The sequence below is a fragment of the Leptospira jelokensis genome, assembly GCF_004769635.1.
In the GTDB taxonomy this organism is placed as follows: Bacteria; Spirochaetota; Leptospiria; order Leptospirales; family Leptospiraceae; genus Leptospira_A; species Leptospira_A jelokensis.
In genome coordinates, this window is the sequence record NZ_RQGH01000007.1 from 173,014 (window position 1) to 278,869 (window position 105,856).

Here is a 105,856-nt window from a genome sequence, read left to right on the forward strand (position 1 = left end):
TCACCTGATCAGTTAAAATGGAATCAGGAATGCTCACCTGTAATGCCCAAAACTGGGGGTCTTTTCCAATATGAAATGGTGTAAAATAATCGGTGTAGCCGTCGTGATGGATGGTGAACATTTCACCCAATTTTAGTTTTTCTAAATAAATCTTTAAGTGTTCTGGATTTTCTATTTTTTTTCCCAATTTGTCTTGGTCTTGACCATACATCACATAGGTTCCGTCATCAGAAATGAATGCGATGTATCCTTGCCCTCGGAAAGGTTTGCTATCACCGATTTTTTCCTGTAAGGTGCCAATATCCAAATCAATTCCTGCTGCTCCTAAAAATTTACCTTTCGGGTAAATGGGAACGACAAGTGAAATCATTTGAATTTTTTTTCCACCAGCAATGTATTCATAGGGACCAAACACTTTTGCTTTATTTGTTTTTTTTACCTGAAGGTAATAATCTCCAGCGCCATTGGGATTATCATAATCAACAAGAGGTTCAAAATTGATTTTGCCATCAGGTGTGTGGTGAAGGTATGGAATGAAACGACCAGTTTTGTCATGACCAGGTTTTCCTACAAACGCTGCGTCTCTCCCTTCATAGGCATTTGGCTCATAACACAGCCAGATCCCAAAAATATTGTCATTTCGTTCTAATATTTCCCGTAGGCTACTGATCATCGAATCCCTTGGCGGAGAGGCATAAAACAAAGCAAAACGATAACCGCGGATCACACCCATCATCGCATTCAAATGTTCTTGGATTTGAAAGGACCATTTTTCCGAAGTAATCTTTGCATTTTCTTCGATTTCCGATCTCAGATCGGTCACAGTTCGGTAGATTTGGAAGGATGTTAAAATCGTAAATCCAACGAACAAAATTCCAGCGATAAATAACGAAACCCTCTGGCGAATACTCATAGGGATCGATCTTACTGATTTGGAAAATTTTGTAAATTGTTTCGTGTTTGTTCTAATTAAAAATCCAAACAAAAAACAAGATTTGGTCTGGGTTTTTTAGGAGAATCACGAACCGAACCCTGATTGGGTTCGGCCCTGGGATACATTTTGTCCCTTATTTTTTATTTCGTGTTTGGATTTTGAAATTTCGATATTCCACATATTCAATTTCGTCCATTTGGAGTTGGAACACCCCTTTCGTGGAATGTACGATAAAAATATCACCTAACTGGGCAACAACTGCACCTGAAAGGATCTCTCCGTTGGATTTATGAATCGTTTCCAATACGCTATAATGTTTTTGGATTTCTTCTTCCTCATCAAACCCCATTTTTTCTGCTTCCGAGGCAATTTGGTTGAGTGCGTTTTTACGTTTGTTTTCATGATCGGTTTCGATTTGCCCGATCGTTTCTTTAGTTCCTTCTGCCGGAACATCCTTTGATTCAATTTGTTTTTGGATCAAGTCTGAATCTACGGAGACTAAGGTTTCCGCTTCTGCTTTTTCCTTGGGAGAAATGGGACTCGCTACTTTTCCAATCCCTCCATTGGGAAGGTTAGTAAATCCATCTAACTGATCTTTGGTGAGAGAGGATGCCGCCATTTTGGCATTGATCAAGTATACAAGTTCGTTTAAATCGGGATTCACTTCTAAGGATTCGCCTGGCTCTAAAACCACATCGTTTTCTTCTATGGTTTTCACAAATCGTTCGTAATTTTCTTTCGAAAGTCCATCATTCAATTCAATGAGTTTGGGGCCAGTTTTGAATGCTACTGACACTGCCCCCTCGTACACTTTTACTTTCGGGACAGAACCTTTTTCCAATTCAAAGGAAAAGATTGTTCCGCGAACACCAGCCACCATCGTAGGGGAACTGATCGACAAACCTTGGTTTGCCTTTAATTTTACCGATTTAACAATTAAATTTCCTGTCCAAATGTATAAGTCAGTGTTGGGTCTAGAATCACCAGACAAATCACGAAACAACACATCGGAGTTTTCCTTGATCCGTATCACTTCACCACGATAGGTTTGGAGATCGACCTTCCCTAGTTTGGAAAGGATACGATCACCGGGTCTGATCACATCCCCCAAACTTGCGATCCGTTCTTTGCCATTGCTAAGAAGGATGACCTGACCTTGGAGAAAGGTTACAACAGCTCCTGCTGTTTCGTCCTTTCCATCCGACTTTGAGAAAGAAAGAAAATTGCATTGGATGATACTGAGAAGGAGGAGAGAGGATAAAATATATTTTTTCATATTGGTTTCCAATTCGGTCAGTATTTTAAGTAACAAACCAATCTGATCATTTTTTCAAAAAATGGAAAGGTTTTTTTTGTGATTTCAAATTAATTTGGATTTTCCTAAGTTCCATAACAAAAAATACAAAACGATGACAAAACTCAAACTTGATAAAAAAACAACCAAATTGTAAATTCGGTTTTTTTGCAAATCAGTTGGCAACAAATCAGCTGTTACAGGACGAACGAATTGCATCAAAATTAAGATATAACCAATAAATGCCATTGTTGGACCAATAAACAAGAGTTTACCGCCGAAACTATAGCTACTCAATACAATGGGATCTCCCTTAGGATGAGAAGCCAAAACATCTAATTCCCTATAATCCAAATTCCCAAATTGGTACCCGATGGGGGTTCCAAATACGAGAATGCTCGTTCCATTTTGAAAATGGATTTCTAAATCAGTTCCAGAAACTCCAACAGAACTTGCCCCAGTCCTCACAAGGGAAGCACCTTCGGAATTGTAACCGATCCTAAGGATATCGGAGGTCAAAAAGGAATCCTTTGAACTTTGGAAAAACCCTTTCCTTTCCAATTCACAACTTTCGTTTTGGCACTTCAGTGTGGCACCAACTCCCACATAGGCAAACAGGATCACAGGCAGGATCAGGAAAAGGATTCCAACAAAGAATTGTTTTCCATTCCAAGATTGCGTATTGATTGGTTCTGGAATTGGATTCATGATACCCTCACTGCGTAGTGAGTATCAACGATGGATGAATAAAAGCAATCATTTAAGATCGGAAATTTTTTTACCAACATGGGAATGGGGACGAAACCATTTCTTTTTTCCAATGACTTGCGAAGAATAGATACTCACGTGACCGGACATGATGTAAGAGATTTGAGTTGCCAACAAATAATAGAGACCAGAGGAAACACCAAATAACTCCATCCCCATAACAGCACAAGCAAGTGGTGTATTCGTAGCTCCCGAGAAAACGGCGATAAATCCAACACTCACAAAGAGTAAGATATGCTCTGGACTGATTCCAGAAAACAAATTCCCTAAAGCTGCTCCTATAAAAAAAAGAGGGGTAACTTCCCCACCTTTAAATCCAAATCCAATGGTAATTGCAGTAAGTAGTAGTTTCCAAAGAAATGCGGTATCTGGCAAATTCAGAGTAAACGCTGATTGGATGATAGGCACACCTAATCCAAAATAATCCAAACTCACACCACACACAAAGAATACCAAAAGGATCATTCCACCTAACACTGGCCTTAGTGGTGGGTATGAGATCATTTTTTGTGAAAGATTGGAGATTGTATGAATGGCATAAATAAATGCCTTTGCAACAAAACCAGAAGCAATCGAAAGTATAAAAATTCCCAATACCAAATTCAGTTCCCATTGGAAGGGAACGGAAGGAAAGATACTATGTTTTACATTCCAAAGTAAACATACCCAATGAGAACACCAAGCAACGAGTAGAGATGGTAAAAAAAGTTTCCAACGGTACACACCAATTTGAATCACTTCAATGGAAAAAATGGCAGCTGCAAAAGGAGTTCCAAACACAGCAGAAAATCCAGCGCTCATTCCTAGAATAATCAATGTTTGGTGTTCTTTTCCATAAATAGGAAAAAATCTGGCCAGTTGGTGGGCAAGAGAACCACCCATTTGAACTGCGGTTCCTTCTCGGCCAGCGGATCCACCCACCAAATGGGTACCAAGTGTTCCGATGAAAACAAAGGGTGTCATCCGAAAGGGGATGATGGATCTAGGCGAATGGATTTCTTCAAGTAGTAAATTATTCCCTTGGTTTGCCCGACACCCAAATCTGTGGTACATCCAACCGATACACCCACCTGCCAAGGGGAGTAAATAGAACAAAAAAAGATTTTTTTCTCGGACCTCTGTCACAAAATCAAGAGCGAGCAGGAAGAAGGCAGACACTGTTCCTACCAAAACAGAAACCCATAGGGAATAGAATGCCCAACGGATGGTGAACTGAATTTTCGTTTCGGTGTTTGGGTTTTGATTCCTTTCCGTCTGAATCATTTGTCAAAAAAAGATCCTTTCCCCCTACCACCAAGGATAGGAAAGGATCGTTTCCTAAAAACAGAAAAATTCACTGGAGGGGATTTTTTCACTGAGAGTAAATTAGCACGGAGAGTAAATTTATCGTGAAGGAACCTTCAGTTCCAAATACAAAAGATAGCCGATGGAATTTTACATTGTGAGAAAATTCTTCCTTCCTTTAAAATTCTATGGGAAGGAACGATATTTTCTTTCAAGTACGTAAAATAACGAAACCAAAGATTCAAAACTTTTGTAACTAGGAAACCATCCTTTCGAGTTTTTCTAATTCTTTTTTCTTGTCTTTCATTAACGTTTCCGCTTTTAAAAGGTACGCATCAAAGTTAGAATGATCCTTCGCCATAATGGAACCACAATAATGAAAATATATCTTTTTTGATTTTGAAAGATGTTTGTATTCGCTTAAACTAGAATAACCCATAAATCCACTAACGACAAATACATCCAAGTTGATGTTAAATTTATACGCAATTTTCATCACACCTGTTTGAAACGGTTTGATTTCTTCCGTAAAAGTCCGCTCCCCTTCTGGATATAAAAAGATTGATCTTGTCTTTAAAACACGTAATACATCAGTTTTAAAATTGCGAAAATTAGGTTTTTTTTCAGAATATATGACTGCTTCAACGATGGTCTTATGCATCATAAGCGGGATGATTTTATACCTTTGGATGATATCACCACCTAAGTAAGATAAACGAATATCCTTTTCTTTACTTAGATATGGTAAAGATACAATTAAGGGCACTTCCAAGGCATTTGTATGATTACAAATGAGGAATCGGTTGTTCCCTTTCGGATCCCAAGAACCAAGAGAAACTTCTAACGTACGACCTGTCACAAAGAAAAACGAACGATACCAAAAATAACCCAAAAAATTGTTAATACGATTTGACCATCTGTCAAGTCCGGTAACCTTGAAAACATAGGAAAAAACCAATCCTATCGGAAAGATTACTACGACTACAGGTATAAAATAACATAAGACGACAAAAAACTGAAGTTTGCCCATGGGAGAATAGAAGTAGAGATGTATAGAAGGTAAACAAATATTCTATCCAACAGGATAAAAAAACTTAAATGGGTAGCTCTAATATAAACTTAGGATAGGTTACCCGATCAATCGAAATATTTCCACCAATCTGATCCGTTAACATCCCAATCAATTGCAAACCAAAACCTGGTGTGTTCTGAAATGAAACTGATTCAGGAATTCCTTTTCCATTATCTGAGTATTCTAAAAATACCACCTGCCCTCGTTTGGTGATTTTTAGCGTGATTGAAGCATTCGTATGTTCGATAAATGCATGTTTCATTGAATTTGTGATGAGCTCGTTGAGTATGATTCCCAAAGAAGAGAGAATTTTAGCATTCACCTCTACACGTTCATCAATAATATCCAACTGGATGGAGACATCCTTAGGGAAAATAGAAACAATTTCCTGGCAAATCGTTGGAAAATAATCTTGAATCGAAACACTATTATCAGTTTCGGAATGGTAAAGCTTATCATATAGTACGATCATACTTTTTATTCGACCAGCAGCTTCAAAAAGTACAGTTTGTACGGCATTATCTTGCTGTGCATTTGCTTGTAAATTTAACAATGTGAATATGGAACTCATATTGTTTTTTACTCGATGATGGATTTCTTTTAGGATATTTTCTTTTTCTATGAGGAGCTTTTGGATTTTGGATTCGGATAAATTCCGAACACTCACATCTCTTAAAATGACTGTGAATAAAGATTCTCCATTGACCATGATTTGGGAAATTGATGCTTCAATTGGAAATTCTTCCCCATTTGATCGAAGTCCACTAATTTCACCCAAAGCCCCCATCGCTCTTCGGCTGACGCCCGTTTTTTGAAATTGGTCGATATGGCTATCGTGTTGTTTTCGAAAATTTTCTGGAATTAACTTGTCTAAAGGTTGGCCAATGATCTCGCGAGCATCATAACCAAACATTTTTTCTGCCGCACCATTGAATAGGATTATCTTTTTTGAACTATCGATGCTGATGATGGCATCCATCGCGGACTCAATGATTTGCGTTAATTTTGCTTCGGATTCTTTGATTTGTTTTAAAGCAATCAATCGTTCCGAAATATCACGAGCAACAAAGATATAACCCGTTGGCAAATCAGATTCATCGTTTAACAAAACGACGTTGACTTCAATATTTCTGATTTCTCCATTTTTAGCATATTGGATAGCTTCACCTATAAAACTTCCTTCTAAATTTACTTTTTCAATCACTTCACTGTTTGAGAAGCGTTGGTATTCCGTATTTAAGACTTCTAATAAATTTTTTCCAAGTACTTCCTCCTCTTTCCAAAAAAATATCTTTTCAGCAGCTTTGTTCCAATAATTGATCCGTTGATTAAAATCTGTACCAATCACAGCATCCAAAACATTGTTGAGCATATTTGCTTGTTTGGCGATTCGACTTTGGACATTGTATTCTTCTGTAATGTCGCGAAAGACAAGAACTACACCGTTGGTTTCACCATTTAGATCTTTAATCGGAGAACCTGAATCGGCGATTTGATATTCTTTTCCATCTTTGGCGATGAGGACGGTATGGTTTGCTAAAGCGACAATCGAATTGGTTTTTAAAACTACTTCGACTGGGTTTTCCACTTTTTGTCTCGTTTTGACATTGATGATATTGAAAACTCGATTGATTTCCAAACCAATGCCTTCTTCATGTTTCCATCCTGTTAATTTTTCAGCTACTGGATTGATCCGAGTGACATTCCCTTCTTTATCGGTGGCGATCACTCCGTCACCAATGGAGTGTAATACAGTTTCTAAATGTTCTTTTTTGCTTTTGGTTAATTCATTGGCTTGGAACAACTTAAATGCCATTTTGATCGAAGCATCAAGCACAGTGAATCCGGAGTTTTTCACAACATAACCATAGGATGTGATGGACTCTGTTTTTCTTACGATTTCCCTTTCGGTGTGAGACGAAAGGAAGACAATTGGAATTTCTTTGTGGTTTAAGATTTGGGTAGCAGTTTGTGTTCCATCCATACCCTTTCCCAAATCGATATCCATTAGAATCAAATCAAATGGATTTTCACCTTTTAGTATGAGATCAATCGCATTTTCTCCATTGGTAACATGTGTTACCCTGTAACCACCTTGCTCCAATTGTCCTTTTTCATAAAGGGCTAAGATGGCTTCATCCTCAACAAGTAAAATCGATTTATCTGTAACGATTGTCATCCGTAGGTCCTTTGGTTTTCAGAGGTGAAATCCTATGAAATACCGAACTCCAAAAGATGCCAGATTGAATTTGGATTTCAATCAAATAATTTAGAAATTTTAAAGGATCGAAATCCAATTTACTGCGATCAAAGTTTCGTGATTATCCTAGATTTTATGATGGAAAATAGAAATCGGCTGAAACTGAGAGTAAAATAAAGAAATGCGACACCAACGAACCAATTTCCATATTGCGTATAAAGTGTATCAAACTTTGTGAAGGGAACAGAAGAAACTAACACACCATCATTGGACTCAAAAGAATCCAGTGTTCCTTTTGCTCTTCCATACGCATCAAAAATCCCGGAAAGTCCATCTCTCGTGGAACGAACGATAGAGGAACCATTTTCAATTCCGCGTAGAACTGCCATCTCTGTATGAAACGGATTGATCCCTAACCAATCGGAAGCTGGAATGAACGTAATCCCTGAACCCTCTTTGGAATGGATTTCAGTCACGCGTAGGCTATCATAGTCATAACAAATCGCAACGGACATTTTGCCATACTGAGTTTGTATGGCCTTTATTTCCGATTGGTATTTTGATACTGGTTCACCAGGAACTAAAAATTGTTTAAAATATGTTTGGCGAATGGTTCCGTCTAACGCGATCCAAACCAGTTTATTATCGAAGAAAAATTCAGATTCTTTTAATTGGACAATATAGGCGGCAATGATTTCAATATTGTTTTCTTTTGCAATTTTTGAAATTAAATCCAAAAAAGCAGGTTCTTCCTCTTTTTTTACCAGAATTGCACCTTCATTCCAAACAACTACCTTCGCTCCTTCTTTTGCAGCCTGTGTAGTTTGATATAGGGTGACTTGGGTGTTTTTTGTATTGGTATTTGCATCACTAAATATAGATCCAATTGCGTATTTAGTTGTGATGGTAGCTACTTTGATTTGTTCTCCAGGAATGGGCCTACTCAATCGAAACGTTCCGTAAAAATAAAGTAACAAAACGAAAAGGAACGAAACCATTACGTAAAAAATAGACTGCCTTTGGACTTTTGCCTCGTCAAATGTTTCACTCAAAACCTGCTCTAAACTAACATTGATTAGATAAATAAAAAAACTGAGTCCTGTTGCACCAATTAAGGATACAGATTGCAATAAAATTAAATTTCCAAGTTGGCTATTGGCCAACATTCCCCAAACACCCAAATCTGAAAAGTAACCACCAAACCATTCAAAAATACAACAAAGGAATGAAAAAAATAAAATAGGTGAAACAAATTTTTGATAACGAATCCTAACAAAATTCCAGAGCCAAAGGATAAAAGTAAAAAGGATGCCTGCTTGGATTCCTGAAAAAATAGCAATCCAAAGATGGAAAGGTTCACTTACAATTCGTAATGTCGAGATGATTTGAAAAAGAATTAAACTTGGCAATAAAATCTTAAACGGATGGCCTAAACGAACATATCGCAAAAAAGGTATAAAAAGAATCCAAGCAAAAATTGGAACATTCCATTTCATTCCAGTGAAACAAACAAATAATCCGCCTAAACTTAATAGAATCCATTGGTTTGAAAGATAACTCATTTTTTCCTTCTCCCTTGTGTTTTTTCTTTGATTCTGCCCCCGGCACCTAACCAAATATAATGAAACGTTTCCAACCAAACTGTTTCTAAATTTTCACCCAACTGAAACGAAAGGATTGGAATCCCAAAAAAACAACTAGCAATTGACAAAGATAATGATTTCCAATTTGTATCTTTCGGAAGTTCTTTCTTCAACTGCGCCAAATTCATTGCTTTTTCGAGTAACATTTCGATTCCACCGATTTTCAAACTAAGAATCTCTGGATGATTTGGGAAAAGTAATGTCTTTTCAGCGTCTGTCAAAGTTTGGTGCTGCAACTTTTTTTTCTTCCTCGCCTGAAACGATATGATTTCCAGTAATATCCTTGGATTTTTTTTGGATTCTCGGGCTGTGTATTGGAACAATGATACCAACAATCCATACCCTGATCCTTCAGAATTTTGTTTTTCATTAAAAACAGTTACAAAAAGACTCCAAATTTGAATGTAGTGAAGGATCAAATCATCTTTTTCAGGAAAATAATTGTAAAACGTAGGTTCCGAAATTTCTGCGATTTTGCAAAGTTCGATGATTTTGATCTCATCATAAGGCCGAGATTCCATTAATGTCAGCAAACCAAATGTGAGATTTGTCCGTGTCCTCGCAAATTTCCGTTCCTTTAAAGGAAATTTATGAAGAGGATCAACCTTTGTATTTTCAAGTCGGAACACGATTTTATTTATAGTCGGCTTAATTTTTATAGTCAACTATATTTTTAGCACTCCAAAGCCGTAAGGTGAACTTATTTGGATTTTTTTCTACGTGTTCAGGAAATCGTTTGCGAGAAAGAGAGAATCGTGATAGGGAGAAAGCATTGGGTGGCGGGTCTAGTTCCCCACCCTAAGTCGGGCGGGGATTGAATTCCTCACTTCTTTGCGTGCGGATGCGCATTCCGATAAACTTCTTTTAATCTATCCCTGGAAACACTCAAATACACCTGAGTAGAGGACAATGATGAATGACCGAGTAACTCTTGTACGGCGCGAATGTCTGCCCCGGCATTGAGAAGGTCGGTTGCAAAGGTATGCCTAAATTTGTGAGGTGTGATGGCTTTTTCCATTCCCATCATCACCCTTCGTTCAGATAAAATATAGCGAATCCCACGAGTTGTTAATTTTCCACCCCGTTGGTTTAAAAAGATTTCATCTGGCCCACCGTTCCCTCTCTCTTCCAAATATTCTTTGAGAGCTTCTTTTGCTTCAGGACCAATGAAGACAAATCGTTCTTTCCTTCTTTTTCCCATAACCTTAAGTGATGTTAACTCTTCATTCAAATCACTTAACTTAGCATTGACCAACTCAAACACGCGGAGTCCCGTGCTATACAAAACTTCAACGATGGCCTTGTCTCGTTTCCCAAGTACTTCCTTTTTTTCAGGATCTTCATAATCGAGTATGTCTTCCGTTTCAATCGGAGTAAAATTTTTAGGTAATTTCTTTTTTGTTTTTGGGAAACTCACTTGCAGGATTGGGTTCGCCCCAATCTTTTCTTCACGGAATAAAAATTTATAAAAGGTACGTAAGGAAGAAAGTTTACGACTCTGTGTTCGTTTGTCCTGTTTTTTAGTCGATTTTAAATCTGAAAAGTATGCCCGAACATCCAAAACATCAACACTCAGGATATCAATTTCTTCTTTGATGCAAAACTCAAAGAAAAACTTTAAATCGCGCAAATAGGCAAATAAAGTATGTTCTGAATAGTTTTTCTCAATTTTTAAGTAAGTGCGGTAACTGCGAAATAAATCCGCCATGGCTTGGGGAAAATGTTCTGGGATCTGGACTTCGAGGACAGGCAGGGTCATACATCAAAACTATCGGCTAAGTTTTCTTTCTACCCTTCCAAAAAAATACTATACAAGTACTTACATTTTGTTTAGTGTTGAAAACGGAAAAAAAAGACATAATCCAGAAAAATTCCTCTCCCAACCCTAGTTTGTCCCAGGCCTAAGGCATAATGGAGGCACTTCGGAAGAGAAAAAGAGTGGAATTCGGAAGGGATGGGTTCATCCTTGAGTGAGTCAGACGGATTTTTTAAAACCAACTGACCAAGTCCCCTACCTAGTCTTTCGGAACACCGACTTAGGAGAACGATTGATTCATGAAAAAAGAGAAAGCTGACAAGGCACTAGAAAAAGAAACCGACCAAAGAAAACAGGCGATTGATGCCGCCCTCGGCCAAATTGAGAAACAATTCGGCAAAGGATCCATCATGCGTCTCGGTGCCGACACTCGTATGGCCGAGATGAATGTGGTATCCACTGGCTCTTTGGACCTTGACATTGCTTTAGGAATTGGTGGTTTCCCTTCCGGTCGTATCATCGAAATCTATGGACCTGAGTCCTCCGGAAAAACAACGCTTACGTTATCTGCCATTGCAGAAACGCAAAAGAAAGGTGGCATTGCTGCTTTTATCGATGCGGAACATGCCCTCGACCCGTCATATGCCAAAAAACTTGGTGTGAATGTAGACGACCTTCTCGTGGCCCAACCAGACAACGGGGAAGAAGCTTTGGAAATCTGCGAATCTCTCGTTCGTTCCAACGCCATTGACCTCATTGTGATCGACTCCGTTGCCGCCCTAGTCCCGAAAGCGGAAATCGAAGGGGATATGGGAGACTCCCACATGGGACTCCAAGCGCGCCTCATGTCACAAGCCCTTCGTAAGCTCACTGGTACCATTTCAAAATCCAGTACAACTGTCATTTTCATCAACCAAATCCGAATGAAAATCGGAGTGATGTTCGGAAGTCCTGAAACCACTACTGGTGGGAATGCATTAAAATTCTATGCTTCGATCCGCCTTGATATCCGTAGGATTGAAACCCTCAAAGAAAAAGAGGAACCCGTCGGAAACCGCGTGCGTGTGAAAGTGGTGAAAAACAAATGTGCGCCACCATTCCGCCAGGCAGAATTCGATATCATGTACGCCAATGGAATCAACCGTGAAAGTTCCCTCATTGATCTGGCAGTCCGCCATGATTTAGTGGCAAAGGCTGGTTCTTGGTATTCCTATAACGGTGAAAAAATTGGCCAAGGCAAAGAACAAGTGAGGAACTTCTTCTTAGAAAACCCAGACATCGCTTTTAAGATTGAAAACCAAGTGCGTGATTTGAATGGCCTCCCAGTCCTTGACCAGGCAAAGATCCAAACACGAGAAGTGAAATCCATTGAAAGAGACCCCAAAGAAACTAAGGAAACAAAATCAAAACAACCTGTTAGTTTCTCAACGGAAGGGGAAGGAGATATCGCTGTAGGCGAATAAACGAGAAAGGCTTTCTTTTTAGGAACCATTGACCGGTTCGGGTTTTCCCCGGGCCGGTTTTTTTTTGCCTAAGACGAAGATAGAACTTTTGAGAAAAAAGATATAAGAAAAAGGATGGAATCAAAACCTATCCACTAAACACAGCAAGGTGAGTATAAGTTCATTCTTAGTTATTTTTTATGATCCCAAAATTATCGTTTCTCCTTTTTTGTTTCTTGGCCCATTGCCAAATAGTTGAAAACAAACAAACAGTAAGCCCTTTCGAACAAAATCTCTATCAGGAATGGGCAGGATTCACCGATGCAGATCCTATCCACCAAAGGGAAATGGATCTAAGTTGGAACAAATTAATCCAAACGAGAGATACCATCACTGCGTATTTAAAAACAAAAGATTACCATCCCAAAGTCAAAACAGTGGTTTACCCATTTAGCGGAATTGATGTCTTAAATTTGTTTTCCTTTTTTCCAAACTGCGACCGTTACATTTTATTTGGATTAGAGGATCCTGGATTTCCAAATAAATATGGAGAATTATCAGAGAAAGAAAAATCCATAGTCAAAGCAGGTATCCGTTCTTTGTCAGACCACTTAGCAGGTAGGAACTACTTTACTTACCGAAAGATGAAAGAAGAAACAAAGAAAAAAGAGTTAAATGGTGCCTATCCAGTATTTGTTGCTTTTTTAAAGCGAATGGGTAAGGAAATCGTAGATTCTAATGAGGAAACAATTCAAGGCAAAGGAATTGTTTATAAAGGTTTTACGATCCATTTATATGATTCTACCTTAAAAAAGAAAGAATCACTAACGTATTTTAAAATATTCTTAATCGGAAATGAAGGAATCGAAGGTGATGGATTGTATGAATATTTTTCCAAGTTAGGTGAAATAGGTATCTTCACAAAGTCAGCAGAATACCTTTTCCATGGAGAAAAACGTAAGTCTTTCAGAGACCTTCTTCTAAAAAATGTTAGTTTTATTGTCCAAGATGACTCTGGATTTCCCATTCGACTTTTTCCCGAAGAGTCTTGGAAACGCTCAATGTATGGAAGGTATGAAAGATCTTGGAATTTGTCTGGGGCTGTTGTTCCAGAAGACCAACCAGAACTGAAAACATTAAGCCAAAAGACAAATGATTCCATTTTGCCATTCCCGTTTGGATATGGGTATTTGGGAACAAAGGACAACAGACAATCGGCTGTCCTTGTGTTTGAAAAAAAATAGATCTTTGGGAATAGATTTAAACGACTGTCGTTGGATCCCAACAAGTTCGAAAATTCTCATTCCAATTGGATATTTCTTTCATATCTTCAGGTGACAAATTGAAATCAAAGACAGCAGCATTCTCTTTGATCCGGTTTGGATTTTTAGATTTGGGGATCACAACATTACCTGATTGTAATGACCAACGAATGAGTATCTGAGCATTCGTTTTTCCATACCGATTGGCTAATTTTGTCACCCTTTCATCTTCTAGTTTTTGTCCATGGGCTAACGGACTATAGGCTTCTAATAAAATTCCCTTTTCATTACAATAGGATTTAAGATCTGTGTCTTGCAAAAATGGATGGTATTCCACCTGGTTCATCGCAGGTACAATGTCAGTTTCCTTGAGTAATTCTTCCAAGTGTGGAACCATAAAATTACTCACACCAATCGCTCTTGTTTTTCCATCCTTTTTGATTTGTTCTAATGCTCTCCATGATTCCTTACGTTTGCCTGAGACAGGAAAATGGATCAAATACATATCCACGTAATCTGTTCCTAACTTTTTTAAAGACACATCAATTGCTCTTTGTGCCTCATCAAAGCCTTGGTCCGCATTCCAAAGTTTGGTGACAAGAAATACATCCTTCCTATCAATCCCACTCTCTTTGATCGCAGCTCCAACGTCAGCTTCATTGCCATAAATGGCGGCCGTATCAATGTGGCGGTATCCTGATTCAAGAGCAAATTTCACTGCCTCAAAACATTCTTTGGGGCGGGATTTCCAAACCCCTAGTCCTAAAATGGGGACTTGTATTTCTTGGTTGGAAGTAAGGGTAGAGTTGATTGTGTATTCAGCCATAACTGAATGTTTAGACGAAAATCCCAACCATAGTGGAATCTATGATTGGGATAAAATTCCCATCAATTTACACTTTGGCAGCCACAACATCGTGGATCGGAGCAAATTGTAAATCGTCTCCGTTCCAATCAGCGCGGTATCTTCCTTCTCCAATACTTCCGGAAAGAATGGCTTTTGCCAAAGGACGATTCACGATCCGATTGAACACACTTCCGAGTGGCCTTGCTCCAAATTTTGGATCAAATCCTTGTTCCGTCAAAATACGTTCTGTACTTTCGGATAACTCGATCACAATTCCTTTCACCTTCAATCTTTCATTTAACAAACGTAGTTGTTTTTCAATCAGTTTCTCCATAATCGAAGAATCTAATGAATGATAGGTTAACACTGCGTCTAGTCTACCGAGCACTTCCGGTTTGAAATCCAACTCGATATTTTTCGAATTCGTGGTGAGGATCACAATGGTATTTTTAAAATTAATGGTTCTCCCTTTGTTATCCGTAAGCCTACCATCATCTAAAATCTGAAGTAAGATATCAGAAAAATCAGGATGGGCTTTTTCCACTTCATCAAACAACACAACTGAATATGGTTTTCTTCTGATTGCTTCCGTTAAAATCCCACCTTCATCGTAACCAACATAACCTGCAGGTGCACCGATGAGTTTTGCCACGGAATGTTTTTCAGAATACTCACTTAAGTCCAATCGAACCAAATTTGTTTCTTGGTCGAACAAAAACTTTGCAATCGCTTTTGCCGTTTCTGTTTTTCCTACACCCGTTGGACCCTTTAGTAAAAAAGATCCAAGTGGCCTTGTTTCCGATGAAATTCCTGCGTAGGATGTTAATAAAGTATCAGCAATCTCACGAATGGATTCTTTTTGTCCATATACTACTGAATTCAAATCATCTTCCAAATGGAGAAGGTTCTCTTGTTTCGTTTTGAGAATTTTCTCAACAGGAATTCCAGTTTGTCTTGCGATCACTGCCGCGATATGATTTCTTTCTAAAATCCAACTGTTTTGGAAAGTACTAAGCTCCTTTTCTAATTCAGGTAATACTGCATATTTCAAACGAGAAGCTTCCGTATAATCCGCACGTTGTTGTGCTGCATCCAAGTCAAACTTCACTCGATCAATTTTATTTTTGATCGATGCTATTTGTTTCAAAGAATTAACTTCTTTTTCCCAAACTTCTTTTCCAGTTTGGAATTTCTTTTCTAATGATTCGATTTCTTTTAAAATCTCTTCATTTTTCTTCTCTACTTGGGCATATATTTTTTTGGTACGAATTTCACTTTCAAGTTCGACTAGTTCTGTAGGCATTGCCTCCGCCGAAAGTTTCAATGCAGATGCAGCTTCGTCTACCAAATCAATAGCTTTATCAGGTAAAAATTTATCTGTTATGTATTGGTCAGACAAAAGGACAGACGCATAAATTGCTTCATCTGAAATTTTAATTCCATGATGGATTTCATGTTTATCACGAATCCCCATTAATATTTCAATTGCATCTTCTTTACTTGGTTCATTTACAGGGACAGCACGAAACCTTCTTTCCAATGCTTGGTCACCTAAAATGTATTTTTGGAACTCATCACCTGTAGTTGCACCGATACAATGCAATTCTCCCCTTGCCAATGCAGGTTTTAATAGATTGGCCGCATCCATTGCACCTTCTGTTTTCCCGGCACCCACTAATTGATGGATTTCATCAATGAACAATATCGCTTCGCCAGCTTGTCCTTTGATGTAACGCAAAAGTGCTGTTAGTTTTTCCTCAAATTCACCTCGATACTTTGTCCCTGCCATGAGTTGCCCCATATCTAGGGAATATATGGTTTTCCCTTTTAAAACATCTGGCACTCTTCCTTTAACGATTTGTTCGGCAAGCCCTTCCACAATTGCTGTTTTTCCAACACCAGCACTACCGACTAACACAGGATTGTTTTTTGACCTTCTACCTAAAATTTCCATTACAGAACGAATTTCTTTACTTCGCCCAATCACAGGATCCAATTTACCTTCTCTTGCCAAATCGTTTAGATTCACCAAAAAGTTAGGAACTTCTTCATCCGTTTCTTTTACGTTCAGCTCTTCGTAGTTGATTTTCAACTCTGGTAAAATCTGTGGTAAAAATTTTAAAAAATCCGCTTCTTTGAGTTCTTCTCTACCGTTTTCGGCCGCACGCGAAGAGGCCATTGTAAACCATTGGGCCAATTTTGGTGAAGTCCGGAGGGATTCAAAAGGAATCTCACCTGTGACCTTCGCTTGTTTTTTCAAAAATTCATCCACAGTCGATTTATATTTCAGTAACGTTTTTCCAGAAACAGAAGTGGGAAGGGTCATAAATCCCCAAACCAAATGGTAAGGAGTGATTTCTGTATTTTGTCTCCTCATTGCTTCCGTTTGCGCTATGTCCAAGGCTCCTTGGACGTTAGAGTCATATTGTTTCATAGTGTTTCCTCACTTTTAGCACTCTGGACGTTAGACTGCTAATATTTTGTTCTTATTACAAGTTTTTTTTGGAAAAGGACTTTCTTTGCTCCTTTTCCCAAGGAATCTAGAGAAGGATTCCGGCCAAATCCCCCTTTGGCTTCCCTTTGCCATGGAAAAAAAATTAGATGGTCCTTAGGGGCACCTACGTTGGAGATCAGGAGAATTGTAGTTTTCGTGAAATTTTACCAGAAGGGTATTTTTGCATTCAATGTGTTTTTAGCCTGCCTTACGGGATTCCCTTCTTCCCTCCTAGCCTTGCCCATATCCATTGAAGAATCACAGAATTACAGAGATATCGGTAAATACTTTGAATACAATATTCCTATAGAGAAAGAAGCAGGACTTAGCCAAATCTTACAGGAAGATACTCTCTGGAGGCCCAATTCAAAAAATGTAATCCTTTTTCCGAGGAACAAAAATCCAGTATGGCTTAGGATCACTCTCATCCATTATGGGAATCTTCCTCACACTTACTTTTTACATTTATCGAATCCCGTTGTAGATGTATTTGAATTACATTCGGAAGTAAACGGGAAATGGAAAACCGTTTGGTCTGGAGAACAAATATTACAAAAGAATAAACCAATTTATTCCCATATTTCGGCATTTCCCATCACTCTCTCTCCGAACGAATCAAAAACAATTTATCTTAAAATTAGATCTAATAATCCTATTTTTAGTTTTGTTTCTATTTATAATGCAAGTACCTTTATCGCATATTCCAAAAAACAAGATATCTTTTTTGCCGCATATTTTGGTGCGGGATTTATGATGTTTATGTTTAGTATGTTTTTGGCACATACTCTTCGTTATAGGAAGTTTTTTTATTTTTTCTTTTACTTAGCTACGATTTTATTATTGAATACATATTCAACTGGATTCATACAATACATTGAGTTTGGGAATTCAAATTCATGGAAAAATTATTTATTCCCAATCACGATCCTTGTCACATCCATATTCGGTTTGTTATTTACCCTAGAATTTTTAGAAATAAAAGATTCATTCCCGAAATGGCATACATTTACAAAAAGTTATATCTTACTTTTAATTGTATCCAATTTCTTTGTGTTTTTATTGGAACTTCGAAACTTCATCCAAATGGCGATTATGCTTGTGACCATTCCCATACTGATTGCCATTGTCATGTCAACATTGACCTTATTCAAAAGTAAAAAGAAACTAGAAGTAGTATTATTTCTTTTAGCATTTGGTTCGATTCTCATTGGCGCAAGTATCAATACGTTTACTGTACAGGGAATCATGAAACCCTATCATTTTGCATCGTATTCCCTTCCCTTAGGTTCAGCTTTAGAAGTATTTTTTCTTTCACTTGCGCTTGTTCTCAGAGTTTCAGACTATCGAAAATCCATTGAAGAAAAACAAGAATTAGACCTACAATTAAAAATTGCACAAAAATTACAAAACGGCCTATTGCCGAAAAAGCGTACTCATGTATTAAAATACCCATTAGGCTTTCGATATTCTCCAGCTACTGACATAGGAGGGGACTTTGTAGAAATAATAGTTAAGGAAAATGAAGTTGGGTTATTTTTATGTGATGTATCAGGCCACGGAATCCCTGCCGCAATGATTGCATCAATGACAAAAGTTTCATTAGAAATTTGGAATGATACTTTAGATAAACCAGCATTAGCTGCAGAAAAAATCAGAAAATCTCTTCTTAGTTCGCTGTCTGGACATTTTTTAAGTGCATTTTTTGTGTATTTAAAACCTGATGAAAAAATATTGCGAATCGCCAATGCGGGACATTTACCCCTACTCCACTTGGATCGAAGTGGAAAAATCACGACATACACGAGTTATGGTCGAGCGATCAATGAACACATACAATCTGACATCATTGAAAAAACATTTCCCATGCCTAACGAAGGCACTCTAATCTTATTTACCGATGGTGTGATAGAAGCACGAAACATTCATAATGGAGAATTATTTGGAGAAGAAAGATTTTATTCTCTCATTCAATCCCTCGCAAAAGAAGACCCTCAATTGATTTGTGATACGGTTGTATCGGAATTAGAAAATTTCCAACACTCCAAAAGATCAGATGACGATATCACAATCCTTGCTCTCTCGATTGATCAGGAATAAAAAGAATTAGAATCAAATAATGAAAAATACCATTACTTTGCGATCCAAGTATGCAGTTTGTTTAGTAAGTCGTTTGGATTAAAAGGTTTTGAGATAAAATCATTCATGCCGACAGCTTTGATTTGTTGCCTGGTTTCAATTTGGGCCGAAGCAGTTAAAGCAATGATTGGGATATCTTTCCAAAGTTTATTTTTTCTAATGGCAACCGATGCATCATAACCGTCCATTTCTGGCATGTGTAAGTCCATTAGGATCAAATCAACAGATTGGCGATTGAGTACATCCAATACTTCTAAACCATTTGATGCTTCTAAAGTCACAATCTCCCATCGGTTTAAAAATCGAATCACAATACTTCGATTGATGGAAATATCATCGGCTACGAGAACTGTTTTCCCTTTCAGACTTTCTTTGTTATTGATTGATGCAATTGTTATGTATTCATTCGTTTTTCCTAACTCACAAGGGAGGGTAAAAACAAATTTACTCCCCTCACCGATTGACGATTCCACAAACATCTTTCCATTCATTAGTTCAACCAATGCTTTGGAAATAGCAAGTCCCAAACCTGATCCTCCATATTTTCTAGTTGTATCTTGGTTTGCTTGAGTGAACTTTTCAAATATTGATTTGAGATTACTCTTATCAATGCCAATCCCAGAATCCGAAATTTCAAAGTGCAAAACCAAGGATTTTGAATCAACTTGATCCACCTTAAGTTTTAACTTAATAAACCCCTTATGTGTAAACTTCAAAGCATTGGATAATAAATTATTTAAAATTTGCAAAAGCCTTGTGGGATCAGAATGAATGAATTCGGGTAAATTAGGATCTAATTCAATTTGAAACTCTAATAGTTTTTCATTTGCTCGTAGCTGAAAAGAGGTAATAATTGATTTCAAAAATTCTTTCAAATTAAAATCAATGGCCTCAATGATTACAAGCCTTTCTTCGATTTTATTAAAATCTAATATATCATTGATAAGAGATAACAAGGATTCACTGGAAAACTTTAAATTTTTCAGATGTTCCAATTGTTCTGCTTTTGGATTTTCTTCTAATAACCATAAAGAGAGTCCAATCACTGCATTTAATGGAGTACGAAGTTCGTGACTCATATTGGATAAAAATTCGGATTTAGCTTTACTTGCATCCTCCGCTTTCTTTTTTGCTTCTAAAAGTTCTTTCTCATAAACAATGGATTTGGTAACATCTACTAACACAGATCTAGTTCGCATCATTTCCCCATTCTGTGAATAAATAGCCGTAGCAGACAGATTTACAAACATTGATGTGCCATTTTTTTTGATGACTTCAAAAATTAAATTATCGATATAACCTTGTTTTTTAAACAAAGGAAAGTTCGAAAAAAAAACTTGTTTACTGCTTTCTTGCAGAATATCGACCCATTTTTTCTTCCCAACTAACTCTGCTTCGGCATACCCAAACCATTCACATTCTGTACGATTGACTTTTAAAAATACACCATTTGTATCGATACTATGAAAACCAACCGGAGAATTTTGGTATAAATCATCTATTTCTATGAAACGATCCGAAAGTAATTCCTTTTCCGAAATGGAACGAATACTTTTCTTTAAGACGAAGATCATCCAGAAAATGAGTAAGGATAATACGAGGAAAAGACTGCCAGAGACAACGATCAACCGATCATTCAAACGTTTATGTGATTGGAATGCAAAATCGTCGCGAGTTTGCTTTTGTCTCAAAAACTGATCAAAATAACTTCTAAACTCTGCCATTTTTTGATTCCCTTCGGCGAGAGTCTGTTTACTTGGAATCTTAACCGGACGAAATTCTAGGTAAGCCTCGAGGTGAGATAATTTTCGATGGCTCAAACGAATGAGTTCCTCTAAATTTTTTGTATCAGCAAATTCTACATGGTCTTCGAGATATGTTTCGAGAGAGTTGAGTTCCGTTTTTGCAGTTTGGTAAGGTGATAAAAACTTTGAATCCTTCGATAAAAGGTATCCTCTGACTCCCGTTTCAGCATCTTTTAAGTAAGATGCATACTCTTGGAGTTTCGAATTCCATTCTTTTTTTCCTTCGAACTCTGCGACTCGATGGCGGTTATGAAAAACTTGGTAAAAGAAAAAAAATGATGAAAAAATTAAAAATGAAAGTGTGAGCCAAAGAAACCCGAGGGAATAGGGCAAAATTTTCTTTTGATCCAATAAATTCATCTGAACTTATTTTCTTACTCTAAGCGAAAGAACTTGTCAATTGTTTAAAGCATTGCTTTCCATGCGGGAAAATACAAATCAAACTTGGTCCCTTTACCAGGACTTGATTCCGCAAGGATTGTCCCACCCATCTTCACAATGATACCATAGATGATGGAAAGCCCAAGACCTGTTCCCTTCCCACCTTTGGTCGTAAAAAATGGATCAAATATTTTATCCAATATCTCTTTTGGGATACCAGTACCATTGTCTTCAAAACTCAATTTCCAATATTCTGTATTTTTCATAAATCCAATCTGAAACAAATCAGATTTCTCATACGAAACCTTTTCCAATCGGATTGTGATTTTTGGATTTGTTATTTCCTGGAGGGCAAAAATAGAATTTTCATATAAATTCGATAGGATTTGAAAAATCTGAATTGGGTCTGCTTCTATAAATGCAGGTTCTTCCCCTAAATCAGTGAATAAAGAAATTTGATTTTTAGATGCAAATCTGAATTCATTCATTACTTGCAACAACTGATCTTTTAAGTCTAATTGATTCGAAGTCGAATGATCGATTTTTGAATAAGTTAAAATTTGTTGGATCAAATTTTTTGCGCGTTCCAATGATTTGGAAATCCCTTCAATTGCCGGCATCGATTTTTGAATGATATCATTGGATTCGTTCTTTGACCATTCTTGATTGAGAAAAGAGATATATGCCATCATAGGTGTCAAAAGATTATTAAAATCATGGGCAATGCCACCGGCAAAAGTACCGAGTGCCTCTAATTTCTGGGCTTGTGCATATGCTCTTTCTAAAACAATTTTTTCTGTGATGTCTTTCGCTTCTAATACGATATATAAAATTTTACCATTCGGATCATTCAAAGAATAAAAATCACAATCAAAGTATTTCTCTCTTCCATCATTTAGTTTATAGGAAACGAGGACCTCGAAGGTTTGGTTTTTTAAAGCCAACTTCATTCCATAAGTTAATTTTTTAATCGAATCTTCATTCGAATCCGAAAAAATAGAACTAATGAGTTCCAATCCTTGTACATCGGCTTCATTCCGTTCGAAAGATAAGATTGCATTCCGATTCATCCGAATGATATGGCCTTGCAAATCTAATAAAAAAATCGCTTGGGATGAATTGTTAAAAATCCCTTTAAATAACTGTTCATTCAATTGGATTGAATTTTCTAAACTCGATAGGTCAGTGATATCGTGGATTGTGCCAAAGATACGAAATCGATTTTCTTCAAATCGCTCAGCCTCTAACCATAAATTTACTTTTTTTCGTCCAACCTTTGTATTTAAATGTAAAACTAATTCCTTCGAAATGTTTTCATTCATTACCTGTTTCCAAATGGATTGGATGATGGATTTTTCATCAGCATCAAGTAAAGACCATACTTTTTCCATGAGTGGAACTTCACTAAATTCATATCCTAAAATCCGATACAATTCAAGAGACCATAAAGTATTATTCTCTGGGAAGATCACTTCAAAATGACCTAAATGAGAAATCTTTTGTGAGCGTGTTAAAATCTCTTCTCCATGGACTAACATTTCCCAGGCTTTTTTTTGGGATTGTTTGAGTCTGGCGGCTTCCAGTTCACGATTCACAACAAACGGGAGTTTGATGATCGAGGATTTAGGTAAAAACTCGGAAGCACCTAAATTAAGATATTCGGAAGCAGACTCTTCTGGTATAAATTCGGTAATGAGAATGATGGGTAAATCAGGATCATATTCCTTAACTCTACTGATGACATACTTACCGTCAAAATCTGGTAAATAGAAGTCGGAAATAATCATATCCCAATTGTTTTCTGAAATTTTTTTATCAAATTCAGCTTTCCACTCAACTCTTTCAGAATTGATAACAAAACCAAAATTCTGCAAAACGGAAACAATTGCTTTATAAGAGGCAACTGAATCTTCCACGACCAGAATATTTAATTTTTTTTGCGAATCCATAATGAAATGATCAATTAAACATACCGAAAATCGGTAACTCCATATCACCTAAAATTTCCGCTTTATTTTTGTAAGCTGTCCCTCTTCCTTCTGCCAATGCAAATTTCCCATTGGCAAAATCATTTGGAGATAAATAAGGTGTATTGGTTTCAAGACGAATTAATTTTTTACCTTTTTCTTTTGCTAAAAGTGTTTTTAAATCTTCAGTTTCCGATTCAATGATCTGAACCGAGGCATCTAATGCTCGTTTCAAAATATTTTTACTCACTGGACGATGGTTATTGATTTGGTGAATGACAATACGATCGATGCTAGGATCCATAATGAGTTCCTTAATTGGTTCTCCATCTCCAATGCCACCATCCAAAAATTCCTGGCCTTCGAACTCTTGTACTTCATACAAAAATGGGAAAGCAATCGAAGCCATAACAGCATCTAACACATTTCCTTCCGTAATCAATTCACGTTTATTCTTAGATAAATTGGAAACAGCAATTCCCAATTTGATCGGTAATTCAGAAAACTTTTTGTTCCCTAAGTATGGGTATAAAATCTTACGAGTCGCTTTCCCAGTGAGAACACCACTGGATCGATTCCATCCTTTTTTTAAAAAACGACCCAGTAAGGTTAGGGAATTACCTTCCCAAAAATCCTTTTTTTTAAGCCTTAACACAACTGACTCAAATTCCAACATTTCCTTGCCTGTTGCATACAAGGCACCAATCATTGCTCCCGAACTTGAACCAGTCACGATGGCAGGTTTGAATCCAATTTCTTGTAAACCTCTCACAAATCCTGTGTGAGCAAAAAATCCAAAAAAGGCTGATTTTAAACACAAAGCGGAGTATTTTTTGGGGAATATAAGTTCTATCATAAAGATGAGTTGGTTTTAACCTTTCTGTGTATTTCGTATCAATTTGGCAATGGTAACTTTTGTCATATCGTAGAACAATACTCCTATAAAAGCAACAAGTATCGCTACTGAAAATTGTAGAAAATTAAGGGGGACAAATCTAAATAAGGCATTCATCCCCGGTATATAAATTGAAGAAAGTAAAACACCAACCGTGAAAAAGAATACAATGTAAATCATCGAGTTTTTGATTCGCATTCGACTCCACATGGATTCGTGTAACGAACGATTCGCCAATATCAAAAATAAATTGGAAAAGACCAACGATACGAATGTTGCTGTACTGACAACTTGGCTTACTCCCTCTTCATTTAAATAAAATTGTGTGATCCAATAGGTTGCCACGACAGACAACAAGGAATAAAAACCCTGGATCAAAGAATTGATAAATAATTCTTTATCTAACAAGGGTTCAGTTGATGGCCTTGGTTTTCGATTCATCAAGTCAAATTCGGCCGCTTCCTTTTCAAACACAATTGTGCATGTGGGATCAATTACCATCTCCATGAAAACTATATGTATTGCAGATAGAACAACAATTGGCCAACCAAACAAAATGGGTAAAAAAGTAATACCAACAATCGGAATGTGAACTCCGATGAGATAACCCAGTGCCTTTTTTAAATTGTCAAAAATTTGTCTTCCAATTCGAACCGAATCTAAGATAGAAGAAAAAGAATCATCTAACAATACGATGTCGGCAGCTTCCCTTGCGACATCAGTCCCCCTTTCTCCCATGGCAACACCAATATTGGCGGTTCTAAGTGCTGGTGCGTCATTCACTCCATCACCAGTCATGGCAACAATTTCCCCTTCAGATTTTAGAATCCTTACCAACTTCCATTTATCTTCGGGACTGACTCTTGAAAAAACATTACAAGTTTTTAATACAGATCGTAATCTTTCATCAGGTAAATCAGCTAACTCTTTTCCGGTCAAAACGGTATTGGCATTTTCCAAACCAATCTGTTTTGCAATGTTTTTAGCAGTTTCGGGATAATCTCCCGTAATCATGATCACCCGTATCCCAGAATGATAGGCCGTTTTCACAGCTTCTGGAACAATCTCTCGAATTGGATCTAAAAAGGAAATTAAACCATATAACTTATATGATACGGAATTTCGGTTTTCAGGAATATCTTTTGTAGACTGATCCGATTTTGCAACCGCCAAGACACGATAACCTTCTCTAGCAAGTTCATTTGTTTTTTTTGTCCAATGTTCTAAGTCTTTATCACCCAAATTACACAACTTATAAATTGCTTCTGGAGAACCTTTTGCATAACATACGTAACCATCAGATTCCTCTAATACACGTACCATGGTTAATTCAGTTGGTGTTAATGGAAATTCTTTAGTTGAAAGGAGAGAAAAGTTACCTGATTGGTGGAAGGATTCCATTGTTTGAGAGATTGCGCTGTCCATAGGATCAAAACTTGGATGTTTTGAAGCAAAGTATGCAATTTGCAGAATCTGTTTTGACAAAACAGAAACTTCCTTTAAATCTTCCAGGTTTTCAACCGTTTCAGTTGTCGTAATTTTCCCAAGTTTCATTTTATTTTGTGTGATCGTACCTGTTTTATCAGAACATAGAACAGTTGCTGCTCCAAGTGTTTCAATGATGGAGGAACGTCTCACCAATACATTTTTTGTACTCAATCGATAAGCACCTAATGCAAAGAATATGGTCATCACCAAAGGTAATTCTTCTGGCATCAATCCAATCGCTAATGTCAAACCAGACAATAATCCCTGTAACCATTCTGATTTAATAAAACCAAAATAAAGAGCAAGTAGTAGACAGAGGCTAGCAGCAACTAAAAATAAATTGCGTACCAAACGTGTGACTTCGATTTCTAATAAAGTTTTACCAACTGATTCATCAGCAATCTTAAGCCCTATTTTCCCAATTTCAGTATGATTGCCCACTGAAGTAACTCGACAAACCCCTTCTCCACCAACAACCAGAGCACCACAATACACAGATTGACCTGCGGTTTTATTCACAGGTATTGATTCACCAGTTAACAAAGACTCATCGCAAGTAAACAAACGATCAGAAAGCAATTCCGCATCTGCAGGAATTCGGTCTCCTTCGTTTAGAATCAACAAATCCCCATAAACAACATCTTTTCCTTCAATCCGAATGATTTGGCCATCCCGTATGACATTTGTTCTTGGACTCGCGAGTGACCTGAGAGCTGAAATTGCAGTTTCTGTTTTTTTCTCTTGGTAAAAAGTAATACAAATGATTCCAATCACAGAACCTAACAACAATAAAGCTTCGTTTCGATCACCTAAAAGTAAGTAAACAATACTAATGGAAATGAGAAGCAAAATCATCGGTTCTGCCACCACTCCAAATAACATTTGAAAAAATCCATTTTTTTTGTTTGTGCTGATTTCGTTTGATCCGTAGACTGAACGGTTCTTTTTTACCGATTCTTGGGTTAATCCCATCGAGATGTATTCAGAAATTTGTTTTGGAATAGCTTGCATATTTATTGGATTTTCGAATTGAAAAATTTTCTTTCTAGATTAACATTCTAGAATGTGCGACACCTCCCTTGCCACTGAAAAATTCACAAAAACGCAAAAAAGAATTTTTGCAAAAAATTCCGATCGGGAACCCAATGAAGCCCAATCCATCCTACACGTTCCTCGTACGGAATACCCTCAGAATTCAAAACTGAAAACTACTTTTATTGAAATCCCACAAACTCCCGTTACGTATGAAGTATTTCTATCAAAACCATTTCATATGTGGGGGGCTGAAATGGGAGTGAATGAATTTGGAGTTTGTATAGGAAACGAAGCTGTATTCACAAACCTAAGCATCAAAAAACGGAATGATGGCTTAACGGGTATGGATTTACTCAGACTTGCTTTAGAACGCTGCAAAACTGCCAAAGACGCCTTAAATTTAATGATCGAACTTTTGGAACAATACGGACAAGACGCCTGTGGTGGATACAAAAATCAATCCTTCTACTACCATAACAGTTTTATCATTGCAGATCGGACAGATGGTTACGTTTTAGAAACAACCGATAGATATTGGGTTTTTAAAAAAATAGATTCCTTTTATGCTATATCCAATGGATTAACAATTGAATCCGATTATGATAGTATCTCTCCTGAGTTATTAGAAAAAGTTAAATCTAAAAAACATTTTTCCTTTAAAAAACAATTTAGTGATTCGTTTTACACATACATGAGTCATTGTTCCAATAGAAGGTCCCTTCATAAAAAAACAGCCGAATCTCTACAGAATGCTCATTCTGAGTATCATACGAAATTAGCAATGGAGACTTTAAAAACTCACGAAATCCAAATTGATGATTTCGAACCTTGTAATGGTTCGATGAAATCTCTTTGCCTGCATGCAACAGGCCCAACAACTCCAAATCAAACAAATGGGAGTTTAATTGTTGAATGGGATACATCAGAGACAAACCAAGATCCCTTGCGAGTTTATTATACAGGGACATCCACACCATGTCTTAGTTTATTCAAACCATTCTTTTTTGGTACAAAAAACTTTATCAATGCTTCGAGTTTAGATTCGGGTGGATCGTATGCTGACACCTTGTGGTGGTTACATGAATCCGTAGCAAGGAAAAGCAATTTTGATTACCAAGGTGTAAGGTCGATTTTAGTTCCAAGTTTAATTGGATTACAAGATTCCATTATGAACATTACAAAAGAGACGATTCCTTCCGCTAAGAAAGAAGAAATCCAGTGGCGGTTTTTAAAAGACCATGTTAATGTACTTAAAAAAATTGATGACGAATTGTTGAATAGCAACATCGGCAAAAGTCGTTGGCAAAACCCTTTATTCCAATTGTATTGGAATGGACAAAATAAAAATTTAGGTTTCCGCTTCCGCAACTAATAAAAGCAATAGATCGTTCACATTGGTTCCCGTTGGACCTGTTTCCAAAGTGGAACCGATATCTTTTAGGATTGGATAGGAATTAGAATTCAAAAGTTCTTTCATTGGATCCCATCCTTTTTTCACCATCTTTTGATACGAATCTTGGTCGACGAGACCTCCTGCAGAATCCGTTGGACCATCGGTACCGTCAGTTCCTCCTGATAAAAATACCCAACTTCGATTTGTTTTGTGTTTTTGCAAAAGAATGGAAACTCGAAGGGCGGTTTCCATATTACGACCACCTTTACCATTCCCCATGACAGGACATACCAATTCACCACCTAACAGAATCATTTGTTTTTCTGGACTTTTTATGGCTTCTAAAAATTCTTTTTCAAATAGGAGTGAAGTTTCCTCACTTGATTCTGCCCAAGTATCAGACAATAATTTTGTTTTCCAACCCTTTGACTTTGCCAGGTTTAAAATTTTACTCAGAGAATGTGTTAAATTTCCTAATAGGAAATAATTTGGACTAGGATAAGTGGGACCCGATGCAATCACATTGGGATCATCACCTAATACATCGGATATGGCAAAAGTATAAACTTCTAATTTTTGATTTAATAAATTTAAAAATTTTCCACCTTTGACTTGCGAATATTTTTTTCGCTCCGAATTGAGCTCTTGGATCGGAATTCCTTTATTTAGTAAGGAAAACTGGATTTCCTTTAAATCTTTAAGTGTGTAACCTTCGGCTGGAATTTCAAATAAACTGGATCCTCCTCCCGATAACAATACGACCAATCGATCATCTTCGCTTAACAATTGCAATGCTTCAATAATTTCTTTTGTATGAAGGATCGAGTTTTCATCAGGGACAGGATGTGCGGATTCTCTAAAATGCCAATTTGAATTCGTTTCCTTATCCTTTATTCCCTCAGGTATGTGGCCATATTTTGTAAGGATCCAAACTTCTTTGACCTTTATGAAAGCGGTAAATGCCGTTGCCATAGAATATGCTGCCTTTCCTAAGGCGAACACATGAATATTCTTTGAGTTGTCCTTTAAATTCTGCAAAATCTTTGGATGATCTTTCCAAAAATCAGGGAATAAATGATGGGGATTTGCCGCGAGTAACCCTAATTGAAAAAAATTTTGGATCTCAGACTGAAGAGAATCCAATGTTACGATTCCTTTCCTGACGCATCCAAACGATCATAGGAAATATGCCCATTTTTCACTGTGCCAAAGCGTAAAACATCTGTTGGGCAAAGTGAAACACATGCCGAACAACGTACACATTGTACACTATCCATGGGGATCCCACGACTTGCATATCCCATTACATCGATCCCTTGGTGGCAGTTTTTTGTGCAAATATTGCAGGAAATACATTTTTTTTTGTCAGAAAAAATTCGGAAGGAACTAAATCTCGCATAGATGTGCATTAGAGAGGCCAAAGGACAAAACATCCGACACCACACTCTCCCAGAGTATAAAAAATAAAAACCTACTCCAATGACACCTGCCAATCCAATATCAACAGCTAAATCATAAATCCATTTTGTAGAATCTGCAAACACTTCTCCCAAAGACAAAATTGGAAGGAAAGATTTACCAAAAACTCCAACTAATTTTAATAAGGTTATCACAAAAGCAAAGAAGAGTATGTATTGACCGGAATGTTCCAAACGATATGCTGTTTGGCTATGTGGCATTTTTTGTCTATGTTCATCGCCCAGTGTTTCTGCAAGGCCACCACAGGAACAGATCCATCCACAATATGCCCCTTTTCCATATCGATATACTAAAAATGGGATCAATCCAAAACTCATAAACAAACCATAAACCAACCAAAATGTTGTGATCCCGCCATCATACAAAACACCCATATTCAATGGCCAAGCCAAAATCAAACCATAGGCTTTCCAATAAGCATCACCTGGAAAAATCTCCCTTCTGATAAACCCATCCTCGGAACCCAATAAGCCATTTTCACCTAACTTAGGCAGTATGATCTCTGGCAGTAAAAACAAAAAGAAAATTTGAATTCCAATCAGAGTTAAAGTTTGGTAAAAAATATAATTTGTTTTGCGAACCAAAATCCTTCTGATCCCAAATACCAAAATCGTAAGTGAATATAAAAAGGTATAATGGAAAGAAGGAGTTTTTCCAAACAATTGAAATTGGAAATATGTCGATGATAAATAAACAAAGAAAAAATAACCTAGGACAAAAACAAAATAAAAACTTTTAAATACTTTCCAGAAACTACTTTTGAATTGTCCTGCTTTCCAATAAAGAACTCCAAAAGCGATCATACAAATTGCCGAAATTACCGATGCGAATGTTGCCAGTGCAGAAAACCAACCTGGTCCATACATGGCCGACTTACCGAAATACGCTGTTGTTGCAAAAGAAAATAAGGCACCAAATCCAACCCAATCAAGTAACTTTTTTTGGTTCTGTAATTTGATACCGACTCGTTCCAAAAATCCGATGGGTGGCAATGTTCCGATTAGAACAAATACCATTTCGGTTTTTATCTTCACTGCTTTGTCTTTTGTTTTGATAAGAACAGCAGATTGTATAATTTCCGTTAGTTGTGACTCATAAAGTATTTTGATTTTACCATCTATTTCCAATCGTTTGATCCGATTTACGTTTTCAGTTTTTGCTCTCTGAAACTCTGCACCCCTGTGTACCAATGTAATTTCTTTTGCATAATCGGAACATTGTATGACAGCCTCAAGAGCCGTGTCACCACCACCTACAATCACAACTGATTGGCCAAGGCAGTCTTTCGGATCAATCAATCGGTAAAAAACTTGAGAACTACTTTCCCCCGGGATTCCCAGTTTTTTTGGATCTCCCGACTTCCCCATTGCAATGACAATCGCATTGGTTTCAATTTTTTCTCCCGATTCGGTTTCTAATATATAACCAATAGAATCCATTTTTATATGGATCACTCGTTGGTTCGTTTTTATATTGATTGGATTCTCTTTCAAGTATCTATTCAAATCTTCTAACAATAATTCTTTAGTTGTATCTTTAATAATTAACTTTGATTTGGTGGGATAAAGTTTTGGTTCTGCAAAAATTGGTTTCTGATTGGGATAACTTTGAATGGTTTGAAACGGTAAATTCGATTCTAAAACAAGATATTTTTTACCTAAACGATTCCCTTCCAAAGCACATGAAATTCCTGCCGGTCCTCCACCAATGATCACAGCATCATAGCGATCATTATTACGACTTTGGATCGAATTCCAAACATTTACTCCACTTTCACAAGCCAATTTCAGAAGTGGAACACCCGTTAAATCTCCAATCACAAATACATTCGGTAAATTTGTTTCGAATGTTTCTGAAATCTCTGGATAGATTTCAACAGAACCCGTTGGTGCCGATTTTCTCAACCAATCAAAATAAAATTTAGGCCACATACTCAATGATTGGACTGGATCTTTGAAAAAAAGAAATCAAATTACAAAGAAGTAGGAATTTGAATTCTGATTTTTGTACCAATATTTGGAGAACTTGTCAAAGTCATCATACAACCTTGGTTTTTTAACATTTCAGAACAAACGAGTAACCCAAGGCCTGTACCCTTTTCTCCTTGGGTACCAAAGGTGGTAGGAAATGGTTTCCCTGCATAAATTTGTTGGATTTGTTCGACTGACATTCCAATCCCAGAATCCGAAATGATGAGTTCGACAAAATTGGGATCTTGGATCACTGCTACATTGATTTTGGCATTAGGAAAAGAAAATTTAATGGCATTCGAAAATAGATTTCGTATCACAGTGCTTATCATACGTTCATCACAGTGGACAAACACATTCGCTGGTACCTGCAGTTCCCATTGGATGCCTTTATCACTTGCTTGCAAATTTAAAATCTCCTTTGCATTCTGAATCATTTTGGAAAGATTTACGGAATCTAAATTGATCGGAATCTTCTTTGATTCACTCCTAACCCAATCTAATAAATTTTCTAAAACTAAGTAGGATTGATTTGTACTTTTTTTGAGTTCTTTTAAAGCGACAATTAGCTCATCCTTATCGGGCGTTGTTTCCGTTAAAAAACCCAAAAAAGAATTCATTGTTCCAATGGGACCTTTTAGATCATGAGCCAAAATAGAAAAAATTCGATCCTTATGCGCATTCGTACGAATCATCTCTTTTTGGATTCGATTAGTGTTTCTTAAAAAATAAAACATGATAAGAGCCACAAAGAACAAACAGGATACAACTGAGTTTACACGAAAAAGTTCTTGTACTGACTCGTCATAAATTAATGTACCTTCTGCAAACACTCCAGGGGATCCAAAAAACTCAAACCAAACATACAATAAATTATTATATAAAAATACAAATAAGATCCAGAATTTTTCTTCATAAGAAAAAATGACAAAAGGTGAAAGGGCAAATACAAGAAAATAATAATAAAACCCAGATGAATTTCCAAAACTTATCACGCATGCAAAAAAAACTGGAATTGTGATTGTAACAACTGTTATGATACGAGCTAAAGAATATTTTTCTTTGTAGTTTAGATATAAGATGTATACAAGGGTAATGATTACTGAAAAATGAATGCCATTCATGATCCAAAAATTGGGTGCATTGACATATGTAAATAAAACAGAATATTGAAAATTGGAAACGATTCCAAGAACAGCGATTAAATTGACAAGTTGCACACGAACAGATGTTTGCAAATCCATTTGCTTGCGAACACCTAAGTTTAGAACGGTTCGCAAACGCAACTTTCCCAATCCTACTTTCATAAGAAATCGATCGTAAAGTATGTTACATCATCTGACAATCGAAAAGTAAAATTTTTAATTTGGTTCTTGATTTTTTCGTTTAAATCCTTTGGAGAAAGCAAAATTCCTTCCAAAAGTGTTTCTTTTAATCGGACTTCTCCGAACATTTCCTTTTCTCTGTTATGACTTTCCGTAATCCCATCGGTATAAAAAAAGAAACGATCTCCTGAGATTAGGGAATGCGAAAAACTTTCCAACTGAACATCTTTTTTCCAACCCATGATGGGGCCTCTACCAGATAACGGATTTAAGGTGCCGTCTTTCCGATTGATATGGAAAGGACTTGGATGGCCCATCACTGAATAAGATAACATCCGTTTTTTTAAGTCAAAATGGCTTGCGACAGCTGTGATATAGTTTTTTTCAACGACTGGTAACATTTTTGCATTTAACTCATGTAAAAATGAGGATGGGTCTTTCAATTTTGGGGCAATTTCTAAAAAATTTACCTTTAACATGCTGGCAATCAGTGCTGCAGCAATCCCATGCCCCAATACATCACAAAGAATGAATGTTATGCTTCCATCATCATGGATGAAAAAATCAAAGTAATCCCCACCAATTTTTTCCATTGGCATAAAAACAGATGTAACACTTAAATCTAAATGTTTGAATTCCATCGGTGGAATTAGTTTGGATTGCAAACTTGCAGCCATCAACAAATCATCATGAAGGATTTTATATTGTTTCTGAAGTTCTTGGGTACGGAGGGTGACAATCATTTCCAAGGATTCGTTTAAATTTCTTAACTCTCTTTTTGTACGAGAACTTTGGATCGCAATGGCAAGGACACCAGAAAACAAAAAAGTTAAGATTCCATATTGTGTTAAATATGCATTTTTTCCAGTGATCACATCTGTTAATACATCAGCGATTCCAAAGAAGGTTGCAACGAGTGCACCTAAAGAAACAACAATGGCTTCAGTCGATTTTTTATAATTTTTTGCCAATAGTTCTATTAAAATGGGTACTTTGATTCCAAGTAAGACATACCAAATATAAACAAAATAAAATCTTTGGTCGGGATTCATCTCAAAAAGTTGGATGAGTGCCAGAACAGTATCGAAGAAAAAAGTTAAAAAAGCAATTTTTGTAATCTTACGATCAAAAAGAGTATGAACAAATAACATGATAAATACGGGGAAAATAAATTGGCAAAAAAACAAAAGTCGAACAAGGATCTCGGGGTGGATTCCCAAAAAGTGGATTTTATTTAAGACAGGCAATCGCCAACAAACAAAGAAGATGGCTGTTCCGGCTAGATACAATCCCGACTTAGAGGATCGATTGAGAGCATAACCAATCGCTTGTTGTAAAAAAATTCCAAAAAATAATGCAGCCATAACAATCTGATTCACATCTTCATAAATCATTTTGTCTTTGATTTCATTTTGTGTACCGAAGAGTGGGATGGAGCGAAACATCCCACAACGAAATTCAGATTCACGGCATTCAACAAGAACTTCCAAATGATTTTCCCCAACAACAATTAGGGAATTTGGAATTTCATAATAACGAACCTTATGCCAATATGCGTAATAGTTCGGTGTTAAACTTCCCGTTTCACCAATTTTGATTCCATTCCAAAACGTTTGGTCTGCAGAGTGAATTCGGTCTAAATAAACTGAAACGGATGAATCAGGGAAATTTGAAATCGGTATTGTTAGGTGGTATTTTCCTCGAAGGGGTATTTGATAACCTTGGTTCACAAGTGGAACACCTACTTGGATTTTTTTGGGGCTGAGTTCCCCTTCCAATTGGAATGTCCAACCTTCTTCCAGTGATTTGACTTCAGCTGAAACCGAAGTAAGAGCCGCACAAAGCCCCACCAGAATGAATAACAATCGGAAACAAGGTTTCTGTCCTAACCCATTTACTAGATAAGCTAGATTCCCAGTTCTTTGGCTAAGGATCCCTTGTTTTCCAAATCCAACTCGATTGTTTCTATTTCTGAGAATCACCGTGAGGATTAGATTGCCAAATCTCGGGAGTGCAAGGATTTTTTTATCTGGTAAAACCAAACATAAAGGAGATTTTTACACTCGCTGTAAAAATCAATTTCAGGAATCATCACCTAATTTATGCTAACTATACGATACAATTTCCAAAGCCATTGGATTCCAAAATAGCGTCATTTTTGATGCTTTGAAAAACCCATTGTTCTTTTCCCCTGGCAGAGATCCTGAGAGATCACGGATCCAATTGCCTATGTTTTACGTAAATTCCCAATGAATTGTAGTGAAAATAGTGAATTCCATTCGAAAGGAACCGCCGATCAAAAGTTTTTCGCTTAGTTTAGCCTTTTAGACTTAGTCTAATTATTGACAAATATCCAAGAGGAGGGAAATTGTGAACGGAATGGATCTAAGTTACCAGAAAACAAAAGAATTATTGGAATCTCATGGGATTCGGCCTACCTCGCAACGGTTGGAAATGGCCCACCTCCTCCTTGAGAAACACCAACATTTGTTTGCGGAGGAAGTGTTCCATTTGGTAAACACCCACTTCCCACATGCATCTCGGGCGACCATTTTCAATAACCTAAAACTATTCGCTGAAAAAGGACTTCTCGGGACTTTGGAACTCAAATCGGGTGTCACACATTTCGATTCGAACACAGATGTACACCACCACGCCCTGAATGAAAATTCCGGTGAAATTGTGGACATTGAGCTGAACCAAACCTTGGAAGAAAAAGTCCTTTCCGAGCTTAAAGAAAGTTATTTTCAGAAAACTGGAAAACAACTGGAAAACGCAAAACTTGTCATTACCCTAAGAGGGAAATGAAATCTCCTACCATCGCTTTTTGTGGCATTGGTTCTGTCACAGTCACCATCTTACACGCGTTATACCAAAATGGCATCCCCTTCACCATCCTATGCCAAGACAAAACAAGGATGGAAAATTTAAAAACACCCATTCGATTCAAAGGTCCGAATCAAAAGACTACAGTTCTCAACCTTACCAATCACTTACAGATGGTCGACTCTGCCACTATGCCCTTTGATTATATTTTCCTTGGATGTAAAAATCAATCCTTGGAAAATTACACCACGAATACAAAACACTTATTGCAAGCAGATGGAAAATGGATTTTCATTCAGAATGGTCTGCCAGAAAATCATTTTCTTTCTCTTAGAGACAAAATCATCGGTGGTGTCGTCGGTTGGAACACACAAGTCCTTTCGGATGGATCATATTATCAATCCAATGTGGGAAGTTTGATTTTGGGTGATGCAATCGGGAAAAAACCGGATCCAAGTTGGCATCAATTCCTGGAACCTTGGATTCCAGTTGTTCTCACCGAACGTCTGCAAGGTTTTCGTTGGCACAAACTCGCAATCAATGCAATCATCAACGGTCTTGCTGCTTCAAAACAATCTAGTTTGGGGGAGTTATTTTTGAATTGGAAATCCAGAAACGAAGCCATCGAGATTCTTTCTGAAATCAAAAAAATAATGAAAAAACTACAAGTAGAAGAGGAAGTAGTCCCCGGTTCGTTTCCCATTCAAAAATTAGGTGATGGAGAAAATGCACTTCCAAAATGGATTCGCCATTTGGTTCTCATAGTCCTTGGTTTGAAATACTTTAAAATCAGAACTTCTATGGTGCAAGATTTGGATCACAAACGTAAAACAGAAATTAATTTTATCAATGGCGAAGTGATCCAAGTTGCCAAATCACTTGGTGTTCCAGTTCCTTTTAATGAAAAAGTGGTTTCGGCAGTCATCAGACTAGAAAAAAACTTTTGATACGAAGCGAATAGAAAGTTACTTCCCTAATTTCAATAATTCTGAAATCGAATGATTTGCTTCTAATGGATGGCGGAGTTTTTGATCGGTTTGGATGATGTACTGGTTACGCCTTCCATCTTTACTTTTTTGTAAAATGGAGGCATCCACCAAATCCTTTACAATTGTTTGTACGGCGCGTTCCGTAATTCCAACGAGGACTGCCACATCTTTTAGGCGCATTTCTGGGTCCTTACTCAAACAAATCAAAACATGAGAGTGATTCGATAAAAACGTCCACTGACCAATCTTTTTAGTAGCCTCTTTCGGTTTTCCTTTTTGATCTTTCATCATTCAGATTTAAACCTTGTGATCCATGTCTTGTTCTGAAAACTTTACATCTCTTACAGCCCAAGCCCAATAGATGAATAAAAATTGTAACGGTAACCTTGCATAAAGTGCCCAAATTGGGAAACCAAAATCTTTTCCCTCTAAAGCTTCCACCAACATATTGATATTCGCTGGGTAAATCGCAAGTAACAAGAGTATGATTCCGAAACAAGCTAATTTTCGCATACGTTCATACAAAACCAAAAGGCCTAACGTGATTTCTGAAAGTCCACTTGTGACATTTAACAATTCATGAAATGGCAAATAATCGGGCATCATTTCCAAGTAAAATTCGGGAGAAAAAAAATGGTTTGCGCCCGCAAAAATGTAAAACAAAGCCAAAGAATAAACGAAAAACTTTTTCATCACCGAACTAAATCACAATTTTAGAAAAATTCATACTCATTTTAGAGGGGATTAAGCAACAATTTGCCCTTCTTTCGATTTAAAGTGACCTAGTTTTTCCTCCAATCGTTTCCGACTTTTGATCGTAATTCGATTTGGTTCGATCACAAGGTTTGTGTCCGCTTTGAATTCATCGATACTTTCTTGTTTGAGTTTGATGATGCCACACATATTACAAAGTTCGTCCATTTGGATATAAATGGTATGAGGGGTAGACAAACTAACATCCAAATTTCTCCCCAAACGAATGTCTTGGTCACGAATTGAATTATACAAATAAGCATACAACCTTGTGACAGGAGTTTTTAATCTTAATATGACAAGCCTCTGGTGAGAAAACCAAATCCTTCTCGCAATGCTTTCAAAGATTTTTTGTAATAAAGAAGGGCCAACCGACTCAAATAAATTTTCAGGAGTGACTCGTAAAATCTTACTTTTGGTTTCTGTGATCGCAGAGGCCATTCTTGGTGCATTGTCAATAAGAGACATCTCACCAAAAATTTCACCTGGACCTAGGACATCGATGACGTATTCGAATCCACGAACAATTCCAAACAGTTTTACATTTCCTTCTAATACAACATAGATCTCATTACTTTTTTCACTTTCGACAAATAGGATCTCTCCCGCTTCCAAAGTGGATTGCATATTCTCCCATTGGAAAGGTTTATAAGAAGTTCCAACAGATTTATATAATTCTAAAGCTTCGGGAACACTGTCAGTTGAGTTGTTCTCTTTTGACCATTTCAAAAATGCTTGTAACGAATAAGCGGCCAAACCTGGTTTTTGCCAAGTGAGGTATGTGCGTGCATTCTGTACCAATCTTTCTGGATGGTATTCCCTGTCGGCCGGTTTATTGGCTTTGGAAAGGTGTTTTTGTAGTGTTCTCAGTTCTCTCGAATAAAGGCCCAAGATTTTCATGGCCAACTCTTTCCGTTCTTTTAAATAAGAACCAAGGAGGCGAATGGGAATCTGTACAAGTTCCACATCGGTATCAGCAAACAATGTAACAAGAAATCGATGTTCGGTGAGAGCAGAAACCAATCCAAAACTATCCCCTGCCTCATAAAAAGCAAGTTCGTGGTCGACCACGATATGCTCTGAATCAACGGCAACTCGCCCGGACTTTACAATGAAAAAATTTCCCGTATTAATGGAATTTTGGACAACTATGGCTGCCCCTTTGGAATATGTTACAATTTTGATATCTTCTGCGGACACTGTTTTAAAAAGAACGATTTCTATGGGTACGAGTCAAACATTTAAATCTTCGTGGTCATCTGATCCCAAATGAAATCGTACACTTTTATAGCAGAAATTTCTTTCTTGGGAAGTGGGATTTCCGTAGATAAAATGGGGTAAAAATCAAGGTTTTCTGGGATCCTACCATGTGAACCTCTGACAAGCGTTGCATCGAGTGGGATAAAATCCATCAAATACCGAAAGCCTAGCTTTTTGCGAAGCAGGGTTAAAATCACCCTAAGTTTTGCCATTTTCTTTTTTGGATCTAAAAATAACTCAGCTGGATCATAACCTGGTTTCCTGTGGATATCCACCAAACGTGCGTAATCTGGTGCATTTTTTTCGTCTAACCAATAGTAATAAGTAAACCAAAATCCATCTTTTGATACCAAAACTAAGTCACCGGATCGACTATGATTTAACTGAAATCGTTTTTGTTCGTTTTTGTCTAAAACCAAATCTACACCTTTGATTTGTTTTGCGATCTGTTTTACCTTCTGGACAACGGAAGCATCTTTACAATAAATGTGAGCCACTTGGTGATCAGAAACTGAAAATGCTTTTGAAGCTCCTGGATCTAAATGTTCATACCACCGTTCTCTCCTTACTTCTAATAATTGGTTTTCACGTAAAATCCGATTGATATGAATTGGTGTTGAAACATTTGAAATTCCATATTCAGATAAAATGACCACTTTAGTTTTTTGACTTTCATAATAGGTGATTAATTCTTTTAAGACCTCATCCAATTCCAAAAGTTCTTTTTTTAGTTTGTTGGTATCATTTCCGTACTTTTGTAATCCGTAATCGAGGTGAGGTAAATAAACCAAACTGAGTGTTGGGTTGTATTTTCTGTCTACATAAAGAGTTGCATCTTTAATCCATTTGGTTGACTTAATATTTGTATTGGGACCCCAAAAATGAAACAAAGGGAATTGTCCGAATTTTTTTTGAAGTTCATCACGAAGTTCCGGAGGATTTGAATAACAATCAGGAGTTTTGATACCATCAGCATGATATTGTGGCCTTGGTGTAACAGAATAGTCTGCAGATGAGTACATATTGTACCACCAAAACATTTTTGCACAGGTAAAACTGGGATCTATCTTTTTTGCCCTTTCCCAAATTTTTTCACCAACCACCAAGTGATTTGATTGTTTCCAAAATTTAATCTCAGAATCGGATCGATCATACCAACCATTACCAACGATTCCATGTTCATTTGGCCACTTCCCCGTAAGATATGTACTTTGTACACTTGTTGTGACGGCAGGTAACATTGGTTTGATGTATGTTTTGTTTCGTTTCTCTAAGTAGCCGTTTAAAAATGGTGTGTATTGTGAAAGGATTGATTGGGATAATCCAACCACATCGATTACAACCGTTTTATGGAATTTTTGTTTTGTAGATTTCATAGTTTATATTTGAGAATTTGATTCTAAAAATGATCTTAGCCATTTCAATTCACGGATGATGGATTTGTCAATTGGCAATTGAGAGTTCTTTGGCAAAACATTCCATGTGTATGTTTCCACTTCTAAAATATGACTCAAATGATCTTTTTTATGTTCGGTTAATACCAGTTTCAATTCTTCTTGTGTGGATAAAAATGTTCCATAAGTTTCCAAAAAAATAGGAACATGAAAATGAATCCTCCACTCATCCAACCTGTTTGCACCCGCATCCAATGCTAAATTTAAATCCCGATACGATCTCTTTTCTCCATCTTTCGTAATCGCAACAACTTGGTGGAGGTATTTTTTTTCATCAAATGGTTTTAAGGAATGTAGTAATTCCCCAACATTCTCTTGAAACTTTACCTTTAAAGCAGAACTCACTTGGATACGCCCAACTTTGATCCCTAATCGTTTTAACTCAGAAAACAGAAACGGATTCACTTCATAAGTCACTGCTAAGTGGCAAACATCGAGACAAAGTCTGATATGATTTTTGGTCTGTTCTTCTGCGGATTGGGAATCAAATCCAAATTCATCCATTAAAACAGGAAATGCAGCTGGAAGAAGATCAGAAGTATACCAAATGACCCAGTCCAAAAAGCAACCTAACATTCCATCAGGTTCTGGTTCGATATCCAAGTGTAAGGTTTTTCCTGTTGCCTTTTGGATACGAATCAAAGTTAGGAGGGTTTGTATGATTTGTTCTGTTGATTTACTTTTACGTACATTTCGATCATTTACGTTTGTGTCGAAATATAAATATGATAGAGGTACAGTGGATACACCACCTTCTTCGTTAGCTGGTAACAACTCCATTAAGATGGTGAATAAACGTTGGGTATACTCAATTCGATTCTGATCCGACCAATCTGGTTGGTAAACAGCTTCTTTGACCACATCTGTGTGAAACCCACCATAAGGGAATCCATTGATGCCTATGACATAGAATGATTCTTGTTCCAACCAATTCTGAAATTCCAATAGTTGATTTTCTTCGATTAAAGAGAGAGAAGCTTCATTGGAAAGTCTGAGTCCAATTCCCATTGGTTGATTTGGAGAAATTTCCTTTTTAATAAGAGGCAAATGGATCCGTAATTCTTGAAAATGATCAACCCATGATTCACCAGGATGGATATTCGTACAATACGTTAGGTGACCAAATTCTGTTTTCATTTCATTTCTAACAATCGTGAAAATGCTGTTTGTAAAAGTGGTTCGTTGACTTCATAAATTTCGGTAGAAGAACCAATGCCATTTAACATCAAAAGTGTAAGTTTTCCACCAAGATGTTCCCGGAATTCCCTTAAAGCACTGGGTAAATTCTTATACCCATTTTCGACTAATGCTTGATGATCAAACGAGAATCCAAATATTTTGAGTAATAGAATGATCCTATCTAAATCCTCCGTGCGAAGCAATCCAATCAAATTTGAATAAATGGAATCAAGTGCAATCCCACAAGCAACAGCTTCCCCATGTCGGATCGAAAAATTAGAGAGATACTCTAATTTATGGGCAAACCAATGTCCAAAATCAAGTGGACGAGAAGAACCAAATTCAAAAGGATCTCCTTTGGAAATATGTGACATGTGTAAATTGGCACATTGGTAAATAAGAGACTGCATAACACTTAACTCCCGCTTGGTGCAAGAATCAGAATTGGTTTCAAGCCATTCAAAAAATAGTTTATCTTTAATCAATGCTACTTTAATCGCTTCCGCAACCCCAGACCGCCAATCTCTCTCTTCTAAACTCGTTAAAAAATGGCAGTCATTAAACACAGCAACAGGCGGTGCAAAGGTTCCTAAAAAATTTTTTTTGCCATAAAAGTTAATACTATTTTTGACACCTACACCCGAATCATTTTGGGATAAAACAGTTGTTGGGATTCGAATCAATCGTATCCCTCTATGGGAGACCGCCGCTGCATAACCCACTAAATCCAAAATGGCCCCTCCACCAATTCCCATCACATAGGAATGGCGATCAACACCATAGGTATTGATCGCAGATACGATGGTTTCCCAATGGACGGTTTGATTTTTACATTCTTCACCACCAACAATCTTTAAGATTGGTTCTATGAGTTGCAAATGAGGAATCTTATTTCGAAAATAAGTTTTAATTTCAGAAATCAAATGTGGATGGTACTTCACAACCTCTGCATCGGTGACGACCAATACTTTTTTTTCTGATACAGACAATCCATCATGATCAAAAAAATCCTTTAAACATACATTTTCAGAATCAAACAAATGTTGAGTGAAAAAAACTTCATACCGAAAGGATACTTGGAATTCGGAAGTTATTTTGTTTGGGAATTCTTCATTCATAAACTTAAGTGACTGCAAATCCTTTTGCAATCCCAAGAGAAATTGGTAAAAGCGCTAAAATTAATATCGCTACAACAAGATTTCCGAAACTAGCAGCAAAACTTACATTGAGTACGATCAAAGTCAATACACCCATTTTTACCGTCTTACGAATCTGTTCTGGACTTGGCTCTTGCATGCTTTTCAATAAGGGAGGAAACAATAAACTGATGTGAAATAATACAAAAGGTAACGTGGTGAGTAAGTTTCCGTTAAGGAAGGACAAAAATATCTGAACGAAGAATACCCCGCCAAACAAAAAGGATGCGATCCTTAACTTCGATTTTCCACCACCCAAAACTTCGTTTTGGCTGACCAAAGTAATGGCTGCAATGTACACGATAGGTAAAATTGATAGATAGAAACTCAATTCCGGAATCTCCGAGACCGAAGTCATACCGAATACCAAATTCAATCCACGGCAAAAACCCATCACGAGTGGACCAAAAACAATATGATGTTTTGCATAATAATTATACAATAGAACAAAAAAACAGATGAGCAGTGAAACAAAAAAGCTGGTACAACTGTATAAAAAAGCAAAGGCAACACCAATCATGAGTAAGGTCGTTCCCAATAAAAACGCAAATTCTTTTGAAACGTTTCCACTTGGGATTGGACGTTCCGGTCTTTCTTTGGCATCGATCTTTCGATCAAAATAGTCATTAAATACTACGCCACCTGCATATAACGAAACACTGGCACCGATTAAGTATAAATACGAAAACCCATTCCAATGAAAGGAAACAATACACATTCCGGCAAGAATATCAGCGACAGCGGTGACAAGGTTGGCAGGTCTTAATAATTGTAAGGTGGGGCGAATCAACATTTATTCTATGTATAATGAATTTTGATTTTGTTTAGGGATTTGGCCACCACGTAATACTGAATTTCCGTAAAATTTTTCAGTTGGATCAGATGAAAGCCCAATCTCAAAATCAGAAACCTTTATTTGACCACTTTTGGAAAATGCTTCAATGGCGTTTTCATAAGTAACTTTCTGAATGGTCTCTTTGGAAATGCCACGTTCTAACATCAGGGCGGCTGTTTTCGGAATGGCAAGGGGATCAGAAATCCCCCAATCAGCGCTAGAATTAACCATGATTCGTTCGGAACCATACTCTTCGACAATCGAGACCATCCGCTTGTTTCCCATTTTCGTAAATGGATAAATGGTGAAGGCGGCATAGAATCCTTGATCTAACACAGATTTTACGGTTTCTTCATTATTATGATCAACAATTACCCAAGATGGATCCAATCCATGTTCAAGTGCAATTGACATACTCCTTTCTGTTCCACGTTTTTTGTCTCGATGAGGTGTATGAATTTGAACTGGTAATTTTGCTTCTTTTGCCAATTCCAATTGTAGCCTGTAGTATTTTTCTTCCAATTCTGTTTGGTCATCAAAACCAATTTCCCCTACCCCCACAACACCTTCTTTGTAGATATAGAGTGGCAAAATTTCCATTACTTCGTCCGCTAAACGTTCGTTATTTGCTTCTCTTGAATTAAGTCCAATTGTACAATAATGTTTAATTCCAAATTGAGAAGATCGAAACCTTTCCCAACCAACCAAACTACTGTAATAATCCTTAAATGTTGAAAGCCCTGTCCTTGGTTGCCCAACCCAAAAAGCAGGTTCAATCACAGCCAAAATACCAGCTTGGGCCATATTTTGGTAATCATCTGTAGTACGCGAAACCATATGGATGTGCGGATCAAAAAATTTAAATCCTTTGATTTTTTCTTTGTAATCATCCCATTTCAAGTCAACATGGGTTTCTTGTTCGTTTGAATTCAATTGCGATTCAAAATGTGATGGATTTTCTAAATTTTTTTTGTTTTCACACATAAAGATAGTTATACGTAAAGGTTAGACCAATTTAGATTTCCATTTTGGATCTCTATTTCATATTTTGGATATTTTCTAAGTAAATCTTTTGCTTCATTGTGATTGGATTCAAAAAGAATCAGGCAAGCTGCAACCACTTCCCCTTCGTGTTTCGATCCAAGTAATTTTTCGATGATAGAGAATTCTTCTTTTTTCAAAAAGGGAGATACCAAGTACCAAACTTGAAAAGGAACTGTGCGTGAGGCCGCCCACCTCTCCTTGGCATAATCGATAATGCTCAGACTTAATTCCTTGTTCCTACGTTTACCAAGTCCATAAATCGAAAAAATTGGTTTTTCATTAAAGATCGTTTTTAGGACCAATTGATTCCATGCAAGTTCCGGGAAATGATGGAAAGGATAGGGATTACAGATTGCAATCGCATCAAATACTGAACCCATATTCGAACGAACGGCATCAATTGCTCTTGCAAGCCAGAGATTTGGATAAGGCAATAATGGTAATGCGGAGTAAAGTGCGATCAATTCGTTTAATTCAGCAGTATCAAACAAAGTATCAATGATGTTTGCAAATTCATCTTTTGTTAATGAAGCAAAATGAGTTAAAAACCAAACGCGACTTAGACGAACCAGGTCCCAACCATTTACCTGAAAACCAGGAAGGGAAGGAATCAGGTTTTCTGAAGCTACTGAATTTTGGATTGTTGTTTTGGATAAAAAACGAGGTGCTTTTACAAAGGCAGTCATGAGCCCTTTTGTTTCCAAATGAGATACCGACTGAATCCATTCCCATTCGCTCTCTGTTGTTATCTTTTGGAGCAGAGGTAGGAAGTGTTCCGAAAATTGCGAATGCATACAAAGGTTAAGGAAATGATTTTTCCGTTACAATGCGAAGTAAACCAAATATTCGGAGCCAATTTCCTGAAAACAGGCAGATTTTAGCGATTCTCTTGGAACTAAACTCTGTCCCGACACCTAAAAAAAATAGTAGGCAATTTTCACAAAAAATTGTACAAATACCAATCCAAAAATTAGGTGTCTTACGCAATTGAAAAATTATCGATAGAAACCTAAGTCCATTCCAATCCACTGGCAAAAATTAGGGAGTACCAAATGTACAGAGTTTACCACCAAACAAAACTTGGATTTTTACTCATACCAATCCTTTTCATCATGACAGCAGGGAATTTACACGCTCAGTTCATCACTCCCGTAAAAAAGGAAGTGGTTCCGGAACCGCCACCTCCTCCTCCTCCCGCACAAGTGAATCCTAGTGCACCACCAGCTCCCGAATCACCAAAAGAGGTGGCAGCTCCCCCCGAAGAACCAGAGTATGTTAGTCCAATGAAAGGCAATTTAGCTGGTGAATATTTCAAAAGTTTTCAAATCACCAACAAACAAAAGAAGGCGATCCAAGAAAATAAAAGTTTGTGGTTTGCCGACAGGTTCCGTGTTGGATTTGGAATCCGTCCAAAAGCAGACTCCCTATATAATACGGACTTTGATCGTTCCACATCCGATATCCGAAATACCGTGAGTAACCAAACTCAATTTTACCTTGTGGGAGATGTTTCACCTAACATCACATTTAAACTTACATTCCAAGATGTGCGATTGTGGGGTGGTGAAGTAGTCTCTGGAGCTTCCGACCAACGACTTGGAGTGATCTCCAATGGTGGGACGACGATTGATACATCAAGGCAAAGAGAAGTTCCTCTCAATAATTACACTGGATTTCGCGAAGCATTTCTGGATTTGAAAACAACGAACCAAATGTTCCGGGTGCGAACTGGTCGGCAAATTTTAGACTTCGGTGATGGTCGTATCGTTGGAGCAAGGAATGATAGTTTGAATGGCAACTCCTTCGATGCCGTGCGTGCGACGGTCACCATTCAAAAACAGACTTTTGATGTGTTTGGTGCAATTGTGAGTTCCGAAAATAATGCAAATAGTGTTATCTCAAATAACTCAACCAGGTTAGGTGGACCAGGGAATGCATCCTATTACGGTGCCCATTATGGAATCAAACCATGGGAGTGGTTAGGAATCGAAGTTTACAACTTTACCTTATACAAACAACGACAAAAAGCAACAAATACAACACCTTATGGGTCAGATATCTATTACCGCGACCCAGACCAATTGAATACATCTGGCATTCGATTCACCAATCGCACGAAGGGGAATGCCCTGCCAAAAGAAACTGGTATCGATTGGATGGTCGAGGCGGCTTGGCAAACAGGATTCACAGGAGAAAGGGTATCACCTGATTGGATCAACCAAAACGGAGCCTTAAAAACCAATCGAATCACAGGCGAACCACCACCACACTCAGAACCCGTCCGATACAAAGCAAATATCGTAGCCGCTCAGTTAGGTTATACTCCAGTCAAAGAATTCCGAATTGGAATCCAATACGTACAGGCATCGGGTGATCCAAATCGAAATGATGGAAGTGTGGCCACTTACAATCCTTTGTTTGCCACAAGAAGGATGGCTGGTGGAGCCATTCCTTTTGCAGGCAACGGAAACTCTGGTTTGGTATTTTGGCAAAATATCAAAGATTATTCCTTACATATCAAATATGAATCATCCAAATGGGGGACTTTTATCATTAACCCACATTGGTATTACAAAGTGAAACTCCAAGATGGTTACTACGATAACAACAATTATGTGCCAGTAAGTAGAGCAACGGGTGAAACAGCGTCTACAGAAGACTTTTATAATACAGAAGCTTACAATCCAAATCGTCCAAAACTTGGCAAACATGTCGCAACAGAGGTGAATTTGATTTATATCATCACTCCATGGGAAAATGTATCCTTTTGGTTTGGTGCAAGTTCATTGTATGCAGGAGATGCAATCAGGAATCAAAAAAATAATCCTTACGAAACAGATCCGTACCGAAGGTATGACTTCAAACCTAATGCAAGTTTTTTCACCTTCCAAACGGTATTTGCAATTTAAGTTCGGTTTCTATTTTTAGGGTTTGGATTTAGTGCGTTTAGAATTAAATCCAAACCAAATTCAAAATGATGGATTCCATTGTATTTTCCATTGGCGACTTCCATTGATAAATGATAAAAATAGGGTAAATTTTCTGCACTGATCATTGGTAGGTATTCTTTTGCTTTGGATTCGTACTCTTCAGGATTAAATGGGAAATTTAATTCCTGCAGTGTGAAACCGTAAATATGGCTATCGACTGCATTGATGATGTGATCTGCCTGTTTGTATGAAAACCCTACACTAACCAAACAACCTAAACTTTGATCAAAATACTTTAACATATGTTCGCCCACATTCACCCTTGATACGAGTAAAACCGTAAGCCAAGGAAAATTCAAAAGCACTTCTCTTACTGAAGACGCACGTTTTTTGAATTCTTTTTTCCAATCTTTATCCAGTTTTGGTTTATAAAAAAGTTTTACACAATCTTCAACCATTCCATCGAGTAGTTCCTCCTTGTTTTGGATATGATTGTACAATGACATTGCCTCCACTCCCAATGAGTTTGCCAAATTTCTCATCGAAAGGGCATCGATACCGTTTCGATTTGCATACTGAATGGCGGTTTGGATGAGCAAATCCTTTGTTAATGTTTTTCTCTTTTTCTGATCCTTTTTTTTGCTGACCAATACGAACAATTTCCTTCTAACAAAACGAAAGTTTACAATAGATCTATCATAAAAATCGCTACTCTACCATACAAATTTCTAAATGAATCAGAAATAAATTTCATTGACAGACTTACACTGTAAGTATTTTTCTGATTTAGGAGAACCCTCTTTGAAAGTCATCACCTACAGAAATTATGGACCACCAGAAGTTTTAAAATTAGAGGAATGGGAAATTCCCATTCCAAAATCAATACAAATTCGAATTCGTATTGTGAAAACAGCAGTAAATTCAGGTGACTGGCGAGTGAGAAAACCGGACCCACAAATTGCTCGTTTGTATTTTGGATTGTTCAAACCTAAAAATCCAATCTTAGGACTTAGTTATTCTGGGGTAGTTGATGCGATTGGGGAAGGAGTCACTTCTTTTCAAGTGGGTGACAAAGTCCTTGGTTCAAAAGGGATCAAAATGGGAGCTTATGCTGAATATACCATTGTGGAAGAAAATTCACTGATCATAAAACTTCCAGACAAGATGTCATTTGCAGAAGGAGCTGGAATTTCTTTTGGAGGGCTTACTGCTCTCGATTTCATCAATCGTTGCCAGATTCAAAATAACCAAAAGGTCGTTATCTATGGAGCTTCCAGTTCGGTGGGTTCTTCTGCTATCCAATTGGCAAAACATTTAGGAGCACATGTCACTGCTGTTTGTAGCAAAGCTAACTTTGAATTGGTGAAATCTTTAGGTGCAAACGAAACCTTTGACTACGAAACCTTTTTCGCCGATTCAAATCAAAATTTATATGATGTATTTTATGAATGTGTTGGGAAAACGGAAATCAAATCAAATTTAAAGTATTTGAAGAAAAATGGAAACTTGGTTCTTGTTGGAGCAACATTTCGACAAATGTTTCAGGCACTATTTCTCAAACTCATCAAAAGACTCAATGTCCATTTTGGACCAATAGAAGAGACGTTAGAAAATTTAAAATTTTTAGTCAGCTTGGTCAATTTGGGAAAATACAAGGTGAATATTGATCGGAATTATCCTTTAGAAAGAATGGTAGATGCTCACCGTTATGTTGAAGCAGGCCATAAAAAAGGGAATGTTGTGATCGATGTGACGAGTGAAAGGTAATATAAAAATACCCACTGTGTAAGAATACAGTGGGTATTTGAACATTCGTTTAGTTCAATTTAGATTGGAATTGGAGATTTTGTTTTTTGGTTCCAACGATGGTAAGGTCATCGTACGATCTGTCCACTTTGCAAACTTTCACATTGGCAGCAGTAGAACAGGAAGAAGTTCCTGAAATTTTACATCCTTTTTCTTCGCAAGCCTTTCTGTCTTTTCCTCGGCATTGTTGGCAACCGTTTGTGCTTCCACTCCCACACAAAAAACAATCATCCGCAAACACAGCCGTTGATGAAAATAACACCAACATCGCAAAACTAAACGTGACCAATGTTCTCATATATTCTCCTACTTAGGCACCAAAAAAAGGTACACAAGGAGGAAAATTTTAGTGAGTGTAAATTTTTTGACAAATAGAATTTTCATTTTATGTGGGAAGGGATCACATAAAATAGAATCGCGAAAAAATGGCAAATGCTCCCTCCCAATACAAATAAGTGCCAAATTGCGTGATTGAATGGGAGTCTGTCCCATAAATAAAAAATGACACCAAATGTATAACTAAGCCCACCAGCCACAAGCCAGGACATACCTGCAACTCCGATCGCTTCGCGAATATCGTTTGCCACAAAAATTGCAAGCCAACCCATAATGATGTAAACAGCCACTCGGACCCCACTAAACTTTCCAGGGAATAATAAAAGTAATCCTACACCCAAAAAGGCTAAAAGCCAAATGATCGCAAATAGATACCATCCCCACTCAGAATTCTCACGCAAACTAACAAGCGTAAAAGGAGTATAGGTTCCCGCTATCAATAAGTAGATAGATGCATGATCGATGACTTTAAATATCTTTTTTGTTGCTGTGTGATAGATTGCGTGGTAGAGTGTGGATGCTAAATATAAAATGATTAACGTCGCACCGTAAATCGCTGAACTCACAACATGCCAAATGTCTCCATAAAGAACCGCCATCGTCAAAAGAATGGAGAGTCCAGCAATGCTAAGACCACCTCCAATTCCATGTGTCACTGAATTTGCAATTTCATGCCCTATCGAATATTCATGAACGGTATCGATCAGTTCTTTTACATGGGAACTGGTTTCTTTTTCCGGAACTCTTTTAGAAACTATGGATTTCGATGGTGATCCTTTAAATTTTTTATTTTTCTCAATGAATGGTTTTTGTTTTTTCTTCGCGATCTGTTTCTTTTTTTTGGCTACGGGTTTTTGTTTGGCTTTTTTGGCTTTCATTCGCTTTGATTGGTTAAATGACACTCTTAATGAATGAGTAGGTCAATCGAAAGAAAGGTTTCAAAATATTAGTTACATTTGGAAAATAATGTAAAAAAGAACCCTTTCCATCTCAATTCCCTTATCCCTGGAAGGAAATGATGACAAAAAAGGTTCCCCTTCGGAAAACTTATTCAGTATCTTCCATCTTGTTTTTCTTTTTCCCTTGTTTCCCGTTTTCTTTTGCTTTTTCCTTCATTTTATCCTTTTTCTCTGAATGTTTCGCTTTCATTTCATCAAAAGAAACAGAGCCGTCCCCATCTTTATCAAGTTCGAGGAAATGGGCATCATGGAATTTCTGCCATTCTTCTTTTGATACTTTATTGTCACCATCAACATCCATTTTTTTAAAATGTCCGAGGGCCATAGACTTTTTGCCATGTCCCTCTTTATCATGAGCAAACAGAATGTTTGTTGTTACGAAGGTAAAAATTGACAAAACCAAAATCATTTTTTTCATTGAAAAACCTCTCTCATATTTTTGAGTTAAATTCTCGTCGCAGTCAAGACCTTCCGAAATTTTTTTCCAAATAAATTTTTAGATTCATTCAAAAAATTGAATGCGATACAAAGAAGACTGAGCCGTCGCCGCACTGTCGATTGCATAGGATCGGCAATCCTTTTCCCAAATATCTCTATCATTTTCATCTTTGATCTTTGGAATTGCTTTTTCGTATAACAAAGTGCAAAGGTAGCGAGCCATTTGGATCATTAAATTTTCTGCTACCGTTTCTTTTCTAGATTCGGATTCAATCTTTCGCATTTCTAAAATTGATTTTTCCAATAAGGATTCTTGTTCGAGTAAAAAAGAGGAAGGGTTTGGAATTTCCTCCTTCAATGAAGTCAGGTACTTTCTAAAATTTCCATCCCCTGCCATTCCAGCAAGGATCGCTCCTGTCGAAATTCGGACATGGATTTGGGATGTTCCTTCATAAATGGTGTTGATTCTTGAGTCACGAAACATTCGAGAGATATCATAATCTTCTGTATAACCTGCGCCACCAAATACCTGTACGGCGATACTCGTACATTTGTGCCCTTCTTCTGAACTGTAATACTTTGCAATTGGTGTTAAGATGGATGCAAGTGTAGACCAATATTTTACTTTTTCATCCTTTCGAATCTCTCTATCGGCTACACCTTCTTTTTCCATACGAATTTGGTGGTGTTGGTACATATCAATCACACGAGCTGTTTCCAAAGTGAGTAACCTCATGGCATTTGTCTCTCGTTTGATTTTATTCACCATTTCATAAACAGCTGGGATTTCAAAGATTGGTTTTCCAAATTGGTTTCTTTCTTTTGAATACTTTAAAGATTCATAATAAGCTGCAGTCCCTCCTCCACAACCACCAGAGGCACTCACAAGCCTCATAAAGTTAGTCATTCCTGCTGTGTAACGAGTGAGTCCAAGTCCCTCTTCCCCTAAAATTTCGCCGTAACTATTTTCATAAACGATCTCACAAGTAGGAGATCCATGTAATCCCATCTTTTTTTCGATGCCAGCAACCGTAATATCGGTACTCTTCACTAAAAAAACAGAAAGGCCTCTCGCTCCACCGTCTGGTTTACCTGTCCTTGCTAAAGTCAATAGCAATGCAGGATACTCACCGAGACCACAACCTTGCGAAATAAAGCGTTTTGTACCTGTTAGTCGATATGATCCATCTTCTTGTTTGACAGCAACGGTTCGAACACTATTCAAATCGGAACCAAAGTCAGGTTCGGTGAGTGACATTGCAAATAGAGATTCACCTGTTGCCGCTTTTGTTGCATAGGTTTCAATTTGTTCCTTTGTTCCAAACCTTGATACGATTTGTGCCAAATTAAGGAGGGTTGTTGTCATACAAAATGCAACATCAGCTCGTGCCATAATCATTGCATAAAATGCACCCACTGTGGCTGGGAAATTTAAACCACCCGCTTCCCTTGGCAATGAATAACCCATTAGCCCTGTACTTCGGAATTTTTCGTAAATTTCAACTGTTTCCTTCGGGAAAATTACTTTTCCATTCTCATATTTGAGTTCATTGCGATCCATGATTTGCGATTTCTGAGATACATCCTTCCCAAAAAAATCTCCCATCGCATCCAAACTGGAAGTATACAATTCCATTGCTTCTTCAAAAGAAGAAGGTGCCATCTCATATCGATTGTTATTGGTTTCGGTATAAATTTTGTGGTCGAAAAAGGTTTCCCCTTCTACTTCTTTTACAATAGCTTCCCAATCGATCAATTGGTTGAAAATTAACTGTAAATCCTTATCATCTGAAAAATAATTATTAGCGATCATATCTGACTCCTTATATGCTGTATGCTGCTTCTATTCCTTCGTAAAAGGCTCGTTTGGCGTCTATGTTTCGAGCATCTTTGGCTCCACCAATGAGAATTGTTTTTTGGTTTGGAAAGTTTTTTGAATATTCTTCATACAATGAATTTTCTTTTTCTTGTCCGACACATAAAATTATAGAATCACAAGGATACAAAAACTCCTCACCATTTTTAAAAACTACAACGAGTCCCTCCTTTGTAACTTCTTTATAACTAAGTCCTTGGTAAAATTCAACTCCAACTGATTCTAACTCTTGTTTAAGTGCCCAAAATGTGGTAGGTCCAAGTCCTGCCCCATGTTTTCCGTTCCGACGAAATACTGCTACCTTTCGACTCACAGATTCTTTTTGTACAACTGTATTTGTAAAGGAAGAGATATTGTATTTTTTGTTGTACGATTCTAATGTGGGATCATGATCTTCGGTCAAGCGGTGTGCTACATCAACACCAATCCCACCACCTCCAATCACTGCGACCCGTTTCCCAGGAATAAATTTTCCCGTTAGATAATCCGCATAACTTCCGTAAGGTAAATGTTCCAAACCTTTTAAATGAAATTCCCTTGGAACTACTCCACTTGCAAAAATCACAACGTCTGGATTTTGCGATTGTATACTTTGAATCGTAGCTTCCTGTTTCAATTGGATTTTCACACCAATTTCTTTTAGTTCGTTTTTATAATAACGAATGGTTTCATTAAATTCAGATTTTCCCGGAATGTTTGAAGCCAATTGGAACTGTCCTCCAATTTGATCACGTTTTTCAAAAATAGTAACATCATGTCCCAGTTCTTTTGAAGCTCGTGCGGCTTCAAGTCCAGCAGGACCTGTTCCAATGACCAAGACCTTCTTAGGATTATCTGTTTTTTGTATCACATACTTCTCTTCATTCATCGCCATAGGATTCACAATACAAGAAACATGTTTTTCCTGAAAGGCATGATCAAGGCAAGCTTGGTTACATGCTACACACGTATTGATTCGTTCCGATTGATTGGTTTGTAATTTTTGAACAATATAGGGATCGGCTAAAAAGGGACGTGCCATCGATATCATATCAACACTTTGTTCTGAAAATATTTGATTGATCGTTGAGACATCATTCACTCGGTTAGATGCTATGATGGGAACACCTGGTGTTTGTTCTTTGATTCGACGAGCAATGGGAACCCATGCTCCTCTTGGAACCAATTGGCTAATCGTAGGAACTCTTGATTCATGCCATCCGATTCCAATGTTAAGTGCCGTAACTTTTTCATCACGTAAGGCATTTGATAATCCGATCACTTCTTCAAAACTTGGATTGCCTGGTATCAAATCAATTCCAGACATTCTGAAAACAATTGGAAATCCTTCCGGTAGATTTTTTTTCACGACCCGTAAAACTTCTATGGAAAAATTCATACGACGTTTGGCATCTCCGCCAAAATAATCATTTCTGTGGTTCGTCACTGGTGAAAAAAATTGATTCAATAGATAACCTTCGCTCCCCATAATTTCCACCGCACCGAATCCGACTTCGTAAGCAATTTTTGCCGATCGACCAAAATCTTCGATGGTGCGCCAACATTCCTCTTCTGACAATTCTTTCGGAACATAACGATTGATTGGTGCTCTAATCGCAGACGGAGCCACACAATTTCGATCAAAGGCATAACGTCCCGCATGGAATAACTGCGCACACATAATTCCTTTCCCTGAAAGCGCTTCGTTCATTAATTTTAATTCATTTGCATGATTAGGATCTAAAAATTGAAAGAACGACTTGGATCCTTTTCCTTCTTCGTTTACGCTGATCCCTCCCGTCACAATCATTCCCACTCCGCCTTCAAACCGTTTGCTGTAAAAGGTTGCCATTCGTTTTGCAACACCTGTTTCGCCTTCCACACCTAAATGCATGGAACCCATGAGAAATCGATTGGGTAAGGTAAGATTTCCTAATTGGATCGGGGAAAATGCTAGGTTCATAAAATTTCCTTCAAATATGAAATAATTTACCAATGGTAATATATCGCAATTCACAAACAACCAATAAATTACCAACGGTAAATATCTGCTATTCAAATTACCAAAATGGAATCAAAATGACCTAAGATGGTGACAAAAAAAACAAAAGGGAATTCAAAAAAAACTCTGCGAGTTGGCCGTCCGAACAAATTAAACAGTGTTAATGTTCGTGAAGCCTTGATACAGGCTGGTGTGAAGTTATTGGAAACAACTTCACTCGAAGAAATATCACTCAGAAAGGTAGCTGCAAAAGCAGGTGTGAGTCACGTTGCAAGTTACCATCACTTTGAAAACAAACATGCGTTATTCTCTGCAATTGCAGAGATAGGATTTCAAAAGTATTTTGAATCTTATCAAATCGAACTAGAAAAAACTGATAAAGATTTTAAAGGACGATACCGTGCCTTAGGTTGGACCTACTTCCAATTCATTATGAACAATCGTCAGTTCGCAAGGATTATGTTTGGTGGTATGGGAGTTGAGACAAATTTACATCCTACTTTGTCCTCTGTATCCAGGAGAACCTATCGCCAATTGCATGAGATCATTCGAATGGGCCAAAACTTAGGTTATCTTGAGAAGGGCCAAACCAGAGAAAAAACTTTGGCATCATGGGCAATGATCCATGGGATTGCGATGTTGTTTTTAGAAGGTAGACTTCAAATGAAAAATGATATGAACGAAATGGAAAAATTCATCCAAACCGTTACTGAATATGCATACAATGGTATGAAAACCTAATTATTGTTTTACTTCACAGTCTTCTGGGAAATAATTAAGCAAATAAGAAATAGTCGCTTTTTTTGCCTCTCCCACCATCCAAGGAGTAAAATCACCATAGGTTCGGTATGATAATTTTAAAAGTGAGTCAGCGATGGAAATGGCAACGCCAAATACTTGGTCTAAAGCATTTAGATCATTCAATTGGAATTTTTGTACTAATCCTTCTTTGGTGAGATTTGCTAATTTGGCATCCAACTCTTGGCCAACAAGTCTCATTTCAGGATTACTCATACGATACCCGTAAATGAGCCTCGGAAACGCGATTTCGGAATTGGTGACTTCTACTGCAACATCAATGGATTTTTCAATGTATTCTTTCCATGTTTGAAACGATTCATTTTTTAAAGCGATTAGTTTTTCAACCACACCTTCTGAATGTAACAAACGAATTCCATGGAAGATGGCTTCTACGTTTGGAAAAAAATGATAGGCAGATGGCCTAGGAATTTTTGCTTTTTTACAAATATCAGCAAAACTGATTTCTTCTGGATTTTTTTCTCGTAAGAGTTCAAACGCAATCGATAGAAGTTGTGCGCGGCGGTTCCTTCCTTGTTTACTTGTGAATTTAAATGGCCTTGATGCAAGGTCAGGAGAGAGGGATGCGTCTACCAATTTATCCATAGTACGAGCATCTTACGGAATCTCAGCCAGTCAATCCCGTTGCAAAGAAAAATACCTGACCCTTTCCAGGCCAGGCGAGTTGAATGTTCAGATGATCATTGGATCGTAAAGTTGTTTGTGACCCCTTGGTAAGCACTGATGGCTCCAGTCCAACCTGATTTCCAGTGCCCACGATGCCTTATGCGGTAAGTACCTTTAGGATACGATTTTGTATCCCAAGTTGCAGTGATTTTTGAATATGCGATCCCGTCCCTTTGCCATTTGTACGTTGTGGATGGATCGTTATCACGTGCCACTACCGTCCAAGTGGAACCGGTTTGGCGTTCGATATCAACAAAACTACTTCCAATCAACATATTGTTTTTCGGATGTGCACCCCAAAAAACAGCCGTTACTTTTGCACCACTTGTATATGTTGGAGCTGGTTGTGTGAAAACATTTCCAAAACTTTTGAAGAGTGGGACATCATCAAATACAACACCTGTTTGGAGTGTAACTTGGTAATTTGTCAGATCAGGAGGTGTTGGTCCACTTGGAACCGATGCCCCATTCCGTAGAGCCACCGCAAGTTTTCCAAACTCTTGTTCATACGCTTTTAAAGTATTGGGGCCAAACTGAGTCGAAGCTCCTTCGTATTGTTGAGAGGAATACTCTTCTCTTGTTGTGAGGTACGATGTATAGGAGTTGGAAAGTGCTGCAACAACAGTGTAATCATTTTCCAAAATGTTTTTTACTAGGGAACGAATCCTTCTCCCAGCCATCGTCGATACTTCTGCAGGGATCGCAAGGATTGATAAATTGCCAATTTTCACAATTTGGATTGGGATGATTGGTGGAGTCCAAGGATTTCCATCAAAACTTGCAACTCCTGTAGGTATGAGAACTGGTTTTTCCGCATGACAAAGTTTATACGATTCACTGACAGAACTAGGCCATAAAACCCCAAGGGCTCCACCAAGAAAACTAGCTTTAAAGGCATCAGCTGCATTGGAATTCCAATCCAAAGAATCAACAGTGGTTCCTTCATCAAAAAAATCTACGGACACTGCATTATCTTCAACACTTCCTGCAGAAAAGGAAGCTCCCATACCTGCAGGGCAAGTAGTGGTTCCCACACTGCTCACATACAAATTCGAGAAATTAACATATGTATGTCGAAAGTCAACTGACCCTGAAACTTGGGTATTCGCTGATTGGTAAAGGCTCATTGCCTTTTGGTATTGTTTGTCTGCGATGGTATTTTGTCTTGCATAATCATTTACACCATCTGCAGGGCCCCATAAATTCGGAGTCACATCACCCGAATTGGACTGAGCAAAAGCAGCCACGAAGGTTTGGTTTGCTGTATAATTGGTCCCTTTGTTTTTTTCAAATAAATAAGAAGCCAATCCTTTGTTATCCCCACCGATGAGTTTGTTCGTTGGTCCCACATTGGTTGGATGTACGGCAAACCAGTTCACCATTCCAAGTTCCCTGCCGTCAGCGGCCACTAATTTAAGAAGTGTCATTGTTTGATCAACGTTGGAAGTATAAAAATTACGTTCGCTAATTGGATTTTTGTCATAGGCAATAGCGGAGCGGTTTTTACTAGCATCCGTTAGCTCCCCTTGGTTGATGTATACGTTTCCAGGGACTAAATTTTGATGAGCCAATTTAATTGACTTATAAATTCCATTCACAATCACATCAAAGTTTTCTTTGATAAAACCAGAAGTTGTTGCATTGTATAAAAAATAATGGGAATACCCACCAGGACCACTATGCGTGTGAGTGGCTGATAACAAAACATTCGCCTCGGAATAATACGGAGCAAGTTCTTGGTCCGCTGCAATTTTTTTACTTACAGCTTGTTTGATGGATTGAAAGATCATTCCTAAATCAGCACTTACAAACACCACACGTTTGGAAGCATCTCCAATGATATAGGCTCTTGACCAAAGGCGCATATAAATCCCTTCTGTCTTTTGAGCCGTTTCCGCAAATCCCATCATTCCAACTTCAGCGGCAGGGCCAGTGATATCAGAAATTCCAACTCCTACTAAATAGGGCGACGAACCGAGATTTGGCGTTACAACACGGCTCAAACTAGAACTAGAAAACTGATCTGTTCCAGTTTCAGTTGTGGTTTGGGTTTCGTCAATACCAACTAAGCCAAGTAATGCTGAGTTGGACTGGGATGGCTTTTTGTCGGAACAAACCAACAAAAACAAACAAGATAGAATGGTCACGCCGATGCGAACCAAGGGACTAATTTGGGAATTCATATACTCTCTCCGAATCTAAATTTCTGAATCTTATATCTTTTCGCATGAATCCATCCGAAGGAATCCCTTGGGCCAATTCTGGAGGATAAGTCTAAACGATGTTAAAAATATGGCAATTAAATAATCGACAGAAGTCGGGTTTTATTTGAGCAGTGTTCAGAAATCAGCAGTATATGGCGATTCTAAGCAATTTTGCATTTTTGCATCGTCCGAATGATGGTATTTCTATGTCATTTTTTACTCGACACGTGTCGGCAAATAAGAAGGAACTGTCCAGAATCGTGCAAAACGAGAAAGAGGAAACGATGGACCACCCGAAAGAACCAAGTTCATTTAAAAAACAATTTACCAGTTTGCTACTAGTCACCTTACATTTGTATTGTGCTCCTAAAGAAGAAGGGATCGGGAATCTACTTCCTTTACTTCAATCTTCGAATTTTACGCCGGTAGAGTTACCGGTGAGCAATCCTTTTGGAAAATCAAATGTTTTACCAAGCATATCGCATAATATCGATTATATCGATACTTTTGAAGAAAGAGACCTTGCAGTGACCAATAAATCCTATGGGAATTGGATAGATTCTATTTGGATAGATGGGTTAGGTCGTGAAGTATCCTTTCGGGGTTTCAATGTATCAGGGAATGTCAAATTAAAAGAACATGGATTTAAGGCATTTCGGAATGCAAACGATGCTGAAGAAGCAATCAAAGGACTTACCAAAACAACTGGATCGAATATGATTCGTTATACGATTGCCTGGGAAGGAGTCCATCCAGAAGTTGATACCATCGATGAATCCTATTTAAATGAAGTGGTATCACAAATCAAAAAAGCAACGGCAAAACGAATTTATGTTTTGATTGATTACCACCAAGACTTGTTTTCCAGACACCTCTTTAATCAGAATTCATGGCATACCGGGAATGGAGCCCCACTATGGATCACAAAAAATGGAAATTATCCAAAAGAATATTGTGGCATTGTTTGTGCTAGTTGGAGCCAAAACAATCTGACAAACGAAGCGATCCGTAGAGCATTCAGAAATTTTTGGAATGATGCACCAGTAAATACTTCCGCTGGAGTACGTTATATGCAGACGGAATACCTTTGGCAAATTCAAAAGACAATTATATATATAAAAAATCATTTAACAGCAGAGGAATTTTCTTATATCGTAGGGCTTGATCCCTTTAATGAACCAGTCGATGGAGGGATGGAAGGTCTTACTCCCAAAAGATGGGATAACGAAAAACTATGGCCCATGTACCAAAAGATCAGAACGATCCTCAACGAGAATGGTTGGGAGAAAAAATGGGTTTTTGCAGAACCACTCGTCTTTTGGAATACAAACATAGGTTCGGCGATTGCACCTGCCACTGGAGGTGGACATCTGAATGCACCTCCAGGAGAAGGATTTGTATTTAATTCACACTTTTATGATGCAGGACGAATGGGAGTTGATTTGACTGGGATCGATAACGCCACCTATTTTAAATACTTAGATGAAATCCGAACTGAAGCTAGATTCTTAAAAATTCCAATGTTTCTTAGTGAATTTGGAATGTGGTTAAAAGGTAGCGGAGCAAAAGACACACCAAGAATGATCAATGCCGTTTACCAAGCGATGGAAATTTCAGACAAAACACAAAATTCAAAAACTAGATTTGCCGATTTTTATAACCCAATCGTTTCTGGAACCCAATGGCATTGGGATTATTATTATGACCACCATGCCGAATATAAAAATGGAAATCCTTCCAAACTCATCACCACAAAAGATGCATGGAATGATGAAGATTTCTCCGTTGTTAGTAACTATGGAACAAGATTGAATGTAGATCCAAATGTAATCTCGAGAGCTTACCTACGAAGGTCACAAGGCCGTGTTATGACAAGCCATTACAATGCAATTGGATTTGATACATGGAATCGAGTTTTTTCATGGGCTGCCATCAAACCTGGAACTAACGAAGCAAAATACTTTGCTGACAAACGATTTTTATTCGTTGTTTGGAGGGGAAGGCATTCAGATGCTCCTTCCGAATTTTATCTACCCCCTCATTTTGACCCAAATCAGATTTTAGTGATCACTGAGAAAAAAATAGTTTCAGGTACGATTCCCAATACACCACAAAACCAAACAAATGAGTTGATGATGAAAAATGATCCGGGTCGAGACATTGGATCAGGCAATGTTTTGTACCTTTGGGATGATTTGGACCCAGATGAAAATGAACTTTCTTCATACCACTATATCCTCATCGTGAACAAAGAAAATGTTTCTTACCCATCGACCACTTTGTCTGAGTTACAAGTGAAACTAAACCAAAGGGTGGTATCAGAAGGAAAAAGCCCAATTTATATGATTGGGAAAATGACTTATGGAGGTTACCCGAATGAACAATGAATAAACCAGAATCAAAAAAATCTGCTTTATGAAATTGAAAATTTAATAAAAAGATAAAAATGCCACCTTATTCAAGATAACTTAGTTTAGGTGGCATGATTATCTTTGGAAAAAATCCTCTATTCTTTTGGAATCCTCCAAACTCCCGATTTTGCGGTTTCCTTTACATAATCCTTAAAATCTTTTGGTTTTTTTCCTAAAACTTTCTCAAAATCATCAACTACAGATTCATTCCTTCCATCTAATACAGTTTCAAACAAATATCGAATGAGCCAAATGGTATCTTTGTCCAAAGCATATTCATTCAGCATATTGATATAATCATCCAAAGGAATTTCTTCGAAGGAAATTGTCTCATTTAATTCTTTTGCAATTTGACCAAACGCCTCTTGGAAACTGACGAGTGATGGACCAGTTAACTCGTATTTTTTCCCAACATGCACACTGTTTACTAAGGCATCAACTGCAAGATCAGTTAAGTCTTCCAAATCAACAAAAGGTTCTTTCGATTTCAATTTAGGGAAAATTACTTTTCTTTCTAAGATTGGAGCAAGGAACATCCCTTCACTAAAATTTTGTGAAAACCAACTAGACCGTAAGATGGTCCACTCCAACCCAGAGTCCTCAACTAACTTTTCGCAAGCGATAGCCTCTGGTTCACCTCTTCCTGAAAGCAAAACGATTTTCTTTACATTGTATTTTTTTGAAAGTTCGATGAGTTTCTTTATGTGAAGGATCGAATTTGGATGCGCCAGGTCTGGTTGGTAAGAGATATAAATTTGATCGACACCTTTGATTACCTCATCCCATGCTTCTGGTTTTTCCCAATCAAAGGCGGGTTTAGTCTTTCTTGATCCCAATCGAATTGGATAGTTTAATTGGGTGAGTTTATTTGCGATTCTTGATCCAGTTTTTCCACTAGATCCTAATATTAATGTGAATGGTTTCATCACATAAAGATAACAAAGGAATAAAATTAAAAATTGGACAAACCCGACATCGTTTCTTTTTTTTCTCTGAATTGAAATGGTTTTTCTTTGGTAAATGATTTAAATTGCCTGATAAAATGTGATTGGTCAGAATATCCATTTTCATAAGCAATCTCTGTTAATTTCAAATTTTGATTACCTTTCATTTCTTGTAAACTTGATTGGAAACGAATGATTGTAGCAAATTGTTTTGGTGTCAATCCTACATATTGTTGGAATTTACGTTGCAAAGTCCTTTCAGACATTCCAATGGAATTTGCAATTGTTTTGATCTCAGAATTCCCATTTGATTCCAAAATTGTTTCCATACATGTATGTAACGTGAGGTCTGGGTTAAAATATCTAGCTTTGTCTATCAAAAATCGAAAGATTGCTTCCTTTGCTAACTCAGTTGATTGTTTTCGAATCGATATCTCAAAATTAGATTCACCTTGCCATTCTGATTTCGGAATTGTCCAACATGAATTCGTAAGCTCTCCTATCGGGATTCTGAATGTTGCTTCTATGAAACTGGGAAAAAGTTGTATCATAATAAAGAAAAATGGACCTTCTATTTCAATCCGAATAGGTTCTAAGGTTTGCCCATAAATAAAAACAGGTTCCATTTCTTTAGAAAGATTTCCAACGATGACTCGAACCGGTGCAAGAGAATGAAAAAACACAAACCCAGGAAAACCATCAGCAAAAAAATTGAGTGTTTCCTTATTCTTATGTTTCGATTTATAAATATAAAGGTCTTTTGCCACATACTTTAATTCGTTTGGAATCGGAGCTTTGATTACGTGGACTTCCATATTTTTTTTTGATAGTTTACCCCATTTAAAAAACAAGTTTTGCTTAGACAAACCGAGGGATCAAATTGATTTCATTTTTCATATTTTTTTTTTGAAGTAATTGTTTCAATCACATAACAAGCGTAGCAATTTTTGAAGTTAGTTTAGATTTTCAATATTTTCGCCATTTACAGAAATGATCATAAACTGGAATTGTGTAATTGTCGTGGAACTTTCAATTTTAGATTTAGTGTTTATCAACCAAGGTGAGACACCAAGGGATGCGATTCAAAACAGTGTCAAGGTAGCGCAAGCTGCTGAATCATTGGGTTACAAACGAATCTGGATCGCTGAACATCATAATTTTCCTTCCATCGCAAGTGCAGCTACTTCAGTCGTCATTGGTCATATTGCTGGTCATACAAAAAAAATTCGCGTAGGAGCAGGTGGGATTATGTTACCCAACCATTCTCCACTGGTCATTGCAGAACAATTCGGTACTTTAGAAAGTTTATACCCCAAACGAATTGATTTAGGATTAGGAAGGGCACCAGGAACCGACCAACTCACCTTACGCGCATTACGCAGTGATCCGATGGCCTCACAACATTTCCCAGAAGATGTCAAAGAACTGCTAAATTACTTATCCTCAGACAAAGAAGATGGAAAAATAAATGCTATCCCAGGGTTTGGAACGAATGTCCCTGTTTGGATATTAGGATCAAGTTTGTTTGGTGCACAACTTGCCGCCTTACTTGGATTACCCTTTGCTTTTGCTTCGCACTTTGCACCTACGTACCTGAAAGATGCCATTTCGATTTACCAAAAACAATTTAGACCCTCTCAATATTTGGAGAAACCGTATGTGATGATGGCGATGAATGTCATTGCAGCAGATACGGATGAAGAAGCAAAATTATTATTCACTAGTGTAGAACAATCATTCCTTGGAATCCTACGAAACAAACGAACTCCATTCCCACCACCTGTTTCCAATATGGATTCACTTTGGTCAGAAACAGAAAAACAAATGGCCCACCAAATGTTATCGATTTCTGCAGTTGGCACAAAAGAAACCATCACTTCAAAAATCATAAATTTAACCAATGGGCTAAACATAAACGAAATAATGGTAGTCTCTTCCATTTTTGAAACCCAAAAAAGAATTCACTCCTTAGAGTTGTTAATGGGTATAAAAGATCAATTCACAACGAAAGTTTCCATAAGTTCATAAACTGTTTTTTTTCTTGTTTTTACTGATCATTTTGATCCAATCATAAACAAATGTTTTAGGTGAATTTTTAGCAAAGAGGAAAAAAGGTGAAAAAACGAAACTCAATGTTCCTTTGGATCTACATCATTTTTTCGATTTTAATTTTATGTACATGCGCAAGAGGATACATTCGTTCTAACTTAAAAGAAAAATTCCAAAAAAAAATGAAGGAGTTACCTGCTCCTAATTCATCCACTGATTTAATGAGTCCCATCACGATTCCTGGTGATTACGTCTTTTCTTTAAACCACAAGGATCAGATTCGCTATTATAAAATCCATGTTCCAAAATCTTACACTGGAGATAAGTTAGTCCCTCTTTTATTTGTATTTCATGGTGGTGGTGGAGATATGGATATCCAATCAAACGAAGAATACTACCACCAGATTTCAAAGTCAGAAGAAATTGGACATGTAGTTGTTTTTCCGAATGGTTATAGTGTATACCAATCAGGCAAGTTAGCAACTTGGAATGCTGGGAATTGTTGTGGCGAAGCAAAAAAAAACAATAGCGATGATATTGGTTTTGTAAAAGCCATTCTCGTTCACATAAAACAATCATTAAAGATCGATCCAAAAAAAATCTTTTCTACAGGTATGTCAAATGGGGCAATGATGTCTTACCAGCTAGCCTGTTCTATGACTGACCAATTTTCGGCCATAACTGCAGTTGCGGGAACTGACAACACAGTCGCTTGCCGGCCGACAAAACCAATTTCTATTTTTCATATCCATGCAAAAAACGATGATAAAGTTTTGTTTTATGGAGGAGCTGGTTCAAGTTTCACTGACAGGACTCTCATTACTGATTTTGTTTCCGTTCCTAAAACCATATCCAAATGGGTAGAGTTCAATGGGTGCAATCCAAAACCCAATATAGTCCTCCAAACAGATGAAGTCAAATGTGAAGAATATTCAGAGTGTAAAGACGGTGTCAAAGTAAAACTTTGTATTACTGAAGATGGAGGGCATTCTTGGCCCGGAGGAAAAAAACCATCCTTATTGTTAGGCGGTAGACCACCAACAAAAGCTTTAATTGCCAATGATGTTATGTGGGATTTTTTCAATCTCAATAAACAATTTCGATAACTTCAGTTATTTGAACAAAGTCTCGTATTTGTCTATAGTTCCCAAGGTAACTCTAAAAGTCTACGCGTCATTCTATATTCAAATGCCAAAGCTTCCATACACTGAAAACACAGACAGTCATTGTATTGGCTCGCTAAATATTCAGACTCAGACCTTGTTAATTCTACTTTTGTACATTGGCAAAGTTGGATGGAACCAACTTTACATTCAAAGATTCGCAAACAGTTAGGACAAATTTTCTCCTCGTGTTTCCGATTCGAATTTTCATTTTTCTTAAGATTTTTGTTTAGGTTTGAATTTAATTTCTTTTCCATGATGTGACTCCTTCCTTGTTTGAATCACATTATGATGAAAGGTGATCCGGCTAAATGTCCGGGACCCTTTCTATGAAAGAACGAATGATCGTGTACGGGCGAATCATTTGTGGGAAGATCCGACTTTTTCAAACCAAAGTTTAGGAGTGAAATTTACGGTTGCACCGTCAGTTGAGGAATTGCACCTCATTCCTCCCGGAATGGTATTCAGAAAACTAGATGCCTATCATTTGTCAATTCAGTGTTTTTAAAATCGATAAGATTTTATTCGAACAGAACTTTTGCTCTCAAATCCTTTCTTTAACTTGCTTCAGTTTTCAGGGATCAGTTTTTCCTGTGATGGAGAAAGGGATTCGTTTGGCATTTGGTCCTTTAAGAGGACACCAGATTTTTTCTCGGCCAAAACTTCGTGGATGAGATAGATTGTTTTTTTCACTGCAAGTGGAATGGGAAGCCCCTTTGGCCTTACATTGGAAATACAATTTCTACTTTCATCGGTATTGCCTATTTTCGGTTTATATGTTAAATAAATTCCTAAGCTGTCAGAAGCCGAAAGACCTGGTCTTTCGCCGATGATGACAAGACAAATTTTTGCATGTAACTTTTCTGCAATTTCATCACCCAGGGCAACCCTACCCCATTTTGCAATGACTAATGGAGAAAGAGTCAATTTTGTTTTTTGAATCTCTGAAAACAAAAGTTCTAAATAAGAAATTAAGTTTTCATCGATCGCTTTGGCCGACAACCCATCTATACAAACAATGCTTAGATCAAATCCCTCATCTTTTGGTATCAAATCAAGTTCTGATCCATCTAAAAGACGTCGTCCTAAATCAGGCCTCAATAAATATTCTTGTTTCGAAGTAATTTTACTTTTAACGAAAATGTTTTTGATTCCATATTTTGTTGAAAGTTGATTCATACTTTCATGGATCAATTCCCAATTCGGTTCAAGCAGAACAGCATCCTTTGCTCTGGCATGGTCCAATCGAAACTTTAACATTTCTTTGGTGGAAATTGAACCTCCAGACCGATTCAAACCAATCCTTGCTTGTGTGAATTGTTTCCATTTTTCCAAACTTGGCATAATCTTTAAATCCTCATTCCATCTTCAAACAAAGATACCATTTGATTTTCAATTGGTAAAAATTTTTTACCTTTTGAAAATATTCCGAAGTCAAGTAACCATTGTTCAAACTCGGGTGTTGGTCTTAAACCCAAAACTTGCCGTAGATATAATGCATCATGAAACGAAGTACTTTGGTATGACAACATCACATCATCGGCTCCTGGAATTCCCATAATAAAATTGCATCCTGCTACACCAAGCAACGTGAGTAAGGTGTCCATATCATCTTGGTCTGCATCCGCATGATTTGTGTAACAAATATCAACTCCCATAGGTAATCCCATTAACTTACCGCAAAAATGGTCTTCTAGTCCAGCACGAATGATTTGTTTTCCATTGTATAAATATTCGGGTCCTATGAACCCAACCACTGTATTCACAAGCAAAGGAGAAAATTTTCGGGCGACTGCATACGCTCGTACCTCCAATGTTTGTTGGTCAACGCCATGATGAGCACCTGCAGACAAAGCACTGCCTTGTCCAGTTTCGAAGTACATTACATTTTGACCGATACTTCCTCTTTTTAAAGATAACGCCATATCTTGCGCTTCAGAGAGCAAATTTAAATTAATTCCAAAACTTTTATTTAATGCTTCCGTACCTCCAATGGATTGAAACACCAAATCCAAAGGTGCACCTTTTTTCATAACATCCATTGAAGTAGTAACATGTGTTAATATGCATGATTGTGTTGGTATTTTATAAGTTTGGATGATTTGATCCAACATTTCCAAAAGGGAGACACACGTAGGAACATGATCTGTAGCAGGGTTGATTCCGATCACGGCATCACCACTCCCAAGAAGTAATCCATCCAAGATACTTGCAGCAATCCCTTTTGGATCATCCATTGGATGGTTCGGCTGTAATCGCGCTGACAGTCGTCCAGGTAAACCTATAGTATTTCTAAATTTTGATACAACACGGATTTTTTGACTCACCAGAATTAAATCTTGGTTGGACATGATTTTGGAAACAGCAGCCACCATTTCAGGTGTGAGTGCCGTATGGATGGACTCTAAGAGGATTCCATCCGTTTGTTCAGATAATAAAAAATCTCGAAAGCCACCAACAGTTAAATGTGAAATGGATTTAAATTTTTCTTTGTCATGAGAGTCTAATATGAGTTTTGTCACCTCATCTATGTTTGCCGGTATTAGCTCGGTATTTAAAAATTCGGCAAGGTAAGTATCAGCAAGTACCATTTGGGCAGCAATACGTTCTTCTTGGCTTCTTGCAGCAATTCCTGCCAACATATCACCGGATCGCAGAGGTGTTGCTTTCGCCAATACATCCCTTAGGTCTTTGAACTGATAAGTACTTTTGCCGAGTATGATCTGAAAACTCATAGAGGCACTATAACTTAATTTTTTTCATTCGAATACTACTTTTCCTCATAATATTGGCAAGGCAGTTAGGGAAATTTTTGTCTAAAAAATAAACAAATGAAAAAAGCTCTCCTCATTCTTGGGAACCAACTCTTTGACCTTACAACAAAGATACCGAAAGAAAAACGATCAGAATACGTGGTTTTTATGCGAGAAGAGAATGAACTTTGTACCTACTTCCAATTCCACAAACAAAAAATCCTATTTTTCTTTTTAGCCATGCGAGCATTTGCAAAAGAATTAAGCACTCTGGGATTTACCGTACATTATGAAAGGTTTGGAGATAGTACCAACTCATATGAAATACAGTTTCTAAGTTTTTTAAAATCAGCTTCGATCTCTGAGGTCCATTTTTTTGAAATCGAAGACCGATTTTTTGAAACGAGAATAAAAGATCTATTGGCAAAAAACCAATACTCATGGTTTGAACATAAGTCCCCAATGTTTCTAACGAAAAGGTCTGAATTCCAAGCCTACCTGAAGTCGGTTCGAAAACCATTTATGAAAACATTTTACGAATCACAACGTAAAAAACTGAACATACTGTTGGATGCAGGTGGGCAACCTACTGGAGGAAAATGGAGTTTTGATGCAGATAACAGAAAGAAGTTACCAAAATCATATGCAGCGCCAGAACTTCCGAAAATTAAATTCACGAAAGAAGAACTAGAAGTTTTTGCAATTGTAGACAATCAGTTTCCGAACCACCCAGGGAATACAGATCATTTTTGGCTGCCAACAACAAGGAAGGGAGCCAAACAATGGTTAGATCAATTTTTAAAAGATCGATTAAACCAATTTGGTCCTTATGAAGATGCTTTTTCATTGGAATTCCCTTTTTTGCAACATTCCGTTCTCACTCCATTTTTAAATTCAGGACTTCTTACTCCAAAAGAAGTCATTGATTCCACAATAGATTTTGCAAATAAAAATAAAATCCCGATAGCTTCTTTAGAAGGATTCATTCGCCAAATCATTGGTTGGCGAGAATTCATACGGGGAATTTATCAAAACTTCGACAAAGAACAAACAAACACCAATTATTTTTCTCACAAGAGACTCATCAACAAACATTGGTACGATGGAACAACTGGCATCCCACCACTTGACCACGTAATTCGTAAATGCCAAAAATTTGGTTATGCCCATCATATCGAAAGATTGATGGTTGTTGGATCTCTTATGTTACTTTTAGAAATTTCACCCAAAGAAGCCTATCGGTGGTTTATGGAAATGTTCATTGATTCTTCGGATTGGGTAATGGGGCCCAACGTATATGGGATGGCAATTTACAGTGACGGCGGAATTTTTGCTACGAAACCTTATTTTTGCGGATCCAACTATTACCAAAAAATGGGAACATTTCCCAAAGGGGAATGGGAACATGCAGTGGACGGCTTGTATTGGTCATTTATCGAAACACACAAAGAACTTTTTTCTAGAAACCCTCGGACATCTGTCCTTGTTGGAAATTTAAACCGAATGCAAAAGGAAAAAAAAGAAAACTTATTCCAAATTGCGCGCGCATGGAAGGAGAAGTTGACAACCACAGGATAACTCATTTGCGTCTTTCATTCGCACAGGAACAACTTCTTTGGGGTGTAAACTGATCTCTGATGTAAATTTATTTTCGATATAAACTTGCCTTCGATTCAAACTTCGCTTCGGCGTAAACTTGCTTTCGGTGTAATCTTTGCTTTGTTGTAAATTCCTCTGCCTGCATTCCCATTCTCTAGAAATTGCCTATGGCAGGACGAATTCCTTTCCCAAGTGGAAATTTCCATCGAATGCATTGTTCGATTCAATCGAAATTGATGCTCCCGGCAAATTTACCCAAAGTGTAAATTTCCCTTCCAACTATGTTTCCATTACATACAAATGAGTCTCCCAAATGCGAACACCCCTACGGGAATCTTACGTAATTATTCGATCTAAGTCATTTTCCACGTCAGGTAAAGTTCTACTCAAAGTATCATCCCATCCCGTGAAAATCTCTCCCCAAAGTACCTTTGATCACTAAGTAATCATCCCTTACCCGACCTACCCATTGGAGAATTGAATTCAGAAAAATTTTCCTATCCTGTTGACAATTGCTCCAAGGAAGTTCATGTCCGACTAAAATTTAGATTGAATCTAAAAATTTTACTTGCTTTTTTAATTTGGATTAAATCTAAATTTATACCAAATCTAGAAAGAGAAGGTCAGTATGAGAAATAGAACCCGTTTCACAATCGCCCTCCTTGTATTGGTGTTAGGCCCTGTTGGAGCCGCAGATACAAAGGAAACCACTGGGATGGACCGGCAAAACGTACCCAACCAATTTTGGTGGCCAGAACGTTTGGACTTGGCTCCCCTCCGCCAACATTCGTCCGAATCAAACCCAATGGGACGCCAATTCAACTATGCAAAAGGATTTAAGGAATTGGACATCCAAACCCTAAAACAAGAAATCAAAACGGTCATGACAACATCGCAAGATTGGTGGCCAGCTGATTACGGTCATTACGGTCCCTTTTTCATCCGTATGGCATGGCATAGTGCGGGAACCTATCGGATCTTCGATGGAAGGGGTGGTGCCGGTGGTGGCCAACAACGTTTTGAGCCATTGAATAGCTGGCCTGACAACGCGAACCTCGACAAAGCGCGTCGATTGCTCTGGCCTATCAAAAAGAAATACGGTAAAAAAATATCTTGGGCTGATCTCATGGTGTTAACAGGTAATGTTGCTCTTGAATCCATGGGATTTAAAACTTACGGGTTTGCAGGTGGTAGGACCGATGATTGGGAAGCAGACTTAGTGTATTGGGGACCTGAAAAAAAATTCTTAGAAGATGAAAGATACAAGGGAAACCGAGAACTAAAAAATCCACTCGCTGCCGTGCAAATGGGACTCATTTATGTAAACCCAGAAGGTCCAAATGGAAACCCAGACCCACTAGCAGCTGCTAAAGATATTCGTGAAACATTTGGCCGCATGGCAATGAATGACGAAGAAACGGTGGCCCTCATCGCAGGTGGGCATACCTTCGGAAAAGCACATGGTAAGGCGGACCCATCCAAACATGTTGGAAAAGAACCAGCAGCTGCAGGTATCGAAGAACAAGGGTTTGGCTGGAAAAATAATTATAAAAAAGGGAATGCAGAGGACACGATCACAAGTGGATTGGAAGGTGCTTGGACTGCGAACCCAACAAAGTGGACAACACAATACTTGAATAATTTGTTCGGCTTCGAGTGGGTGCAAACAAAAAGCCCTGCAGGTGCCATCCAATGGATTCCAAAAGATGGAGCCGGTGCGAATATGGTTCCTGACGCACATGACAAATCGTTACGCCATGCTCCAATCATGTTCACAACCGACTTGGCGTTAAAGTTTGATCCAAGTTATAAGGTGATTGCAAAACGATTCCAAGAAAATCCAAAAGAGTTCGAACTTGCTTTCGCGAAAGCATGGTTTAAGTTAACCCACCGAGACATGGGTCCTCTCACTCGCTACATTGGGAAAGACCTTCCAAAAGAACCATTGATTTGGCAAGACCCTGTTCCTGCCGTAACACACAAGTTAGTGACCGCAAAAGAAGTGGAAGCTCTCAAAGGGAAAATTCTTAAATCTGGACTTACCATCCCACAATTAGTGAAAACGGCTTGGGCATCGGCTGCCAGTTTCCGTAGCACAGATATGAGAGGTGGTGCCAATGGAGCACGCATCAGACTCGCTCCACAGAAAAATTGGCCAGTCAATGATCCTGAAGAGCTGACAAAAGTTCTCAAAAAATTAGAACAAATCCAAGAGGAATTTAACAAATCAGGAAGTAAGATCTCCCTTGCTGACCTCATCGTCCTCGCAGGAAATGCAGCCGTTGAAGAAGCAGCAAAAAAATCGGGAGTAAAGGTAACGGTTCCTTTCACACCTGGAAGGACAGACGCTACCATCGAACAAACTGACGAGTATTCCTTTTCCGTATTGGAACCGAAAGCGGATGCTTTCCGTAATTATTACGGACCAGGAAACTACATGTCACCTACGGAAATGTTAGTCGACCGAGCCAATATGTTGTCACTTTCCATTCCGGAAATGACTGTGTTGCTCGGAGGAATGCGTACACTCGATGCAAATTCAGGAAAGTCAAAACATGGAATCCTCACAACAAAACCAGGTGTGTTATCCAATGACTTTTTCGTGAACCTTTTAGATATGTCGACAAAATGGCAAAAATCTACACAGGCAGAAGGAATTTACGAAGGTGTAGACCGCAAAACGGGAACCAAACGATGGTCAGCAACTTCTGTTGATTTGATTTTTGGATCTCATTCTGAACTTCGAGCAGTAGCTGAAGTATATGCGGCTGATGATGCAAAAGAAAAGTTTGTGAAAGACTTCGTTTCTGCATGGAACAAAGTGATGATGTTGGATCGTTTTGACGTAAAATAAAAAATGAAACAATACAATCGCAAAGAATTTCTTATGAAATCGATTGTTCTTTCTACAACACTCTCCCTTGTTATGGGGGAGAGTGTCCTTTTCGGAAAAGAAAAGAAAAAAGAAAACCAATCTTTTCCTTTACCTGAAGGTTTAACGCAAGTAGCGGAGAACGATCCCACAGCCCAAGCATTGGGTTTCCACCACAATGCGAATGACACTGATTATACGTTATTCCCGGATAGAAAACTTCCGAATGCAAAAAACCAAATTTGCCAACACTGTTCCCAGTTTACAAAATTAAACGAGGGTTGGGGGAAATGTAACATCCTGACGGCAGGAGTTGTGTCCAACCTAGGTTGGTGTTCTGCTTGGTCAAAAAAATCCTGAAACTTCGCTCCAATCCTTGTCCTTCATAGGATAGGGATCAGGGATTGGATGTACTTTCTTTCCACTCACATTTGGTAAGGTCCACTCTCTCAAATACCCAAGGTTTGTGTGCATGTTTTGCATTTTTATCTTCGATTAGGTCAAAGGAAAGAGCAGTGGATGAAAAACTTGTGAAAACCAAATGAAAATCCTGGTCTTTCATTTTGGTTCGTTTTGGACAAAGGTCCACACCTTCTGCTTTTAAAAATGGATAATTGGTTCCAATGTCATCGCGAAATACCATCCCTTCTTTTAAGACACAGACTCGTTTCCAATCTTTTGTATGGAGTTTTAACTTTGTTTCTGTTTCACTCACACAGATTTGATCGAGAACCACTACACCCAAAAACTCAGAAGAAAGATTGCAACACTGCGGGTTCATTGTCCAATTCCTTTCCCGAACTTCCTCTTTTTCTAATTTTTGCGTTTCTGCTATTTGGGTTGGCGGTGACGAACAATTGGAAAACAAAACCAAATGGAATAAAAAAAGGAATCCGATAAAACGAATGATCTGCATGGAATTACCTTGTTTGGGTGTATTTGGTCAAAATCATGCATAGGAGAACTAAAAAATTCTATCATTTTTTTCGATTTTTTCCCTAGACCAATCCAATTTGTCCGAGGCCCTCGGTAGTATGGAATGCAGAAGAGGTCAATTATGGATTACGTAGAATCACTTTTAGAAGAATACTTTGAAACATCCAAATTTGCAGAAATGGAATCATATCCGCAAAACAAGGAATTATTGGAAAGTTTACTTTCTATCGAAGAAGAAATCTGTTGGGAATTTAATGTGCCTCCTACTTTGAAATTTCGTGATTTATTTCGTATGATTCCTATGGGAATCTCCAAAGAAGAATATGTCCAAACTTCGATCCAAAATTTATCGAGAGAAAAGACCAGGTATTATTACCAACCGAACAAAACAGTCTTCGAAACCTTTAAGGCCGCCTAATGCGCGTCTGGTTAAATTTCAAGACAAAGGTCACAGTTGCCACAAGAAACAAAAGGTGAATCAAAGTATTGGTGGATAAACTTCCTACGACAATCATTTGTTTTGGTATACTGAAGCATTTGGTAAAGGCGTTTTCCACCTTCTTTCTTTTTCAATTCTAACTCTTGTTTGGAAAACAATGAATCGACCCATTCTTTTTCCAATTGGATGGTTCCCCTTTCCAAGTCACCTGAGATGAGTCCTACACTCGAAAGAAGATTGATGGCAGTTTGCACCCTGTGGTCAGATTTATTTTTGAAAGTCATATGGGATTGGATGGAATCATAGTCAAGAGTTGACAATTGGTTTTGTTTTTGCGAGATGAGTTGGTATAGTTTTTTTAAGTATGCAACCTCTGGATTTTGCCAATCGATAAAATCCATCTGTATGGCCAAATCATCTTCTGAATAATAAAGTTTGCAATAAGAGGGTTCCCCATCCCTTCCCGCTCTTCCAATTTCTTGGTAATATGCCTCAATACTCCCTGGGATTTGCATATGAAATACATTTCTAACATTGGCTTTATCGACTCCCATTCCAAATGCATTGGTAGAAAGTAAAATGACGTTCTTTGCCTTTAAAAAAAGAGACAATGTGTTCCTGCGATCTTGGTTTGACTTTTTGCCATGGTAGACCAAATGTTTGATTTGTTTGGTATCTAACCAATTGCTAAAAGATTCCAAGTTTTGGATCAAACTAAAGTAAACAATGGAAACTCCACGTTTTGTTTTTAATTCCTCGAGTAACCGTTTGTATTTCGACTCTTCATCATAAAACTGTTCAACGGTTAAATGTAAATTGGGCCGAAAGAGTCCATCGTCAAAAATTTGGACCTCGTTTGATTCAAATCCCATTTGGGAGATGATATCGGACTGCACTCGTAAAGAAGCAGTTGCTGTTAATGCAATTGTACTTGGAAATTTTAACAGCTCCCGAAACCAACGAATCTTTTTATAATCGGGCCGAAAGTCATGCCCCCATTGGCTGATACAATGCGCTTCGTCGATCGCAAGTAAGGAAATTGGAACCGAATCCAATGCTTCGATGAATTCCTTTTTTTGGAAACGTTCTGGCGAAACATATACTAGTTTGAACCGATTTTCTTTTAGACCTTGGTAACGTTCTAATCTCTCTGAACGACTCAAACTAGAATTGATATACGTTGCCTGGATTCCTTTCCTGCAGAGAGAATCAACTTGGTCTTTCATTAAGGCAATGAGAGGAGATATGACAATACAAGTTCCTTCTAAAATGAGGGCCGGAATTTGGTAACAAATCGATTTTCCCATGCCAGTCGGCATCAGAACAAGGCAATGTCCACCATTTAACACATGATTGATGATCTTTTCCTGATTGCCTCGAAAACTTTTGATACCAAAGTTTGTTAAAATTGATCCATCAACCATCATTCGCCACTCTCAAAGAGAGTGGGCAAAAAGTAAGTTGTTTTTTATTGGATGAGTTGGCCAGAATTTTGGTTTAAAACGGCAAATCCAGTACGCAGTCGACCATTGATTTTTTGGAAACCTCCTGAAATGAAAACTTTGTCTTGGAAAAACCAATACTCAACTTGGCTAAACTTTTAATGAATGGTGCAATGAGGAGCAGGTTGATTCATTTCTTTTTTTTTGATTTTGATTTTGGGAAGGATTCCAAATCTTCGGTATACGCTCCCGATGTTTTCATAAAGGTGATTCCAAGCTCACGTAACGAAACTATGATGGGGATTGTCTTTTTACCTAAATCCGTTAAAGAATACTCCGTATGAGGTGGCACAACAGCAAACACCTTTCGATTTACAAGTCCATTTTCTTCTAACTCACGGAGTGATTGTGCCAACATCTTATCCGAAATATGACTCAATGTTTTTTTGATTTCGCTATACCGAAGTGTTTTTTCGCGAAGTCGCCAAAGGATGGGCATTTTCCAAGCACCACCGATCCAATCCAAAACAAATTCAACTGGATTGTAGTACAATTTCCCTTTGTATTTAAATTCTGGCATATTCCCTCTCTGCTTACTTATCAGTAAGTATATTACCATTGACGGTGGTATCAATCAATTTTACTGAAATCCTAAATTTTTGGAATTGCAAAAATGATTTCCATTGATCACACAAAAAGATAACGATCAGAAAGGTGGAAAATTATGAAAATTGCAATCATTGGTACAGGAAATGTTGGGGGAGCTTTGGCGAAAGGTTGGTCAAAAAAAGGTCATGAAATACTGCTAGGTGTTCGAGACCCAAACCAATTCAAAGGAAAAGAATTATTACAATTACCCTCTGTTACAGCCCATCCGATCGCAGAGGCAACAAAACTTGCGGACGTGGTTGTCCTTTCAACACCAGCAAAAGAAGTCATCCAAGTCACAAAGTCTCTTGGTGATACAACAGGGAAGGTCATCATCGACACCATGAACTCCATACAAAGATCTCCAGAACAAACGGAACGATCCACAACCGAGATCATCTTAAACCATACGAATACAAAAGATGTAGTGAAGTGTTTTAATACAACAGGTGCCAATCACTTAACCAACCCCGTGTTTGGCGACCAAGTTCTCGATTTATTTGTAGCTGGCGATTCTACCCGAGGAAAAACGATCGCCAAACATTTGGCACTCGATTTAGGTTTTGCAGAATGTTATGATGTCGGCGGCAATGACCGCTTTTCTCTAATGGAAGAGTTTGCCTTGTTTTGGATCAACCTCGCCATGTTTCAAAAACAAGGAAGAGACATTGGATTCAAATTATTAAAACGAAATCACTAATCCCAACCACCGCAATTTGGGCGTTCCCAATTTGGTCTAACACGAAAAACTTACCGAATCTGGGTCGGGCCAGTCCGGGGTTCGCTTACGCTCCCGTCCCAAGGGACCAGGCCCTCCCTGTCCCTAACGCAGGCTAATGTAAGAGCTTTGTTGAAAAAATGATTTCTTTTGAAAACTGATCTTTTTTGGAGTTTTTCTGTCACTAGATCCTTCAATTTGCTAAGCATTAGAACATTCTGTTCTTATTTGAACATAGTTTATTTTTTGTTTGGTGCATTCAAATGTTTGCATTTTTTAATTTACTACTAATTTGAGATCATGTAACATAGAATATACTATGAAACAATTCCTTACATTCGTTTTGATAATCTGTTCATTCGGCTGTAAAAAAAAGGATTCCAACGACGCCGAACTACTTTTACTAGCTCTGTATCTAACGGCTCCGAAAGATATCATCTTGGAATGGGGATACCCGGGTTCTACAAATACATTACAAAATTCAGATTTGGTAGGGAAAACATCTGGGATCACAGTCACGGTTGGAGGCCAATCTGCAACTGGTGTGGCAGAAGTCTCTTCTGATACGATCCAATTTGTCATGCCAACCATTCCCAATGTAAACGAAAATACTGCCGTCGAATTTTTAATCAAAAAAAACGGAGAAACTGTTTTCTCAAATTTTGTTCGTTATCGACCACTTGTCAGTTGGACGATCAACGAACCTGTCTCCACTTCTCGATTCATCGATGGACGGGATAATAAAAATTTTTTCCAAATTACGGCAACTACTGCCTCCCACGTATTCAATACATTTGGTCATACATTTTCGGATTTAGATATCTCTTATTTCACAAGTTTGAATGGAACCCCAATTCCCTTCGCCGAAAAAAGGAGAGACGGAGCAGAGTTTAATAAAGTTTCACTCAATGCCGGCACAGTATATGTGATGGTCAGACATAACAGCGGTTGGAATGCAACTTACCACTTGCACATTGCAAACGCAGGAGTTGTCCCTACTAGTTCCGCAAAATTAACATATGATGGATATCCATACAATCTATGTTATGATACTATGGGAACAGGTCCTACAACAGCGAATGATTGTGTCGCAATTATGGCTGTTCACAGCCCTACAAGGAGCGGACGTTGCACCTATCCTGGAGACCAGGGCCTCACTACGCGAAATTATTATTCTGGTTTGGGTGGCTTCACAACTGCCTACTCTCAGGACACATGCCTAAACCCAGGTGGTGGATCACAAAACGAAGCGGAATCAATCTTTTTGGCTAACTAATTGAATCAGTCTTAATTTCCTTTTTTTAGTTTTGTTTTCACCTACGTATCACTTAAAACAAGGGAGTCATAAGACGATCTTTGCCAATTGATTTCATAACAAGAGACCCACCAAAAAACTAAAAAAGTGATTTCTTGTCTTGCCTCAAAGACACTCGAAACTTAGTTCGGAATGGTATACCCAGTCGATCGCAAAAGGAAAGCATAGGAAATAAGTTGTATGCAAACTAATTTGGATTTTTATTTCGATCCATTGGCACAAACTTACCATAAATGATTTTCCCTACTTTGTTTTGTTTCGTTTTGGATTGAGTTTGATCCATCAATCGGCTGTCTATATTGACCAATTGATGGGGGATCCAAATGGAAACTTTTTTGTTAGGTAAACCATTAGACAAAACTTCTCCCCTTAATTCCCCCTTAGCTTTTGTGGAAAAAATCTGGATTGGATTTCCAAAACGAATGACTTGTCCATGTTCCAAAACAAATACGTGTTTTGCGATTTGAACCAATTCAGGAATTTCATGACTTATGAAAAGTACAGTCATAGCCCATTTTTTTTGTAGTTCTTTTACAAAAAAAAGAAGTTTCTCACGAAGCCTTCCATCCAATGAAGAAAAAGGTTCATCTAACAAGAGTAAATTTGGTTTTTGTAAAAGACTGCGAACTAGTGAAACTCTTTGTTTTTGCCCAGAGGAAAGTGTGGTGATTGGTTTGTATAAAATGGAATCGATCTCAGCCTCGGAAACTAAGCTTTGGAACAATGGTTCATCTTTTTTCCCATTCGGAATCGAAAACACTAAGTTTTCCATCACACTCATATTGGGAAACAAGGTATGATCGGGAAACATGACCGAGAGGGAACGTTTTGCGATGGGTAAATTTATTTTTTTTTCTGAATCAAACCATACCTCGCCAGAAACAATGATTTTCCCTCGGTCCGGAAGGAGGAGTCCTGCGAGCATTTTGAAAAGAGAAGTTTTTCCAACACCTGATCCTCCAAAAAATGCACTCGTTTCTTGCAATGGAATTTTACATTGAAAGGAAAGTTTGATCGGAGGCATTCCTTTTGATGGAAAAGTTTTTTCTATTTGTAGATCGATCATAACAAGAGGAAATTAAGAGGACCTATCAAGGGAAAACAACAATCCATTCCGCTTCCAAAGGAATAAAAGGAATAAGGAAAAAAAACTGATACAAAGTAAAATAAAAGAATAGAGATGGGCATTCGCATAATTCATTGCTTCTACCTCTTCAAAAATGGCAATGGAAGCCACCTTTGTTTTGCCTGGAATGCTCCCACCAATGAGTAAAACCACACCGAACTCACCAATCGTGTGGGTAAAACAGAGGACCATCCCTGTAAAAATTGAGAATTTACAGTTTGGTAAAATGATCCGTGTGAGAATCGTCCACTTTGATTTACCTAGAGCCATTCCTGTTTCAATCATGGCCTTTGGAACCGATAAAAATCCAACCTGAATTGATTGTAACATAAACGGAAGATTGAATACAATGGAACCAATAAGGATTCCCGAAAAACGAAAGGCCAAGCGGATCTGAAATATTCCTTCTAACCATTCACCAAATAAATATTTTGGACTGAATAGTATGAGTAGATAAAATCCAATCACAGTTGGTGGTAAGACCAAGGGTAAATTCAAAACTGTTTCCAAAAGAGTTCGAAACCGAAACTTTGCATACGTGAGACCATAAGCAATCGGAATGGTGAGGAAAACTAAAATCAAGGTGGTCAAAACAGCCAATTGAAGGGTCAACCAAATGGGTACGGTATCAATCAAATGGATTTTCCTCTTTTCGTTCCCTTAAGTTTTCTTTCCAAAGTCCGATTTGGAATTTCATATCCATACTTCTTTAGTATCGGATCCAATCCTTTGGAACCAATCAACTGATAGATTTGTTGGAGGACCAATTTTTTTTCGTTTGTGATCGGTCCTTGTGATTTGAGAAGGATTTTTCCTTGTCTTATGGATGGCACCATTTTGCGATCCAATGGTTTCCAGTCGTTCCACTCCACTTCGTTCGCTTTCACAGAAGAATAAGAAGTAAACCCGATGTCAGCAGCAGAAGTGATTACAAATTGATTCACTTGGGTCACACTTTCTCCATACACCATTTTTCCTTCGATGGATTTCCATACTCTAAGCTCTTTCAAAAATTCTAACGTAACTTTACCATAAGGAGCTGTCCTTGGATTGGCCATGGCGATGGTTTTGGTTTCTGTAGATGTAAGAATTTCTTCTATGTTACGATACCCACCCAAACTTTTATTTGAAACCAATACTAAAATGCCTTCCGCATACACTTCGGGAGGAGAATCAGAAAACCCTTCTTCATACAAAGAGTTTGGAAAATCTAAATCTGCTGACAAAAATAAATCCACTGGAGCACCATTTCGTATTTGGTTTGTTAAATGACCAGAAGAACCATACAAAGAGATAATTTTCCAATGCGGGAATCTTTTTTGGAACAAAACTTTTATCTCTTCGAATGGTTTTTTGAAATTGGCCGCCACAGCAATTGTGATTTCCTTTCCTGAATCCTGTTCTTCGCTACCAATGGTCAACCCTTGTGCGCGCTGTGGTGAGAGGGAAAAAAATAAGCTTAGAAACGCTACGTTCCAAAGAATTGTTATGACGGGGAATTGTTTCATCAATTTAAGGATCTGTCAGATCAGAAATCCCAACGAATGTCTAGTCTTACAAAACTGAACTCCATTCATAGAGATTTTCGGGAAGAGACGAACAGAAACCTTTCTTTTTTTTAGCTGAATTCGTTTGGAGATGAAAACAATGCTATACGAAAATCCATTCGTCCCGACAGATAACGTTTGGTTCCTATGACTCTATCCAAAAAATTTTCCATTTTTTTTGCCATCATAATCAGCGTTAGTTTTGCGATTAGCATTGCACTCTTCTATCTTCAAAACTACCTCCATTCACAAAATCCAAATGTAGAATTAAAACCGTTCACATTTACTAAAATCCTTTCGAGAACTGCGACCATCATTCTCTTTTTTTCTCTGATTTGGTTTCGTAAAAAAATTGATAAAAAATCAATCAGCTCCCTTGGCCTGGAACAATTTGCAAAAAAACGAAATGAATTATTGATAGGATTTTTCGTTGGCATCATCTCTTTATCACTCGTTGTCACTACAAAAGTTATTTTTGGAGTCTCCACTTGGGCACCAAAAGAATTCACAAACAATGATTGGTTTTTTAGCATTTATTTTTTGTTAGTTGTGTTTGTCATAGGATTTGTGGAAGAACTTTTTTTTAGAGGTTACCTTTTACAATCCTTTGTGACTGAATGGGGTGAAAAAAAAGCCGCAATCATCACCAGTTTATTCTTTTCACTCACTCATTTTATCCGCCCCATCACTGACATATTGGTGTTATTACCTGAAATGATTGGTTTATTTTTTGTGGGTTATGCTTTGTCCTACGCATGGATCTATACGAGGTCTCTTTACTTACCAATTGGGATCCACGCAGGTTGGGTTTATGTAGTCAAAATGCAAAAAATGTTTGTAGACCCTGTTCCTCACGACTTACACTGGTTTTTCGGTGGTGATAGACTGGTGACAGGGGCTGTGGCTTGGATGTTTATGTTTATGTTTTTATATGGACTAAAACGAGTTTTTGAAGAATCCCCTATTGGATCAAAATCTATACATCTTTGATATAGATCTGATTCATTTTTTTTAAGTTTTGTTCTCTTGGATTTTTGCTTGGAATAATAAAAATCCTAAAGTAGCGATCACACCAGCAAAAAAGATAAAAATTTCTGGGCCAAATGGATGTAGTTTTTCGCCACTACCAACAAACAGCAGATAAATGATAGGAGCAACGTATTGGTTTGTGAAAAGGACTCCAAAAGTCACTTGGTTTGACCATCCACCCTTTAAGAATTTCCAAAGGAAAAGGTTTGGATTCCCAAGAATTGTGGATAAAAATAGTAAAAACATAAAAAACATTTCCAAAATCGATACACCAACTCTTGGATCGATCGACATACTCAAATAGGTTGGGTTTTGAAATAAATGTCCAAGTAAACTTAGCCCTCCAGGAACAAGCGCTAAGTGGATCAAAATATCATCTAAAATCCAAAATCGATTGGGAGTCCGTCTCAAATACAAAAGGATTTCATAAAAACTAAAAAAGATAAGCCCAATGGATGTAAAAATGGATGTCATCACAAGATTTGATTTGGGGTTGATGTGCACCGCAGGAGCAGATAATAACATCAGAATCGAAGAAATATTCCCACCACCGACGATCATAAGGAAAGCCAAATTGGCTGTGAATGGCCAAAGATGAAAATGTTTGGTGGCAATTCGCAAACTCACGATCACCCAAAGGGAAATTGCGGTAAATAAAGAAAGAACTGGGCCATCTGTTTGGTACAGGATGGGTACACTAAAAATCCAAGAGACAATTACGATTGAGGATCCTAGCAAAATGATCCAATCCAGAATTTCCGACCATCTGAGAAACTGTTTATCCAACATGATACCCTACCCAAAGGGTATGATAGGAAAGGTTATTTTATTTTTTGCAATCGAATTCCGAACCAAATCAAAAAAGAGAATTTGGAAAAATTTCAAATCCCCCTCTCACCCTACGATTCAATTGCGAAAACTCTCCAAATAAAATGACTTCATCCGTCGATTGTGCAAACCCATTCACTGCTCCATTCCTTGGAAGATCAAAACCTCTTACCGTTTTACTTTCTAAATCCAAAACAGCAAATTGGTTCCGAGTATTTCCTGACACAGTCGTAAAACTTCCACGAACAAATGTTTTCCCGTTTTCCAAGATTAGCAACTGACTGACGGAACCATTAAAGGCAAAACTTGTGATCACTGAACTTGGAGAACTTAAGTCATAACTCGCAAAGTAAGGTCCGAAACTCGTAAAATTTCCACCAAAATACAATTGGTGATTCCAAATTGCTTGCGTATTGACTGCGTTATCTGGTAGATTTGAATAAAACATTCCAGATGATTGTCCATCCGATGCCCTGATGCGATGGATGTTATTGGATGCCACTCCACCGATCGAAGCAAATCCACCACCTACATAAAGAAATCCATCTTTTTCCAAAATGGAACTTACCGATCCACTGGTAACCGTTGCACTCCAACTTAAATCAAGATCTCCTGTCGTTTTATCAAACGCTGCCATATTGTATCTTGCAACACCTTGTGCATTATCAAACGAACCACCTATAAAAACCTTGGATTCGCCAACGTACAAATCTTCAACATAAGGGTTCGTTGTGAGGTCAAATCGGTCACTCGTCAAACTCAAATCATTTTGGTTGAGAGAGACGACCCCTTGCGTTTTGGGTTCATCATTATACGAGCTAAACGATCCCACTATATATATCTTAGACCCAAAGGCTTTCATTTTCGAAACAGCCAAATCAACTTTCGGGTTCCAATCCGTCACCTTTCCCGTCAATCGACTAATTTCTGCTAACTTTTGTCGTTTTACCACATTGGCGGATGTAAAATAACCTGGTACAACCAAACGATTGTCAGTAGTCAAACAAACTTTGTTCGTATCAACACTCCCTTCGTGGCTAAAATTTGGATTAAAGTCTGTAAGAGTATATGAATTTAGATCAATTGCGGCTGCATAATTCCTTTCGAGACCAGAGACAGAAGTGAACTTTCCAAAAAAGATCAGTTGGTTATTGACGATGATGGATGAGTCAATTTCATTATTGGCATTTAGATTGGAAAACCCACTAATGATCGCACCATTGGTATTGTTTAAAACAGCAAGGTTTCCCGTGGTCACTCCGTTTACTTGCGTAAAACCTCCACCAATGATGATTTTATCTTGGTGGAATTTTACAGTATAAGCATTGCCTGGGGATAAGGTGACATTCCATCCAACGGGGACACCACCACCCGATTGTTCAAATGCATAGAGTTGCGGTGTTGATACATCTCCTACTGCCAAAACAACATCGGTTCCAGTTGTGAGCCTTCCAAATGCGAGGTCTCGGATGGCATCATTCACAACAGTGGAAGCTGACCATAAGTTGTCCAAGGCACCAGTACTTAAAGAAAATCTTGCAAGGGAATTTTTTGTAAATCCATTGATCGTCGTGTAACGGCCTCCCACATAAAGATGGTTTCCCGATTTACGTAAAACAAAAACCGATTGGCTGCCACCTGTGATACTTGGATTCCAATTGGAATCAAGAGTCCCAGATTGTGCATCCATGCGAGCGATCCCTGTCCTTGCCACACCATCCAAATTCGTAAAGTTACCACCGATATAGAGATAACCTCCATCCAACTCCATTGCTTCAATATAATGAGATACAACACTGGGTGACGGTGCATTAAAGTTGGGATCAAGTTTGCAATTGGGAAGGATGTGTGCGATTTTATTTTTGATTTCTCCTCGAATGCTTTCAAAGGAACCACCGATATAAAACCCTCCGGCACCATCGGAAATAGAAACATTTGCATTCCCAATCACTTCCAAATAAGGACAGGATGTTTTATCGTGTACGAGGCCCGTTTCCAATCCTAAGACCGCTACACTACCAACGTTTGGTCCGACATATTGAAAATCACCACCAAGTAAAACTCGATTTGCTTCCACTAATGCAGTATAAATGGTAAAACTTGGACCATGGACTCCCCAAAGGTCATTGTCTTTGGCAAACCCAGGCCAACAAGAAGGTGAATTGTCCTTTATGAGAAAACGAAATAAAACCGCACGAACATAAGACTCAGAACTTGGATCACAACTATTGGAGAGTTTGGTTGGTGCACAAAATGATAATAGGAATGCACAGATCAGCAATTGGAAAAAACGAAATTTGATTTTCATAGGAAGGATACAATCTGAGTTTGAGAAGAGAAAATCTTATGTAAATCAATATTTGTAACGAAAATGCAAGAGAATTTTGATTCTCAGGTGATTCGAATTTTTATACCATTTAGTAGATCCAAATGAGTTTGAAATTTATTGACATCCTCTTTCCGAAACGTCCAAAACGCCTCAAGTAAAAAAAGAACAACTAAAACAACTGGGCTTACTCAGTGTCGGTTCTTTTGTAGGGAGTAAAGAAGTAGGTCCGGAAGGGGTTGTCTTTACCTCTTCAGATGGTTTACTGAGAATTATGATTCCGACAGGAGCCATGGATGAGACCCGTGAATTCACCATCACAAAATACACACCTAGTTCGCAGGCGTTTCCTTCGGGTTACATTCCAACATCTCCTGTTTACGAAATCACACCTTCCTATCGTTTCAAAAAAGATGTATCTGTATCTATAGTTGTGAACACAAGCCAAATCCAATCGTTAAATTTAGTTCCAAATAAAACAGTTGGTTTCTCTGCAAGTACCACTTCACCTGATACTAGTAGCGGAAGGTTCCCTGACTGGAGTAGCCATGATTCTTCTATTGAAATTGATAGAATTAATTTTACAACCAGGACATTTTCTTTTTTTGGCGTGGGAACACCACCTAACGGAAATTTACCTCCTGACATTCGAGGAGCTTATTATTATTTCAAACCAAATTGTTCTTATTTACCATACCGAGTTCGGGCACAAATCATAGAACCAGATGGAGATACGATGAGTGTTCGTTTGGTTATCGGTAGAGTTGGAGGAGGTTTAAACTTTATCCCGATGGCAAGAGAAGGAAGTTCACCATGGTATGTAGCTGACATTCCTTATGAAGCAATGGGAACATCTGGAATCCAAATGCAAGTGAGTGCCACCGACCAATGGGGAGCAAATACGTCACGTCCAAGCACTTCCATCTTCCAATATCCTGTTGATTCACTCGATTCCACATTCATTACCCAATATGATACCGATCAAGATAACGATGGTTATAATGATGCCTGGGAAGTAGACAATGGTTTTAATCCAAGGAATGCATCAAATCCTACAGGACTTGCCGATTCCGACGGTGATGGGATTCCTAATTCTCACGATACAACACCTAACGGCGAATCAAATCCACCCATTGATGCAATCACAATTTTTCCTTCCACTGTAACGGCAGATGTTTCGGAAAGCATCGCATTTGGAGTTTCTGCTAGTTTCATGGGCCAACAACGATTTGTGAATGCAAGTTATGTGACCACTGGGAATGGTTTGAATGGACAACCAGTCGGAGCGGTCACCGGTGGAGTGTTTACTGCCAATCGTCCAGGAGTTGCAGGTGTGGTTGCTACTGTGGGGGCCATGAATGCAACCGCTTCTGTGACCGTAAGTGATTCAGTTGGACCAAATCAAATCACCGACTTATCTGCGTCACCACGGTCTCACACTCGAATTCGTTTGCAATGGACAAGTCCAGGAAACGACGGTAATTTTGGAAGGGCATCAACTTATGAAATCAAAAGGTCCACATCCGTTATCTCCAATGATGCGTCGTGTAATGCAGCAACACCTATTAGTCACAACTTAGTTCCAAAACCAGCCGGCCTTACCGAAGTATTTGAGTTAGATGGTCTATCACCATCAACACAATATTATTTTTGTATTAGGGCTTTTGATTTGGCCGGGAACAGAAACTCTTGGGTAGGGAATGCAAGTGCAATTACCTATTCAGTTCCTGATCTCATTCCTCCCGCTTCTGTTTCGAGTGCAACGGCAACAGCGATTGATGGAAGTACAATCCAATTAAACTGGACTTCTGTTGGTGGAGATGGAATGAGTGGTTCCGTATCATCATACGAAATACGTCGTTCTACTTCAACAATTGGATCTGATTTGGAATGTGATGGAGCGGTTTTAATACCCAATGCAATTGGGGTGACAGCATCTGGATCTCCATTAAGTTTTCAGGTTTCAAACTTAGCACCCAATACAGTTTATCATTTTTGTATCAGAGGTTATGACCCATCTGGCAACCGGGGAATCTGGTCAGGACTACTTTCTGCCACCACACCTTATGTCAATACGCCACCCATTGCCAATGCTGGTTATGATTTCCAATTGGAACCAGGAGATACTGCTTATTTAGATGGGAGTGCTTCTTCCAATCCAGATTCTATCCTTTGTGGAACCGGTCCAGGCAGTTACCAATACCAATGGACATTCCTGAGGAAGCCACCTACTTCGAACCTCACGAATTCTAGTCTCAACCAAAGAACAACACTTACCGCAAATTTTATTCCTGATGTCGCCGGAACCTACGAGGTTTCTTTGTCGTTTATTGATTCGCCAGGTTCCTGCGCAGGTATTGCCAGACAATCAACCGATTCTGTTGTGATCGAAGCAAGACACGCAGGATGGTTTGGATTCATTGGACCTATTGGAAATTCGTTAATCCCAAGAAGTAGTTTCGTATCTGCTGATGGTGGTTTCATTACGGTTTCCACAAGTTTTGCTGACATACCTACCTTTGGCGGTAAAACTCCAGTTGTGAGTTTTGGAAGTCATTCTAGGGCAGGCCTTGTGATGAAGTTTGATAAAAAAGGAAGAGTGGATTGGTATAGCTTTGTTCCAGGGGCAGACCCACAGAACATTGTAGTTCCTACATCAGATGGAAGTTTTATTCTTTCTTCGTCCTCCCAAACAAATGTCCCGTCCATTGGAAGTTTAAATCCAATTGCACCTTTTAATGGGAGTGAAGACACCATGGTTGTTCGCATGAATCCCAATGGAACCATTCGATGGTATACGTTTTTGGGTGGGAGTGGAAATGATAGTCCTGCTTATAGCCAGATCGCAGAAACCCAAGACTATGGTTTTCTGATTCCTATGTTTTCTCGAAGTACATCACAGATTTCTGGTGTAACTCCCATCATCTCCCATTCGGGTCAACCAGAACACAATGGCCTGATCACAAAACTTTCTTTAGATGGAAACATAGTTTGGACTACATTTGTTGGAAGTGGAAGTAATACGTTGAAAGTGTATCCAAAGTCAGATGGCTCTTTCTACTTTACCACTCATTCAGGAACAACGGGAGTAAGTCAGTTAGGAGGAGTGAGTCCAAGATTACCTTTCGCAGGGAATGTTGATACAGTCGTAGGTTCCATTTCAAACGATGGTAATTTACAATGGTGGAGCTATTATGGAGGCAGTGGTGCTGACTACTTAAATCTTTTCCCAATGGCAGATGGAAGTCTTGCTTTATATGGATATTCTCTTAGTAACATCACTTCGTTAGATGGCGTGTTACCTTGGATAGGTGCTAAGGGTGATTTTGATCCATTGGTCATAAAACTTAATTCGATCGGACAAATACAATGGTTTACGTTTTTAGGAACATCTGGAAGTGACAGAGGTTATGGGATTACTGAAACGTCAAACGGAGGGTTGATCTTAGTGGGGAATGTCCCCATGGCGATGTCCGGACTAGAGGGAAAAAATCCTTTGCGAGCTTATACTTCTGGAGAAGAAGGCTCAATTTGGAAATTGCGGCCTGATGGCCATATCGATTGGTATACCCATTTGGGTGGGAATGGATATGATTACTTAATGGATGTCAAAAGATTACCAAACGATCGTTATCTGATCACGGGAAGTTCACAAGTCAATATCCCTTCTATTGGAACTCTTTTCCCTGTTCATCCTTTCACTGGGCAATTCGATAGCACTTTCTTTATGATGACTGCTGCAGGAGAATTTTCTTGGTACACTCATTTGGGCCCTGGCGTTAGCGGTGGCCAATTTGCGACTACTCCTCCGAACTTACAAGAAAACACTGATGGAACACTATTTGGTTTGTTTTATGCAAGTCGCGGAAGGACCACTTTCATGAATCAAACTCCACTTTATATGTTCCCTGGTGGTAGTTATTCAGGAATGGTCCTTCGACTGAACCCAGATGGAAGGTTTTAGGATCATTTGGAACCAACAAAAATGTAAGAATTTCATTTCCTAACAGGCATTTGTTTCCAATCCGAAACGTTTTCTAAATTTTTCGATTGGTGTCCTCTACTAGGGTTTTAAAACCGTGGTAGAGGAAGAAAGGAGATTTCTCAATTGATGGATCTATCCATTTTCGATTTTAGCATTTTGGGTTTTGGAGGATTCTTTTGCCTTGTATGGGCAGTTGGTCTCTCCCTACTACTTCCAGGAAGTAGCAAGTTGATCGTCATTTATTTCATTGGAATGTCTGGCCTTCGTTTGGTTTGGGAAGCTTACACCCATTCAGGCCTTGTTACCCATTTCCCAAAACTTTACGCTTTTCCCGTTCCCTTTTTGTATGTAATAGGACCTTCGATTTTATTTTATTATGAAAAATTAAGCGGAAGAAATGGATTCAAAATGAATCCAGTCCATTTTATCCCAATCATCTTTGCTATGTTACCTCTCTGCTATTGGATTCCATTAGAAAGAGAAGATTCCGTTTTACTCATCCATTCAGTGACGAATGGTGATTGGAAATTTCCAAATGCAATTTTTATCTTATGGATCATTGGCCCCAAACTATCCATTTTATTTTATTCTCTATCCATTGCCATGAGGAAATCGGGGGAAGGAGTTTTGGCCCTTCAGTTATTACCGGAAAACATCAGACGTTTCTCTTTGGTCCTGCTTGTATACATTTTATCTATGATCTTTTTTGATATCATTGGGTATGTGTTTGGCATTCGAACTTTTTACCAATACAGTGCTTGGTCCCATTCTTTGGCGGCAATTTTAGTTTATCTGTATTCTCGGTACAATCCTTCTGTCATGTTAGAAATTTCGACAGCCATCCAATCGGCTCGCTACTCAAAATCAAAGTTAGTTGGCATCAATTCGAAAGAAGCGATTCAGAACCTACACCGGTTTATGACAAAAGAATCGTATTTTGCCGAAGAAGAATTACGTTTGCCAACAATGGCGCATGCCATGCAGATAAGCCCCCACCAACTCTCGGAACTCATCAATGTCCATTTTAAAATGAGTTTCAATCATTATATAAACCACCATCGCATTTTAATTGCCTGCGCCATGTTAGAAGAAAGTAAGAACAATATCCTTTCAATCAACTATTCGGTAGGTTTTAACTCAAAATCAGCTTTCAATCGCGTATTCAGAGAGTTAATCGGAACCTCTCCAAGAGAGTATCGAAAAAATCCGAAAACCTTTATCAAAGAAAAATCAAATCTCCTTCAAAAAATAGAACCCAAATTATAGATCAGGTCGATTCCTATTGGGTATCGTGTAAACTAGAATCGAAACCAAATTTCTATTTGTGGAGAAACATTATGAATGCGTTACAGCTATGTTATTTGTTTGCTGGTTCCTTTTTTACCGTTGGGTTATTGTGTGGGATTTGGAAATACTTTGGTATTCTCAACTCGAAAGATGCCGTGGCTCACGAATACATCAGTATCCTACACAGAGCATCCCTCTTGTATAGTTTTGCTTGTCTACTGCTTGCTAAATTTGTTGAACTTAGCACCTTACCAGAGAACATCAATTTTTATGCGGCATTTGTGAGTATGGGATTTTTTGCCTTTGCTCAAATCGTATATCTCATCCATGCCATCTTAAAAGATACAGACAACCAATTTGCAAAACCGTATCGCTTAGGAAATTGGTTGTATCCCTCATTTCTCATCCATGGTTCGATGGTCTTGCTAATTTTAGGCGAGTTAGGTGGTTTTCTAATTCTTTTTTGGGGATTTATCAGTTCACTTTAAAAGCAGAATGGTAGTTTTTTAAATCTCGAAACGATTCGCTCGCCCAACGGAAGATGAGTTGGACGAGTGGAATGTGCTAGACAGTAATTGCAATTTCTTTACGAAAGTCTTACTAGGTGAAAAAAGTAAGCTAACGATGGAATACAATTACTCATTGCCAAACATTGGTACAATCACAGACGCATGGACCTACTTTTGGTTGCAACTCCCCTATGGAATCCCTGGGATCATCTCACTTGTTGTTGGTTTTTTCCTCAGTGCATTTAGTTTTCGCCGGATTTTTCACACGAAGGGGGAAGAAAAAATCCTATCTTTCAATGTTGCCATCTCTTTTTTTGGATACGGTATCCTAGGACTCGTACTTTCACTTAGAGCTTGGATTTTTGACAGAGAACTTTTGTTATCACTCAATAATTGGTTGTATCTCTTTATCTTACTCATCTTACCATCCAACTTTTACATCTGTTACGCTCTTTCTCGAAAAAAGATTTTTTTGTATTATACATACCTTTGTTGGGCAAGCGTTGCCTTCGGTTATGTGGGACTCTTCCAAGGACTCGGATTTCATAATGATTGGTTTGACTACCAATTCGGCAAGTACCCAAAGGCAACGAACTTTATCAAACCATTTGGTATCATCCCCCTTGTTGGTTACTTTGCCCTCGTATTACCGTTTTTTACGTTTCAATGGAAAATTCTATTAAAGAGAATCCACAAATCCCTTTTCATTGGATACAATGTATTGTTTCTCATGACCATCTCCAATGCACCGGTTTTACTTGGATACAATGTTTACCCTGGTTCCTTTTTTATATTCATCCCTCTGATTTTAATTGCGTATGGGATTTTTCGATCTGATTTTCTGGATGTAAACGAACTGCTGTTTGATCGCAATGGATTGTTTTATATTTTGTTTGGTGTGGTATCTTTTTCCCTTATCGTCCTCAGTGGAACCGTTGCGTTGGGACTCAGCCATAATGCTTACCTCAATGACAATTGGTTCCCACATGCCCTTCCTCCCACGATTTCGTTTTTTGTGGCAATCTTTATGGCAATCATTGTGGCAGGCAGTAACCCACAAGCCAAGATCAACCAATTGTGTGCATTTTCACTGATCATCACTGCCTTTTACAATTTACAATCCATTCCTACAAAACTAGAACTCAATTATTTAATTTTACTCCGCATATCGCAAGTTAGTTTTCTAATCTTCTCTCTTGCACCAAGTATTTTATCTCGTTTTGTTTTAAAAGCCATTGGAAGCCAAAGGCCCAAGGCATTACTTGCAGTTGATTTACTTTCCATACTTTGTGCCTTTCTTTCTATCACACCTTACCTACACAATGGCTATTACAAATACGAGTTTGGCATCATTCATAAAAGTGATATGGTTCCATACCTACTAGGGATTGCTGGATTTTTTGCTTTTATCATTGTAGGTAGAGAAATCCGAAAACGTTGGAAGGATTTACCTAGAGAGTCAATTGTTGCATTAGGTTCTGTTTTGTTATCAGGTGTCTTTTTATTAACTGCATTTTTTCCTGCGCATGGTTTCCATTTCCCACCAATTTCCGATTACTTATTCATCCCAACCACCTTACTTGGGTTTGCTGTTTTGAAATTGGGTGCATTTTCATTACCAGGTAGGACCATTCGTTTCAGCCAAAAACTTGCGAATTTAGGTATCTTTTCGATCCTATTTGCAAGTTTATTACAAATGCCAAAATTTTTAGAAAATCTTGCTTTCGGAGAAAGTCTATTTCACATTACGCTTGTTACTCTACCTTTAGTGTTATTCAATTATCTTTTGGTGTATGTTTTTGCTCGCCCACTCGCTGAAGAGTTAGACAGAAGTTATATTTTATTAGAACAAGCAAAAAAAGAAGCAGAACTCGCTGGAGAAGAATCTGAAAAACTTTTGTTAAACATTTTACCAAAATCAGTCGCAGAAGAAATCAAATTCAACGGGTATTGTGAACCAAAATCCTTTGAAGAAGCAACGATCCTATTCACTGATTTTCGAGGGTTTACAGAAGTCGCAAAAAACATGGAATCGAGTGAACTCATCACTGAACTTGATGCTTGTTTCACACAGTTTGATGAAATCATTTCGAGAAACAAATTGGAAAAACTAAAAACAATTGGTGACTCCTATATGTGTGCAGGAGGACTTCCAGATCCAAATTTCACAAGTCCCATTGATGCCTGCCTTGCAGCCCTTGAAATCCGTTCCTTTATGGACCAAATGAAACACATCAAAACCGAATTGAACCTTCCCTATTGGGAACTGCGAATTGGAATTCACACTGGTTCTGTGATTGCAGGAGTCGTTGGTCGATTCAAATTCGCTTATGACATTTGGGGCAGTAGTGTGAACACGGCCTCTAGGATGGAAAGTTCTGGCATCGTAGGTGAAATCAATATCTCACAGGCAACCTATGACAAAGTTCGGTTTTTATTCCAATGCGAACACAGAGGGAAGATCATTGATAAAAATGGAGAGAGGCATGATATGTATCTTTTGAAACACATCAAAGCGAAGTATTCAAAAGATGGTCTTGTTCCAAATGAATCGTTTTGGTCCGTTTACAATAAAATCAAACAAGGTAGCAAAATTGTTTTAAAATCAAAAGTAGAAAGGGAAGGAATTTTTTAATTTAAGGATTCCGATACACAGCGAACAGATTCCACTGCCCCTTTGCCCTGAAATAAGGTGGTTCCTAAACAGAAATTAACGTAATACGCCAGAGAGTTGTCGCGACGTGACGCTGACCAATAAAAGAAACAATTTTGCTTAGCGCTTGGAAACAAATCCGCATTCTGGTGTTGAAATGCTGTGATTCCACACCCTGTTGCTCCATCCAAAGGAAGATTTGTTTGGTCATTGGTGCAAGCGATCAGTAACTTCAATTCGTTTTTGGTGGGAACCCGCCAATTGGTACGACCACCCACCTCGAGACCGTCACAATACGCATACGCTTGGCTATTGCCAGCACCATTGAGAACCAAGGTATCATTGCAAGAATCATCGTTCGCATTACAATAATTCAACTCACTCGGAATCTCTGGAGAACATGTATTACTTCCACTTTGCCAAGTTTGCCCAGAGGAACATTTCGCAAAGATTAGGGTCGTTGCCGGATACACTTCCCCACCAAAGCTGCCTGCATTCCCTACAAATGACACAGTTCCATCTCGGTTGTCGGTAAAGGTTCCCCAGGGGTAACTGACAGACTTTGGTAACAAAAGGTAAGTCAAAATCACTTGGCTACCCAAGGGCTTATTTTCGGAATTTGGCGGCTGGAATAAAAAATAGTATAAGGGTGAACAATTTGAAATGATGAATCCTATCAGGATAAAAGCTACAAATTTTACAAAGTTACCAATTCGACTAAAGATTGTCAGGTGCTTATCCTCAACCATTTCAATATCATAAGCTAAATACTGAACCTCTTATGGATTGCAAGATTTTTTTTAACCTAGCGGTGAATTGATGAAAATTTAACATTGCTAAGATTGAACCGAATTTTCTTTTTTTCTTTTCCAAATTTTAAATTTTTGTATTTTTAATCGAATTCCAACGTTAAGGAAAAATCCGATCGAGGTCCAATTGCTTTTACGCCTATTTATTTTTTCCGTATTCTATTTGTTATCAAGTTCGGCAGTTTTTTCGACCAATGTTCTACTCAAATCTGGTGGAGTGATCAAAGGAAGAGTGGTAAATCAATACGCCAATCAATTGATCATTATTGATGAAACAGGAATTAGCCGAACCATTCAAAAATCCAATGCATTCTTATGATTTTGATTTCATATTCTCTTTTCTTTTCAGTCGATAGTTTTGAGGTGAAGTTCCAAAATGAGTTTGGAAGAGTTTATGGAATGAAGATTTTGAATTAAAACCAGATGCATAAATGATCGCGATGATGGCCATATCAGGTCGCTCCAAAAGCAGTTTTTTAGCTTCTAACAACCGAAATTGATTGGTATAATTCCGAAAGGATGTACCTAACTTTGTGTTTAATATTTCAGAAAGTTGGTGGGATGTGATATCCAACCGTTTTGCCACAGAAACCAAAGTCAACCGGTCATCCAAATACATTCGATCGACCTGCATCAATCCATCCAATCGTTCCAAAACAGAAGGAACATCAATTCCCTTCACTCTACTTTCTTTGTAGCGAGCCTCTCGGAATTCCGTTTTAAAATTTGAAAGGAAGCCATTCCCATTCAATTTCAATACGATAATTGCAAATAATAAACTTGTTAATGCAAAACAGGCAGGAAAAAACAATTCCATATACGCCCATTGTGCCAAAACAAACAAAACCAAAACAAAAAGGGAATACAGGATTAAAAACACAAATGGCCGGAAGGAAGATTCGACACTGCCTTTCCCTTGCAATTTCCAACGTAATACTCTGAAGAAAATGGATAAGGTATAAAAAAAGATAGAAAGGACACCCATCCCGAGTAAGAGAAAGGTAAAATCATAAGAGCTGACTTCGTCATGCTTCATAAACATTTCCTTTGGATCCAATAATCCATTGGATTTCAAAAAGTATAAAAAAGGAATGCTCGATGCAAATGGCAAATAATGGAAGGCTCGCAATTGATTGAAATTTTTTCCGCTAAGCTCTTCAAAGAATCGATAACTGATGGGTCCAATTAAATAAAGGATTGGAATATGAGTTCCATAAAAACTTGGGACGGCATTCATTTCGTTCGAAATTTCTAAATAAATATGGAACTGCAAAAGGGTTAAACAAAGAAACAAAACAGATGGAGGAGAAAGTTTGATAGCAGATTGAGTGATCTTTTGGTCTTTTTTCGATTGGGTTTGAATCCTTTCAATCCAGTAAGAGATCGCTAAAATAAAAGAAATCACTGCTCCCATGATTGGAATCAAATTCATCCTCCAATGGGAAGGCGTAAAAGATTGGTTGTCCATTTTTTTTAGTTAAAAACTGTTTTTTTTGATTCCTTCTGTATCCAAACGGACGACAGGTAACAAAATTTCGATGATACTAGAAGGATGAACCGAACCTTACCTCACCAAAAGAAAAGTTTTCTCTCGAAAGGATCACTTAAGAATTCCCTTATCATCCTTTCCATCTTCCTCGTAATCAGTCGTCTCGTTTCGAAGCCAACACCTTCCCCATCTACTGTTTCAAACATTAAAAATTTAAATCGAATTCTCGTCAAAAAAAACCATAGATTGCCAGTCATAGCAGTCATTGGCGAAAACCAATACACCGAGCTCACTGATTTTGTAATCCCTTATGCAATCCTCAAACGATCGAATGTTGCGAAGGTTTTTGCATTAGCGCCTGTTACTGGAGAAATGAAACTGTTCCCCACTCTCTCCATTGGCATCCAAACCTCTCTTACTGATTTTGATCTCCTCCACCCAGAAGGGTCTGACATTGTCATTGTCCCAGCTCTCCATCACTCTGAAAATAAAACCATCATCCAATGGATCCAAAACCAATCCCAAAAGGGAGCAACCATCGTTGGAATTTGTGACGGCGTATGGACCTTAGGGTATGCGGGACTTTTAAAAGACCAAAGGGCAACAGGCCATTGGTATTCCTTGGATGGATTACAAAAAAACTTTCCCACTACCATTTGGCAAAAGAATAAAAGGTATGTCCAAAACCAAAACACCATCACAACAACAGGTGTGACCGCATCCATTCCGATATCGATTGCCTTAGTGGAAACACTTGCCGGTAGAAAAAAAGCAAACGAAGTAGCAATTGAAATTGGAATTTCTGACTGGGGCGCCCATCACCAAACCGATGTTTTTGGCTTTGATTGGAAACACTACCTCGTAGCGGCCAAAAATATGAGTTTCGTTTGGAACCATGAAACCGCTGGGATCAATTTGTATGAAGGGATCGACGAAATTTCTTTGGCCCTTGTTGCGGACTCGTTTTCAAGGACCTTCAAATCAAGGGCAAAAACCATCGGCAATAACAAGGTTCGGTCTAAAGCGGGGATCATTTTTCATCCAGAAATCGAGGATCCAAAACAAGTGAATTTCGAATTTGAAATTCCGAGTCACAAGAAACCTGTTTCTATTTTTTTGAATTCTCTTTTTGAAATGGAAACGCGGTATGGGAGGGATACATTCGAATTCGTCACCAATCAATTGGAATTTCCCATACAAACGTTTTGCCAAGAGAACGAGTGTGCCAAGTGAATCAATTCCCAAAGGTTGAGGTGTCCGTTCTTGGCAAAAATGCACTTACGGTCAAAATAACGATGCCACTTGTTCTGGCACAGCAACTGCTATCGATTGGAGTTCCGCAATCATTTATTGTAGTTCCCTCTCTTTAGGTTCGAAATCTTGGAGATTACCCAATCGAAATGAACTAATCAGTTTGTATGATTATACAAAATCAACTGGCCCAACCATTGACCAAACAAATTTCCCCAATACCATTGCCACAGTAGCAGGTTATTATTGGACATCGACAACGAATGCATCGGGTACATCGAGTGCATGGTATGTCAATTTTACAACTACCTTGAATAATATTTTTGATGTAAATGCAAAGACAAACTCACTCTTTGTTCGTTGTGTGGCCAACTAGTTTACCAAAGTTTGCGCGTTCCCAATTGGTTTGGATTCCAAACTGAATGCACCCACGGGGCCGGGCTCTCTCCGGGGTACGCTCACGCTTCCGTCCTTCGGACCAAGCCCTCCGGATCCCTAACGCAAATGAAAATCAAAATAAGAATTGATAAAAGAACCATTCCATTTCTCTAATGCAAGAGAGCGGATGATAATTTATTTCCAAACTCTAGTTCTCTTCTTTGTGTTCTGTTTGGTCTCATGTAAACCAGGAGAATTGTCCAATCCATGTGACCCAGATTCAAAATCCTACCTGACTGGCACCATACTTCGTTTTTTAGTCAAAGACAGTTCTCCTTCTTGTTTGCCAGGATTTCCCAAAGTCCCATTGGACCTTTGGGGGGTCCATGATGCAAACCCCAGTAACGTGGAAATATTAGGTCTTGCCGTTCACGATAACAAGGTTTACCTCGGTGGAACATTTTCCTATTTTGGACCAAACACCGGTGCTGCGGCAATTCTGAATACAACTAACGGACAGTTGGTGCCATATGAGTCCTGCCCTTATCTGGAAATCCTTTCCAGTGCAACCGTTGCCATACCTGATGGTGAAAATGGATTTTATATCGGTGGAATCTTCACCTATGCAAAGGGCCAAAACCGTCAAAGCCTAATTCATATCAAATCCGATTGCCAAATCGATACAAACTTTAATGTCGGAACCGGAAGTAACTCGGTTCTCATCAATGATTTAGCGTTAGTTGGCGAAAAACTTTATATCGCAGGTAATTTTACGGTTTGGAATGGAGTGGCAAAAAACTACTTGGCAGCTGTAAACCGGATCACAGGTGAATTGGATTTAAACTGGACAGCTTCCACAAATGGACCGGTTTATACGTTTGCAGAAGATACAGATGGACTTTTCCTTGCAGGTGCATTTTCCAATTTAAACGGTGGTGGATTCGGAAGATTGGCAAAGGTCACTTATGATACGGGCGCAACCATCACAAGTTTCAATGCAGGAATTACCGCAGGAGATGTGAGAGGGATATCTCTCGGAGTGAATGGCTTAGGGAATAAAGTAATCTTTGCTGGTGGAAACTTTACCATTGCTAGCAATTTCACTGCACGTGCCTTCGACATGAACGGGAATGTCACATCGTGGAACCCGAATCCCAATTCCACTGTTGAGATAGTCGTTTATTACCAAAATAAAGTGTATTTGGGAGGTTTTTTCACGACAATCGGTGGTTCTAGCAGAAATTATTTTGCCGTTGTCGACAATGCAAATGGAATTGTGAGTTCCGAAAACTTATCGTTAGATGCATCTTCAACGATTTCACATATGGCCATACAAGATGGCAAACTTTATGTTCTTGGAAGTTTTTCTACCATCTTCGGCCAAGAAAGAAGGAATGCATTTTCAATCGATCCACTAACAGGCGTTCTGACAGATTGGAACCCAAGGTTTATTTCTGTTTTCTCATTTCCATATGGAAGGATGGCTTTTTCGAATGATGGATCTAGGGTATTGGTGCCAGGTGATTTTACAAGTGTGAACGTCGTCAATCGGAATGGATTTGGCTCAATCGATTTAGTCACAGGGAAACCAACCGATTTCGTACCGAGTGTGAATGGTGGGATTGCCAGCTTTCACTTAGATGGAGATGTCCTCTATGTGGGTGGGAATTTTACCCAAGCTTTCGGAGAAAGTAGAGTCAGGTTTTTTGCCTACAATTTAAAAACCAATCGTTTAGAAGGTATGTCACCTAGTTTCGATGGTGTGGTGGAAACCATCAAAACCGATGGTAGTTTTGTTTATGCAGGGGGCCAATTCACTACTGCCAACGGGCAAATCCGTAACCGAATCGCCAGATACCCTAAGTTAGACGGAACACTCAACAGTTGGAACCCCAATGTAAGTGATCTCGTAAAAACCATTTTACCATTGGGAGATAAACTCATAATCGGTGGGTCTTTCAATGACATTGGTGGTTTTACTGCCCAAAGACTGGGTGCCGTGAGCATTGCCTCTGGTTCCAATCTCAATTATCCTTCTGCGACAATATTTCCGAATAGCGACGTAAACTCTTTAGGAGTGGTAAATAACCTACTATTCTTCGGTGGGACTTTTACAAATTATGGAGTCACTCCCAGTTCAAGGTTTGGTGCCATCGATATGAGTAATGGAACTTATCTCAGTCCGAATCTGAGTTTTGATAGCAATGTGAACGCTTTGGGGGTATGTGAAAATGGGAAAGGGGGAATTGGTGGCTCATTTACCAGTGTAAATGGTACAAACCAACAAGGATTTGTGTTATATGATTTCTCCAAACGAGAAATTTTATCATTTAATCCCTATTCAATGGGAACAATTTACACAATATTTCCCAACCAAAACAAATTATTTTTTGCAGGATCCCTTTCAGAATACCAGAGAAGGCCAAAAGGTGGGTATTCGTTCGTGGATTTAGAAAACATAAACTAATCTCATCATTCCAACTAGGTCCGGCGAAAAACTTCGCCGAACCCAAAGAAACGTAATTAAATTTATCGATTCCCTTCGTTCATGATCTCGCTATGATTTTTATTTAACCCAGCAGAAGTTAAGGACGGAGCTCTTACATGCCCTTCAAATTGTGTGTAAGTTGTTTGCCCACTCACAAAAGAGGATTGGCATTTGTCGAGGCCACCCGCGCGGTTGTACCCACAAGCAGAGTGGAACGCAACTGCGTAGTCATCTGCACCCGGTAAGATAAACGATGAACCAAATCGAGTTTTATATCCAGGAACATGATTCACAAGAACCGAAGCCGTCAAATTGTGATTATATGCCCCACGAGCAGTTGTCACAACCAGGGAACGATCCATCGCGTTTCCTGATCCACCAACTAAATTTGCTAGTTCAGAACCACCGGAAGCAGCAGCAAGAGCCGTTACTTTTGTGATATTGAATCCTTTTGCAGTTGTTGTATCACCCAAGTTCGCAAGCCAATATTCAATCGCATAACATCCTGCAGAGTGGCATACCACCTTACACGTATTTGATCCCTTACAATAATTTGTGAGACCAGTTGAAATATTGGTTTGGGCTCTCGCAGCTCCAAACGTTCTTGGATCCGTACTTCCGTCGTATCCAATAAATACCTTCGAACCCGAAACCACATTGGCGTTTGTCCCCCAATAGCTGTTTACATCGGTTGTTCCCACCCCGTTGTGGTTTTTACTGGATTTCCCGTGAATGAACACGGTGTAAGTTTCGGCGCTTATGCTTGTCGCAAACAGCATGGCCATCATTAGGTTAATTGTAATTTTCATCTGATACTCCCTTTCAATTTGATCCACCTTTACAAATTTGCCTTTTTTGTGTCAAATATTATTACAAATGCCATAATTATATCTGTTAGACAAATAAATGACATATAAAAATAGACATTTTCGTGCAAATCCTTATGCTTTGTCATGGAGATACGACAGAAATCAGGTAGAAGGATCAGTCTCTTTCGTAAGGGAATGATCCAAAAAAACTGTTCCAGAGCGGATCACCCGAAAGAGTCCTTTCCGTGCATTAGGCCTTGCAGGTCTTGCAAGTCTTACAAACGCAAAAATCCTTACCCTCATCCAAAATCCTCCGGCCAGGTTTTATGCATTGGATTGGGAAAAATAGATTCGCCATCAAAACACTTTATTTTGCATGATCGTCAAAGTGCGGCGATGGTTTCGACCCCAATTGAATTTTGGGAATTCAATCGCTTAACAACTGTTTTTACATATTTATGTGGTCAAAGCCAACTGCCCTATCGATCAAAGAAATCATTTCAGGTACTGATTTATTCCTGAACCTCTCAGCAGAAACGAAAGAACACTTAGCAAGGTCGTTCGTTAAAGTAAAAGTTCCAAAGAAAAAGATTGTGGTGAAGCAAGGGGAACATGGTGACGCTCTCTACCTTGTTGCGACTGGCAGTTTTAGTGTGTATGTAACATCTGCTGGAAAAAAAGAGAAAGTTGGTGAAATCAAACCTGGCAGTTGTTTTGGTGAAGGCGCTCTTGTGACGGATGAACCTCGCAATGCCACAGTCGTCTGCGACCAATCAGGTACTGTTTACCGCATTGGAAGAGAAGAGTTCAAAAAAGCCTTCAAAGATCGTGGAGAAGAACTGAATGCTTTTGTGAAGTTGATAAGCCGTAGGTCACGCGCTTTGCATCGCAGTGTTTTCCGTCCTGAACCAAGGCGCATCAAAGAACTCATATCATCTGTACCATTGTTTAGCGGAGTGGGTCCAAAACTCATCTCTGAACTAGAACCAGAGATGGAATGGATCTTCCTACCTGGTGGTGAAACGCTTATGCGCCAGGGCGACAAAGCGGATGGGATGTATGTTGTCGTGAATGGAAGTCTCGTGTATGAAGTGAGAAACCATGAGAACACCATTGTCTCTACTGGTCATTTTTCGAAAGGTGATCTCATTGGTGAAATTGCACTCCTAACAGGTGAACCGCGGACTGCTACCGTGGTTGCCACACTTTCTTGTGAGATTGTGAAAATCAGCACAAAAGCATTTGAAGCAGTTTTTTCTAAACACCCTCCTAGCATGTATGCAATCACCAAACTCATTGCAGAACGTTTTACAAACGACCGCATGGGCAAACGAATGCCGAAACAGCCTCGGAGCATCATCACACTTTTTCCTTTACAGAAGGATCTCTCAGTTCGTAGTTTTGCCCAAAACCTTTCACAAGCACTTAAAAAATTGGGAAGGACTGCAATCCTCGAAAGCCGTGATTTCAAAAAACGCATTGGCAATCGTGAATATGCAGTTGCCGATTTACTTGAATCACTGTATCAAATCCAGGATTCACATGAATTCCTAATCCTTTGTCCAGACTTTGAAGACAAACTTTGGACAGAAACAATTCTACATCATACCAATCGAATTTTGCTGTTAAGTGAAGCACATAGAACTGGCGGACTTACAGCAGAAGAGATCCGTTTCCTTGGTGATAGCGAAGAAAATTTTGGCCCAATACGAGAACTTGTTTTACTTTATTCCAATCCTAATGAAAGACCAACGAATACTGCAAACCTAACACGCATTAGAAAAATTAGTTCAGTAAGGCATATCCGCACTTACAGTAACCATGGATTCGAAAGCCTTACTCGCTTTCTCACGGGTCGCTCCGTAGGACTTGCATTAGGTGGTGGTGGAGCAAAAGGCCTTGCCCATATCGGACTTTTGAAAGCGATGCAAGAAGAAAACATACCCATCGACATGATTGGTGGCACAAGTGCCGGTGCTCTTATGGCAAGTATCTATGCGATGGGTTACGATGCAGAAGGTTTAGAACGTGTCGCGAAAGCCCTCATGAGCGACAAAAAAACACTGAATGATTATACGGTACCTGTTGTGTCACTCATTCGTGGTAAAAAATTTAATACCGTGATCAAAAACTTTGTTGGGAATCGGATGATTGAAGATCTGTGGTTACCTTATTTTGCCGTTGCAACAAGTCTGACCAAATCTCAGAAAGTGATCTTTGACCGTGGCCCTGTTTGGAAAGCATTACGTGCATCTGCATCGATTCCAGGCATCTTACCTCCGTTCTACGAAAAGAACGAACTCCTTGTTGATGGAGCCATGCTTGACAACATTCCAGGGGCTGTGATGCGAGAGAGGGGTGCTGATTTTGTGATTTCTGTGGCACTCTCTTCAGAAGGTGATGCCACTGCAGATGAAATCTTCAGTGCTATTTATGAAGAAAACAATTCTGGAGCGCTACCGTCAGCCCTACGAATGTTATTCAAACGAATCATTGGCAAAACACAAATACAAAAAGACGTCCCCAACCTTTTGAGTTTACTGATGCGTGCCACTTTCGTCGCTTCTGATGCTGCAAAAGCGAAAGCAAAAGCTGAGTCAGATATTTTTGCTGAGTTGCCTGTGGAACAATATGGGCTTTTCGATTGGAAGAAATTTTACGAACTAGTGGATATCGGATACAAATACGGCAAGGCTCATGCCAAGAGTTGGAAAAAACAACTTGGGATAAGGGGATAAGTGGGAGTTGGATTTGTGATTCAGGGAACAATTCCATTTGATTTGAAATATCACAAAAATGTGTAATCGATGGATTTCTCCGCATAGAAAGTATCACTACCTAAATCGTGACCCTTTTGCTTTCGGTGATTTTTTTGCACTCGGAGATGATTTTTTAGGCTCAGATCGATTGCCTAAATCACTTGGCTTTCTCTTTTCCGATTGCCCTTTATTTCGATGTGAGTTTTGTTTGGAGTTCTTTTGTGAATTCGCATTACGGCCAGAAGGATTCTCTCCCGATTGTGAGGAACGCCTTTGCCCTCGATTGCCACCTCCTCCTGATCCATGGATTTTGGGAGCCTTGCCTGTATGTGATTCTACTTGCGCTGCATGGTAAGGATGGTCCCGATCCACTGGGATCGAAATTCCAATTACTTTTTCAATGTCTTTGATCAGTGATCTTTCGTCTGCCTCTGCGATGGCAATGGCAATTCCATTTTTCCCTGCCCGTGCCGTACGACCAATTCGGTGTACATAGGTTTCAGGAACATACGGAATTTCATAATTAATGACATGGGTGATGTCATCGATGTCGATCCCTCGAGCGGCCAAATCGGTTGCAACAAGGGCTCTGTTTTTTCCCGAACGAAAATCTTCTAAGGCTCTTTGTCTAGCTGATTGGCTTTTATTGCCATGAATGACATCCGTTTTGATTCCATTTTTGTTTAAGAGTTCCGAAATTTTATTGGCACCATGTTTTGTTTTGGTAAAGATAATGGTTTTTTTAAAATTTTTATCTTTAAACAAATGAAGCAGAAGATTTTTTTTATCTGCAAGTTCCGTATACATCACAGATTGTGAAATGAGTTCTACTGTCGATGAAACAGGTGTTATATCGATACGAACGGGTTCTACCAAAATTGAGTTTGCCAATTTTTCTATTTCAGGAGGCATCGTTGCAGAAAAAAACAAATTCTGTCTGCGCTTCGGCAAGTACGAAATGATCTTACGAATGTCATGGATAAAACCCATATCCAACATCCGATCTGCTTCATCTAACACAAATATTTCGATATTTTTCAAAGATACCAAATTTTGGTTCATCAAATCAACAAGGCGACCAGGTGTGGCAATGAGCACATCCAATCCGTTAGCGATGGCCTTGGCTTGGGGATTTTGTCCCACTCCACCAAAAATGACAGCCGTTCGAATTTGGGTATATTTTCCATATAAAACAAAACTTTCATGGACCTGAATGGCAAGCTCACGAGTGGGAACTAACACAAGAGATCGTGGTTGTTTTGGATTTGGTTTTGCCCTCGTAGAAATTAAATGATGGATCATAGGCAAAGCAAAAGCAGCGGTTTTACCGGTTCCTGTTTGCGCACAACCTAACAGATCGTGATTGTCTAAAAGTAAAGGAATGGCTTGCGTTTGGATGGGTGTCGGTTTTGTATAACCAGTCTCAGCGACTGCTTTTTGGATGGATCGATCTAATTTCAGATCTGAAAACGTTTCAATTTGTTTTTGCAAAATAAACCTTCGTGTATATCCTCCTAAATTAAGAAAAGCGATCTATTTGGATAGGTCAAAAATTTCTCTTTTTGGTGTCACTCAACCTAATTTATATCGAACTTAGAACCAACTTCTAAATTTGTTTTAACTTCCGTAGTGCCCTCACATCTTCAATATCCTGGGCTCTGTTTGTTTTTGATTTCATTCGTATTAAATCTTCCAAACTAATTACTGGCAAAGATGCGAAATCGGTTTTCGCTTGTTCAATTTTACAATTGCGAATGTCTTCTGTAAGGATGATGTCTAAACTTTCTCTTTGTCTCTCTGGATTTACAAAATTCCAAGCAATCAGATTCTTTTCTCTTTGATACAATTCTAAATTTCTGAAAATTTCCGTCGCAGAAATTGGCAAGATAGATTTTAATCCAATGGATCCAAGGATCGATTCCATTTTTAGAAAATTTTCTTCACTAATTTCCGTTATCACATCCAAGTCAAAAGTTCCCCTAGCAACTCCATGGATTGCCACTGCATAACCACCAACAATAGCAAAAGGAATTCCTTCTTTTGAGAGTTTATCTTGGATTTTTTTTAAGAACATAAGGATTAAAATTATAGCTTTAATGAAACTTGGGTTACTTTAAGTTCCAGATATGGATTCCCAATCTTTCAAATATTGTTTCTGCTTTTCTAAAAAAACTGATTCGGGCAAAAGCAATCGGTATTCCTCTAAGAACTCTAGCCGATCGTTCAGAGTCAAAAGTTTGTTTTTCTCAATATACACATCTTCTAGCTTTTGAAATGCCATTCGAAAAAATACCTAACTGAGCTTACTACAGGCATTCGATGAAATCAAACTGATTTTGCGGTCCCGCAATCATAAAAAAAGCAGCAGAATGCTTTCCTGACTCCTGCCAGCTGAACATCCTGTTCAGACTGGCGAGCTCCGCAATCCTGCTCCGTCTCCGTCAGAAACGCATTCTGACTTGGGTGCCAGTTTGAATTTACAAATTGTTTTCCAGACATAAAAAAAGCCCCACATCTTTCGACATAAGGCTTCTCTCAATTTAAATCGGATTCAGAATTATACCTAAAAACAAAAAAAGCCCCAAACTTTCGTTCAGAGCTTCTCCCAACATTCGTATACGACAAAGGTTCTATCTCTTTCTTTCCTCCCTATACAATTGATTCTCATCAACCACCAAGAGGGAAAGCCTGCGGAGCACCAAGCGGCACTGCCGCTACTGCGAGCACCCGACTTGATGCGTGAGCTTCGAGCTCTAGCATCAAAGTCGTTCGGCGCTGACCGCAGGACAGAACAAAGCAAAACAAACAACGCTATAATCTATACATACACGTTAACACGTGTATATTGTAATATGGTCAAGCCGATCGAGCGA

General features: G+C 38.4%; 81 protein-coding genes and 1 pseudogene (1 of these 82 cut by a window edge). 28 read left to right on the forward strand and 54 right to left on the reverse strand.

What is annotated here, in order from left to right:
- The 9 genes from EHQ62_RS01950 to xerA form a co-directional block, all read right to left on the reverse strand.
- Positions 1 to 913: the start of a methyl-accepting chemotaxis protein gene (locus EHQ62_RS01950; protein ID WP_135640563.1), read on the reverse strand. It extends 1,160 nt beyond the left edge of the window; the window shows 913 of its 2,073 coding nt (coding positions 1–913); the start codon lies at positions 911 to 913; the stop codon falls past the left edge of the window.
- Positions 914 to 1,067: 154 nt separating this feature from the next.
- A complete protein-coding gene (locus EHQ62_RS01955) occupies positions 1,068 to 2,210 on the reverse strand; it encodes a FecR family protein (protein WP_135640564.1) in 1,143 nt (380 codons plus the stop codon).
- A gap of 84 nt (positions 2,211 to 2,294) precedes the next feature.
- A complete protein-coding gene (locus EHQ62_RS01960) occupies positions 2,295 to 2,936 on the reverse strand; it encodes a hypothetical protein (RefSeq protein WP_135640565.1) in 642 nt (213 codons plus the stop codon).
- A 48-nt stretch (positions 2,937 to 2,984) separates the two neighbouring features.
- Positions 2,985 to 4,259: a chloride channel protein gene (locus EHQ62_RS01965; protein WP_135640566.1), complete on the reverse strand. Its 1,275-nt coding sequence runs from the start codon at positions 4,257 to 4,259 to the stop codon at positions 2,985 to 2,987.
- A 277-nt stretch (positions 4,260 to 4,536) separates the two neighbouring features.
- Complete coding sequence (locus EHQ62_RS01970; protein ID WP_135640567.1) at positions 4,537 to 5,310, reverse strand: 1-acyl-sn-glycerol-3-phosphate acyltransferase; 774 nt, start codon at positions 5,308 to 5,310, stop codon at positions 4,537 to 4,539.
- Positions 5,311 to 5,374: 64 nt separating this feature from the next.
- Positions 5,375 to 7,531: a PAS domain S-box protein gene (locus EHQ62_RS01975; RefSeq protein ID WP_135640568.1), complete on the reverse strand. Its 2,157-nt coding sequence runs from the start codon at positions 7,529 to 7,531 to the stop codon at positions 5,375 to 5,377.
- A 128-nt stretch (positions 7,532 to 7,659) separates the two neighbouring features.
- The gene (locus EHQ62_RS01980; RefSeq protein ID WP_135640569.1) at positions 7,660 to 9,114 is read right to left on the reverse strand and encodes a nitrilase-related carbon-nitrogen hydrolase; all 1,455 of its coding nucleotides are present in this window, start codon (positions 9,112 to 9,114) and stop codon (positions 7,660 to 7,662) included.
- Positions 9,111 to 9,824 (reverse strand): TetR/AcrR family transcriptional regulator, encoded by a 714-nt coding sequence (locus EHQ62_RS01985; protein ID WP_135640570.1) that lies wholly within the window; start codon positions 9,822 to 9,824, stop codon positions 9,111 to 9,113. The genes EHQ62_RS01980 and EHQ62_RS01985 overlap by 4 nt, the downstream gene beginning before the upstream one ends.
- A 194-nt stretch (positions 9,825 to 10,018) precedes the next feature.
- A complete protein-coding gene (xerA, locus tag EHQ62_RS01990; RefSeq protein WP_135640571.1) occupies positions 10,019 to 10,954 on the reverse strand; it encodes a site-specific tyrosine recombinase/integron integrase in 936 nt (311 codons plus the stop codon).
- Between the two features lie 296 nt (positions 10,955 to 11,250).
- Between xerA and recA the strand changes: the two genes are divergently transcribed.
- Both recA and EHQ62_RS02000 read left to right on the forward strand, forming a co-directional pair.
- The gene (recA, locus tag EHQ62_RS01995) at positions 11,251 to 12,414 is read left to right on the forward strand and encodes a recombinase RecA (protein ID WP_135640572.1); all 1,164 of its coding nucleotides are present in this window, start codon (positions 11,251 to 11,253) and stop codon (positions 12,412 to 12,414) included.
- A gap of 179 nt (positions 12,415 to 12,593) precedes the next feature.
- Positions 12,594 to 13,637 carry a hypothetical protein gene (locus EHQ62_RS02000; RefSeq protein ID WP_135640573.1) on the forward strand — a complete coding sequence of 348 codons (1,044 nt, stop codon included), beginning with the start codon at positions 12,594 to 12,596 and terminating at the stop codon, positions 13,635 to 13,637.
- 16 nt (positions 13,638 to 13,653) lie between these two features.
- On the opposite strand, the gene EHQ62_RS02005 is transcribed toward EHQ62_RS02000, so the two are convergent.
- Both EHQ62_RS02005 and EHQ62_RS02010 read right to left on the reverse strand, forming a co-directional pair.
- Complete coding sequence (locus EHQ62_RS02005; protein ID WP_135640574.1) at positions 13,654 to 14,481, reverse strand: aldo/keto reductase; 828 nt, start codon at positions 14,479 to 14,481, stop codon at positions 13,654 to 13,656.
- Between the two features lie 67 nt (positions 14,482 to 14,548).
- On the reverse strand, positions 14,549 to 16,936 hold the full coding sequence (locus EHQ62_RS02010) for an ATP-dependent Clp protease ATP-binding subunit (protein WP_135640575.1): 2,388 nt from the start codon (positions 16,934 to 16,936) through the stop codon (positions 14,549 to 14,551).
- A 252-nt stretch (positions 16,937 to 17,188) separates the two neighbouring features.
- Between EHQ62_RS02010 and EHQ62_RS02015 the strand changes: the two genes are divergently transcribed.
- The gene (locus tag EHQ62_RS02015; protein ID WP_135640650.1) at positions 17,189 to 19,093 is read left to right on the forward strand and encodes a SpoIIE family protein phosphatase; all 1,905 of its coding nucleotides are present in this window, start codon (positions 17,189 to 17,191) and stop codon (positions 19,091 to 19,093) included.
- Between the two features lie 32 nt (positions 19,094 to 19,125).
- On the opposite strand, the gene EHQ62_RS02020 is transcribed toward EHQ62_RS02015, so the two are convergent.
- The 4 genes from EHQ62_RS02020 to EHQ62_RS02035 are packed head-to-tail and all read right to left on the reverse strand — an operon-like array spanning position 19,126 to position 26,679.
- Positions 19,126 to 21,297, reverse strand: a complete 2,172-nt coding sequence (locus tag EHQ62_RS02020) for a hybrid sensor histidine kinase/response regulator (protein WP_135640576.1) — start codon at positions 21,295 to 21,297, stop codon at positions 19,126 to 19,128.
- A gap of 44 nt (positions 21,298 to 21,341) precedes the next feature.
- Positions 21,342 to 23,267 (reverse strand): hybrid sensor histidine kinase/response regulator, encoded by a 1,926-nt coding sequence (locus tag EHQ62_RS02025; RefSeq protein WP_135640577.1) that lies wholly within the window; start codon positions 23,265 to 23,267, stop codon positions 21,342 to 21,344.
- Between the two features lie 10 nt (positions 23,268 to 23,277).
- Complete coding sequence (locus EHQ62_RS02030; protein ID WP_135640578.1) at positions 23,278 to 24,141, reverse strand: patatin-like phospholipase family protein; 864 nt, start codon at positions 24,139 to 24,141, stop codon at positions 23,278 to 23,280.
- Between the two features lie 15 nt (positions 24,142 to 24,156).
- Positions 24,157 to 26,679, reverse strand: a complete 2,523-nt coding sequence (locus EHQ62_RS02035) for a cation-translocating P-type ATPase (protein ID WP_135640579.1) — start codon at positions 26,677 to 26,679, stop codon at positions 24,157 to 24,159.
- Positions 26,680 to 26,731: 52 nt separating this feature from the next.
- Here EHQ62_RS02035 and EHQ62_RS02040 point away from each other — a divergent pair, with 52 nt between their 5' ends.
- Positions 26,732 to 28,075: a carcinine hydrolase/isopenicillin-N N-acyltransferase family protein gene (locus tag EHQ62_RS02040; protein ID WP_135640580.1), complete on the forward strand. Its 1,344-nt coding sequence runs from the start codon at positions 26,732 to 26,734 to the stop codon at positions 28,073 to 28,075.
- On the opposite strand, the gene EHQ62_RS02045 is transcribed toward EHQ62_RS02040, so the two are convergent.
- The 4 genes from EHQ62_RS02045 to EHQ62_RS02060 are packed head-to-tail and all read right to left on the reverse strand — an operon-like array spanning position 28,052 to position 34,720.
- Positions 28,052 to 29,239 carry a glycerate kinase type-2 family protein gene (locus tag EHQ62_RS02045; protein ID WP_135640581.1) on the reverse strand — a complete coding sequence of 396 codons (1,188 nt, stop codon included), beginning with the start codon at positions 29,237 to 29,239 and terminating at the stop codon, positions 28,052 to 28,054. The two genes, EHQ62_RS02040 and EHQ62_RS02045, sit on opposite strands and share 24 nt — an antisense overlap.
- Positions 29,240 to 29,241: 2 nt before the next feature.
- A complete protein-coding gene (locus EHQ62_RS02050) occupies positions 29,242 to 31,506 on the reverse strand; it encodes an NAD(P)-binding domain-containing protein (protein ID WP_135640582.1) in 2,265 nt (754 codons plus the stop codon).
- A gap of 41 nt (positions 31,507 to 31,547) precedes the next feature.
- A complete protein-coding gene (locus EHQ62_RS02055) occupies positions 31,548 to 32,825 on the reverse strand; it encodes a sensor histidine kinase (protein WP_244241593.1) in 1,278 nt (425 codons plus the stop codon).
- Positions 32,826 to 32,848: 23 nt separating this feature from the next.
- A complete protein-coding gene (locus EHQ62_RS02060) occupies positions 32,849 to 34,720 on the reverse strand; it encodes a PP2C family protein-serine/threonine phosphatase (RefSeq protein ID WP_425269517.1) in 1,872 nt (623 codons plus the stop codon).
- Positions 34,721 to 35,249: 529 nt separating this feature from the next.
- Between EHQ62_RS02060 and perRA the strand changes: the two genes are divergently transcribed.
- Positions 35,250 to 35,678: a peroxide-responsive transcriptional repressor PerRA gene (gene perRA, locus EHQ62_RS02065; RefSeq protein WP_135640584.1), complete on the forward strand. Its 429-nt coding sequence runs from the start codon at positions 35,250 to 35,252 to the stop codon at positions 35,676 to 35,678.
- Positions 35,675 to 36,643: a ketopantoate reductase family protein gene (locus tag EHQ62_RS02070; protein ID WP_135640585.1), complete on the forward strand. Its 969-nt coding sequence runs from the start codon at positions 35,675 to 35,677 to the stop codon at positions 36,641 to 36,643. The genes perRA and EHQ62_RS02070 overlap by 4 nt, the downstream gene beginning before the upstream one ends.
- 18 nt (positions 36,644 to 36,661) lie before the next feature.
- On the opposite strand, the gene EHQ62_RS02075 is transcribed toward EHQ62_RS02070, so the two are convergent.
- Genes EHQ62_RS02075 through EHQ62_RS02115 form a run of 9 tightly spaced genes read right to left on the reverse strand, consistent with a single transcriptional unit; the run spans position 36,662 to position 45,200 of the window.
- Complete coding sequence (locus EHQ62_RS02075) at positions 36,662 to 36,976, reverse strand: winged helix-turn-helix transcriptional regulator (protein ID WP_135640586.1); 315 nt, start codon at positions 36,974 to 36,976, stop codon at positions 36,662 to 36,664.
- 6 nt (positions 36,977 to 36,982) lie between these two features.
- Positions 36,983 to 37,378: a DoxX family protein gene (locus EHQ62_RS02080; RefSeq protein ID WP_208720599.1), complete on the reverse strand. Its 396-nt coding sequence runs from the start codon at positions 37,376 to 37,378 to the stop codon at positions 36,983 to 36,985.
- Positions 37,379 to 37,429: 51 nt separating this feature from the next.
- Positions 37,430 to 38,638 (reverse strand): Crp/Fnr family transcriptional regulator, encoded by a 1,209-nt coding sequence (locus EHQ62_RS02085; RefSeq protein WP_135640588.1) that lies wholly within the window; start codon positions 38,636 to 38,638, stop codon positions 37,430 to 37,432.
- Positions 38,639 to 38,679: 41 nt separating this feature from the next.
- Positions 38,680 to 40,074 (reverse strand): alkaline phosphatase family protein, encoded by a 1,395-nt coding sequence (locus EHQ62_RS02090; RefSeq protein WP_135640589.1) that lies wholly within the window; start codon positions 40,072 to 40,074, stop codon positions 38,680 to 38,682.
- A gap of 3 nt (positions 40,075 to 40,077) precedes the next feature.
- A complete protein-coding gene (eboE, locus tag EHQ62_RS02095) occupies positions 40,078 to 41,289 on the reverse strand; it encodes a metabolite traffic protein EboE (protein WP_135640590.1) in 1,212 nt (403 codons plus the stop codon).
- On the reverse strand, positions 41,286 to 42,449 hold the full coding sequence (locus EHQ62_RS02100) for a 3-dehydroquinate synthase (RefSeq protein WP_135640652.1): 1,164 nt from the start codon (positions 42,447 to 42,449) through the stop codon (positions 41,286 to 41,288). Before EHQ62_RS02100 ends, eboE begins: the two co-directional genes overlap by 4 nt.
- Before the next feature lie 4 nt (positions 42,450 to 42,453).
- Complete coding sequence (gene eboC, locus EHQ62_RS02105) at positions 42,454 to 43,320, reverse strand: UbiA-like protein EboC (protein WP_135640591.1); 867 nt, start codon at positions 43,318 to 43,320, stop codon at positions 42,454 to 42,456.
- Positions 43,321 to 44,346, reverse strand: a complete 1,026-nt coding sequence (locus tag EHQ62_RS02110; protein WP_135640592.1) for a TatD family hydrolase — start codon at positions 44,344 to 44,346, stop codon at positions 43,321 to 43,323.
- Positions 44,347 to 44,354: 8 nt separating this feature from the next.
- The gene (locus EHQ62_RS02115) at positions 44,355 to 45,200 is read right to left on the reverse strand and encodes an EboA domain-containing protein (RefSeq protein ID WP_135640593.1); all 846 of its coding nucleotides are present in this window, start codon (positions 45,198 to 45,200) and stop codon (positions 44,355 to 44,357) included.
- 318 nt (positions 45,201 to 45,518) lie between these two features.
- Between EHQ62_RS02115 and EHQ62_RS02120 the strand changes: the two genes are divergently transcribed.
- The gene (locus tag EHQ62_RS02120) at positions 45,519 to 47,315 is read left to right on the forward strand and encodes an alginate export family protein (protein WP_425269518.1); all 1,797 of its coding nucleotides are present in this window, start codon (positions 45,519 to 45,521) and stop codon (positions 47,313 to 47,315) included.
- Here EHQ62_RS02120 and EHQ62_RS02125 read toward each other — a convergent pair.
- Positions 47,312 to 47,986 carry a TetR/AcrR family transcriptional regulator gene (locus tag EHQ62_RS02125; RefSeq protein WP_135640595.1) on the reverse strand — a complete coding sequence of 225 codons (675 nt, stop codon included), beginning with the start codon at positions 47,984 to 47,986 and terminating at the stop codon, positions 47,312 to 47,314. The two genes, EHQ62_RS02120 and EHQ62_RS02125, sit on opposite strands and share 4 nt — an antisense overlap.
- A 151-nt stretch (positions 47,987 to 48,137) precedes the next feature.
- Between EHQ62_RS02125 and EHQ62_RS02130 the strand changes: the two genes are divergently transcribed.
- A complete protein-coding gene (locus tag EHQ62_RS02130; protein WP_208720600.1) occupies positions 48,138 to 49,103 on the forward strand; it encodes an NAD(P)-dependent alcohol dehydrogenase in 966 nt (321 codons plus the stop codon).
- Positions 49,104 to 49,152: 49 nt separating this feature from the next.
- On the opposite strand, the gene EHQ62_RS02135 is transcribed toward EHQ62_RS02130, so the two are convergent.
- The 5 genes from EHQ62_RS02135 to EHQ62_RS02155 form a co-directional block, all read right to left on the reverse strand.
- A complete protein-coding gene (locus tag EHQ62_RS02135; RefSeq protein WP_135640597.1) occupies positions 49,153 to 49,440 on the reverse strand; it encodes a hypothetical protein in 288 nt (95 codons plus the stop codon).
- An 82-nt stretch (positions 49,441 to 49,522) separates the two neighbouring features.
- Positions 49,523 to 50,356: a PAQR family membrane homeostasis protein TrhA gene (gene trhA / locus EHQ62_RS02140; protein WP_135640598.1), complete on the reverse strand. Its 834-nt coding sequence runs from the start codon at positions 50,354 to 50,356 to the stop codon at positions 49,523 to 49,525.
- Positions 50,357 to 50,525: 169 nt separating this feature from the next.
- Positions 50,526 to 50,855 (reverse strand): EF-hand domain-containing protein, encoded by a 330-nt coding sequence (locus EHQ62_RS02145; protein ID WP_135640599.1) that lies wholly within the window; start codon positions 50,853 to 50,855, stop codon positions 50,526 to 50,528.
- 84 nt (positions 50,856 to 50,939) lie between these two features.
- On the reverse strand, positions 50,940 to 52,688 hold the full coding sequence (locus tag EHQ62_RS02150; RefSeq protein WP_135640600.1) for an acyl-CoA dehydrogenase family protein: 1,749 nt from the start codon (positions 52,686 to 52,688) through the stop codon (positions 50,940 to 50,942).
- Between the two features lie 10 nt (positions 52,689 to 52,698).
- A complete protein-coding gene (locus EHQ62_RS02155) occupies positions 52,699 to 54,693 on the reverse strand; it encodes an oxidoreductase (RefSeq protein WP_135640601.1) in 1,995 nt (664 codons plus the stop codon).
- A 126-nt stretch (positions 54,694 to 54,819) separates the two neighbouring features.
- On the opposite strand from EHQ62_RS02155, the gene EHQ62_RS02160 reads away from it, so the two are divergent.
- Entirely contained in the window at positions 54,820 to 55,473 is a 654-nt protein-coding gene (locus tag EHQ62_RS02160; RefSeq protein ID WP_135640602.1) for a TetR/AcrR family transcriptional regulator, read from the forward strand.
- Here the strand turns inward: EHQ62_RS02160 and EHQ62_RS02165 are convergent, their stop codons facing one another.
- Both EHQ62_RS02165 and EHQ62_RS02170 read right to left on the reverse strand, forming a co-directional pair.
- A complete protein-coding gene (locus EHQ62_RS02165; protein ID WP_135640603.1) occupies positions 55,474 to 56,136 on the reverse strand; it encodes a TetR/AcrR family transcriptional regulator in 663 nt (220 codons plus the stop codon).
- 95 nt (positions 56,137 to 56,231) lie between these two features.
- Positions 56,232 to 58,400 (reverse strand): neutral/alkaline ceramidase, encoded by a 2,169-nt coding sequence (locus tag EHQ62_RS02170; RefSeq protein ID WP_135640604.1) that lies wholly within the window; start codon positions 58,398 to 58,400, stop codon positions 56,232 to 56,234.
- Positions 58,401 to 58,705: 305 nt separating this feature from the next.
- On the opposite strand from EHQ62_RS02170, the gene EHQ62_RS02175 reads away from it, so the two are divergent.
- A complete protein-coding gene (locus EHQ62_RS02175) occupies positions 58,706 to 60,808 on the forward strand; it encodes a cellulase family glycosylhydrolase (protein ID WP_135640653.1) in 2,103 nt (700 codons plus the stop codon).
- 119 nt (positions 60,809 to 60,927) lie between these two features.
- Here the strand turns inward: EHQ62_RS02175 and EHQ62_RS02180 are convergent, their stop codons facing one another.
- Together EHQ62_RS02180 and EHQ62_RS02185 are read right to left on the reverse strand one after the other, a co-directional pair.
- A complete protein-coding gene (locus tag EHQ62_RS02180) occupies positions 60,928 to 61,758 on the reverse strand; it encodes an NAD(P)H-binding protein (RefSeq protein ID WP_135640605.1) in 831 nt (276 codons plus the stop codon).
- Between the two features lie 26 nt (positions 61,759 to 61,784).
- A complete protein-coding gene (locus tag EHQ62_RS02185) occupies positions 61,785 to 62,591 on the reverse strand; it encodes an AraC family transcriptional regulator (RefSeq protein WP_135640606.1) in 807 nt (268 codons plus the stop codon).
- A gap of 175 nt (positions 62,592 to 62,766) precedes the next feature.
- Here EHQ62_RS02185 and EHQ62_RS02190 point away from each other — a divergent pair, with 175 nt between their 5' ends.
- Both EHQ62_RS02190 and EHQ62_RS02195 read left to right on the forward strand, forming a co-directional pair.
- Positions 62,767 to 63,804, forward strand: a complete 1,038-nt coding sequence (locus EHQ62_RS02190; RefSeq protein ID WP_167482822.1) for an LLM class flavin-dependent oxidoreductase — start codon at positions 62,767 to 62,769, stop codon at positions 63,802 to 63,804.
- A gap of 86 nt (positions 63,805 to 63,890) precedes the next feature.
- Positions 63,891 to 64,931 (forward strand): CE1 family esterase, encoded by a 1,041-nt coding sequence (locus EHQ62_RS02195; protein ID WP_425269514.1) that lies wholly within the window; start codon positions 63,891 to 63,893, stop codon positions 64,929 to 64,931.
- Positions 64,932 to 64,963: 32 nt separating this feature from the next.
- Here the strand turns inward: EHQ62_RS02195 and EHQ62_RS02200 are convergent, their stop codons facing one another.
- The 3 genes from EHQ62_RS02200 to EHQ62_RS02210 all read right to left on the reverse strand — a co-directional run bounded on the left by EHQ62_RS02200 (position 64,964) and on the right by EHQ62_RS02210 (position 67,723).
- On the reverse strand, positions 64,964 to 65,245 hold the full coding sequence (locus EHQ62_RS02200; RefSeq protein ID WP_135640607.1) for a cysteine-rich CWC family protein: 282 nt from the start codon (positions 65,243 to 65,245) through the stop codon (positions 64,964 to 64,966).
- Between the two features lie 310 nt (positions 65,246 to 65,555).
- The gene (gene eutC / locus EHQ62_RS02205; protein WP_135640608.1) at positions 65,556 to 66,332 is read right to left on the reverse strand and encodes an ethanolamine ammonia-lyase subunit EutC; all 777 of its coding nucleotides are present in this window, start codon (positions 66,330 to 66,332) and stop codon (positions 65,556 to 65,558) included.
- Positions 66,333 to 66,337: 5 nt separating this feature from the next.
- Positions 66,338 to 67,723 carry an ethanolamine ammonia-lyase subunit EutB gene (locus EHQ62_RS02210; RefSeq protein WP_135640609.1) on the reverse strand — a complete coding sequence of 462 codons (1,386 nt, stop codon included), beginning with the start codon at positions 67,721 to 67,723 and terminating at the stop codon, positions 66,338 to 66,340.
- Between the two features lie 96 nt (positions 67,724 to 67,819).
- Here EHQ62_RS02210 and EHQ62_RS02215 point away from each other — a divergent pair, with 96 nt between their 5' ends.
- The 3 genes from EHQ62_RS02215 (at position 67,820) to EHQ62_RS02225 (ending at position 72,572) form a co-directional block, all read left to right on the forward strand.
- Positions 67,820 to 69,319 (forward strand): cryptochrome/photolyase family protein, encoded by a 1,500-nt coding sequence (locus EHQ62_RS02215; protein ID WP_135640610.1) that lies wholly within the window; start codon positions 67,820 to 67,822, stop codon positions 69,317 to 69,319.
- A 649-nt stretch (positions 69,320 to 69,968) separates the two neighbouring features.
- A complete protein-coding gene (gene katG / locus EHQ62_RS02220; protein WP_135640611.1) occupies positions 69,969 to 72,194 on the forward strand; it encodes a catalase/peroxidase HPI in 2,226 nt (741 codons plus the stop codon).
- Between the two features lie 33 nt (positions 72,195 to 72,227).
- A complete protein-coding gene (locus EHQ62_RS02225; RefSeq protein ID WP_341866958.1) occupies positions 72,228 to 72,572 on the forward strand; it encodes a high-potential iron-sulfur protein in 345 nt (114 codons plus the stop codon).
- Between the two features lie 37 nt (positions 72,573 to 72,609).
- Here the strand turns inward: EHQ62_RS02225 and EHQ62_RS02230 are convergent, their stop codons facing one another.
- Positions 72,610 to 73,128: a hypothetical protein gene (locus EHQ62_RS02230; RefSeq protein WP_135640613.1), complete on the reverse strand. Its 519-nt coding sequence runs from the start codon at positions 73,126 to 73,128 to the stop codon at positions 72,610 to 72,612.
- 141 nt (positions 73,129 to 73,269) lie between these two features.
- Here EHQ62_RS02230 and EHQ62_RS02235 point away from each other — a divergent pair, with 141 nt between their 5' ends.
- Positions 73,270 to 73,566, forward strand: a complete 297-nt coding sequence (locus tag EHQ62_RS02235) for a hypothetical protein (protein ID WP_135640614.1) — start codon at positions 73,270 to 73,272, stop codon at positions 73,564 to 73,566.
- Positions 73,567 to 73,577: 11 nt separating this feature from the next.
- Here EHQ62_RS02235 and EHQ62_RS02240 read toward each other — a convergent pair whose 3' ends face one another.
- Both EHQ62_RS02240 and EHQ62_RS02245 read right to left on the reverse strand, forming a co-directional pair.
- Positions 73,578 to 75,011 (reverse strand): RecQ family ATP-dependent DNA helicase, encoded by a 1,434-nt coding sequence (locus tag EHQ62_RS02240; protein ID WP_135640656.1) that lies wholly within the window; start codon positions 75,009 to 75,011, stop codon positions 73,578 to 73,580.
- A 208-nt stretch (positions 75,012 to 75,219) separates the two neighbouring features.
- Positions 75,220 to 75,609, reverse strand: coding sequence for a winged helix-turn-helix transcriptional regulator (locus tag EHQ62_RS02245; protein ID WP_135640615.1), 390 nt, complete (start codon positions 75,607 to 75,609; stop codon positions 75,220 to 75,222).
- Positions 75,610 to 75,753: 144 nt separating this feature from the next.
- Here EHQ62_RS02245 and EHQ62_RS02250 point away from each other — a divergent pair, with 144 nt between their 5' ends.
- Together EHQ62_RS02250 and EHQ62_RS02255 are read left to right on the forward strand one after the other, a co-directional pair.
- The gene (locus EHQ62_RS02250; protein WP_135640616.1) at positions 75,754 to 76,377 is read left to right on the forward strand and encodes an NADPH-dependent F420 reductase; all 624 of its coding nucleotides are present in this window, start codon (positions 75,754 to 75,756) and stop codon (positions 76,375 to 76,377) included.
- A gap of 337 nt (positions 76,378 to 76,714) precedes the next feature.
- Complete coding sequence (locus EHQ62_RS02255) at positions 76,715 to 77,671, forward strand: hypothetical protein (RefSeq protein ID WP_135640617.1); 957 nt, start codon at positions 76,715 to 76,717, stop codon at positions 77,669 to 77,671.
- 226 nt (positions 77,672 to 77,897) lie between these two features.
- Here the strand turns inward: EHQ62_RS02255 and EHQ62_RS02260 are convergent, their stop codons facing one another.
- The 3 genes from EHQ62_RS02260 to modA are packed head-to-tail and all read right to left on the reverse strand — an operon-like array spanning position 77,898 to position 80,344.
- On the reverse strand, positions 77,898 to 78,734 hold the full coding sequence (locus EHQ62_RS02260) for an ATP-binding cassette domain-containing protein (protein WP_244241595.1): 837 nt from the start codon (positions 78,732 to 78,734) through the stop codon (positions 77,898 to 77,900).
- Between the two features lie 54 nt (positions 78,735 to 78,788).
- Entirely contained in the window at positions 78,789 to 79,472 is a 684-nt protein-coding gene (gene modB / locus EHQ62_RS02265; protein WP_135640619.1) for a molybdate ABC transporter permease subunit, read from the reverse strand.
- Positions 79,469 to 80,344: a molybdate ABC transporter substrate-binding protein gene (modA, locus tag EHQ62_RS02270; RefSeq protein WP_135640620.1), complete on the reverse strand. Its 876-nt coding sequence runs from the start codon at positions 80,342 to 80,344 to the stop codon at positions 79,469 to 79,471. The genes modB and modA overlap by 4 nt, the downstream gene beginning before the upstream one ends.
- A gap of 186 nt (positions 80,345 to 80,530) precedes the next feature.
- On the opposite strand from modA, the gene EHQ62_RS02275 reads away from it, so the two are divergent.
- Entirely contained in the window at positions 80,531 to 81,373 is an 843-nt protein-coding gene (locus tag EHQ62_RS02275) for a CPBP family intramembrane glutamic endopeptidase (protein ID WP_135640621.1), read from the forward strand.
- 21 nt (positions 81,374 to 81,394) lie between these two features.
- On the opposite strand, the gene EHQ62_RS02280 is transcribed toward EHQ62_RS02275, so the two are convergent.
- Positions 81,395 to 82,150 (reverse strand): hypothetical protein, encoded by a 756-nt coding sequence (locus EHQ62_RS02280; RefSeq protein WP_244241596.1) that lies wholly within the window; start codon positions 82,148 to 82,150, stop codon positions 81,395 to 81,397.
- A 118-nt stretch (positions 82,151 to 82,268) separates the two neighbouring features.
- On the reverse strand, positions 82,269 to 84,548 hold the full coding sequence (locus EHQ62_RS02285) for a ligand-binding sensor domain-containing protein (protein WP_135640622.1): 2,280 nt from the start codon (positions 84,546 to 84,548) through the stop codon (positions 82,269 to 82,271).
- A 310-nt stretch (positions 84,549 to 84,858) separates the two neighbouring features.
- Between EHQ62_RS02285 and EHQ62_RS02290 the strand changes: the two genes are divergently transcribed.
- The 4 genes from EHQ62_RS02290 to EHQ62_RS02305 all read left to right on the forward strand — a co-directional run bounded on the left by EHQ62_RS02290 (position 84,859) and on the right by EHQ62_RS02305 (position 92,982).
- The gene (locus EHQ62_RS02290; RefSeq protein WP_167482823.1) at positions 84,859 to 88,530 is read left to right on the forward strand and encodes a fibronectin type III domain-containing protein; all 3,672 of its coding nucleotides are present in this window, start codon (positions 84,859 to 84,861) and stop codon (positions 88,528 to 88,530) included.
- A 147-nt stretch (positions 88,531 to 88,677) separates the two neighbouring features.
- On the forward strand, positions 88,678 to 89,817 hold the full coding sequence (locus EHQ62_RS02295) for a helix-turn-helix domain-containing protein (protein WP_135640624.1): 1,140 nt from the start codon (positions 88,678 to 88,680) through the stop codon (positions 89,815 to 89,817).
- 71 nt (positions 89,818 to 89,888) lie between these two features.
- Entirely contained in the window at positions 89,889 to 90,326 is a 438-nt protein-coding gene (locus tag EHQ62_RS02300; RefSeq protein ID WP_135640625.1) for a hypothetical protein, read from the forward strand.
- Positions 90,327 to 90,462: 136 nt separating this feature from the next.
- A complete protein-coding gene (locus EHQ62_RS02305) occupies positions 90,463 to 92,982 on the forward strand; it encodes an adenylate/guanylate cyclase domain-containing protein (RefSeq protein ID WP_135640626.1) in 2,520 nt (839 codons plus the stop codon).
- On the opposite strand, the gene EHQ62_RS02310 is transcribed toward EHQ62_RS02305, so the two are convergent.
- The gene (locus EHQ62_RS02310) at positions 92,979 to 93,590 is read right to left on the reverse strand and encodes an Lcl C-terminal domain-containing protein (protein WP_244241597.1); all 612 of its coding nucleotides are present in this window, start codon (positions 93,588 to 93,590) and stop codon (positions 92,979 to 92,981) included. The genes EHQ62_RS02305 and EHQ62_RS02310 overlap by 4 nt on opposite strands.
- 346 nt (positions 93,591 to 93,936) lie before the next feature.
- Between EHQ62_RS02310 and EHQ62_RS18805 the strand changes: the two genes are divergently transcribed.
- On the forward strand, positions 93,937 to 94,128 hold the full coding sequence (locus EHQ62_RS18805; RefSeq protein WP_425269515.1) for an LA_0442/LA_0875 N-terminal domain-containing protein: 192 nt from the start codon (positions 93,937 to 93,939) through the stop codon (positions 94,126 to 94,128).
- Here the strand turns inward: EHQ62_RS18805 and EHQ62_RS02320 are convergent.
- Positions 94,123 to 95,241 (reverse strand): AraC family transcriptional regulator, encoded by a 1,119-nt coding sequence (locus EHQ62_RS02320; RefSeq protein ID WP_135640627.1) that lies wholly within the window; start codon positions 95,239 to 95,241, stop codon positions 94,123 to 94,125. The two genes, EHQ62_RS18805 and EHQ62_RS02320, sit on opposite strands and share 6 nt — an antisense overlap.
- Before the next feature lie 120 nt (positions 95,242 to 95,361).
- On the opposite strand from EHQ62_RS02320, the gene EHQ62_RS02325 reads away from it, so the two are divergent.
- The 3 genes and pseudogenes from EHQ62_RS02325 to EHQ62_RS02335 all read left to right on the forward strand — a co-directional run bounded on the left by EHQ62_RS02325 (position 95,362) and on the right by EHQ62_RS02335 (position 99,394).
- Complete coding sequence (locus EHQ62_RS02325) at positions 95,362 to 96,531, forward strand: DJ-1/PfpI family protein (RefSeq protein WP_135640628.1); 1,170 nt, start codon at positions 95,362 to 95,364, stop codon at positions 96,529 to 96,531.
- 43 nt (positions 96,532 to 96,574) lie between these two features.
- Positions 96,575 to 96,925: pseudogene (locus tag EHQ62_RS18525) on the forward strand (Lcl C-terminal domain-containing protein); the annotation flags it as partial.
- A gap of 189 nt (positions 96,926 to 97,114) precedes the next feature.
- Positions 97,115 to 99,394, forward strand: coding sequence for a hypothetical protein (locus tag EHQ62_RS02335; RefSeq protein ID WP_135640630.1), 2,280 nt, complete (start codon positions 97,115 to 97,117; stop codon positions 99,392 to 99,394).
- 62 nt (positions 99,395 to 99,456) lie between these two features.
- On the opposite strand, the gene EHQ62_RS02340 is transcribed toward EHQ62_RS02335, so the two are convergent.
- Positions 99,457 to 100,224, reverse strand: coding sequence for a hypothetical protein (locus EHQ62_RS02340; protein ID WP_135640631.1), 768 nt, complete (start codon positions 100,222 to 100,224; stop codon positions 99,457 to 99,459).
- A 458-nt stretch (positions 100,225 to 100,682) separates the two neighbouring features.
- Here EHQ62_RS02340 and EHQ62_RS02345 point away from each other — a divergent pair, with 458 nt between their 5' ends.
- Positions 100,683 to 102,962, forward strand: coding sequence for a cyclic nucleotide-binding domain-containing protein (locus tag EHQ62_RS02345; RefSeq protein ID WP_135640632.1), 2,280 nt, complete (start codon positions 100,683 to 100,685; stop codon positions 102,960 to 102,962).
- A 96-nt stretch (positions 102,963 to 103,058) separates the two neighbouring features.
- Here the strand turns inward: EHQ62_RS02345 and EHQ62_RS02350 are convergent, their stop codons facing one another.
- Entirely contained in the window at positions 103,059 to 104,474 is a 1,416-nt protein-coding gene (locus EHQ62_RS02350; RefSeq protein ID WP_135640633.1) for a DEAD/DEAH box helicase, read from the reverse strand.
- Between the two features lie 115 nt (positions 104,475 to 104,589).
- Positions 104,590 to 105,057: a DUF6036 family nucleotidyltransferase gene (locus EHQ62_RS02355; protein WP_135640634.1), complete on the reverse strand. Its 468-nt coding sequence runs from the start codon at positions 105,055 to 105,057 to the stop codon at positions 104,590 to 104,592.
- Between the last annotated feature and the right edge of the window lie 799 nt (positions 105,058 to 105,856).

Excerpts from the sequence above, each read along its gene's own strand:
- EHQ62_RS02010 (WP_135640575.1), bottom strand. The coding sequence starts at position 16,936 with ATGAAACAATATGACTCTAACGTCCAAGGAGCCTTGGACATAGCGCAA.
- EHQ62_RS02135 (WP_135640597.1), bottom strand. The coding sequence starts at position 49,440 with ATGAGAACATTGGTCACGTTTAGTTTTGCGATGTTGGTGTTATTTTCA.
- EHQ62_RS02025 (WP_135640577.1), bottom strand. The coding sequence starts at position 23,267 with ATGGATTCGCAAAAAAAATTAAATATTCTGGTCGTGGAAGATTCAGTT.
- EHQ62_RS02345 (WP_135640632.1), top strand. The coding sequence starts at position 100,683 with ATGTGGTCAAAGCCAACTGCCCTATCGATCAAAGAAATCATTTCAGGT.
- EHQ62_RS02300 (WP_135640625.1), top strand. The coding sequence starts at position 89,889 with ATGAATGCGTTACAGCTATGTTATTTGTTTGCTGGTTCCTTTTTTACC.
- EHQ62_RS02320 (WP_135640627.1), bottom strand. The coding sequence starts at position 95,241 with ATGAATTTGATTCCAATCATGGGAGCAGTGATTTCTTTTATTTTAGCG.
- EHQ62_RS02190 (WP_167482822.1), top strand. The coding sequence starts at position 62,767 with ATGATCATAAACTGGAATTGTGTAATTGTCGTGGAACTTTCAATTTTA.
- EHQ62_RS02170 (WP_135640604.1), bottom strand. The coding sequence starts at position 58,400 with ATGAATTCCCAAATTAGTCCCTTGGTTCGCATCGGCGTGACCATTCTA.
- EHQ62_RS01955 (WP_135640564.1), bottom strand. The coding sequence starts at position 2,210 with ATGAAAAAATATATTTTATCCTCTCTCCTCCTTCTCAGTATCATCCAA.
- EHQ62_RS01970 (WP_135640567.1), bottom strand. The coding sequence starts at position 5,310 with ATGGGCAAACTTCAGTTTTTTGTCGTCTTATGTTATTTTATACCTGTA.
- EHQ62_RS02340 (WP_135640631.1), bottom strand. The coding sequence starts at position 100,224 with ATGAAAATTACAATTAACCTAATGATGGCCATGCTGTTTGCGACAAGC.
- EHQ62_RS02155 (WP_135640601.1), bottom strand. The coding sequence starts at position 54,693 with ATGAACCTAGCATTTTCCCCGATCCAATTAGGAAATCTTACCTTACCC.
- EHQ62_RS02180 (WP_135640605.1), bottom strand. The coding sequence starts at position 61,758 with ATGAAACCATTCACATTAATATTAGGATCTAGTGGAAAAACTGGATCA.
- EHQ62_RS01980 (WP_135640569.1), bottom strand. The coding sequence starts at position 9,114 with ATGAGTTATCTTTCAAACCAATGGATTCTATTAAGTTTAGGCGGATTA.
- EHQ62_RS02040 (WP_135640580.1), top strand. The coding sequence starts at position 26,732 with ATGTGCGACACCTCCCTTGCCACTGAAAAATTCACAAAAACGCAAAAA.
- EHQ62_RS02230 (WP_135640613.1), bottom strand. The coding sequence starts at position 73,128 with ATGCAGATCATTCGTTTTATCGGATTCCTTTTTTTATTCCATTTGGTT.
- EHQ62_RS02020 (WP_135640576.1), bottom strand. The coding sequence starts at position 21,297 with ATGAATTTATTGGATCAAAAGAAAATTTTGCCCTATTCCCTCGGGTTT.
- katG (WP_135640611.1), top strand. The coding sequence starts at position 69,969 with ATGAGAAATAGAACCCGTTTCACAATCGCCCTCCTTGTATTGGTGTTA.
- EHQ62_RS02005 (WP_135640574.1), bottom strand. The coding sequence starts at position 14,481 with ATGGCTGAATACACAATCAACTCTACCCTTACTTCCAACCAAGAAATA.
- recA (WP_135640572.1), top strand. The coding sequence starts at position 11,251 with ATGAAAAAAGAGAAAGCTGACAAGGCACTAGAAAAAGAAACCGACCAA.
- eboC (WP_135640591.1), bottom strand. The coding sequence starts at position 43,320 with ATGTTGATTCGCCCCACCTTACAATTATTAAGACCTGCCAACCTTGTC.
- eutC (WP_135640608.1), bottom strand. The coding sequence starts at position 66,332 with ATGCCAAGTTTGGAAAAATGGAAACAATTCACACAAGCAAGGATTGGT.
- EHQ62_RS02185 (WP_135640606.1), bottom strand. The coding sequence starts at position 62,591 with ATGGAAGTCCACGTAATCAAAGCTCCGATTCCAAACGAATTAAAGTAT.
- EHQ62_RS02285 (WP_135640622.1), bottom strand. The coding sequence starts at position 84,548 with ATGAAAATCAAATTTCGTTTTTTCCAATTGCTGATCTGTGCATTCCTA.
- EHQ62_RS02210 (WP_135640609.1), bottom strand. The coding sequence starts at position 67,723 with ATGAGTTTTCAGATCATACTCGGCAAAAGTACTTATCAGTTCAAAGAC.
- EHQ62_RS02165 (WP_135640603.1), bottom strand. The coding sequence starts at position 56,136 with ATGGATAAATTGGTAGACGCATCCCTCTCTCCTGACCTTGCATCAAGG.
- EHQ62_RS02235 (WP_135640614.1), top strand. The coding sequence starts at position 73,270 with ATGGATTACGTAGAATCACTTTTAGAAGAATACTTTGAAACATCCAAA.
- EHQ62_RS02080 (WP_208720599.1), bottom strand. The coding sequence starts at position 37,378 with ATGAAAAAGTTTTTCGTTTATTCTTTGGCTTTGTTTTACATTTTTGCG.
- EHQ62_RS02335 (WP_135640630.1), top strand. The coding sequence starts at position 97,115 with ATGATAATTTATTTCCAAACTCTAGTTCTCTTCTTTGTGTTCTGTTTG.
- EHQ62_RS02250 (WP_135640616.1), top strand. The coding sequence starts at position 75,754 with ATGAAAATTGCAATCATTGGTACAGGAAATGTTGGGGGAGCTTTGGCG.
- EHQ62_RS02305 (WP_135640626.1), top strand. The coding sequence starts at position 90,463 with ATGGAATACAATTACTCATTGCCAAACATTGGTACAATCACAGACGCA.
- EHQ62_RS02150 (WP_135640600.1), bottom strand. The coding sequence starts at position 52,688 with ATGATCGCTAATAATTATTTTTCAGATGATAAGGATTTACAGTTAATT.
- perRA (WP_135640584.1), top strand. The coding sequence starts at position 35,250 with ATGGATCTAAGTTACCAGAAAACAAAAGAATTATTGGAATCTCATGGG.
- EHQ62_RS02090 (WP_135640589.1), bottom strand. The coding sequence starts at position 40,074 with ATGAAATCTACAAAACAAAAATTCCATAAAACGGTTGTAATCGATGTG.
- EHQ62_RS02290 (WP_167482823.1), top strand. The coding sequence starts at position 84,859 with ATGGATGAGACCCGTGAATTCACCATCACAAAATACACACCTAGTTCG.
- EHQ62_RS02355 (WP_135640634.1), bottom strand. The coding sequence starts at position 105,057 with ATGTTCTTAAAAAAAATCCAAGATAAACTCTCAAAAGAAGGAATTCCT.
- EHQ62_RS02100 (WP_135640652.1), bottom strand. The coding sequence starts at position 42,449 with ATGAATGAAGAATTCCCAAACAAAATAACTTCCGAATTCCAAGTATCC.
- EHQ62_RS02295 (WP_135640624.1), top strand. The coding sequence starts at position 88,678 with ATGGATCTATCCATTTTCGATTTTAGCATTTTGGGTTTTGGAGGATTC.
- EHQ62_RS02120 (WP_425269518.1), top strand. The coding sequence starts at position 45,519 with ATGACAGCAGGGAATTTACACGCTCAGTTCATCACTCCCGTAAAAAAG.
- EHQ62_RS02000 (WP_135640573.1), top strand. The coding sequence starts at position 12,594 with ATGATCCCAAAATTATCGTTTCTCCTTTTTTGTTTCTTGGCCCATTGC.
- EHQ62_RS01965 (WP_135640566.1), bottom strand. The coding sequence starts at position 4,259 with ATGATTCAGACGGAAAGGAATCAAAACCCAAACACCGAAACGAAAATT.
- EHQ62_RS02325 (WP_135640628.1), top strand. The coding sequence starts at position 95,362 with ATGAACCGAACCTTACCTCACCAAAAGAAAAGTTTTCTCTCGAAAGGA.
- EHQ62_RS02200 (WP_135640607.1), bottom strand. The coding sequence starts at position 65,245 with ATGGAAAAGAAATTAAATTCAAACCTAAACAAAAATCTTAAGAAAAAT.
- trhA (WP_135640598.1), bottom strand. The coding sequence starts at position 50,356 with ATGAAAGCCAAAAAAGCCAAACAAAAACCCGTAGCCAAAAAAAAGAAA.
- EHQ62_RS01960 (WP_135640565.1), bottom strand. The coding sequence starts at position 2,936 with ATGAATCCAATTCCAGAACCAATCAATACGCAATCTTGGAATGGAAAA.
- EHQ62_RS01975 (WP_135640568.1), bottom strand. The coding sequence starts at position 7,531 with ATGACAATCGTTACAGATAAATCGATTTTACTTGTTGAGGATGAAGCC.
- eboE (WP_135640590.1), bottom strand. The coding sequence starts at position 41,289 with ATGAAAACAGAATTTGGTCACCTAACGTATTGTACGAATATCCATCCT.
- EHQ62_RS02255 (WP_135640617.1), top strand. The coding sequence starts at position 76,715 with ATGAAACAATTCCTTACATTCGTTTTGATAATCTGTTCATTCGGCTGT.
- EHQ62_RS02075 (WP_135640586.1), bottom strand. The coding sequence starts at position 36,976 with ATGATGAAAGATCAAAAAGGAAAACCGAAAGAGGCTACTAAAAAGATT.
- EHQ62_RS02145 (WP_135640599.1), bottom strand. The coding sequence starts at position 50,855 with ATGAAAAAAATGATTTTGGTTTTGTCAATTTTTACCTTCGTAACAACA.
- EHQ62_RS02050 (WP_135640582.1), bottom strand. The coding sequence starts at position 31,506 with ATGTGGCCTAAATTTTATTTTGATTGGTTGAGAAAATCGGCACCAACG.
- EHQ62_RS02245 (WP_135640615.1), bottom strand. The coding sequence starts at position 75,609 with ATGCCAGAATTTAAATACAAAGGGAAATTGTACTACAATCCAGTTGAA.
- EHQ62_RS02240 (WP_135640656.1), bottom strand. The coding sequence starts at position 75,011 with ATGGTTGATGGATCAATTTTAACAAACTTTGGTATCAAAAGTTTTCGA.
- EHQ62_RS02115 (WP_135640593.1), bottom strand. The coding sequence starts at position 45,200 with ATGCATTCGCAATTTTCGGAACACTTCCTACCTCTGCTCCAAAAGATA.
- EHQ62_RS02030 (WP_135640578.1), bottom strand. The coding sequence starts at position 24,141 with ATGATAGAACTTATATTCCCCAAAAAATACTCCGCTTTGTGTTTAAAA.
- modA (WP_135640620.1), bottom strand. The coding sequence starts at position 80,344 with ATGAAACAATTCCCCGTCATAACAATTCTTTGGAACGTAGCGTTTCTA.
- EHQ62_RS02275 (WP_135640621.1), top strand. The coding sequence starts at position 80,531 with ATGACTCTATCCAAAAAATTTTCCATTTTTTTTGCCATCATAATCAGC.
- EHQ62_RS02035 (WP_135640579.1), bottom strand. The coding sequence starts at position 26,679 with ATGCAAGCTATTCCAAAACAAATTTCTGAATACATCTCGATGGGATTA.
- EHQ62_RS02110 (WP_135640592.1), bottom strand. The coding sequence starts at position 44,346 with ATGTGTGAAAACAAAAAAAATTTAGAAAATCCATCACATTTTGAATCG.
- EHQ62_RS02260 (WP_244241595.1), bottom strand. The coding sequence starts at position 78,734 with ATGCCTCCGATCAAACTTTCCTTTCAATGTAAAATTCCATTGCAAGAA.
- EHQ62_RS02160 (WP_135640602.1), top strand. The coding sequence starts at position 54,820 with ATGGTGACAAAAAAAACAAAAGGGAATTCAAAAAAAACTCTGCGAGTT.
- EHQ62_RS02070 (WP_135640585.1), top strand. The coding sequence starts at position 35,675 with ATGAAATCTCCTACCATCGCTTTTTGTGGCATTGGTTCTGTCACAGTC.
- EHQ62_RS02215 (WP_135640610.1), top strand. The coding sequence starts at position 67,820 with ATGAAAAAAGCTCTCCTCATTCTTGGGAACCAACTCTTTGACCTTACA.
- xerA (WP_135640571.1), bottom strand. The coding sequence starts at position 10,954 with ATGACCCTGCCTGTCCTCGAAGTCCAGATCCCAGAACATTTTCCCCAA.
- EHQ62_RS02175 (WP_135640653.1), top strand. The coding sequence starts at position 58,706 with ATGGACCACCCGAAAGAACCAAGTTCATTTAAAAAACAATTTACCAGT.
- EHQ62_RS02225 (WP_341866958.1), top strand. The coding sequence starts at position 72,228 with ATGAAATCGATTGTTCTTTCTACAACACTCTCCCTTGTTATGGGGGAG.